Here is a 115343-nt window from a genome sequence, read left to right as displayed (position 1 = left end):
GCGTGATTCCAAGATATCCGCTCCCGATCACCGTCATGCGGTACCGCATGTGCAATCTCCTGTCCTTTGATAGTCGAGTCCGGTTCTGGACGTGCCACGATCACTCCGAGGCGCGAGGGAGGCGGCGGATGGGGGGAACGATGATCAGTGCGACGGCGCAGCAGAAGCTGATCAGGGTCGCGATCAGCAGGAGCTGGTGGACGCCGAAGAGCGAGCTGGCGGGGCCGGAGATCGCCTGGCCGAACGGGACGGCCAGGATCGAGCCGGCGACCTCGTAGGCGGCCACCCGGTTGAGCCGGTCCTCGGGGATCTGGGTCTGCACGCTGGTGGCCCACTGGACGCCCCAGAACGCCCAGCCGAGCCCGCTCAGCCCGTACCCGAGCATGAGCAGCGGCAGGTCGGGGACCAAGGCCGCCGCCAGCGGCATCATCGGGAACAGAAACATCGCGACCCCGCCGGCGAGGAGTGGACGGGGTGGGCGCATCCGGAGCGCGACCAGGCCGCCGAGGATGCAGCCGGCCCCGAACGCGCTCTCGGCGTAGCCGAACGCGGCCTTGCCATGCGCGTCGATGATGGAGACCGCGCCCAGCGGCGTGATCGGGCCCCAGACGAACACACCCAGCACCCACCAGATGAGGATGACGCCCCACAGCCAGGACCGGGACCGGAACTCGTCCCAGCCGGTACGCAGGTTCGCGAGCGTGGAGGCCGACCGGTCGACCGTGAACTTGGGAAGCCGCAGCGCCACCAGGCAGATCCCGCTGACAGCGAAGGTGGCCGCGTCGACCACGAACACCGAGGCCGCCGAGGTGGTGGCGACGAGCACCCCGGCGAGCGCGGGCCCGGCCATCGTGGAGATCCCCTGGCTCACCCGCAGCACCCCGTTGGCCTGCTGCGGGTCGGCAGCGACCTGTGGCACCAGGCTGGTGAGACCCGGCTGGAACATCGCGGTCGCGACCCCGCCGAGCAGCGCCCCGCCGATGATGAACCACAGCGGCGGGTGGCCGAGCCAGAGATAGGCCGCGAGCGAGCCCTGGATCAGACACCGGACCGCGTCCGCGCCGATCATCTGCGGCCGGGGGTGGAACCGGTCCGCGAACACCCCGCCGAACACGACGAAGAGGGCGAACGCCCCCATCCAGGCGCCGAGGGCGAACCCGACCCCGTTCACCCCGTACCCGAGCGAGAGCATCGCGACCGCCATCGCGACCGGGATCATCGTGTCGCCCAGCATCGACATGATGCGGGCGGTGAAATAGAGGCTGAAGTTCCGGGTCCAGAGGCGAGACGGCGCGGCTACGGACAAGACCATTCGGGCATCCTTCTAGAAGTCCGGGTGTCGGACAGCTATGTACGGGGGGCTCCGCGGAGGCTCAGAGGTCCATCCGCACACCGTAGGTCCGCAGCCAACTCTCCATCTGAAGCGCTGTTTCCAGAGCCGCCCTGCTCACCCCGTCCTCCAGCGCGGCTGCTCCTCTCTTTCCCACCGCCTCCTTGAGCTCGGCCGACAGCAGCGGAGCGATCGGGCTCTCCGGCGTGCGGACGACGTCCACCAGGCGGTCTCGGAGCACCTTGTCGTAGGCGCCGGACCGGAGATTGGGGTAAGGAGTCTTGACCCGAAGGGCCACCGATTCCGGGAGCAGGCCCTTCATCGCCGCGCGCAGCAGGCTCTTCTCCCTGCCGTCGAAACTCTTCATGGCCCACGGGACGTTGAAGGTGTACTCGACGAGCCGGGGGTCGGCGAACGGGATCCTGATCTGGAGCCCGGCTGCCATGCCCAGCCGATCGAGGCGGTCGAACAGCACCCGGGTGTGCCGGGTGTGCGCGAGGTAGGTGACCTCCCGGTAGCGGGCCTCGGTCGGGTTGTCGATGTGGTCGGCCGCAGCGATCTCCGCGACCGCGGTGCTGTGGCTGTCCCGCTCGTACGTGGCCAGGTCGAGCTTGGCGAGAAGGCCTGATTCGAAGACGACACCATTGCCCCGGAAGCGCGGCCTGCCTTCCTCCACCCAGGGGAACGTGGGGCACGAGACCCATTCGGGGAGGCGGTTCCAGTTGTATCCGCCGAATACGTCGTCGCCGCACTCCCCGGAGAAGGCGACAGAGGCGTGCCGCCGCGCCGCGCCGAACAGCGTGAGCAGCGAGGCGTACTGATCGCCCTTGTTGATGGGCAGGTCGTAGGCGGCAAGGACGGACGCCCGCAACGCCGGATCGAGTAGGTCGAGTCCGTTGAGCGACAGCTCGCTGTGGTCCGTTCCGACGTGCTCCGCCAGCAACCGCGCATAGATGTGGTCTTCGTTGCCGTGCGTACCGGCCTTGGCTGAGGGGTCGTGGTCGTTGACCGCCAGGGAGTGGATCGTGCCCAGCTCCCGGCTACGGGCCACGTGGGCCGCAAGCGCGGTAAGAGAACTGGAATCCAGACCTCCCGAAAGCAGGGACATCGGGGGCACGTCGGCCACCATCTGCTGGGTGACGATGGATTCGAGCATGTCGCGGACGGTGCTGATGGTCTGATCGAGCGTGTCCGTGTGTTCCGCTACCTGCAGTCTCCAATATCGGTGCTCGACCGCGCCCGACCGGGATACCCGCACGGTGGCACCCGGAAGAACCTCCTGCATACCGCGGAAGACCGCGTGCCCGGGCACCCTGGCGACCGAGAGGATGTCACGGAGCCCATCAGTGTCCAGAACCGCCTGGAAGCCAGGGTGGGCGAGGATCGCCTTGGGCTCGGAGCCGAAGAGCACTCCGGCGGGAGTCGGTGCGTAGAACAGCGGCTTCACGCCCATCCGGTCACGGACCAGAAGGAGCTCCTGCCGGCCTGCGTCCCAGAGGGCGAACCCGTAGATGCCCTCAAGTCGTGTGACGAAGTCGGACCCCCACTCCAGGTATGCGTGGAGAATCACCTCGGCTTCGGTTCTGGCTTTGAAGTCATGTCCCAGGGAGCGGAGTTGAGCACGCAGCTCGTGGGAGTTGTAGGTCTCACCGCTGAAGGACAGGACGGCACGCGGCCCGGATCCGTCCTCGAGGACCATGGGCAGGCTTCCGTCTTCGGACTCGCCGACACGCCGGAGTCGGTGCCCCAACGCGGCGTGCTCCGACAACCAGAGGCCCTCGGCGTCCGGACCGCGCCGGGCCATCGTGGCCGTCATGGCTCGTACGACATCCCGCTCTTGTGCCACATTGCGTGAGAAGTCGACCCAGCCAGCTATACCGGACATTGAGGTACTCCTTGGAAAGTTGGTGAGAGGTGGGCTGCTCACAGGCCGCTCGGGGTGCGCATCAGGCTGCGCACCCCGAGCGTCGAGTGTCTGCCTACTGGACGGTGTAGTCGCCGTGAATGTCGCAGGCGTACCACTGGGCCAGGGCCCGCATGCCCTCGCAGACCGGGGCCGAGCCGCGCCAGCGGAGTTCGGATTCGATCAGCTCCGTCACCATGGTCCACCGTTCCGCCTCGTGCTCGCTCTGTTCCCAGGGCGTACGGCGCGAGGCGTCGGAGAGCAGCCCGGCAAGCTCCTCCTCCGTATAGGTCGCCGAGGCCACGTTGAACACCGCCTTGGCCGGCGGTGCGGCCAGGACGGTGCCGATCGCGTCGGCCATGTCCCGGTAGTCAAGGACCTGGTGCATCCCCTGCGGGTTGAGGGAGAGAGGGCGGCGCGTCCATGCCAGGTGGACCCACTGCACGGGTGTGCCGTCGGGGGCGTGCGGCCCGACCGGGTCGGCAAGTCGCAGCACCTGCACGGTGATCCCGCTCCGCTCGCCCCATTGACGGCATCGTTCCTCCTCGCGCCACCACTCCAGGGCGACCGGGTCACTGGGCGGCTGCGCCAACGCCTGCTCCGTCACGGCCTGTTCGCCGCTGCCGCGGTAGACCGCCGCAGAACCGGCGTAGACCAGCCGCTCCACCCCCGCCTTCTCCGCGGCCGTCAGCACGTCGTCCAGCAGTTGTCCGCCGTCAGCAGGGCTGCCCAGGTGCACTACGTGCGAGACACCGTCCAGCTGAGAGGCTTCCGGCAAGCCCGGCAGATGGTCGGCGTGGCGGCCCAGGTCGCCCAGCAACCGCGCCAACTGGCGGCCGAAGCCGCTTTCGCCTCCCGTGACGGTGACCCGGGCGCCGGGCGCGGGGTCCGTCGGACGTACGCCGAGACGCCCTGCCTTGCGCCCTTCTTCCAGCGCGGCCAACGCCAGGTCCCGCACCTGAGGGGCCATGCCGAGCAGTTCGTCGGCGGTGAACTCCTCGCACAGACCGCCGGATCCCAGCGTCTCCATCACCGCAGCCGCCACCGACGGCTCCGGCTCCGGCTCGTCGGCCGTGACGGCGCCGATGGCGAATCCTGTCTCCCACACGGCCAGGCTCACCCGCTCGGCAAGAGGGAAAGGCTCGGCGGCGTCGAAGGCTGTTCGACAGCGATCGAGGAGTCCAACGCGCCGCAGGTACCGGGCCGTCTCCATGTACTCCCACTCCGCCCCGTCCTGGACCGCGCAGCGGGCATCGCCGTACTGGTAGAACGGCACGACCGGGAACCGGGGGCAGTCGTATGGCGACTCAACTGCCCCCTCGGTGAACAGCGTTGCCTGGCGGAAGCCGTGGTAGCTGTTGCCGGCGAGGCTGGGCAGGTCGTCATGCTGCACTGTGCTGGGCGTGCAGAACCGCACGGGGATTCCGAGGGCGTTGAGGTAGCGCTGCATCACTACGTCGTAGGGCCAGCCCTCACCGTGCTCTTCCTGGAAGCGTGCGTACCCCCGGGCCACTTCGGCGGGAAGCATCAGTGCTTGGCACGGCACGTGCTCCTGGAGGGTGTACGCCCACTGCGCTCCGGTCAGCGCCGCGAGGCGTGCCACGGCACCGTTGCGGGCTTCCCAACCGGCGTAAAAGGAGATCGCCTCGTGCGGGACCGCCGCCGCAGCGCGCTCGGCGTGCTCGTAGAACCCTTCGGCCAGCAGCACGTCGTCCTGCAGTACCAGATGGTGCGTGACGTCCGGCTCCACACAGTCCCAGGACAGCGGCGCGACGCGCAGTGCTGTCGGCCGCCCCTCGGGCTCGGGGTCCACCACCACCTGTACCCGGCTTCGTACATCGGCGTCGGCGAGGAGCTGGGCCTCCTCCAAGCGCTTGGGATGCGTCATCACCGCACCGCTCAACCGCACTGGACGACTCACGGGATCCATAGCAATACCTCGCAGGAGTAATCGGTGATCGGAATGGCCGGAGGGTGGTTCAGTTACCGGAGGCATCGGCGTTCGCATTGCGCACCATGCGCTCGTTGTTCTCGAGCCCGTGATCCATGCCCTGCTCCCGCTCGAGCCGAATCATTTCGGCGGGACGGTAGTTGAGGATGTACGCGCGGCGGACCCGGTCCGTTGTGTTGCCGCGGGAGTAGTGGAGCGTGCCACCCGCGTGCGCGATGCTGTCTCCCGGCGACACGTGCACCGCAGTCGCACCGGGCTCGTCCTCGGAGCAGTCGCACTCGATGTTCTTGCCGTCGCTGGTCGGGTGGTGCGGGCGCAGGGGCAGCTTGTGCGATCCCCGGACGTACCACATACAGCCACTGTCCGGAACGGCCTCGTCCAGTGCCACCCAGATCGAGACTGCCTGGGTGTCAGGCAGGTCGATCCAGTAGGCCGCGTCCTGGTGCCACGGGGTCGGCACCCCGGTGTGCGGAGCCTTGTGGATCAGCATGTCGAAGTCCAGCGTGGCGTCGTCGCCGATCAGCTCGCGGGCCATCGCCAGAGCCCGGGAGTGCAGCGGCAGATCCAGTAGCGGCTTGTACAGCGCGGAGGGCCACATGATCTGAGTGATGTTCTCCCGGACCCCCTCCTGGCGCGGGGCATGGGAACCGAGATCGGAGCGCTTGTCTCCGCTTTCAATCTCACCGCTCAAGAAGCGGTCATATATGTCTCGATATACTTCGACCTCTTCCATGGAGAGCAGTGACCCGGTCAAGGCGAACCCGTCCTGCCGGAACGCCTGCGCCTGTTCGAGATTAGCGCTCACTGTCATAGCGAAACCTTTCCCATTGATTGTCGCCTGGCTTTGCCGACTTTTTGCCCAGCAAGGGGCCGGCCTTGGGTGAGAGCGGAGACAGCAACAACGCCCATGTGTGGTGATTGCGACGAATCAAGGACGTGAGTCTGGACCTGGGCCGCCTCATCGGGACCCAGTCCCGTCAGGGGGCGGGAATTCATGCCATTCCCAGGACATCCCCACCCAGCCTGCAGTCCCCCATTGGCCTGTCGGGCTTCGCGACGTCGGCAATCTATGGGAAGGCTTCCGTGACGGTCAAGAAGTTTGATCTGGGACCCGGATGTCATGACGGGCAATCAGTTCCGTCTGTACCAATACGTCCTGACGTTAAGTCAGTTCTGCTGTGCATAAGATCTGCTGCGACCTCATCGCCCCGCAGGTCGCCGACCGCTGGTGAAACCGCTGCCGAAGGAGCCCACAATGAATGTCCACGAGACCGTCTCGGAGCACGGACTGACGGTGCGAGTCCAGCATCGCCGGAACCCGTACGACTACCTGCTCGGCGACAAGGATCTCGACGCGCTGCTGTTGGACCTCGGGCTGAGGCGCGCAGCGAGCGTCTGGCGCAACCACATAGCCGCCCCTTCTGCGGCGCCCCGCGGAGGCTACGGCCGGGCGTGCATGGGCTTCGTCCTCATGGACCCTACGGCGGGGTCCTGGGTGCCCAATGAGCTTGCGGTGCTGGGGATCGTCACCATCGGGGAGGGCGGGCACAAGTTTCTGCCGAACGCCGCCGCCAAGGCCGCCGGTCATCGGCGGCTCGGTCGCAACTACGGTGAAGCGGTCCTCGTCGACCCCCACCTGTGCGGCAGTGCCGGCTTTCGCTACGGACACTCTGCCGAGGTGCGGGGACAGATCGTCGGGGCGAGCTCGCAGAGCCCGGACCAGGACCTCTTCGAGGCCGGACGGCTGGCCAACGACTTCGTCAACGCCATCACCGAAAGGCAGGTCGCGTGGGAGGAACGCGTAGGCCCGGGGGACTGGCTCGCCGACAACGGCGTACCCCACCAGGAGTACCTCGACATGGTGAGCTCCTTCGCCCCGGCGGTATCCGCGCCGGGGACCGTCTGACCGGATCCAGCAGCGGAGCCCGACGTGGTCTGCGCCGGGCTTCGTTTCGCCGTCCGTGCCGGAGATCCTGGACAACGTTGTCGCGCGGGTCCAACAGGGGCCGGTGGGGAGCCAAGCCGCCGACGGCGTCAGCCGCACGGACGACTACGTGTGCGTTGCAGGTATCCGCGAGGTCTCAACTCGGGAAAGACTGCCGCCCAAACCTGCTCTCGATCTTGCCCACTTGGCCTGAAGTGGACTATACCTGTCGGCGTCCGCACAGCCGCTTTGTTGTCGCGGACCCGGGGGGACGGGGATCAGTCCGTGTGCCTCCTGCAACTCAGCACGAACCAGCGTCATTCGACCGCGGTGCGGTGCCCTTCGCCTAGGCGAATACAGACGGGCGACCGGTAACGCCGCCTGAGTCCTGGAGAAGGCGAGGACTTGAGCATGGAATCCACCAGCGTCAACCGTCGTGGTGTGATGAAGAGGGCGGCAGCCGTCGGTCTTCTCGCGGTGCCCGCAGTCGGAGTTCTCAGTTCCTGCGCCAGCGGTGGCGGCGGCGAGAACAAGGCCGAAAAGGGCAAGAAGTCCGCGAAGAACCCGCTCGGAGTGAAGGAAGACGCCGGCCTGGCCGTCTACATCTTCAATGGCGGTTACGAGGACAAGTATGCCAAGTTCGTGACCGACATGTATGCGGAGAAGTACCCCAAGTCCAAGCCGCAGCAGAAGGCCACGGAGAAGATCGCCACTCAGCTCCAGCCGAAGATCGCCCGGGGCAACCCGACGGCGGATGTCATCAACAACTCCGGCGCGGACAACATGAACATCGGCAAGCTCGTGAAGAACGAGCAGGTCGCCGATCTCGCCGAGCTGCTCGACGCGCCCTCGTGGGACGACCCGAGCGTCAAGGTGCGCGACACGCTCGTCCCCGGCATGCAGGAGATGGGTGCCTTCGGCACCGACGGCTGCTACCAGCTCAACATCGCGACGACGGTGTACGGCAACTGGTACTCCAAGAGGCTGCTCGAGGACGAGCTGGAGGCCGAGTACCCCACGACGTGGGACGAGATGCTCGCCGTCTGCCGGAAGGCGAAGGCCAAGGGTATCCACGGCTGGAGCTACCCCGGCGGACACCCCCGCTACATGCTCTTCAGCATGTACGCGATGTTCGCCCAGGCCGGCGGGCGCGAGGTGCTGGAAGCGATGGACTACCTGGAGCCCAACGCCTGGAAGCACGACGCGGTGAAGTCCGTATTCGAGGCGTTCGAGGAAATCGTCGCCAAGAAGTACGTACTCACTGGCTTCGACGGCACCGAGGCGCACACCGAGATGCAGACCGCCTGGACCAAGGGCAACTGCGTCTTCGTACCCAACGGCTCCTGGGTGGAGAACGAGGCCAAGGACACCACCCCCAAGGGCTTCCAGATGACGGTGGGAGCCACGCCCTCGCTCGACAAGGGCGACGCCATGCCGTTCGGCACCCTCTACTCCCCGCCCGGCGAACCCTTCATCGTCCCGGCGAAGGCCCAGAACGTACAGGGCGGCCTGGAATGGCTGCGGATGATGTACAGCAAGAAGGCGGCCCAGAACCTGTTCAAGGAAGTCTCATCGATTCCCGTGGTCAAGGGTGCGATCGACGGAATGGCGCTGCCTCCCGGGGTTGACAGCGCGCAGAAGGCCATCACGGCTGCCGGTGACAACATCGTGATCCCCTTCTTCAAGGAGTGGTACGCGGAGCTCTTCGCCGAGGACTTCGACGGCGTCATGGGCAAGTTCATGTTGGGCGACATGTCGCCGAAGCAGGCCATGGACGCCATGCAGAAGGCGTCCGACCGAGTCGCCAAGGACCCCGACATCAGCAAGATCAAGAAGGCCTGATCCAGCACGGAACTGAGCACCTGGCACGTGTACCAGCGGGTTGAAGCGGAGCGGTGTGAAAACTGGCACACGGGTGGACAAGCCTCCACCCTCGAAGGCGGGGTCCGACCGGACGCGCGAACTGTCCGCGCCCAGCCGGCTATTGTTCGTCGCGGCGGTTCTCCTGCCGCCCCGGTTCACTCCCGAGCGTGTTCGGTACGACCGCAGATACCGCACACTCGACAAGTACCGGTTCATTGTCGGTTTTCTGACTCTGCCTCTCGTGTTCTACGGGGTATTCGTCATCTCGCCCTTCATTCAGGCGATCTACTATTCGTTCACCGACTGGTCCGGTGGCCCGGTGGCGAACTTCATCGGCTTCGGCAACTACGAAAAGATGTGGAACGACGAGCGGTTCTGGGAATCCATGACCACCAGCCTCTCGCTGCTGGTCATTGCCCCACTCGTGACGCTCGTACTGGGCATGTTCTTCGCCTACATGATCACCGCGGGCGGGCGGCACCGCAGGGGCCAGGCCATCGCGGGCGTCGCCGGATCGTCGTTCTACAAAGTCGTCTACTTCTTCCCGCAGGTCCTCTCCGTCGCCATCATCGCTGTGGTCTGGGGACGGGTCTTCAATACCAACAGCGGTCTGCTCAACGGCGCACTGGGAGCCGTTGGGGTCGACGGCCCCGCCTGGCTGGGCGGGCAGCACAGCCTCGCCCTCATCGCGACGCTCACCGTGCTGTGCTGGAGCTTTGTCGGCTTCTACGTCGTGCTGTTCAATGCGGCGATGGGGGCCATACCGAAAGACATCTACGAGGCCGCGCTCCTTGACGGCGCGGGCCGGGGCAAGACCTTCTTCGGGGTCACCCTCCCGTTGATCTTTGACACCGTGCGCACCGGCTGGATCTACATGGGCATCCAGGCGCTGGACTCCTTCGCGATCGTCCTCGTGATGATGCCCAGGCACGCCCTGAAGGTCACCCCGGTCTTTCTCTACGAACGGTTCCGTGACGGCCAGTTCGGCTATGCCACCTCCATCGGTGTCGTGCTCCTCGTCCTCAGCGTGGTGTTCTCGTTGATCATCATGCGGGTCGGGAACCGCGACCGGATCGAATACTGAGACCGCGGGAGCCACAGGACCATGACCACACTGGAGACCGCCGCCCGCACCGATGGGCCCGCACCGGCCGGCCGGAAGATCACCGGGGCGGGCACGGAAGGCGCCGCCCTCAACGTCTTCTCGCACGCCTTCCTCGTTCTGTGGGTGGTGATGGCGGCGGGCCCGTTGATCTGGGTGGCGATGACGGCGTTCCGTTCGTCGGGGGAGATCCTCAGCGATCCGATGGGCTTTCCGGTGTCGCTGCACTGGGAGAACTTCACCCATGCGTGGACCGAGGCGAATATCGGCCGCTACGCGCTCAACTCGCTGGTCATTCTTGCGGGTTCGCTGACCGGAACCATGCTGCTGGGGTCGATGGCGGCCTATGTGATCGCCCGCTTCACCTTTCCGGGCAACCGGTTCGTCTTCCTGCTGTTCGCGGGCGGAATGATGTTCCCCGTCATCCTCGCGCTCGTCCCGCTGTTCGCGGTCATGGAGAACTTCGGGCTGCTCGACACCAGGCCGGGCCTGATCATCGCGTACATCGCGTACTCGCTGCCCTTCACCACCTTCTTTCTCACCTCCTTCTTCCGTACGCTGCCGGTCGGCGTGCAGGAGGCGGCGATGGTCGACGGGGCCTCGCACACACGCACGTTCTTCCAGATCATGATGCCGATGGCCAAGCCGGGCCTGGTCAGCATCGGCATCTTCAACTTCCTGGGCCAGTGGAACCAGTACCTGCTTCCGCTGCTGCTCAACAACGAGGACGAGAGCAGTTACGTGCTGCCGCAGGGACTCGCCTCGCTGGCCATCTCGCAGGGCTACCGGGGCGACTGGGGCGCGCTCTTCGCGGGTCTGACGATCGCGATGCTCCCGGTCCTTGTCGTCTACGCGGTCTTCCAGCGTCAGGTGCAGGCGGGCCTGACCGCCGGCGCCCTGAAGTGACCTTACCGATGTCGAAGGGTTGAACAGCATGAGGAATCGAGTCATGGCCACCGGTGCGGCAACACTGGTTATGGCACTGGGAGTTACCGCCTGCAGCGGTGACAGCGGGGAGGGCGACAGCAAGACCGTCAAGCTCGTCGCCGCCGACTACGGGGACAAGGCGTCCAACGCGTCCAAGGTGTACTGGGACGGCGTCGCCGAGGAGTTCGAGAAGGCCAACAAGGGATACAAGGTCGACGTCCAGGTCATCAACTGGAACGAGATCGACAAGTCCGTCAAGAACATGGTCCAGGCGGGCGACCAGCCCGACCTGCTCCAGACCGGAGGCTACGCCGACAAGGTCGCGGACGACCTGCTCTACAAGGCGGACGAGGTCCTTTCCGCCAAGACGCGCGACAACCTCATACCTTCCTTCGCCGAGGCCGGCGAGGTGAAGGGCATTCAGTACGGCATTCCGTGGGTCTCCTCCAGCCGCGTGATGTTCTACAACAAGAAGGTCCTGGAAGACGCCGGCGTCAAAACACCGCCGAAGACCTGGGACGAACTCGCCGCGGCCGCCAAGAAGATCAAGTCCGCCAAGGCCGCGGAGACCCCGTACGCTCTGCCGCTCGGGCCCGAGGAAACCCAGGGCGAGACGATGATGTGGGAGCTGGGCAACGGCGGCGGCTACACCGATGCCGACGGCAACTACACCCTCGACAGCCCGCAGAACATCGAGACCTTCGAGTGGCTCCAGAAGAATCTGGTCAAGCCCGGCCTCACGTACGCCAACCCGGCCTCCACGGACCGCAAGACGGCCTTCGCGGACTTTGCGGCCGGCAAGGTCGGCATGCTCAACGGCCACCCGAGCCTGATCCAGATGGCCAAGGAAGGCAAGGTCGACTACGGCGTGGTGCCGATCCCGGGCAAGGAGGCGCCCTGGAGAGCACGCTTGGCGTGGCCGACTGGATGATGGCCTTCAAGGACGGCGGCGCCGAGAAGGAAGGCGTCAAGAAGTTCCTGGACTTCACGTACTCCAAGAAGATGCTGGAGTTCGACGAGATGTACAACCTGATGCCGGTCACCCAGGACGCCCTCACCGAAATGCAGGGGAGTGGCAAGCACAAGGACCTGGAGCCGCTGTTCGAGGTGCTGCCGTCGGCGAAGTTCTACCCGCTGGGCGACCCTGCTTGGGACGTCGTCTCCGCCGAGATGAAGAAGACCGGTGGCAAGGCGGTCAGTGACGACCCGAAGACCGTCCTCGGTGACCTGCAGAAGAAGGCGGAGGCAGCGGCTGCCGAAGTCAAGTAGAAGGCAGTCGGCCCCGGTTCGCATTCGCTGTCGTTCACTAGGAGACTTCGTGTCACTGAAGGCCCCTCCGTCCCCGGCCGACGTCGGCCGGGGACGGGGCGGGTGCGCCTCCAGGCCGGTGAGCCGCCGCAGCGGGCTCGCCAGGCTCGGCCCGCTGCCCTGGATAGCGCCCGTCATCCTGCTGATCCTCGCCGTGGTCATCTGGCCCGTCGTCGAGCTGATCCGCACCTCGTTCCTCAAGATCTCCATCGCCGGCGTCATGCGCGGCGGGGCGGGAACCGACAAGTACAAGAAGCTCTTCGAGGAGAGCGACTTCGCGTCCGTCCTGCTCTGGACTGTGGTGTGGACAGTCGTCGTTGTGACCTTCACGATGCTGCTTTCGCTGGGCCTTGCCCAGCTGTTCAACCAGGACTTCCCCGGCCGCCGCATCACCCGATGGGCGCTCATCGCTCCGTGGGCGGCGTCTGTGCTGATGACCGCGATCGGCTTCAAGTGGATGCTCAACCAGACCGCCGGAGTGCTCAATACGGTGATGCTGGACCTCGGCATCATCGACAGCTCCCGGGACTGGCTGGGTACTCCGGAGACCGCCTGGCCGTGGATGATGGCAGTCGCGATCTTCGTCTCGCTGCCCTTCACCACGTACACGCTGCTCGCGGGTCTCCAGACCATCCCGCAGGACGTCTACGAGGCATCGCGGATCGACGGTGCGAGTCCCTGGCAGACATACCGGCACATCACCCTGCCGATGCTGCGGCCGGCCTTCCTCGTCGGTGTGGTCATCAACCTCATCAATGTCTTCAACTCCTTCCCGATCATCTGGGCCATGACGCAGGGCGGCCCCGGTTATGACACCTCCACGACCATGGTGTTCATGTACAAGCTGAAGGAGACCGACATCGGTGAGTCCGCTGCAATGTCGGTGGTCAACTTCGCGATGGTCGTGGTCCTGGTGCTGATCTTCCTGAAGGTCAGCCGTTGGAACGAGGAGGACTGATGGCCACAGCTACGGCGACCCGCCCGAACGGTCGCGCGCCCAAGCGCACTTTCCGGCCGCGCACGCTGGTCATCACGGCCTGCGCCTGGCTGCTGGCCGCGATCTTCCTGGCACCGTACCTGGAGATGATCGTCACCGCGCTCCGGCCCAAGGAGGAGCTGCGGGACCGGACCTACCTGCCCCAGAACCTGGAGTGGGCCAACTTCATCGACGTCTGGAAGGAATCCGAACTCGGGCAGAACCTGCAGGTGACACTGTTGGTCGCGGGCGGTGCCACCCTGCTTGTGCTGCTGGTCTCGCTGCCGGCCGCGTACTACACGGCACGGATGCGATACCGGGGCCGGAAGCTCTTCCTGCTGCTTGTGCTGGTCACCCAGATGTTCCAGCCCACCGCGCTACTGGTCGGCCTCTACCGCGAGTTCCACCAGCTGGACATGCTCAACTCGATCTGGACGTTGATCATCACCAATGCGGCGTTCAACCTGGCCTTCGCGGTGTGGATTCTGACTGCCTACATCAGCTCCATACCGCCGGAGCTGGAGGAGGCCGCCATGGTGGACGGCACAAGCCGCTTCGGCGCCATGGTGAAGGTCACCCTCCCGCTCGCGCTGCCGGGTGTCGTCACGGCCGTGATCTTCACCTTCATCACGAGCTGGAACGAGTTCGTGATGGGCCTGACACTCACCACCGAGCCGGACAAACAACCGCTGACGGTCGGCATCAACAACTTCATCGGTGCCTATACCGTGGAGTGGAACTACCTCTTCGCCGCGTCCGTGGTGGCCATCGTGCCGGTCATCGTGCTCTTCGCCTTCATCGAGCGGCACGTGGTCTCCGGCCTCACCGCGGGCTCTGTCAAATAGCACCGTCGCACCTCGCGCACCCGAAGCGCCTGCCGGAACCCCGTCGGCGGGCGCTTCCCGTATTCGGTCAAGGTCTTGACGGGAGGCGGCCCCTCCGACTCTGCTTAGGGTTCATATGTTGGAGGAACCACGGGGCCTCACAGTCGCGGTCCCGGCGAGGGCGGCCGTTGTGCCGTCCGCCAAGCGTAGGAGTGGATGAGTCGATGGAGACTCCGGGGTCGCAGACGTCACTGCACCGGGCCAACCTTGAGCGGGTCGTACGTGCCGTGCGCATGGCGGGCTCGCTCACCCAGGCAGAGATCGCCAGGGCCACAGGGCTCTCGGCAGCCACGGTCTCCAATATCGTGCGCGAGCTGAAGGACAGCGGAACCGTCGAGGTCACGCCGACCTCCGCGGGCGGCCGCCGGGCCCGCAGCGTCGCGCTCAGCGGTGACGCCGGCATCGTCATCGGCGTCGACTTCGGCCATACGCACCTGCGCGTCGCCGTAGGGAACCTCGCCCACCAGGTGCTCGCCGAGGAGGCCGAGCCGCTGGACGTCGACGCCTCCTCCGCCGAAGGCTTCGACCGGGCCGAGCGCCTGGTTAAGCGCCTGATCGCGGCCACCGGAATCAGCCAGGACAAGGTCATCGGGGTCGGCCTCGGCGTGCCGGGGCCCATCGACGTGGAGTCCGGCACGCTCGGTTCGACCGCGATCCTCCCGGGGTGGAAGGGCATCAACCCGAGCAAGGAACTGTCGGGGCGCCTCGGCGTGCCGGTGTACGTCGACAACGACGCCAACCTCGGCGCCCTCGGCGAGCTGGTCTGGGGCAGCGGGCGCGGGGTCAAGGACCTGGCGTACATCAAGGTCGCGAGCGGTGTCGGCGCCGGGCTGGTCATCAGCGGCCAGATCTACCGGGGCCCCGGCGGTACGGCGGGCGAGATCGGGCACATCACGCTCGACGAGTCCGGTCCGGTCTGCCGCTGCGGCAACCGCGGCTGCCTGGAGACGTTCGCCGCCGCCAGGTACGTCCTGCCCCTCCTCCAGTCCAGCCACGGCCCCGATCTGACCATGGAGCGCGTGGTCCAGCTGGCGCGCGAGGGCGACCCGGGCTGCCGCCGCGTGATCGCGGACGTGGGCCGCCACGTCGGGAGCGGCGTCGCCAACCTCTGCAATCTCCTCAACCCCAGCCGTGTGGTCCTCGGCGGCGACCTGGCGGAGGCCGGTGAGCTGGTCCTGGGACCGATCCGCGACTCCGTCTCGCGGTACGCGATCCCGAGCGCCGCCAGGCAGCTGTCGGTGCTCCCCGGCGCACTCGGCGGTCGGGCCGAAGTGCTGGGCGCGCTGGCCCTCGTACTGAACGAGATGGGCGATTCGACCCTTCTGGACAGTGCCCTGCCCGCCGGAGCTCCTGCCTTCACTTAGATAACGAATGGCACCGTTGTCATCTCGTTAAGGATTTACTCCTTGACGCTGCCTGCGCGGCCGAGTTGACTTCCAGCCACCTCGGCCGCGACGTCGCGGCCTCGTCAGGGAGGTTTCTGAAGTGAACACGCGTATGCGTCGTGCCGCCGTGGCCGTGGCCGCCACCGCAATGGCCGTTTCCCTCGCCGCCTGTGGCAGCGCCAAGGAGTCCGGAGACAAGACCACCGGGTCGGAGGGCGGCGGCAAGAAGACCGACGCCCTCAAGATCGGCCTGCTGCTCCCCGAGAATCAGACCGCTCGCTACGAGAAGTTCGACAAGCCGCTGATCGAGAAGAAGATCAGCGAGCTGACCAACGGCAAGGGCGAGGTCGTCTACGCCAACGCCAAGCAGGACGCGACCGTTCAGACGCAGCAGATCGACACGATGATCACCAACAAGGTCGACGCGCTGATCGTCGACGCGGTGGACTCCAAGGCGATCGCGGGCGGCGTGAAGAAGGCCAAGGACCGGGGCATCCCGGTCGTCGCCTTCGACCGCCTCGCCGAGGGCCCCATCGACGCGTACACCTCCTTCGACAACGAAGAGGTCGGCCACGTCCAGGGCAAGGCGCTCCTCGCCGAGCTGGGCGACAAGGCCGACGGCGGCCAGATCGTCATGATGAACGGCGCCGTCACCGACCCGAACGCCGCCCTCTTCAAGAAGGGCGCGCTGGCCGAGCTCAAGGGCAAGGTCAAGATCGGCAAGTCGTACGACACCAAGGAGTGGAAGCCGGAGAACGCCAACCAGAACATGGAAGGCGCGCTCTCCGCGCTCGGCAAGGACAAGATCGACGGCGTCTACTCCGCCAACGACGGCATGGCGGGCGGCATCATCACCGCCCTCAAGGGCGCCGGCCTCACCGAGCTCCCGCCGGTCACCGGACAGGACGCCGAACTCGCCGGTGTGCAGCGCATCGTCGCCGGTGAGCAGTTCATGAGCGTCTACAAGCCGTACGCCCCCGAGGCGGCCGCCGCCGCCGAGATGGCCGTGGCGCTCGCCAAGGGCGAGAAGCTCGACTCCATCGCCAAGAACACCGTGGACAGCCCCACCACCAAGGACGTCCCGACCGTGCTCGTGCCGGTCATCTCGCTGACCCAGGACAACATCCAGGACACCGTCCTCAAGGACGGCGTCTACACGGTCGCCGAGATCTGCACGCCGAAGTACAAGGCCGCCTGCGACAAGCTCGGACTGAAGTAGGCCCCCCGCTCCGCACCCGCGTCACCGCGGGCGAAGCCCCTCCGGCGCCCCGCCCTCCACAGCCCCGCAGCTCGGGCGGGGCGCCGGACGGAACACCCGCCCCCCACTTGTGTCTTGCTCGACCTCCGCGCCTTCCCCGGGTGCGGCATCCCCGCCGGTCAGGCGGCGAAGGAGATGGTTCATGTGTCCGCTACGCCCGTGCTGGCGTTGCGAGGGGTCTCCAAGCGGTTCGGTGCCGTCCAGGCGCTCACCGACGTAGAGCTTGAGGTCCACGCCGGTGAAGTGGTCGCCCTGGTCGGCGACAACGGCGCCGGAAAGTCCACGCTGGTCAAGACGATCGCCGGCGTGCACCCCATCGATGACGGTGTCATCGAGTGGGAAGGCCGCGCCGTACAGATCAACAAGCCCCACGACGCCCAGAACCTCGGCATCGCGACCGTCTACCAGGACCTCGCGCTGTGCGACAACATCGACGTCGTCGGGAACCTCTACCTCGGCCGGGAGCTCCGCAAGCGCGGTGTCCTCGACGAGGTCGAGATGGAGCGCCGCGCCCGGGAGCTCCTCACCACGCTGTCCATCCGCATCCCCAGCGTCCGCATCCCGATCGCCTCGCTCTCCGGCGGTCAGCGCCAGACCGTGGCGATCGCCCGCTCGATGCTCGGCGAGCCGCAGCTCGTCATCCTCGACGAGCCGACCGCGGCCCTCGGCGTCGAGCAGACCGCACAGGTCCTCGACCTGGTGGAGCGGCTGCGCGACCGCGGCCACGCGGTCGTCCTCATCAGCCACAACATGGCGGACGTCAAGGCCGTCGCGGACAAGGTGGCGGTCCTGCGGCTGGGCCGCAACAACGGCGTCTTCGACGTCAGGACCACCTCGCAGGAAGAGATCATCTCCGCGATCACCGGCGCCACGGACAACGCCGTGACCCGCCGCGCGGCGCGCAACGTGAACGTGAACGTGGAGGTCCAGAAGTGAGCACCGACAACACCTCCGCGCCGGTCACCAAGACCGCCGCCGTGGACGCCCCGGCGCCGGCGCCCGACGCCGTCACCGCCGTCGACCCCCGCCTTCTCGTGCGCGAGCAGGGCTTCGCCGGCTACCTCTCCGAGTTCAGGCGCAAGATGCGCGCCGGCGACCTGGGTTCGATACCCGTCGTCATCGGCCTGATCGTCATCTGCGCGATCTTCCAGAGCCTGAACTCGAACTTCCTGTCCGCGGGCAACCTCAACAACATCGCCGTCTCGATGGTCGCCACCGGCATGATGGCCGTCGGCATCATCTTCGTGCTGCTCCTCGGCGAGATCGACCTGTCGGTCGGCTCCGTCAGTGGCGTGTCGGGCGCCATCGTCGCCGTCCTGAGCGTCACCAACGGCATCAACGAATGGCTCGCGATCGTCGCCGCCATCGTCGGCGGCGCCCTCATCGGCGCGATCCACGGCTTCTTCTTCGCCCGGATCGGCGCCCCCGCCTTCGCCGTCACCCTGTCCGGCCTGCTGTTCTGGCAGGGCTTCATGCTTCAGCTGCTCGGCAGCAACGGCACGATCAACCTGGACTCCGACGGCCTGGTCGGCAGGCTCACGACGTACTACTTCTCGGACGTCGCCGCCGCCTACGGCCTGGCCGTCGTCGCGGTCGCCGCCTTCTTCCTGTCCTCGTTCACCGACAGCCGCCGCCGTGAGGCCGCGGGCGTCCCGTCCCGGCCGCTCAGCGAGATCGTGCTGCGTACGGTCCTGCTCGCGGTGATCGCCTTCGCCGCCGCCGCCACCTTCAACCAGTACAAGGGTCTGCCGCTCGCGGTGCTGCTCTTCCTGCTGGTCCTGGTCGCGTCGGACTTCGTGCTCCGCCGCACCACGTACGGCCGGAAGATCTTCGCGCTCGGCGGCAGCGTCGAGGCGTCCCGGCGCGCCGGTATCAACGTCACGGCGGTGCGGATCTCGGTCTTCGCCATCGCCGGTACATTCGCGGCCGTCGGCGGCCTGTTCTGGGCCTCCAAGATCGCCGCGGCCAATCAGAGCGCCGGCGCCGGTGACCTGCTGATGAACGTCATCGCGGCGGCCGTGATCGGCGGCACCAGCCTCTTCGGCGGCCGCGGCCGCACCTGGAACGCGCTGCTCGGCGTCATGGTGATCACCTCGATCCAGTACGGCCTGGCCCTCGAAGGCATCGCCACCCCGGTCCAGTACATGATCACCGGTGGCGTCCTGCTGGCGACCGTCGTGATCGACTCCGTCACCCGAAAGACGCAGAAGACCGCAGGCCGCGCCTGACAGCTCCCAGGTGTGCCCGGCGCCGGTTTTCGGTGCCGGGCACACCTGTGCGTCAATGCCGGGAAGCTTGGCTTGATCATCTCGTGTGCGGGCGCTGGATGCAGCGAAGCTCCTGTAGAACGAGCGATCTACCACGATCGACTTGTTCGGAACAGGAGCTTCGTTGTCTGGGGAGTCTGGCATAGAGGGGTCGTCGCGTGCGAGCGCGGGACAGACGGGGCAGCTGGGTGTGTTGCGCCAGGTTGTGACACGGCGGATGGTCACGGATGTGCTGGCGGCTTCCGGCCGCGGGGACCGGCGTAGTGACGGCAAACTCTGCGCGGTGACGTGTGTGTTCTTCGTGCTCGCGTTGACGCTGTTCCCGAGAGACGGCTACCGGTCGGTGCTGTCGAAGCTGGCCGGTGGGACGGCGCGGCTGGCCGCGCGGGGCCAGCTGGTCTCCTCCTCGGCGCTGCGGCAGCGCCGCGTCACGCTGGGCCCGGAGCCGTTCCGGTTACTGTTCGAGCGGATCGCCGGGCCGGTCGGCACGGTCGCGATGCCGGGGGTGTTCTGGCGGGGGCTTCGGCTGGCCTCGGTGGACGGCACGTTTCTCGAGGTCGCCGACACCGCGGTGAACGCGGTGTTCGGCCGGACCCGCAATCAGCGGCGGATCGCCGCGTTCCCCCAGGTCCGCCTGGTCGCGCTGATCGAGTGCGGGACCCGGGCGCTGCTCGGGGTGGCGTTCGACATCCGCCGGGTCTGTGAGCAGGACCTGACACGGCGCCTGCTGGACCGGATGCGCCCCGGGATGCTGGTCCTGGCCGACCGGGGATTCCCGGGCTGGCTGCTGTGGGTCGATGCCGCCGCCGGCGGGGCGGATCTGTTGTGGCGGATCTCGGCGGCGGTGCGGCTGGTCCCCGACGAGGTCCTGCCCGACGGCTCCTGGCTCGCGACCCGGCACGCGCACAAGAACATCACGAAAGCCCTGGCGGGGCGGCCCCGGTCGGTACGGATCCGGGTGATCGAGATGGTGGTCGTCATCGAGGCCGCCGACGGGTCACGACGCCATGAGCCCTACCGGCTCATCACCACCTTGCTCGACCCTGCGGCCTTCCCCGCCGGTGAACTGGCCGCACTGTATTCCCAGCGGTGGGAATCCGAGCTCGAATTCCGGGACTTGAAGATCACTCAGCGCGGGGCACGCGCCGTCCTGAGATCGAAGACACCCGCGCTGGTCAACCAGGAGATCTGGGCGTATCTCGTCACCCACCAGGCGATCCGCCGCACGATCAGTTCCACCGCCGCCGGCCACGGGCTCGATGCCGACCGGCTCTCCTTCACTGTCGCCCTGACCGTCGCCCGGGACACCGTGATCCGCACCACGGCGCGGATCGGCACCCACCTCGCCGAGATGACCACGTCGCTGCTGGCGAACCTGCGATCGGCCGAGCGACGCCTGCGGGTCTGCCCCCGGACCGTGAAACGCCCCAGCTCCATCTTCCCCTCGAAACCCGCCGGGCCGGCCAGCCGCAGCACAAAAATCACCGGATACGGGATCGAAATCATCCCACTCGACACAACCCCGCCGACCACCGCGGAGCCCGACAGCCACACGAGATGATCAAGCCAAGCTTCCCGGCATTGACCTGTGCGTACGTCCGGCGCTGTAGGCCGGGTGACGCAGAACCCACCGCCCGCCGACCACGGGCGCGGGCGGAACATTAGACTCGTCGGACCGGCAAGCAGACAGTTCAACTGCAAGGAGGCACGGGTGGCGCTGCTGACCCGCATTACGGGACCGCGCGATCTGGACGAGCTCAGCCCGGAGCAGCTGGACCGGCTGGCCGCCGAGATCCGGACTTTTCTCGTGGACGAGGTCTCCAAGACCGGCGGACACCTGGGGCCGAACCTCGGCGTGGTCGAGCTGACCATCGCCCTGCACCGGGTCTTCGAGTCGCCGAAGGACAAGGTCCTCTTCGACACCGGGCATCAGAGCTACGTCCATAAGCTGCTCACCGGCCGCCAGGACTTCACGAAGCTCAAGATGAAGGGCGGCCTGTCCGGCTACCCGTCGCGCGCCGAGTCCGAGCACGACGTCATCGAGAACTCGCACGCCTCGACCGTCCTGGGCTGGGCCGACGGCCTCGCCAAGGCCAACCAGGTCCTGAAGAAGGACGACCATGTCGTCGCCGTCATCGGTGACGGCGCGCTCACCGGCGGCATGGCCTGGGAGGCGCTGAACAACATCGCCGTCGCCAAGGACCGCCCGCTCGTCATCGTCGTCAACGACAACGAGCGGTCGTACGCCCCGACCATCGGCGGCCTCGCGAACCACCTCGCCACGCTCCGCACCACCGACGGCTACGAGCGTTTCCTCGCCCGCGGCAAGGACATCCTGGAGCGCACCCCGGTCGTCGGCCGCCCGCTCTACGAGACCCTGCACGGCGCGAAGAAGGGCCTCAAGGACTTCATCGCACCGCAGGGCATGTTCGAGGACCTCGGCCTGAAGTACGTCGGCCCGATCGACGGCCACGACATCGAGGCCCTGGAGTCCGCGCTCCAGCGCGCCAAGCGCTTCGGTGGGCCCGTCATCGTGCACTGCCTCACCGAGAAGGGCCGCGGCTACCAGCCGGCCCTCGCCGACGAGGCGGACCGCTTCCACGCCGTCGGCAAGATCCACCCCGACACCGGACTGCCGATCGCCTCCTCGGGCGTCGACTGGACCTCGGTGTTCGGCGAGGAGATGGTCAGGCTCGGCAAGGAGCGCGAGGACATCGTCGCGATCACCGCCGCCATGCTCCAGCCGGTCGGACTCGACAGGTTCGCGAAGGCGTTCCCCGACCGGGTGTACGACGTCGGGATCGCCGAGCAGCACGGCGCGGTCTCCGCGGCCGGGCTGGCCACCGGCGGCCTGCACCCCGTCTTCGCCGTGTACGCGACGTTCCTCAATCGCGCCTTCGATCAGGTCCTGATGGATGTCGCCCTGCACAAGTGCGGCGTGACCTTCGTACTGGACCGCGCGGGCGTCACCGGCACCGACGGTGCCTCGCACAACGGCATGTGGGACATGTCGATCCTCCAGTGCGTCCCGACGCTGCGGATCGCCGCCCCGCGCGACGCCGACCAGGTCCGCGCCCAGTTGCGTGAGGCCGTCGAGGTCGACGACGCCCCGACCGTCGTCCGCTTCTCCAAGGGCGCGGTCGGCCCCGCGGTCAAGGCCGTCGGCAAGGTCGGCGGCATGGACATCCTCCGCAAGCCCGTCGACGCCGCCGCGGCCGACGTCCTGCTGGTCTCGGTCGGCGCGCTCGCACCGATGTGCCTGGAGATCGCGGACCTCCTCACCAAGCAGGGCATCACCACGACCGTCGTCGACCCGCGCTGGGTCAAGCCGGTCGACGAGGCGCTCGCGCCGCTCGCCGAGCAGCACCGGGTGGTCGTCACCGTCGAGGACAACAGCCGCGCCGGCGGCGTCGGCTCAGCCGTCGCCCAGTCGCTGCGGGACGCGGGGGTCGATGTACCACTGCGCGACTTCGGCATCCCGCCGCGCTTCCTCGACCACGCCTCCCGCAAGGAGGTCCTGGCCGAGATCGGGCTGACGGCCCCGGACATCGCGCGCCAGGTGACGGGAGTCGTCGCCAAGCTGGACGGCCGCCTGGAGGACGTGCCGGCCGAGGTCGCGAGCGACTGACCCGGCCGGCGCGGCCCGTCCGCACGCGCCCGCACCCGCCCGCCCCCGAAGGACCCGCCCGGAGCACGCACTCCGGGCGGGTCCTTAGTGTTTCGGTCCGCCAAAAGAGTGAACTCACACAGCTGTTACGCATACCGGTCGTTGCCTCCCTTCGGGTGAAACAGGGCGGCGGTCCTCGTAGGAACTGATCGGTTCACTCACGATCATGACTGAAACTCGCTCACTCAACGTTGGGCGACAGCCGACAGTCGGAGGTACGCCGGTGAGTACGCAGCAGGACCCGGGACCAGTGAGGTCCGGCATGTTCGCCACCAAGACGGTCGAACAGTCGATCCGCGACACCGAGGAACCCGAGCACGCGCTCAAGAAATCCCTCTCCGCGCTGGACCTGACGGTCTTCGGAGTCGGGGTCATCATCGGGACCGGCATCTTCGTTCTCACGGGCAAGGTGGCCAAGGAGACGGCAGGCCCAGCCACCGCGCTCGCCTTCGTCGCCGCCGGCATCGTGTGCGCCCTCGCGGCCCTGTGCTACGCCGAGTTCGCTTCCACCGTCCCGGTCGCCGGGTCCGCGTACACCTTCTCGTACGCCTCCCTCGGTGAGCTCGTCGCCTGGACCATCGGCTGGGACCTGGTCCTGGAGTTCGCGCTGGGCACGGCGGTGGTGGCGGTCGGCTGGTCCGGCTACGTCCGCTCACTGATGGACAACGTCGGCTGGAGCATGCCCGACGCCCTGTCAGGACCCGATGTGGCAGAAGGTTTCGGCTTCGACATCCTGGCCTTCGTACTGGTGCTGCTGCTCACGGTCATCCTGGTCATCGGCATGAAGCTGTCGGCCCGTGTCACCGCGGTCGTCGTCGCCATCAAGCTGACCGTGGTCCTGATCGTCATCATCGCCGGCGCCTTCTTCATCAAGGCCGCCAACTACAAGCCGTTCATCCCCGACGCCGTGCAGCAGCCCGCGGGCGCCGGCCTGGACGCGCCCCTGGTCCAGCTGATCTTCGGCTACGAACCCACGAACTTCGGCGTCATGGGCATCTTCACCGCCGCGTCCGTGGTCTTCTTCGCCTTCATCGGCTTCGACGTGGTGGCCACCGCCGCCGAGGAGACGAAGTTCCCGCAGCGGGACATGCCGCGCGGCATCCTCGGATCGCTCATCATCTGCACCGTCCTGTACGTCGCCGTGTCACTCGTGGTCACCGGCATGCAGAACTACACCGAGCTGTCGGTCAGCGCCCCGCTGGCCGACGCCTTCAAGTCCGTGGGCCATCCGATCTACGCGGGCGTCATCAGCTTCGGCGCCGCCGTCGGTCTCACCACCGTCTGCATGATCCTGCTGCTCGGTCAGACCCGGGTGTTCTTCGCGATGAGCCGCGACGGGCTGCTGCCGCGGTTCTTCTCCAAGACCCACCCCCGGTTCGGCACCCCCTACCGCCCCACCATCCTGCTCGGCGTGATCATCGCGATCATCGCGGGCTTCACCAGCATCAACGAGCTCGCGACGCTGGTGAACATCGGCACGCTCTTCGCGTTCGTCGTCGTGGCCCTCGGCGTCATCGTCCTGCGCCGCACCCGACCCGACCTGCACCGCGCCTTCCGCACCCCCTGGGTGCCGGTGGTCCCGATCCTCTCGGTGGCCGCGTCGGTCTGGCTGATGCTGAACCTGCCGGCCGAGACGTGGGTGCGGTTCGCCGTCTGGATGGCGCTGGGCTTCCTCGTGTACTTCATCTACGGCCGCCGCCACAGCCGCCTCGGCCGCCAGGGCGCGGACGCGAAGTACTGAGGGGTCCGGCCGGCGTCGGGGGGAGAGAGACGTGCGGCGGGGGTCGGAGGTTGTACCGCCGCGCGTCTCGATCGGGTGGTTGCATTCGCCGCGCTGCGGGACGCAGGTGAGGCGTGTGCCGACGGCTTCACACTGATCGTCGGCACGGACAAGATGAAGATTACCAAGGTGGTCCCGGCCGCCTACAGTGGTGGGGACCAAGCTGTCGCGTACGCCGTCAGCGTCGACCTGGAGGGCATGACCGGCCTGTCCCACCTGGTGGCGGTGCGCAAGGGCGGCACGCTCGCCTCCTTCTACGCCCACAGCCTTACGGGCACAACCAAGCAGCCGACGGCTGTCATCGACGCCCAGGTCGCCAAGCTCCGCTGACCCCGCCCCGGCCCCGTACGTCCCGCTTCGGCGCGGCTGCGGGGCCGGTCCGCGTCCAGACCCTCACCGCGCACCGTCACCCGCCCCCCCCGGAGGCCAGGCCCGCCCTCCGGCCGCACGGTTCGCGGGCCCGTACAGTGCGCGCCGTGGGCCTCCACGCGGCGCCTGAGCTCACGGTCGGCGGTGACGACGACCACTGTCCGCCCCTCCGGCTCCGCGGCGACCACCTCCACGATCCGGTCGTCGCCACTGCCGGGCGCCGAGTCGACCCGTACGCCCGGCACAGAGGGGACTCCCCGTGCGGCGCCCTCGACAACCAGGGTGATGTCCAAGGGGCCGGGGTGGCCGGGGACGCCCTCGTCGGCGTACGCCCGCAGGTGGTCGCGCAGCCGCTCGGCGGCCCCGCGGCGGTCGCGCCACCAGCCGTCCGGCACGGATCCAACGACATTGGCGGCGTCCACGACGAGCAGAGTTCTCATACCGTCCTCATAGCACGTGCGGGTCACTGGAGGGGTCACGTGCGGGCGGGGCCCTGGGGATCTGCCAGGCGGTCGCCACCAGCCAAAACGATATGCTTGTTCGATATGGCGGGGGGATCAGATCCGGCAAGCCGATGCACAGAAGGTTGGCGTGACGCAATGAGGCCGCGCAGCGCGGACAAGCCCGAGCGAGATCTCACCACCCCGTCCGGCCCTCCGCCTGCGCGTGGTCCGGAGACCAGCCGCTGGCTGCTGCGCGGCAGGGACGGCCGGCTCACCGCGTACGCCCCGGCCGACGGCGGTTTGCTGCGCTGGACGGAGACCGCCCCGGGCGGTCCGGAGTGGGCGGGCCCGCACTTCTTCCCGGCCCCCGGCATCGCGCACCTCACCCTCGCCCAGGGCCCCGACGGCTACGTGCACCTCATCGGCCGGCGCCACGGGGGCAAGGCCGTGGACATCGTGCATGCGATCCAGTACCAGACCGGCCGCCCGCTCACCGCCTGGCACAACCTCGGCAACCCCTACAAGGAAGCCGAACGCGGCCTGAAGATCGGCGTCCCCGCCGCCGCCGTCGACCAGGCCGGCTCCGTCCACGTCTTCGTCCGCAATGCGGGCCACGGCCTCCAGATGCGCCGACAGGCGAAGAACGGCAAGTGGGAGGGGTGGAAGGACCTGCGCGGCAGCAACGCCCGCGACGGCCCGGTGGCGGTGCCCACGGCAGCCGGCACGGTCGAGCTGCTCGTCCCCTCGGACAGCGGGGCGCTGCGCTGGACCCAGCAGGAGCCCGGCGGCGAGTTCACGCAGACCGACGACGTGCCCCTCGCCCCCGAGGTCGGCACGGTCACCGGCCTGGAGACCGCCGACGACCGCATCACCTACTACGGCAACGACACCGGGGCCAAGGGCATCAGCGCCCACCGCCCCGGCCACAGCGCCGTCGCACTCTCGGGCGACCCCACCGACAGCCCGGTCGCCGCCCTGCGCGCCGGCATCGGCAGCCACGACTGCACAGTCCTGGCCCACCGGGGCAGCGACGGCCGCCCTGCTCTGGCGGCGTGCGTGACGGGGGCCGAGAGCGACGGCCTGTGGTGGACCGCGACGGGGGAGAAGTGCCTGGGCGCGCCCGCGCTGGCGGTCGACGCCGCCGGCCGCGTGGTGCTCGCGGTGATCGGCGCGGACGGCGCGCTGCACCTGGCCCGCCAGAAGCCCGAGGACGGCTTCGCGCTGGCGGCCTGGGCACGCATCTGAGCGCACCCGCAGCACGCACCCGCAGCACAAGCCGCAGCGCGCACCCGCCGCACGCGAACGGGCCGTACGGGATCATCTCCCGTACGGCCCGCCGTCGTTGACCAGGCGTGCGTTACGCCGGGACGCTCGCCACGCCCTGCGCCAGGAACTTCTTCCCGTTGACGCGCTCCGCGTAGCCCTCACGGTCCAGGTACGGCGTGATGCCGCCCAGGTGGAAGGGCCAGCCGGCGCCCGTGATCAGGCAGAGGTCGATGTCCTGCGCCTCGGCGACGACCCCCTCCGCCAGCATCAGGCCGATCTCCTGCGCCACGGCCTCCATGACGCGGGTACGGACCTGCTCCTCCGTCAGGACACTGTCGCCCTGCTTGAGCAGGGCGGCGACCTCGGGGTCCAGCTCGGGCTTCCCGGTGGAGTACACGTAGAAGCCCCGCTTGCCGGCCGCGACCACGGCGGCCAGGTTCGGTGACACCGTGAAGCGCTCCGGGAAGGCGCGGTTCAGGGTCTGCGACACATGCAGACCGATCGCCGGGCCGACCAGCTCCAGCAGCACCAGCGGCGACATCGGCAGGCCGAGCGGCTCGATGGCCCTCTCGGACACCTCGACCGGGGTGCCCTCGTCGATGACGTTCTGGATCTCGCCCATGAAGCGGGTGAGGATGCGGTTGACGACGAACGCGGGGGCGTCCTTCACCAGCACCGCGGTCTTCTTCAGCTTCCGCGCCACACCGAACGCCGTGGCCAGCGAGGCGTCGTCGGTCTGCTCGCCGCGCACGATCTCCAGCAGCGGGAGGATCGCGACCGGGTTGAAGAAGTGGAAGCCGACGACCCGCTCGGGGTGCTTCAGCTTCGACGCCATCTCGGACACCGACAGCGAGGAGGTGTTGGTGGCGAAGATGGCGTGCGCCGGGGCGACCGCCTCGACCTCCGCGAACACCTGCTGCTTGACGCCGATCTCCTCGAAGACGGCCTCGATGATGAAGTCGGCGTCGGAAAAGCCCTCGGCCTTGTCCAGCACACCGGTCACCAGAGCCTTGAGGCGGTTGGCCTTGTCCTGGTTGATACGGCGCTTCCCGAGCAGCTTGTCGATCTCGGCGTGGACGTAACCCACACCCTTGTCGACACGCTCCTGGTCGATGTCCGTCAGGACGACCGGCACCTCCAGCCGGCGCAGGAACAGCAGCGCCAGCTGCGAGGCCATCAGACCGGCGCCGACGACGCCGACCTTGGTGACCGGGCGGGCGAGGGACTTGTCCGGCGCACCGGCCGGGCGCTTGGCGCGCTTCTGGACCAGGTTGAAGGCGTAGATACCGCTGCGCAGCTCGTCACCCATGATCAGGTCGGCGAGAGCGGTGTCCTCCGCGTCGAAGCCGCCGCTGACGTCGCCGTCCTTGGCCGCCGCGATGATGTCCAGCGCGCGGTACGCCGCCGGGGCGGCGCCGTGCACCTTGGAGTCCGCGATGGCCCTGCCGCGCGCCACGGCCTGGTCCCAGGCCGCACCGCGGTCGATCTCCGGGCGGGCCACCTGAAGCTCGCCGCGCAGCACGGAAGCCGTCCAGATCAGCGACTGCTCCAGGAAGTCCGCGCCCTCGAAGATCGCGTCGGCGATCCCGAGCTCGAAGACCTGCTTGCCCTTGAGCTGACGGTTCTGGTTCAGCGAGTTCTCGATGATGACCGTGACCGCGCGGTCGGCGCCGATCAGGTTCGGCAGCAGCGCGCAGCCGCCCCAGCCCGGAACCAGGCCGAGGAAGACCTCGGGCAGCGAGAACGCGGGCAGCGCGGCCGAGACCGTACGGTACGAGCAGTGCAGGCCGACCTCGACGCCGCCGCCCATCGCCGCGCCGTTGTAGTACGCGAAGGTGGGCACAGCGAGCCCCGACAGGCGGCGGAAGACGTCGTGGCCGCCCTTGCCGATGGCCAGCGCGTCCTCGTGCCGCTTCAGCAGCTCGACGCCCTTGAGGTCGGCGCCGACCGCGAAGATGAACGGCTTGCCGGTGAGGCCGACGCCGATGATGGAGCCCTCGGCAGCCTCCTTCTCGACCTGGTCGATGGCGGCACTCAGGTTCGCCAGCGACTGCGGTCCGAAAGTGGTCGGCTTGGTGTGGTCCAGGCCGTTGTCCAGCGTGATGAGCGCGAAGCGCCCGCCCGTGGCCGAGCCCGCCGACGGCAGGTCGATGTGGCGCACGTGCGCCTGCGTGACGACCTCGCCCGGGAACAGCTCGGCTGCGCCCTTCAGAAGCTCGGCGGTGTTGCTGCTGCTCACTTGGTGCCTCCGGCGGCCTCGAAGTGCGGGTTCTCCCAGATGACCGTTCCGCCCATGCCGAAGCCGACGCACATGGTGGTCAGGCCGTACTGGACGTGCGGCTGCTCCTCGAACTGCCGCGCCAGCTGGGTCATCAGGCGTACGCCCGAGGAGGCCAGCGGGTGACCGAACGCGATCGCGCCGCCGTACTGGTTCACGCGCGGGTCGTCGTCGGCGATGCCGTAGTGGTCGAGGAAGGCGAGCACCTGCACGGCGAACGCCTCGTTGACCTCGAACAGGCCGATGTCGGAGATCGACAGACCGGCCTTGGCCAGCGCCTTCTCCGTCGACGGGACCGGGCCGATGCCCATGACCTCGGGCTCGACACCCGCGAAGGCGTAGGACACCAGGCGCATCTTGACCGGCAGGCCCAGCTCGCGCGCCACGTCCTCGGCGGCGATCAGCGAGGCGGTGGCGCCGTCGTTCAGACCGGCGGCGTTGCCCGGGGTGACCCGGCCGTGGGCGCGGAACGGCGTCTTGAGCCCGGCCAGCATCTCCAGCGTCGTACCGGGGCGCATCGGCTCGTCGGCCGTGGCCAGGCCCCAGCCCGTCTCCCCGGCCTCCGGGTTGCTGCGGCGTACGGACACGGGCACCAGGTCCGCCTGGATCCTGCCGTCGGCGTACGCCTTGGCGGCCTTCTCCTGCGAGCGGACCGCGTACTCGTCCGAGCGGTTCTTGGTGAGGTGCGGGAACCGGTCGTGCAGGTTCTCCGCGGTCATGCCCATGAACAGGGCGGACTCGTCGACGAGCTTCTCGCTGACGAAGCGCGGGTTCGGGTCGACGCCCTCGCCCATGGGGTGACGGCCCATGTGCTCGACGCCACCGGCCACGGCGATGTCGTACGCACCGAAGGCGACGCCGCCCGCGATCGCGGTCACCGCGGTCATCGCACCGGCGCACATGCGGTCGATCGAGTAACCGGGGACGGTCTCGGGCAGGCCCGCGAGGATGCCGGCGGTCCGACCCAGCGTCAGACCCTGGTCGCCGATCTGCGTGGTCGCGGCGAGCGCGACCTCGTCGATGCGGGCGGGGTCGAGATCCGGGTTGCGGCGCAGCAGCTCCCGGATGCACTTGACGACGAGGTCGTCGGCGCGGGTCTCGTGGTAGATGCCCTTCGGGCCCGCCTTGCCGAACGGGGTGCGGACGCCGTCGACGAAGACGACATCCCTGACGGTACGAGGCACGATTGGCTCTCCTCCAGGGGTGCGGGTGGCACTGCTGCACTGTGGGGGTGTCCGGCCGGTCACCCCGCACGGCACGCCGACGTAGGCGTGCTGCGTACCGCCATGCTACTTGCGGGTAACCAAGCTGCCCACCCCCCACGGCGGGAGCGGCGAAGGTCACACCGGGAAGCCCCCGGCCGCAGGCGGTCGGAGGCTTCCCGGGTGTGCACCCATGATGCTCAGGGGGCGGTCGCGGCCAGCGCTTCGATCAGCAGCGGCGCGACCAGCTCGACCTGCCAGGGGCGTGCTCCGTACGACGCCAGCGATGCGGCCATCGTCTCCGTCGTCGCGTCCTTCGGGGGCTCCCAGCAGACGCGCCGGACCGTGTCCGGGGTGATCAGGTTCTCCTGGGGCATGTTCAGCTCCTCGGCCAGCGCCGAGACCGCCGCCCGCGCCGCCGAGAGCCGGGCCGCGGCGACCGGGTCCTTGTCCGCCCACGAGCGCGGCGGCGGCGGGCCCGCCAAGGCCGGCCCCGGCTGCGGAAGCTCGGCGTCCGGCAGCGCCTTGGCGCGGTCGACGACGTCCTGCCACTGCTCCAGCTGCCTGCGCCCCATGCGGTGACCGAAGCCGGGCAGTACGGACAGGGCCTGCGCGTTCAGCGGGACGGCGAGCGCCGCCTCGACGATCGCCGTGTCGCTCAGTACCTTGCCCGGCGACACGTCGCGGCGCTGGGCGATCCGGTCCCGCGTGGTCCACAGCTCCCGCACGATCGCCATCTGGCGGCGCCGGCGCACCTTGTGCATTCCCGACGTACGCCGCCACGGGTCCTTGCGGGGCGGGGCGGGCGGTGCCGAGGCGATCGCGTCGAACTCCTGGCGGGCCCAGTCGAGTTTGCCCTGCCGGTCGAGTTCCTTCTCCAGCGCGTCCCGCAGGTCCACCAGGAGTTCCACGTCCAGCGCGGCGTAGCGCAGCCACGGCTCGGGCAGCGGGCGGGTGGACCAGTCGACGGCGGAGTGGCCCTTCTCCAGGGCGTAACCGAGGACGGACTCGACCATCGCTCCCAGGCCCACGCGCGGGAAGCCGGCAAGGCGTCCCGCGAGCTCGGTGTCGAAGAGCCGGGAGGGCGCCATGCCTATTTCGCGCAGGCACGGCAGATCCTGGGTCGCCGCGTGGAGGATCCACTCGACCCCGTCCAGGGCCTCGCCCAGGCCGGACAGGTCGGGACAGCCGACCGGGTCGATGAGCGCACTGCCGGCGCCGGCGCGGCGCAGCTGTACGAGGTAGGCGCGCTGCCCGTACCGGTACCCCGACGCGCGCTCGGCGTCCACGGCCACGGGCCCGGTGCCACGGGCGAATGCTGCGATGACTTCGCCGAGGGCGTCGGGCGTCGCAACCACCGGCGGAACGCCCTCGCGGGGCTCCAGCAAGGGGATCGGCGCCGGTTCGACGTCGTCCGGGGGCTGCGACACCTGCGGCTGCCGCCGCGGGTCACCGGCGTTTCGCAGTTCTGGCTCTGCTGCGGTCTCTTGGGCGTCCGTCACGTGTCAAGGGTATCTGCCCACGCGGGCGCCTGACCTGCACCTTCGCCGGAAGGATCTCCTGACCTGCGAAAACATCCCTCAGCCCGTCCCGCCGCCGCGCTACGGACGGGGCGCATGACACCCACGTCCGGCACCACGGGCGGTCGTACGCGTCTGAAGTGATACAAACGTAGTACTACGAATGGAGTGGTATTTCATGGTGCGCAGGAACGACGAACGACGGGCGGCCCTCGTCGACGCCGCCATCCAGGTACTGGCGGCGGAGGGGGCCCGCGGCATGACCTTCCGGGCGGTGGACACCGCGGCCGGCGTGCCCCCCGGCACCGCCTCCAACTACTTCGCCAACCGCGACGACCTGTTCACCCAGGCAGGCGCGCGGGTCTACGAGCGGCTCCAGCCCGACGAGGCGACCATCGCCCGGCAGCGGGAGAGCGCCCCGGACAAGGAGAGCTACACGCTGCTCATGACCGAACTGGTCGGCCGGATCAGCGCCTTCCGCACCGGCTACCTGGCGCTGCTCGAACTGCGACTGGAGGCGACCCGGCGCCCGCAGCTCCGCGCGGTGCTGACCGAGCGGGTGCGTGCCGACCTGGAAGCCAACGTGGCCTACCACGAGGCGTCCGGCCTGCCCGGCGACGCGACCGCCGTCCGGCTGCTCTACCTCGCGCTGAACTGGCTCATCGTCGAACAGCTCACCCTGCCGGACGTGCTCTCCGAAGCCGAACGCGAGCAACTCGTCGCGGCCGCGGTCGAGCGCATCGTGATGCGGTGACCGGTCGGCGCTCCGACGGGCAGCCGGGCAGCGCTCCTGCGGAGCGCTGATGCGAGCGCTCGTACGGGAGCGCTCGTACGGAATGCGCCCGCCGACGGAACGTTCCGTCGGCGGGCGCGTGGGGGGGCGGGGGTGTGAGCGGGATATGAGAGCGGTCAGTGGATGATTCCGGTGCGCAGGGCCACCGCCACCATCCCGGCGCGGTCGCCCGTGCCGAGCTTGCGTGCGATGCGGGCGAGGTGGCTCTTGACCGTCAGGGCGGAGAGGCCCATCGAGACGCCGATCGCCTTGTTCGACTGGCCCTCCGCGACCAGTCTGAGCACCTCGACCTCACGGCCGGAGAGCTCGCGATAGCCGCCCGGGTGGCTCGGGGAACCCGGGGGGCGGCGGTGCATGCGGGCGGCCGCGGCGCCGATGGGGGCGGCGCCGGGGCGGTTGGGGTGCCCGATGTTGTTGCGCGTACCGGTGACGACGTAGCCCTTGACGCCGCCCGCGAGGGCATTGCGTACGGCGCCGATGTCGTCGGCGGCGGAGAGGGCGAGGCCGTTGGGCCAGCCCGCGGCACGGGTCTCGGACAGCAGGGTCAGCCCGGAACCGTCGGGCAGGTGGACGTCGGCAACGCAGATGTCGCGCGGGCTGCTGACGCGGGGGCGTGCCTCCGCGATGGACGACGCCTCGATGACGTCACGTACTCCAAGGGCCCACAGGTGGCGGGTGACGGTGGAGCGGACGCGTGGGTCGGCCACGACGACCATGGCCGTCGGCTTGTTCGGGCGGTAGGCGACCAGGCTTGCGGGCTGCTCGAGGAGTACGGACACCAGGCCTCCTGGGGGGAGTGGCGGGACTCTCCGGCTCGGGGATGAAGCCGGGGGAACCATGCTGGAAGGGTCATTGACCTCTTCGGCAGCAGTGCCCTTCGCCTTTAGGGAAAGATCACGATTTGGTGAGTAACAATTCGGGCAATTAGGACGCGTGATCGATCATGTGAAGAAATGTTCGCTGACCATGTACTCGTCGAACAACGCCACCAGCGGGTTCACCCGCGAGAACCACATGGCCGTCAGCCAGGTGGGTACGGGGCCGGCGAAGTTCATGTACTGGAGCAACGCGGCCACGGTCCTGGGCTCCATCGTCCTGCTCGGCTTCTGGTACGCCATCGGCATGCTGGCCGGCTCGGTCAAGCGGATCTTCGGCTTGGTGGCCGCCGTGCCGTTCGCGACGCTGGGCGCGATGCAGGCGATCGCCAAAGTGATCGTCTACTCCATGGCACTGATCCTGGAGGTCCTCATCACGCTGTTCATCTACCAGTTCGTCTCGGAGTTCCTGATCTCGGTCCCGGACATCATGGCTGGACCCGTGTCGAGCTTCATGAGCCCGGGCGGCTTGTGGGGCAGCGCTGCGCTCGGCGGGATCATCGTGGTGATCCTGACCCTGATCTCCTCGCTGGTGATCACGGGCATCACCTTCGCCCTGCTACGGGTGCGCAAGACTGTGCTGCAGGCGATGGACGAGGTGGTCACCAAGCTCGTGGACAAGTTCCTCGAGACGAACACCACGCCGAAGCCGGACAAGGGCGGGCTGATGCCTGCTCTGGCCGCGGGTGCAGGGGCTGGCGCGGGTATGGCCATGGGCAACAAGCTCGCCAACGGGTTCAACAGCAAGACCAGCGGTCCGGCGTCCCCGAGCACGGGCAAGCCCGCAGGCAAGACGGCGTCGACGAACGCCGGCGGCACGAACGGTGACGCCACGGCGCTGACCGCTGGTCAGCAGCAGCCGGCCCTCGGGGGTGGCGGCCATGATCGACCGGATGGCCCGGACAGCCCGGCGCTGGATGGTGGTCCTGGTGGTGGTGGCTCCGGCGGCAGCAGTGACGACGTCAAGGCTCTGCCGGGCGGCAGTGGTCCCGCCGGTGCTCAGGGCGCGCCCGGTCAGGGCGACGGGCCCGACGACAAGGGTGGTCCGTTGCAGCTGACGAGTGGTGGAGCGGGCAGCTCGCGCTCGGACAAGCAGACGGCGCAGGGTCTGAGCAACCAGGGCGGCCTGTCGAACCTCGGGTACACCTCGGACGGCAACAAGGTCATCCCCGGTGAGGTTCTGGCCTCGTCCACGGATCCGTCGAGCTCTCGCGGTGGCGCTCAGGGCCGAAGCGGTGCGGGTAGCACCGACTCTGTTCCGACCAGCGGAGACCGTAAGGCTGTCGCCGGTCAGAAGGGCCCGACGCAGTTCGGCACGGGTTCCCAGGGTGCGCAGAGCCAGCAGGGCAGCAACCAGCAGGCTGCGCCGCAGCGCTTCAGCGGCGACGCTGTGCCTGCCCCGGCTCCTGCTTCCGGGAAGCCGGCCGCGCCGAGCACGCGTCCGAGGCGCTCCGCTCAGGGCACCCCTGCCCCGAGGCAGCTGGGAGCTGGCACGTCGGATCCTCGTTCCGTGGCCGCTTCGGCTTCGGATCAGACTCCGGCTGCGCCTGGTACGCGGACTCCGGCTCGGACGCAGGCAGCGCGTCAGCCGGGTTCGATCCAGGCGTCGACGCCGACGCCGCGCCAGACGCCTGCCCCGCGGGCTCAGGCTCCGCGGCCGCCGGCTCCTGCACCGGCTCCTTCGCCGCGGCAGGCTCCGGCTCCGCGTCCTCGTCCGCGCCGGATTGCCGATCCGGCCCCTCAGAGCGTGGAGACCCCGGAGCCGCAGCAGAGGCCGGCCGGTGGCCTCCGCCGGGGCCGGCGCAAGGAGGACTGATCGTCCGGTCGAGGGCGAGCGTGGAGGGCTGACGCACCAGGTGAGGATGATCGCGATGATCGTTCTCACCGGGTGCGTCTCCCTTTGAGCAGCGTGAGGAGAAGGAGGGGAGCATGAGGCTCGGATCGAGGCTTCGCGGCGAGTTCCCGCGTGGCTGGTGGCGCTCGGCGCGATGGTGGATCACCGGGATCCGCGAGCTGGCACTGAGCACTGTGGCGGCCGTGACCACCGTGCTGTTCGTCGGCGAGATGATGCGCGCCGTGCGGTATCGCGACGAGCCGCGGACTCCGGCGCGTCTGGCCGGCACGTTCGAGGGGTACGTGTCGAGCCTTCTGGTCAACGGCGCAGGCTTGGGCGTTTTTGGGCACCATGGCGATCGAGGATGATCTGCCTGTGGTGCTGATGGTGCTGCTGACTGGGTGGTGTCTGTCCAACATCGGCGTCAGCGCCGTGGTGTTCGTCGTGGTGGCCCAGTCGAGGATTCGGAGGCCGGCAGCGTGGGCCGAACTCGATTTCGTCGAGCAGCATGCTCCGAAGTACGGCCGGCCGCCGGAGACGATCGAGGAGTACCGGGCGCAGCAGCTTCAGGAGTAGACGTCAGAGGCTTGATCAGCCGGGGAAAGACAGAACCCCGTGGACGCGATGTCCACGGGGTTCTGTGTTGCTTTGCCGGCCGAGCGAGACGTCGACGTTACTTCCCGCACTTGACCTTGAAGCCGTCCAGCAGAGCCTTGCCGGCATCGGAGTTGTCACGTACGTACGCGCTACCGCTGATGCTGATCGAGGTGTCGCTGGTTGAGACGGACTCGCTGCCAGTCCGCTTGTTGCGGCTGTCCTCTCCGGCGACCGTCCAGATGATCTGGGACTGATCCTTGTTGAACTCGCCGGTGCTGGTCACGCCCGGCTTCTCGTAGACACCATCGCAGGTGTACTCATGATGCGAGACACTGTTGCCCTTGACGACCAGCTGGCCGAGTTCGGACGTGCCGTTGACGTCCTTGACGTAGTAGGTACCGTCGAGCTTGCTGGCGCTGTCGCTGCTTCCGCTGCAGGCGGTGAGTATGAGTGAGCCCGCGGCCAGGGCCGCGATGGACACGGCGATCTTGGCCCGCGTCCTACGTGCGGTCCTGGTGATGCTCATGGCGTTCTCCCTTCGTTCGTCCTGGATAGTCGGTTTGAGATAGAAGGCCAGTCAAAATAACCTATGGATAGGTGACTTTGGCTGACCGGGACCGCCTGTCAGGCGCCTTCTCGGAGGTTGTCGAGCCGATGCTCAGTCAGCGCTAGCGCGACCTCGGACTGATTGAGCGCGTGTTCGCCGTCCTGGATGCGCCACTGCAGACGCTGCACGGGCGGGGCGTCTGCTTCTTGGGCTGCCAGGTCGCCGAGCTCGCGCAGTTCTGCGTACGCACCCTGCAGCTGCTCTTCGTGGTGTGCTGCGCGGACCCGGAGACGGGCGAGTCGCTCGTTCCACCAGCTCACCCGCGACTGGCGGTCGAGCGTGGTCTTACCCTCGAGCCAGGCACGGAGCTCGGTCTGGTCGACATCGCTCGGGAGCCCGGTGGCGAAAGGCCCCTCGGGTTCCGGCATGTCGATGGGGATGTGTGACAGCAGCACCGCGGGGGTCGTGTCGAGCACATAGGCGATCGCGACGAGATCGTCGACGGTCACGGGGCGAGCACATCGCTCCATCTCCGCGAGGGCGTCGGCCGAGATCGGGTGACCGAGCATCAAGAGCACGTAGGCCAGCTCGTCGATGGTCAGCTCGCGCAGCTGGCGGTAGTGGGTGATGGCGTCGGACACGGCAAGAGATGTGGGAAGGGGCGACGGCATGCATCGATCATAGACGCGCTCGGCGCGGTCCCCAGGTGGGTCGCAATCTAGCTCTCGGCCGTCATCACGTAGACCCGTGACGGCTCCCGGGATAGCTATCATCCGTGCCCTGGCCGGGCGAGCTGGAACGCCTTCGGGAGGATCCGCACCGTATGCGCCTGTGGCGATTAGACAGTTGGCTGGCAGGGAGCAGTCCACAGCGCGGCGGCAATCTGAGTCCAGCCGTCATCGGTGCTTACGTCGGCGCGGGCGCTGGCCGCCACCACGAAGCCGTGTTCCTCCAGGTGCCTGGCGGCTCCTTCCCGGGGCAGCACCGGCACCTCGCCGTCGATGGCGATCAGGTATCGCCCCGGATCATCAGGGTGCGCCACGGTAAGGACGTTCGCGGGGCCGAGGTCGACGTTTGGCCTCGCGACGACATCGCGGTCAGCGCCGACGACCGACATCGCCCATCGACCGCGGAAACCGGTAACCTCGGCGACGTACAGCGACGGCAGACCGCTGTGGCTGGGGTGCACATCGGGCATGAGGCCACTCCTCCGGCACGTACACGGCCGTGACCTGCGGCGCGATAGCTCGACCGTAACGGACAGGGGTGGCATCGCCCGTCGCGTGGGTGGGGCAGGAGGGCGCCATCACCAGAGACTCAGCAGCCTTCCCGCAGTGATGGCCGCCTCGATGCGCGCGACGACCTCAGTCTCATGGTCCCCGCGCTCCTGGCTGGCGCGGACAGCGGACGGTGGTCGTGTCCTCGAGTAACCAACGCAGAAACGTGCGGGCCGGCCCCATCTACCGTGGGGCCGGCCCGTTGTCGTGCGGTGCTTCAGGACGGGATCACAGATCGAGCAGGAAGTCGAAGTCCGTGTCCTTCGCGCCGAGCAGCCAGGCCTTGGCCTCGGCTGGGGTGAAGACCTGAGGCAGGCGATCCGGGTTCTGTGAGTCGCCGATCAGGACGTATCCGTCCGCGACCGCGACCTGCACGCAGTTTCCGCCGCCGCCGCTGTACTTGGACACCGTCCATTCGACCGACGTTTGGTCGAACGAGGCCGGGTCCGGCTTTTCTGTCACTGTTTTAGCTCCTTGATCCTCTTCTTGAGGCGCCTGCGCGTCTCGTCGGGGTCCAGCGCCTGCTCCCACAGGTTGGCGAAAATCGCTGTGTAGCGCTGCACATCTTCTTCCCCGTCGAAGTACAGCGAACTGACCATCGTCTCCACCCACACGACCTGGCGGGCGGCCTCGGGGAAGGCCATGACGACGAACGGGCCTGCGGAACCCGGGTGCAGTCCGACTGTCTCCGGCAGGATGCGGATGGTGTTGCGGGGGTCCTCGGACTCCTCCAGCGCACGCTCCAGCTGCCGTCGGGCCACCGCCTGGTCGCCGATGGTGAGGTGGAGCGCACGCTCGTCCACGAGGGCGTGGAATTCTACGAGTGCGCCGTCCCGTACCTGCTTTTGACGGTCCATTCGGACGTCAACCAGAGCCTTGACCTCGGCGGGGCGCAACTCGGGCCGCATCCGGGCGATGACGATCGTGGCGTAGTCCTCGTTCTGACACAGTCCCGGCCAGATGTCCCGTTCGTAGTTCGAGGCCTTGTCGGCTCGACGCTCCATCAGCAGGAAGCCCTCGAACTGCATGGGGCCCAGCAGGTTGGCATTGCGCCGCCACAGCGCGGGGCGTGGTCGGCCAGCCGGTGTGGTGTCCGCGCCCAAGAGGGCCAGAATCTCGGAGCACTCGGTGGCATTGGCCTGGTAGACCTCAAGCAGCGCTTCGACGAGGTCGCGGGCAACACGGCGGCGCTGTCCGTGCTCCAGTCGACTCAGCCCGCTCTTGTCGATCTTGATGCCGCGTCGGCGCAACACTTCGTGGCTTGCGACGTCGCCTTGGGTGAGGCCGCGTCGTTCCCGCAACTCCTCAAGGCGCAGGCCGACTTCGCTGAGGGTCAACGACCACGGCGTCTTCGCTTCTGGCATGGTGGCCAGTCTGACGGCTCGTAGCGCTGCCTACAAGCAATATGGTCGAGCAATTTGCGCGACCATATTGCGAACGGCTTGCCTGAGGGAGCATCCTAACCAGGGTCACGAAGTGTGCAGCGCTCGTCGCCACGCGTGGAGACCGTTCCGCTGCTCTGCTGCCCGTACTCGCCCAGGGAGGAGCCGCCGCGATGCCTCGGACGCTGTTCAGCCTCCTGTTGAAAGACCGTGACCTTCTCGGCTGGGAGGCGTTCTGCGTCCATTTCACGGTCACCGGCCGGGAGCTCGCCAGGGAGACCGGCAACCAACGGCTGGCCACCGCAGGTGTAGGGCGCACCACGTTCGACAGGTGGTCCTCGGGCACGTGGTACGGCCGCCCCCGCGGTGAGGCAGCACAGATCCTGGAACGCCTGCTTGGGCACACCGTCGAAGAACTGTTCAGCCCGGCGCCCGGCGCGGGCGAGTCAACGGCGGCGCTGGAGTCGGTGGCCGCGCGGATCGAGTCGCGCTGGCCCACGTCTACCTTGCTGCTCCCCGCCGGCGGACCTGCGGGGATCTGGGAAATCGCCGGACGTCAGCGCCTGGACGGCACCAGCGCCGCAGTGCACCTCCTTCCCGTTATCAGGCGAGGTGACGATGCCGACGCGCACGACCTGAGCCAGGATGGGCTGCGGGACCTGGAGCGGTTCTTACGGCCGGTGCGCCGCGGATTCCTCGTCGGCGTAGAGGAGCGACAGGACGACGTGAACCTGTACGTTCGCGACGCCGCAGCTGCTCGGAGGCCCGCTCGGCCCGGACCGTCTGCCACTGGCGCTCTGTCGATTCCCTCGGCGTACCTCCTTGACGACCTCTCCTACGGCATTCTCTGGGCACTCACCCAGCTCGACGACAGCCTTCTGTCCGATGATCAGGCCCTTGATACCGAGCAGCACCTTCTCGATACCTACCTCTCCTTGCCCCGATCGGCGCCCAGCCAGCTCCTGGTTGACCTGACCACCGTCGGCAGCAGTTGGATGGGGTCGGCGTTCTGCGCCCGGCACATCCAGCAGGAACTGGCCGATGCAAGTGAAGTTCCGATCTTCTGGACCCGTGAGCAGACCGGGGAGGAGGCGGCCTGCTGGCTGTTCTTCAAGCACAAGCTGGACTACCTCCAAGCCCTCGAACGATTCCACGGCACCGCGTCCCAGACTGTCCGGGTCTTCTGTCTGCCCGAGGCCGAGGTGGCGCGCTCCGAGAGGTACGAGAGGGTCCTGCTGCTGTTGGCGATCGCCCTCATGGAGCGCTTCGGGATCCGGGTCAGGGTGGTCTCGAAGACGGAGTACTCGGAGGTGGACGGGGTGGCTCTGGTCCCCGGTCAGCGAGCCGTCGTTGCCAACTGGGGACGGGTTCCCGGCGGGGCGCTGTGGGCGGCCGGCAGCACATCGGCCCGCGGGGAGCTGCGTACTTACGCCTCCGTGTTCGCCGACGCGCAGGGCGCCGACGTGCTGGTGGGTGAGGACCCGGCGAGCCGGCTGCGGTCGCTCGCGGACTACCTGGACCTGGACTGGGGCTGGTTGACCACCCGGTGTCACGCTCTGGGCGAGTACGGAGTGGTAGGCCTCGTTCGACCCCGCAGCCGTCTACTGACCGTGGAAGCGCTGGATGAGACCCTGCTCTTCCTCGGCAAGCTCACCTCGTCCCAATGAGTTCCATTCGCGCTGTCGTTCCGCCTGAAAGGTCCTTCGTGCTCTCCCCTGACCGTGACCCGATCCGCACCGTCCTGGTGCTCACCATGGGCGGCACCATCGCCATGACGCGCACCGCCTCGGCATCCGGCGTCACGCCCACGCTGACCGGCTCCGACCTGGTGGGCGCTGTGCCCGGCCTGCAAGACGCCGCCGAGGTCACCGTGGAGGACTTCCGGCAGATGCCCGGGGCTTCCCTAGCGTTCAGCGACATCGTCAGCCTCGTGAACCGACTGAAGCGGGCCGACCGGGAGAGCGTCGACGGGGTCGTGGTGACGCAGGGCACCGACACCCTCGAAGAGACCGCGTACCTGACCGGCCTCTACTACCAGGGCAGCACACCGGTGGTCTTCACCGGCGCCATGCGCAATGCCGCGACGGCGGGCGCCGACGGCCCGGCGAACCTCCTGGCCGCCGTCCAGACCGCTGCGAGTGCGGAGGCTCGGGGCACCGGGGCCCTCGTCGTCTTGAGCGACGAGATCCATGCCGCCCGCAACGTACGGAAGATGCACACGACCAGCCCGGGAGCATTCGAATCCCCGAACACCGGCCCCCTCGGCCACGTGGCGGAAGGAACGGCTCGGTTCCACCGCTCACTGAGTCCAATCGCGCCCGTACCGCTACCGGTCGGCACCCTGCCGCAGGTGGAGATCGTCACCGCGTCCCTGGGCAGCAGCGGAACGCTGCTGAAGGGGCTGGAGGGCGAGGTGAGCGGACTCGTGGTGGCCGCGTTCGGCGCCGGTCACGTCCCCGAGACCTGGTGCGGCCAGCTCGAAGCGCTGGCGACCGCGATGCCCGTCATCCTGGCCTCCCGCATCGGCACCGGGCCCGTCCTCTCTTCGACCTACGCCTTCCCCGGCTCCGAGAGCGACCTGCTGGCCCGCGGCCTGATCAGTGCGGGCACCCTCGACCCCTACAAGGCCCGCCTGCTCCTGACCGCCCTCCTTGCCGCAGGCACGCCCCGCCCGGAGATCGCGAAGGCGTTCCTCGACCACTCCTGATCCTGCCCCGACCAGCACGAAGGACGTCCCTCACCATGCGCTACGCCCAGGTCCGCACCGGCAGGCAGTTCGTGCTCGCCCTCGACCACGGGGAAGACCTCCTGGAAGGCCTCAAGCAGTTCTGCGCGGACCAGGACATCCGGGCTGGGTACATCCCGACGTTCGTCGGTGGTCTCCGCTCGGCCCGGCTGGTGGGCTCGTGCGAACCCCTCGGCGACCCCGAGGCCCCCCTGTGGGAGGAGATCACCATCGAGGTGCTCGAAGCACTCGGCGGCGGGACGCTCGCCTGGGATACGGATAAGGACTGCCTGGCCCCTCACATCCACGTCGCGGCCGGCATCAAGGGGAAGTCGGCCGAGGGGCGGGTGTCGCACCTGCTCGGCGCCACGGTGCAGTTCATCTGCGAGATCCCCATCGTCGAAGTCGTCGGCGACGCCGAGGGGCCAGCGCTGACGCGGCGGCGCAGTGCGGAACTGTACGACGTGCCCCTCCTCGGCTTCGGCACGGGCATCTGAGGGAGGTAGGCGACGATGCGCAGGGCAATCCGCTTCCCGGAGGTGGTCGAGGCGCACCGCCTGCGCATCTACGAGACGTTCACGGTGCACTTCGAGCGGGCGGCCAGGGAGGTGGCCCGGCTCGACGGCACCGCCTCCCTCGCTTCCGTGTGCGTCTCGCGGTCCGCCTGGGATCGCTGGATGATCGGGGATATCAAGGGGCTACCGCGGCAGGCGACGTGCCGGGTCTTGGAGCACCTCTTCGGCGAGCCGGCCGAGCAGCTGTTTGGCCTGCTGGGGCCGGAGACCGGGCATCAGGCCGACACCGGGGCGGCCGCAGTTGTCGTCGACTCGGTGGTGTCGCCGCATCTGGCCGCCATGGAGTCGTTCCGGCTCGCGGACCGCCAGCTCGGCGGCGGGCACGTGTACCGGTCCGTGGTGCACTACCTCAACACGGTTGTCGCACCGGCCCTCTTCAGTGCGGCGGACAGCCGCGACGACGGTGAGGGCGCCTTCGGTGCGTCGGTCGTCCTCACGGAGATGGCGGCGTGGATGGCTCACGATGCCGGGCGAGACGACCTGGCGTCCGGGCATTTCGACCGCGCCCTTCGGCTGTCGCAGAGCCTGACCGATGTGACCGCGGGCGCGAACGTGCTGGCCGGCATGAGCCACCTGGCCCTGCAGACCAATCAGGTCGAAGTCGCCGCCGATCTCGCACGCAGCGGGCTCGCCCGCCTCGCCGGCGGCCCGCCGGTGCCGACCCTCGCGGCCCGCCTCCACGCAATGGAAGCCCGGGCGCTCGCCCAGCTCCATTCCGGGCGGGAGGCGCAGCGAGCGCTCGACGCGGCACGGGAAGCCCTGGTTCTCGCGCGGACTGCGCCGGCGTCCAGGTGGGTGGCTCCGTTCGATGACGCGGCGCTTGCCAGCGAAGGCGCTTCCGTCCTTCTGGATCTTGGCGCGCTCAAGGACGCGGCCAAGGAGGCAGCGCGCGCCTTGGCGCTGCGTGACGCGAGCCGGGTCCGCAGCCGGGCGTTCGGGCAGGTCACATTGGCTCGAGTCCTGCTCGCGCAAGGGCAGCTCGACGCGGCGTGCTCGGTCGGCATGGAACTACTGAACGCCTGCCAGTCGGTGACGTCCCTGCGGCTCAGCGGTCAACTCGCGTCACTGCAAGCTGATTTCGATCAGCATCGTCAGGTTTCCGAGGTCCGTGAGCTCCTCGCGCTGATGACCGTCACGGCGCAGCACCGTAGATTGCTGCTCGGCAGTCTCGCGCTCCCGGAAGGTCCGCAGTGAACGATGCACCCATGCCGGGTGAGCCCGGCCGTGACGCCTACCTGGCCGAGGGAAACGCTCGGCAGGCCCGGAAGCGGGCGGCCGCGGACGCCCTGATCCGGGACCAGGCCGGGAGGCTGCTTCTGGTGAACCCGACTTACAAGGACGGGTGGGACCTTCCCGGCGGCATGGCCGAGGACAACGAGGCCCCAGAGGATGCCCTGCGACGGGAGCTCCGGGAGGAGCTCGGCCTGACGGTCGCCGATCTGCGGTTCCTGTGTGTCGACTGGGTCGGGCCCCACGGCCCGTGGGACGACCTCCTCGGGTTCGTCTTCGATGCCGGTGTCCTGTCACCAGAGCAGGCTGCCAAGCTGAAGCCGAGCGACGAGGAGATCTCCGAGCACCACTTCTTCGAGGCCGTACAGGCCATGCCGCTGTTGCCGGAGCGCCAGCGTGCCCGGGCCGTCCATGCCTTGCAGGTCTTGGACGATGGTGTCCCGCGCTACCTCCGCAACGGAGTTGCCCTCTGAGCCAAACGGCCGATCACGCGTTGATTTCCATGGATGGGGTGCGTCCCTCGGGCTGGATCATCACGGTCCGGATGCGGGAGAACACGTCATCGATCACCGCGAGCTCGTGAGCAGACAGCGGCTGGCCGAGGAAGCGCAGATCGTGCCCGGCCCCGTGGTGGTCACCGATGCCGGCGACCACCACGGCGTTCGGTACCTGCTGAAGGATGAACCGTAAGGCCACCCGGGCCAGGGCGTCCGGGGATCGGCCCGGAAGATTTCAAGTCCAGTGAGACGGCCGTGACGCTATGAGGTCTGTGGTGCCGGTTGTCTGCGCTTGGCCGGGTCGTTGATCCAGGCCGTTTGGGGTATCTGGGGTGGTCGGGGGCGGCGGCCAAAGCGTTCGGGGTGTCGGGCGTATGCCTCGGCGAGGGTGACCGCGCGCTGATCGCGGACCTCCTCGGCGGTGCCGAAGTGCACGGAGGCGGGGGTGTGCCAGCCGATGCCGGAGTGCCGGTGCTCATGGTTGTAATACGCGATGAACGCGTCGAACCACTCGCGGGCATGGGCCAGCGAATCGAAGCGGTCGGGGTAGTCCGCCATGTACTTCGTGGTCTTGAAGTGGGCTTCGCTGTAGGGGTTGTCGTTGGAGACCTTCGGCCTCGAGTGCGACCGTGTGACGCCCAGATCGATCAGCAGTTGGGAGACTTTCTTGGAGGTCATCGAGGTGCCGCGGTCGGCGTGCACGGTCTCGGGCACGATCCCGTTGTGTGCGATGGTCTCGCGGATCAACTCCTCGGCCCGCTCCGCCGATTCGGCTCGCTCGACGGTGTGGCCGACGATGTACCGGCTGAAGATGTCGATGATCACGTAGGCGTGATACCAGACGCCCTTGACCGGTCCGGCCGCCTTGGTGATGTCCCAGGTGAACACCTGAGACGGGCCGGTGGCGACCAGCTCGGGCACCGCCTTTGCCGGGTGGGTGGCCTGGCGGCGGCGCTCGCCGGTCTGCCCCTTTTCGCGCAGGATCCGGTACATCGTTGAAACCGAGCAGTGGTAGCGCCCGGCATCCAGCTCGCGGGCCCAGATCTGCGCGGGCGCAAGCTCGGCGTACTCGTCGCTGTTCATCAACTCCAGTACCGCAGCCCGCTCTTCGACTGCCAGAGCCGAGGGCTGGACCTGCGGCGAGCGGGGCCTGCGCGGTGGTGGGGGCCGCAGCCGGCGGTAGTGGGTGGCCCTCGATCGGCCGGTCAGCCGGCACGCCGCCGTGATGCCCAACTCTGCCTCGACGCCGCTGAATGCGTCGTCGGCCACCGGGTCGGCGTCAGACTTCAGTCCGCGCTCTCGGAGATCATTTCCAAGAGCGCGGAAGCTTTTCCCATGACTTCCAGCGCGGCCTTGTTCCGGGCCAGTTCCTTCTCCAGCCGTTCCACCTGGCGGCGCAGTTTCTCGTTCTCCGCCTCGGCGGCCGGCTTCTTCGGCCGGGCCGGGCTGGTGCGCTTGTCGACCAGCTTCTCCAGGGCCCCGGCGTCCCGCGCGGCCCGCCACTCGGTGACGTGTGAGTGGTACAGGCGCTCGCGGCGCAGGACCGCACCCTTCTCGTTCTTGGGCGCGGCGTCGTACTCGGCCACGATCCGCAGCTTGTACTCGGGGCTGAAGGAGCGGCGCTTCGGCCTGGGGGCCGGATCGGATCCGGCGGGGTTGGTGCTGGTCATGAAGGGGGGTTCTCCTGTCGGTGCCCTCTAAGGCTAACCCGTCGAAGCGGGACGTCTCACCCAAGGCTGACAGAGAGGGATCGAACCCGTCCCGGACCCGCGCCGGCGGCCGCCGTAGGCGGCCTGGACCCCACTGAGCTGCGCCCACCGCCGTGCGTGCTCCCGATCGAGCTCGGAGGCGCAGGTGAAGGCGTCGGGGGTGCGGCGGATCCCCCTGGACAGGTCCCCCTGCTCGGCGAGGACGACCGACCGGGACTTGGTCAGCGTGCCGCAGTCGTACGCCCGGTCGCCCACCCCGAGGGCGCCCTCTCCTACGAGCAGAAGATGGCGATCCTCGCCGAGGCCACAGCCCAGACCGGACGACGTCGCGGTGATGAGCTGGCTCGTGATCGTCGCCGAGCTCCCGGAGGAGGTATGACGCCGCCCGCGCTTGCCCGGGCATCTTCTACGACGGCATGTTCCCTGCCCGTCAGTCGGCCGCCACGAGGCTTCCCGGTGGCGCAGGGGTCACCTGATTCCGGTCGATGTGGTGACCGCCCGTGCGATCCGGGGCCCGACGAGGCGCTCCGCCAGATCCAGCGGGTACCAGGCGGCGCCGGTCACCTCGGACTCCTGGATACGCCCGACCTCGGCCTCGGCCGTCGTGAAGACATAGCCGAAATCCAGGTGGTAGTGGTCCGGCTCGTCCTTTGCGGGCCTGGCCGGTACTCGGCCGAACTCGACATAGGCGGGGTGCGCCGAGACAGGGACGACCTGGCCGGGGTCGATGCCGGTCTCCTCGGACAGTTCCCGCAACGCCGCGCCGACCAGCGTCGCATCGGTCGGCTCCAGATGACCACCTGGCTGCAAAGTGATCCCGTACGCGAGGTGTTCGATCAGGAGGATCTCGGCGCCGTGCCGGACCAGCAGCGCGCCGGCGGTGACGTGCATCGGGAAGGTGCGCCGCGAGGCGAACCCCTGGCCTCCGGCCAGGAGCCGCAGCGGCTCGGCCAGTTGTCCGGCCTCCTGCGGGTAGCGCTCAAGGTAGGCGGTGAGCACTCCCGCGATGTCGGAATCAGTGATCGCCACAGGTCACGCCCTCCGTTCGGCCCGAGGAGGGGTTCCGCCGAGATGGGCCGCTCGAAGGCGACCAGCAAGCACGTGCACAGTCAGCTCCACAAGGGTCGTGGCGTACCGGAAGTCCCGCACTCTACAAGTCCGCCCGGCCCCATACGCACCAAGGAACCGGTGGCCGTGCGGCGCTTGGGAACCTCGGCGATCCGGCCAACCGCCCTTGGTGGCAGTGCCGTTGCAGGAGCTGGGTCGGTGCATGTGACCGAGGATCGCAGTTGGCGGATCGTGCTCCATTTGGCGCAGGTCACCAGCCGGTGGGGGAAGCTGGCTGGCGGATCTTGAGGGTGATATATGGCGGACCTGCCTCCGCGTCGGTCACGTTGCGTGCCCACTGGTGTCTGCCATCTGCCTGGCGAGGTCCTCGAGGGCTGTAAGGATCCCGGGAAATGGAATGGGGTGTTCTTGCAGTTCCCAGCGCCGAAGCAGCGGCAGGTGCGGCATAGCCCGAGTCAGCGTTCGATCGTGAGGCCATGTGGGTGGCTGGAAGACTGGCGCGAGAGAGAACTCGCTTCCGGTGACGTAACTCCAGACGTAGGCGGATGCGGACTCTCGGGTGCGCTCTGTCGGTTTCCGGCCTCTGCCTGAACGGTGGTGTCGGCAGAGCTCTTCCCATGTCCTGTCGTCGATGGTCCAGTGGGCGAACTGCGTGCGGCGGGCCTGGTAGTCGACCTTTTTCTGACCGATGACGTGCTGGGCCAGGCGTCTCAGCGTGGCCGGCAAGTCGCGGTCTTTGAGGTCTTGATAGGGAACCAGTGGCTTGATCCGCACGCGGCCCTGGGTGGTCCAGGATGTGGGGATGCCGAGGAACGCTGCCGCTTCCAGGAAGTTCATGTTGCTGATCGCTTGGACCAGGTGGACGGGGAGAACGCGTCGGAGTCGGCGGCGGCTGGTGAGGTCGTCCTCGGAGTCCTCCAGGGTGGCGGCAAGCAGCCAGGGGCTGGGGAGGGACTGCGGGATGTACTCAGGAGCGATCCCGAATTCCGTGAGGGTGTGGATAGGGGCGAAGACCTTTTGGGCGGTATTGCCCCTGGAGGCCCGCAGTGTCGGGGCCCCCTGCCGGATCCATTCGGCCGAGAGCCTGTGCCGGTAGACCTGGTCGATCCGGCGCCGGAGCGAGGGAGAAGCCTCGTGAGCGAGCATGTGCCAGGTTCTGCCCCAGCGAAGATCGTTGCGGGTGGGCAGATGCCGCAGCAGTTGGGGCAGGGTGCTGCCCGGTCCGGAGGGATCTTGCGCGAGCAGATGGTAGGCCGCGAAGAGGAGACCGGCGGTGGCGAGGGCGTCACCGGGCGGTGTGTTCCAAGGAACTGCGGATGGGGGGCCAACGGTTTCGGCCGCGGCGCGGGAACCGCGAGCGTTCTGCTGCTGCGGTGCGAGATGTGCTTCCAGAGTCGCCTGGGCTGCGGTGGGGGCGAGGTCGGCCGCCGCGGGCCAGCCCGCCTGGATCAGGGAGACGGCGACTTGTAGATCGGCGAACCGGTGAAGCGCCAGCTCAGCCGGCTCGTCACCGTCCAGGAGGTCCAGAAGGACGGCCTGCAGGTCCGCCAGTTCCAAAGTAAGGGCCGCAGCGGGTGGTTCGGTGACGTCAAGGCGGTGACCGCAGACTTCGCGCTTGCCGGAATTGCCGTAAGGGTTGCGGCACTGCGCGGGATGGAGCCTCGGCATGTTGGCGGCGGGCAGCAAGGCCAGGGGGCTGCCGGACCGGCCGCCGAGTGCAGGCAGCCGGCAGCGCGGGCACTCGCTGCGAAGGAAGGTCCGGTGATCGAGGCAGGCGAAGACGACGCCCAGCCGCCACTGCCGTTTCCAAGGCCCGCCGTGGCGGTTCTGGATCGGAGTTCCATCGCCGGCGAGACATGCGGGGCAATAGCGCGAGTGCCTCATCAGCAACCAGGGCTGGGACAGTTTGCGGGGGCGCGGAGTACTGCCCGGACGAACCAGCGCCTGCGCGAGGGCGGGATAGCGGTCGGCGTAGGGGTGGAGCGTCAGCGCGTTGGCGTCGGCGGGCGTTGTGAGCGATCACGAAATTCCCCAGGTGAGGCGGGTTCCGCGTCACGTAATTCCCCACCCCCGCGGTCACGTAATTCCCCATGGGGACGACGGACGCAGCGGGTAGTGGTCCTGGCCGTCGAGATGACGGACGCTTCCTCGATCAGTGGTTCGAGGTCGAGGGAAGCGCACGATGGCAAGGAGAACGTTCAACGTGGTCGATGTGACCGAGATCTATGTCCACTGGTACGCGGGCCGCTCCAAGAGCGAGCTGGCCGCGTCGCTGGGACTGGACCGCAAGACGATCAGGAAGTACCTGGCCCCGGCGGAGGCCGCCGGGATGGCCCCGGGCGGGGCGGCGATGGCCGCGGAGGACTGGGCCTCTCTGATCAAGGGCTGGTTCCCCGAGCTCGCCGATGCCCGGTTGCGGCAGGTGACCTGGCCCGAGATCGACAAGCACCGTGATTACATCAAGAGCCTGCTGGGGACGGTGACCGTCGCCACGATCCACCAACGGCTGCGGGACGAGAACGAGTTGGTGGTTTCGGTGTCGTCGCTTCGGCGGTGGATATCGGCGACGCTGCCCGAGGAGACCCGTCGCTCTCAGGTCACGGTCCTGCGCGACGAGATCGAGCCGGGGCTGGAGGCTCAGATCGACTACGGCTTCCTTGGCCAGTGGATCAACCCGCGGAGCGGGAAGCGGCACCGGATCTGGGCGTTCGTGATGGTGCTGCCGTGCTCGCGGCACATGTTCGTCCGCCCGGTGATCCACCTGGACCAGCACTCCTGGACCGAATCCCACGTCGAAGCCTTCAGATTCTTCGGCGGCGTCCCGCAGCGGCTGGTGCCCGACAACCTGAAGACCGGGGTGGACAAGCCCGACCTCTACGACCCTAAAATCAACAAAGCGTATGCCGAACTCGCGGCCCATTACGGTGCGTTGGTAGATCCAGCCCGCGCTCTGAAGCCAAAAGATAAACCGCGCGTCGAGCGCCCTATGCCCTATATACGTGATTCCTGGTGGCGGGGCCGGGAGTTCTTCTCGCTCGAGCAGATGCAGGCCGAGGCCATCCGGTGGTGCACCGAAGTCGCCGGTCAGCGGCAGTGCCGCCCGCTGGGCGGGGCCGCCCCGGCCTCGGTTTTCGAGGCCGTCGAGGCGTCCACGCTGCTGCCGCTGCCGAAGACCCCGTTCGTGCTCGCGAAGTGGTCGACGGCCACCGTCGGCCCGGACATTCACATCAAGGCCGGCCGCACCCTCTACTCGGTGCCGTGGAAACTGATGGGCAAGCGGGTCGACGTCCGCTCGACCGCGACCTTCGTGCAGGTCTTCCACGACGGCGAACTGGTCAAGACCCACGGGGCACTTGAGCAGGGCAAGCGCACCCATGCCAGCGACTACCCGCCGGAGAAGATCGCTTTCCACATGCGGACCCCGACCTGGTGCCGGACCCAGTCCGCGCAGGTCGGCACGGCCTGCCGCGAGGTGGTCGATGGGCTGCTGGAGGTCAACGCGCTCTATCGGCTCCGCGCCGCCCAGGGGATCCTCGGCCTGCGCAAGAAGTACGGCGAGGGCAGGCTGGAGGCCGCCTGCGCCAAGGCGACCCTGGTCGGCGACCCGTCCTATCGCACGATCAAGGGCATCCTCGTCGCCGGCACCGAGACCGAGCCGGCCCCCGAATCCTCCGGCGATGGCGGAGCCGCCGCCTTCCTGCACGGACCTCAGCGGCTCTTCGCGACCGCGACACCCCCCGACATGACGAACGACGACCGTGATGACCACCGTCACGAAGAAGGAGTGGCGTGATGAGCATCATGGACACCGCCCTGCGGGACGCGCTTCGCGCGCTGAAGCTCTCGGGCATGCTGGAAACTCTCGACGCCCGCCTCTCGCAGGCCCACGGCGGCGAGCTCGGCCACCTGGAGTTCCTCCAGATCCTCTGCCAGGACGAGATCACCCGCCGGGAGACCGTCGCCTTCCAACGGCGCCTGACCCGGGCGAAGTTCGAGCAGCAGGTCACCTTGGAGGAGTTCGACTTCGCGGCCTCCCCGAAGATACCCGCGGCCCAGGTCCGCGACCTTGCGGCACTGCGCTGGCTGCACACCGGCGAGTCCGTAATTTTGTTCGGGCCGGTCGGCGTTGGGAAGACACACGTCGCCCAGGCACTCGGACATATGGCGATCCGCCAGGGCGCCAACGTCCGCTTCGCCAAGACCAGCCGGGTTCTGGCCGACCTGGCCGGCGGCCACGCGGACCGCACCTGGGACCGCCGACTGCGCGAACTGGTACGGCCCGACGTGCTCATCCTGGACGACTTCGCGATGCGCCAGCTGACCGCGGCCCAGGCCGACGACCTCTACGAGCTGGTCTCCGAGCGGCAGGGCCGGTCGCTGATCCTGACCAGCAACAGGGCGCCGAGCGACTGGTATCCGCTCTTCCCCAACCCCGTCGTCGCCGAGTCCCTCCTGGACCGGCTCATCAACACCAGCCATCAGGTGATCATGAACGGTCCCAGCTACCGCCCCAACAAGCGGCCCCGCGCAGGCGTCACCGACAAGACAAACAAGCCCTCGATCAAGTAGACATGGACGAGGCCAGGACCTGGGGAATTACGTGACGCTGAGCCCGGGGAATTACGTGATCGTCCACAGGCGTCATGCGGGTCGCTTCGGCGAAGGCGTCCAGGCGAGCTGACTGGATCATCAGTAGATGTGATGCCGGGACCTTGGCATGGGGGTCATCCGGCGTGATCAGACCGACCCGCCGGGCCACTTGGTGGGGAGTCAGGTCAAGCCGGTGAGTCAGGCGGAGAAGGAAGCCGGGCAGGCTTTCGTCGGGCAGGGGCTGGAGGCTCCTGGGCAGCGGTTCTCTGGCCGCAGGCATGGGTCAGCCCGTCCTGTTTTCGGCAGTGCGTGGTCCGTGATCGTCGAACACGGTGTTGCGAGGCCGGCGTTTCGCGCTGGACGACCGGCGGGCGGTGGGCTGCCCGGCCGGCGGGATGGGTTCATCAGGGGCGTCGGTCATGTCCTCCCGGCGCAGGACGATCTCGTCGAGCAATTCTTCGTCGAGGACTTCTCTGCCGCTGTCCATCGCTTCCTGGGCGCCGTCCTCGATGAGCCGCCCGAGCAGTCCGACGACGCCGCCGGTGCGGCGTATCAGGTACTCCGGCATGGTGCCGTCGGTGAGCATGCCCTTCTTCGCGTTCAGCAGCCGCAGGTGCCGCTCGATCCCGTCCAGGTGGTTGACGAAGGCATGGATCTGCTTCGGCGTGGTGTAGCGGAAGCGGTCGAGCTCGATGAGCTCGAAGCGGTGCTCTGTCTGAGTGATCTCCAGGCCATGGATGCGGGTTGACTCCAGCGGCGGCATCTCCCACTGCCCGGTCCTCTTGTTCCACTTGGACTCACGCAGCAGCCCAATGCCGGGGATGTTGACGGCGGTCAGGATCAGGGTGACGTCCAGACTCATGAAGGCCCGGATCAGGTCGAGGACGTCCTGGTCGTCGGCCCGGTGCATCCGCAGCCGGCTGACATCGTCCAGGATCACCGCCTTGACGCCGTGGTCGTGGAGGGAGTCGGCGACCTGCCGTACCAGTTCCGGGAGAGTGGCCGACTTGCGCATCTCGGCGCGGAAGAAGCCCAGGATCGACGCGCAAAGGCTCTTCGGGGTCGCCGTCACAGGAGTCGAGACATAGACAACCGGCGAGTGGATGTCCCGCGTGCCCGGCAGAGTTCCGGGCTTGAGGTAGCTGTGCATTTGCAGCCACTGGTCCTCGAAGACGGCCGCGGTTGAGCAGACAGATGCCGTCTTGCCGTAGTTGCCCCAGCCGCTGACCATGACGCCGGCGCGTGTCGGGTCGTCCTGTTTCATCGTGTTGCCGCGCAACCGGCGCCGGATCAGCTTGCCGACCTTGTCGTGCATGGGTGTGTCCTGCAGCGGGAGGTTCGCGTTCGTCAGATGGCGGAAGAGGTCGTAGTCCGCGCGGCGGCTCTCCGGGGTCGTCCTCCACTGCTTCAGTGAGATCACCGGAGCGGGAAGGAGCAGGCCGCGGCGGGCGCGGTAGCTCTGCCAGCCGACGTAGGTGTCGCGCGGCGGGTGGCCGCTCAGGATCAACTCGGCGATCTTGGATCGTGGGGGCAGGCCCTCCAGCGGATCATCGTGTGAGAGGGCTCGGGTCACGCGTCGTCCTCCCGGACAGTCGTATCGGCGTCTGAGTCGTCGCGGGGCGGCGGCAGGAACATGGGCCGCCGGTTCAGTGCCTCGTGCAGCGTCGGCGGGGCGAGGGGCCGGGTTCCGGCGAGTGCTTCTTCGCGTCGTCGGCGGCGGTCGGTGTCGACCGCACGATCGATCATGCGGGCATGCTCTGCCCAGGCCGCAGGCATCTGAGCCGGAGCCGGCTCGTCGGCGGGGGCCGGTGCGGTGGGGCGGTCGGCTGCCGCGGTCTGTGCGCGAGCGATCTCGCGGGCCTGGGCGACGCGTCGCTTCTTCCCGGCCTTCTTCTCGGCCTGGCTTGGCCATTGGTCGACGGGGGTGACCGAGCCGAGGATCTCCAGCAGATGCTCCAGGAGCTCACTCTCGGAGTGGATCCTGATCTTGTTCGCCTTCACATGTGCCAGGAGAGCGTCGGCGGTCTTGTCGGAGAAGGCGGGAATCTCGCCCTCGGGTGGCAGCCCTCGCCAGCGCAGGATGTGCCAGGTCTCGTGGTCGGCCGGGTCTTGGAAGAACACCTGTCGGCGGTCCCTCCGGTCACTGCGGACCACCCACTGGCCCGCGTGCTTGCCGCCTCGGGAAGAGGGCTGCAGGAAACGCGGCTCCTCGAGGACCGGGTGGTGATACCAAAGCCCGAGAATCTTCACTCCGCGTCGCGGATGGATCTTCACGTGGTGCTTGCGCAGGACCTTGTAGTAGAAACTCGGTTCGGGGAAGTCGAGGTCGAAGCCGCCCTGTTCCATCGCTGCGGCGAACAGGGTGTTGGGGCTGTGGTCCTCACCCGGCGCCCAGCTCGGGGCGTATTCGCCTAGTTTGCGGTTCTGCCAGATCTGGACGATCCAGGTCGCGACGACGTGTTCGGCCTGTGCGAGTGTGAGGCTCGCGTCGCGTTCCGGGTCGGCTCCGCGGTCCGCGACGTCGCCGCCGGTGAAGCCCAGCAGGTGCTCGAAGAGCATGGTCTGGATGGTGTGGAACTGGCGCTCGACTGCGAACTTGTCGGTCTGCCGCAGCACGCGGGCAGGCAGGATCCGGCAGCCGATCTCCCGTTCGGCCTCCACCAGGTCGTGGTTCTTGTAGGGGCCGCCGTGGTCGGTGGTGACCGTCTCCGGGGCGAAGAACGGCAGAGCGGCGACCCGGTGCCCGCTGAACTCCGCGATCACGTCGGCCGGGACCCCGGCGTACGGCCATTCCATATCCTCGCCCCAGCCGTCTCGCATCGGCAGCGGCAGCATCACGTCCCGCAGCAGCATCGCGATGTCGACCGAGGTGTCGGACTGCAGCGTGAGGCGGAAGGCCGGCAGTCCGTGCGTGTAGAGATCGAGCGCGAGGGTCAGTGTCGCGGTGACCGCGTCGCCGAACACGGTCTCGCGCAGCTTCACCGGCACCGGCGGCGGCAGCACCACCATCCTGCGCACCCTCACCGCCCAGTTCCTCCACCAGGGCGCCCACGCCCTGGTCCTCGAAGGCCCCCTGGTCGCCCACCTGTGGGCGAAGAACCTGCCGACCGTGACGCACCGCGGCAACGTCGCCGGCATCCACGACGCCCTGGTCGGCCTCGCCACCGAACTGAAGCGCCGCACCGACCTCAACGGCGCCCTCGACGACGCACCGCGCCTGATGATCGTCCTGGACCGCGCCGACACCACCCTGCGGCACCTCACCAGCTACTGGGAGACCTTCCGGCAGAAGGACGACCCGAAGAAGTCCCCGGCCATCACCGCGCTCGAGGACGTCCTGTACGCGGGACGCGAGGCCCGCATCCACGTCCTCTACAACGGCCACATCACCGGCAGCGTGCTCGCCCCCGCCGCCCGTGAACAGTTCGCCACCGTCATCCTCGCGCGGGTCGGCGAGGGCACCTGGCAGCGTCTCGCCCCGATAGCCGGCCCCACCCCGAAAAGCAGCCCGCTCCCGGGCCGCGCCCACGTCGTGAAGGACGGCGCCGCCCACCCGACGCAGGCCCTGCTCATGACCGACGCCGAAGCCGCCGACTGGCTCGCCCTCACGGCGGCCGGCGAGAACTGACCCCGAGCCGGTCACACCACGGGCCCCGGGGGATCAGCCATGACATCCCTGGGGCCCAGCTCTATGGAGACACTCGATCCAACGACCGCGCGTCCCCAACGTCACGAGACAGAGTAGGGGGAGCACCAACAGGAATCTCCTGTAGATCTGGCGGCATGAACCTCACCGACCTCAGCCCGCTGATGGCCCGCCGCCGGGCCGGCGGCCTCAGCTACAGCTATGACCAGTTCCGTGCCGACCCGGCGCTGGCCGCCCTGCAGTGGCCGGACGACGTCCAGGAGCAGTTCCTCTTCGACCACGGCGACAACGGCGCCTTCGTTCACGACTACGCCGACATCGACCTGCGCGACGTCACCTGGCGGCTGGAGACGATCCCGGCCGCGGACTTCCACGGCATGCCGACCGGAGCGTCCGACGCCTGCTGCATCGAATCCTTCGCGAAGAACCCGGTGCACTGGGTCGCGGTCCGTCCCCCAGAGATCGGCCGACACTGGGAAGAGCACGGTACGTGGCTGCGCCCGCCACTCCTCATCGACCGGCGCCTCTGGACCCGTCGGACAGCGGGCTGCAGGTCCTGGAGGGCCGAACGCGCGTCGGCGTCCTGCGCGGTCGCCTGCGCGAGAAACTGCATGTCGCCCTCGACCACCAAGCCTGGGTCGGGCGGCCGTGACAGCGTGCCGTGCCACTGTGCGTACGCTGCGAACGTCCGGCCATTTTCGAGGAAGAGCTGTGGATGACTGAGAACCCGTCTGTGCCCGGACCGCGCCGGGACTTGGCGATGCACAACGACTGGTTCGTCTCGGGCTGGGACCACGTCCTGCCCCGACAGGGCCTCCCGCTGACCATGCTGATCGGGACCGCGAGCCAGCCCGACTTCACCGGCTCTCTGGACGACCTGCTGCACGAGATCTTCGACGGCCACTGGGACATGATCGGTGGCGACCTCGATGGCGCGCTCACGTTCTCGTGGCCTGATGAGGAGTGGGACTACGACGAAGCGCCCGAGGGACGAGAGGTGTGCGAGGCGAGCCGCTGGGAGAAGTTCGGCACCATGCTGACGGCCGCCGGCTTCCCGGTGCCCACGACGGTGCGAGACCTGTCCGAGCTCTACCTGACGTGGGGCCTGGCCCGCCGCCAGGAGACACCGGAGGGCACCCGGTGGTCGATGCCTGCCGCGCTGCCGCTGCCCGGAGACCTGCTGACCCTGGGCGCCGAACTCACCAAGCGGCTCGACGGGATCCGCTGGACGATGCGCACCGGCCCGCTCGTCAACACCCTCATCAACCACCTGGTCGACGATCTGGGTGAACCGCAAGAGACCCTCACCTCCCTGGATCGCCTGGCGGCCGCCACCGGCCAGGACACCGACGATGTCCGCCTCGCCCTCGCGGAGCTCGTCGAGTCCGGTGATGCCCACGTGCAGCGCGGCCAGGAGCCGGCCGACGCAGAATGCCTAGAGGCACACCGACGCTTCCGCCTGGTCATGGACTGGGAGCACCTCCATGAGAACCGGATGCAGCTGAGCATCCGTGACTGAGCCCGCGCACGAAGCGCATTGGCCCGGCTTGGCCCCGGCACGCCGGGGACGGTGCCGGTCAGGGCAGGAAGTTCTTCTGCCACTGGAGCGAGTCCATGCTCAGCGCGGCGTCGGCGAGAGCCTTCGCGGACGGCGTCTTGAGCGAGGCGAGGCTGGTGTCGATCCAGTTCTGGGTGAGGCTGTAGCCCTGCTCCCGGTACTCCACCGCCTGGACCAGGCATTCAAGTTTGTCGGCGTCGCGGGCGACGATCGCCTCCGGGGTTTCGCCGGCCTCGTACTCGTCGACCGCGCCCTGCACCCCGGTGCGTACGGCCGGGTGAGCGTTGGCGACCTGATCGGCGGTCACCTCCTGGTTCGGGGCGGCCCTGATGTACTTCCGGCCGATGTGCGGGATGTCCCCGATCCGGGTCTCCTGGCTGTCGTGGAACAGGCACATCAACGCGACCCGGGAGGCGTCGACGCCCTCCATCATGGCGAGGACCGAACCGATCACCCCGACCCGGAAGGAGTGCTCCGCCACGGATTCGGGGGCCTTGTTGCCGGTGAACCACCAGCCGGTCCGTGCGACGCGCTTGAGCACGCCCATCTCGGAGATGAAGCTCGCGGTACCCCTGGTGGTGTCATCGGCCATGCGGTCCTCCGGTGTCAGCGGTTGTGATCGAAAACGTAGTGGACATGAGCCAGTTCGCGCTGTGATCTCGCTGATAGCGCTGTCCCGTCCAGGAGCCGAGCGGTTTGCTCGCGCAGCGGACCGGCGATCGGACCAGCGGCCTGGGAGAGCCACGGGAACGCCGTTGCCAGCGCCCACAGTGAGTGCGCGTACAGGTCGACGTAGCCGGGCGCCACGTGCAGCCCGCGGGCCAGGCCCCGCAGCAGGGTCACCGGATCCCAGCCCGACAGGTCCCGGTCCCGCATGAAGGCGTCGTCCGGCTGCGGCAGCGACAGCGCCCCCAGCCACAGCGCCCAGTAGTTGAGGTTCGCGGCCTCCGCGGTGTCGTCGTCGGCCAGGGCGCGGTCGATGAAGTCCAGGAGTGGCTGCGGGTCGCCGAGGCGGGCGAGCGCCGTGGCGGTGGAGCGGGCCTCCGCCCAGTGCGGCGACCAGCCCCGCCGGGCCAGCACGTCACGGCGCCGGTGAAGGGTGTGCGCGGTCCACGCGGCCGCGTCCGGCCCCCGGTCGTACGAGGCGAGGTAGAGCGCCTGGCGGTGCAGCAGCACCCCGCCCTCGCCCTGCCGGGCGGCTGCCTCGGTCGTGCCCCGCAGGTGGTCGAAGAACACCGCCCTGTCCGCGGCCGCCAGCTGCGGTGCGGCGGCGACCGGGCCGCGCCTCGGTCGGGGTAAGCGCCTGGCGAGCGCCGGCGGGACGGTGCCGTTCAGCGCCCAGGCCAGCATGTGCGCGGTGTCCCGGGTGTGGACCCACCCGGCCAGCGGGTGCGGACCGCCGGCCTCACCGTCCAGCCCGGCCGCGATGATCCGGTCGGCGTCCATCGCCGCGTCCAGCCACACCACCAGCACCACGTCCGCACCGAGCGCCGGCAGCCGTCTGCGCAGCTCCAGCAGCGCCCCGGCCCGCATGTTCGCCAACGGGCGCCGCCCCGACTCCCAGCCCTGCACCGTGTCCAGGTCCACGCCCAGCGCCTCCGCCAGGGCGGTCTGCGTGCACGGGACCGACTCGCGGACCAGGCGCAGCACGAAGCCGGTCACCGCACCTGCTGATGTTCGTCGCGGCCTGCCCATACCGGCTGCCCCCCGGTTGCCCTGCGCACCGAAACCCGTACTCACGGTCAGTCCTACCCCATCGGGCCCGCCCGTACGGTCGGGATGCGGTCGATGTCCGACGAACGAGACCGTGCCGCCCGCGACCCACGACCCGGCGAGGCACCGATGAGCAGCACGCACCTGGTCCTCCACGACCCCGAAGGACGCCTCGAAGCGGAACTCCCCCTCGACCGGGAGCTCCACAAGGCTCTGGTCAAAGCCGTGCTGGGATGGACCGCCGTCCCCGGCCTGCCGCCTGCGGACCTCCACCAGATCGCGCTGCTGCTCACCGGCGTCGCCCGCGCCGTCGCCGCCGACGTCCGCCGCGCCGCCGATCTGCTGCCCGAAGACCACGCCGCCCGCGTCCTCGCCGACGTCGTCCTCGAGGAAGCCGACCGACGCCTGTCCGTTCCACCGGAGGGCACCGCACGCTGTGCCCAGGGCCACGCCCGGCTCGTCCGCGCTCTGTACGAGCGCCTGGACCGCCTCGCAGGCGTCACACCCCAGGCCGTCACGGCCCCCTGAGACCACCGCGCACCCGGACGGGACCGATCTCCCGGGTGCGCGGTGCACGGCACCACACCCCGGCCCAACCCGGGCCGGGCGAGCACCACTCCACACCGAGAGGGGCACCACCGTGAGCACCGCAACGACCGAGCTGCGCCGGTTCCTGACCATCACCGGCCAGCGCTTCAAGGACGACCAGTCCGCACCCGAGATGTTCTCCCCGGCCGTGGACGCGGCCTGGCACGAACTGCTCGACACCCCCGCCTACGAGGCCCTGTGCCAGGAGACCGCCGGCCAGCCCATCCGCCACGTCGCGAACAACGGCCACGGCCCGATCGCCTGGGTCACCGCCTACGAGGAGGCGTACGGACCGCTGCCGGAGATCTGGTTCACCGACGCCGACGGCAACGTCGACCAGGACGCCATCGCCCAGTACCAGACCACCGGCACCGTGATCGCCGAATGGGACTGCTCCCCGACCGGCGGAGACGACGACGTCGCCCCCGACCAGCCGGAGACCGGCCGCCGGTGACCAACGCCCGCACCACGGCAGCGCCCCGGCCCACCGCCGGGGCGCTTCGCCTCGTTGAGGCCAGCACCGCCCGGCCGAAATCCGTGGACATCAGCGACTACGTGCGGCAGATGACCGCCCACTGCCCCTACCTGGCACCCTCGCTCGAACGGGACTTGACGACCTGGACCGTCTACCGCGCCGACGGCGACGCCGAAGCGGTCCAGGCAGAGCTGTTCCACGCGGGCGCCCAGGCCGCGGAATGGCTGCGGCCTCTGCTGAACCGGCCGCACGGCATGCTGCGGTGCGAGAACATCGTCCTGACGGGCGAAGTGCCCCACGCCCGGCACCGCGAGCTGATGGCCTGGCCGCACTGGGTGCTGAAGAACCTGTACGGGCCCCTCGGGGTCATGTTCGGCAAGTTCTACGCAGGCGAACAGGAAGTCACCGAGGCGGGGATGCGAATCCCGGCCGCCCCCGCATCGTTCCTCCCCGTGAGAGCCGCGATACGCCGCCGCGACCCGCGCTTCCTGCACGCGACCCCGGACCTGGCCACCGCGCTCGCCACGGCCGCCGACGACGGCGCGACGTGTTCGAGCACATCCCCACCCAGTGGAAGGAGATCCGTACATGGGCCAGACAGTTCCTCCCCCCGGCGAAGCCGTCGACGTCCTCACCGGACACATCGGCGAGCCCACCTCGATCCAGCTGCTGAGCGACCGGCGCGGCTCCCGGGCCTGGAAGCTCCAAGGACCCCGGGGCGCGGTCGCGCTGAAGGCCAACGACCCCGACAGCGACAACGCCCGCGACAAGGCCACCGAGATGGCCCAGGAGGACGAACACCTCCTCCGCCTCACCTCAGCCGGCGCCCTGAACGCCGACTACCGCCTCGACGCCGGCACCTTCGGCGGCGGCCGGTGGCTGGCCGTGAAATGGATCGACGGCGCACCCCTGTGGCGCGCCCTCGCTCTGGCCCGCGGCCCCGAAGGAGACCGCGCCTCGGTCCGCCCCTGGCTCCTGGGCATCGCCCGCACCTGGGCGGAGCACCTCGCCCCCATGCACACCGCAGGTTGGACCCACGCCGACGTCCAGCCCACCAACACCCTCGTCACCAACGACGGCCGCACGATCGTCATCGACTACGCCCTCGCCTGCGGCCCCGACGGCCCCCCGCGCCTGCCGTACCGCGGCGCGCTCACCCACACCACCGCCCCCGAGATCGCCGCCGCCCTTCTCGACACCCCCGCCGACACCCACGTCCAGGCGCAGCCGGCCGCCGACATCTGGAGCCTGGGCGCCTCCCTGTTCTGGTCCTGGACCGGCCACCGCCCCGTCGCTTACGACGACGCCACCGACCGGCTGGAGAAGCTCGCCGCCATCGCCAAGGGCACCACCACCGCGCTGCCCGACGTCCGGCCGTGGCCGTTCCCCGAGTTCGAGGACGCCGTCACCGCCTGCCTGGCACCCGACCCCGCCGACCGGCCCACCGCAAAGGAGCTGACCGCCGCATGGTGACCCTGCGCGCCCTGGCCCCCGACGACGCACCCGACCTCGCCCGCATCTACAGTGGCGCATCCATCCGGTACACCACCGGTAAGGACCTCACCCTCGGCCAGGCCCACGAGAAGATCCGGGCAGCCCTCGCCAGAGGCGCAGAGAACCCGCGTGCGCAGTGGTCCTGGGGCATCCTCGCCGCAGACGAGATGATCGGCCTGATCGCCCTGCGGCGACGATCCCCGTCCATGGGCACCATCAGCTACATCCTCCGCGAGGACACCTGGGGCAACGGCTACGCCACCCATGCCGCCCAACAGGTCGCCGTCCTCGCCTTCACCACCACCGGACTGAACCGGCTGGAGGCCATGCACCACCCCGGCAACCCGGCCTCCGGCCGCGTCCTGGCCAAAGCCGGGTTCACCCGCGCCGGAACATCCGACCGGCACACCGAGAACGGAACCGCCGTGCCGTACGAGCTGTACGCCCTGGAGCACGACAGCACCTGAAGTCAGCGGCACACGCAGAGGGTCCGTACCGACTCCCGGCACGGGTCCCTCCGCGCTGCCAACGCGACCACGCCGTGGCCCACTTCAGCCCGAGCACGGTAGAGCCGGCCGCGGCTTCGAACGCCCGCCCGTCACCCGTTGGTGCGTCGCGCCGGGCCGAGCTCCTTGACCCACTGCCCATACGGTGGCCAGCCTCAGACATCAGCCACCAGACCAGGGGACCGACATGGGGCGAGCCTCACGCGCACGCGCCGACAGGCGACACGGCCGACCGACTGCCGCTCAGCCGCTGCTCCGCAGGCCGGTTCCCGAAGACCAGGAGGCGCTCGCCCGCCTGCTGGGCATGGTGATTCCCGGAGACCCGGCCATTGAGCACCTAGGAGCGTGGGTCAGTAACCGGCAACCCGCCTTCGGTTCGTGATCATTCGTAAGGAATGATGTCCGTATGCGTGGTGGGGATGGACTGTTTGAGGTCGAGCCGGTCGAGAAGAAGCAGCCGCAGGGTCATCCAGCGGCGGTGGACAAGCGGTTCCGGGCGTTCGACCCGCACCAGGTCCTGCTGCTGCCACCGTCGCTGGACCACTGGCTGCCCGAGGGGCACCTGGCCCGGTTCGTCGCCGACCTGGTCGACGACGTGCTGGATCTGGGGCCGGTCCTGGCCGGCTACACCGAGAAGCGCGGCTTCCCGCCCTACGATCCGCGCCTGATGGTGCGCCTGCTCATCTACGGCTACACCACCGGCATCCGGTCCTCGCGGGCGATCGAGCGCAAGTGCGTGGATGACATCGCGTTCCGGTTCCTGGCCGCCGACCAGGCGCCGGACTTCCGGTCGATCTCACGGTTCCGCCGCCGCCACCTGGACGCGCTCGCGGACCTGTTCACGCAGTCACTGCACCTGGCGCAGAAGCTGGGCATGGTCAGGATGGGCCGGGTCGCGCTGGACGGCACGAAGCTGGAGGCCAGCGCCTCCAGACACAAGGCGATGAGCTACTCCCGACTGATCGACAAGGAGGAGCGGATCGAAGCCGAGATCGCCGAACTGGAGTCCAAGGCCGCCGCGTTGCTGGCCGACGCCGAGTCCACCGACACCGCCGAGGACCGGATCTTCGGCGCCGACGGCAAGGACGTGGACCTGCCCGCCGAGCTGGACCGCCGCGAGAAGCGACTCGCCCGGCTCCAGGCCGCCCGCGCCCAGATCGAAGCCGAGGCTGCTGAGAAGGCCCGCCGCCACGCCGAGGACAAGGAACGCCGCAGGCAGGATCGCGCCGGCACCGACGACGAACAGGCCGTCACCGACGCCGGGCAGCAGGCCGCCGCGAAAGCCCGTCCCAAGCCGAAGGCGCAGGCCAACTTCACCGACCCCGACTCACGGATCATGAAGAACAGCGACGGCGCCTACATCCAGGCCTACAACGCCCAGGCCGTCGTCGACGCCGAACACCAGGTCATCACCGCCGCCGACGTGACGACCAACGCCGCGGACACGCTGAACTACACCACGATGCTCAACCAGTCCGCCCAGAACACCGGCATCCACCCCAAGCAGGCACTGGTCGACGCGGGATACTGCTCCGAGACCAACCTCCAGGCCGCGAAAGACCGCCAACTCACCTGCGGCACCGACACGTTCATGGCCACCGGCCGCCTCGCCCACGACGAACAGGTCCCGCCCGCACCACGCGGACGCATCCCGGCGAACGCCACGCTGAAGGAACGCATGGCCCGCAAACTGCGGACCAAACCCGGCAAAGCCGCCTACCGCCGCCGAAAAGCCATCGTCGAACCCGTCTTCGGCCAGATCATGACCTGCCAGAACGGCCGCCAGCTCATGCTCCGCGGCGAAGACGGCGCCCGCGGAGAGTGGCGACTGCTCGCAGCCTGCCACAACCTCCGCAAGATCTTCCGGCACACCACGGCCACCGGACTCGCCGCGGCGACCGGGTGACCGGCCCGGCCCAGGCCCTCCTCTGGACCATCCCGAGGCCCAGGAGACCCCAGCCTCGGGCCAGCCGACACCGACCGGGCGACTGTGACCGATCCCGCCGACCCGACCACCCGGCCGCCTGCTCGTTACTGACCCACGCTCCTAGCCATGCAGTTGGCGACCATCCCGATCCCCGTTGCCCGAGCCGGCCACTACGCGACCGGCGGGGCCTGGGTCGCTGAGGAACAAGGCGCGGCAGTCGGCCTGATCGTCGCAGCATCGCCCTTGGCCTGGATCGACAGCGTTCCGGTACTTGAGCCCGACCAGCGCTTGCTGTTCTCCCGTCGCATGGTGGAGTGCGAGTACCTGGCCGTCGATCCTGCCGCACGGGGCCGGAAAGTCGGTGTCCTGCTGACTGAGCAGGCCCGACGGCAGTTCATCGCTCGCGGGTACCACCTCATGACTGGCACCGTCACCGAGGAAAACTTCGGCCTGCTCCCGTACTACCGGTCGATGGGCTGGAAGACGCTACGGCCGGGCGAAGGCATCGGAGTCCTGGAGCCTGCCCGTCCCACCGCGATCTGGCGCCCCGCCGAAGCGCACGTCGCGCAGATGTGGCTTCCGCTGCACCGCGAAGTCACCGTCATCAACTGGCCCACCCCCACCGGCATCCGCCCCGTCATCAACGGCGTGCTGCCCCTCCCGAGGTAGAGAATCCGCCGACGGGTGACACCCACGCCCTGCCATTCGTGTCGGGCGTCGCTCACTGCTTCAGTGTTCTGCTCAAAACTTCAGCGGGTTCTTCAGCGTTCCACTGAATACTTCAGTGCATCATCGAAAGTTGCATAGGCGTTCCCGCAGCATCGGCCAACTTTGGCGCTCACTTGCACGCTTCAGCCGTACGGCCCGGATCACCAGCTGGGGCTTTCGTGTCGACTGCTGTGACGGCACCGATCAATTGGGAGACGGCCGGGTCGGAGGCCACCAGCCCGAGCACGTCTGGCTCGGCCCGCAGCATGCATAAGTCGGTGAGGTAGTCCCCGCCGAGCGTGACAGCGAAGTGCCACTCCCAGCAGGATCGTCCTCAGGACGCGGCTTGTGTTACGGCGTCACAGAGGCGCCGTGCCTGGTCTGATCCAATCTTGCGGTCTGTCTCAACCGGACAACACGGGGCTCTCGCCTACGAGGCCCCGCGGTCGCGGCGTTGAATGTGGACGCGCGGGAAGGACGCACAAGAGCCGCGACAGGCCCTATCGCTGAAGGCCAGGAGCACTTCTCGCTTGCGTAATCAAGCCTCGGTCAGTAACCGGGCCGCTGCCGATCTCATACGCGAGTAGGAGGGGAGGCCGTCAGCGGCTTCACCGGAACACGCGCTGCGGCAAGGACAGCGAGGTGGTCTGACGCAGGGCGGGGACGGCGCGATCAGAGGTTTGGGGCGGTGCCGGAGGCGCGGAACAGGGCATGTTGGGCGTTGAGGTGGGCAGCGCGATGCCGCGCTCGGCAAGCGTCGCGGCGATGCCCCGACGCTTGTCCGATGAGGGGCGCACCGCTCTGTGGCGTAAAAACTTCCATGGCAAATGGGACATTCAGCGTAATCCGGTTCGATCACAGCAATGATTAAGGCGGAGGGCGCACAAGAGGGAGTGTGCAGCTATTTACTGGAGGATGGCTGGATCTCATCGGTGGCATGAAAACATACACGTTACTGTGACCTGCGCCATTGCTCGCATTGTTCTATTTCGGTTGCGGTGATCGAGGAGGATGGGTGATTGTTTGGGCACCCCAGTTCTTCGCTGGGCATCTAGGAAGGAGAACGTCGTGAAGCTCATTAACCCTGACCATTCAGCGGAATTGCCCGGCCTGACGGCCGGGTAGCAGAAAAGGTGTCCTGACCTGCGAGGATGCGACTGTCGAGGAAGCATCGGTTGCAAGAATCAGGACACCTTTCTGGTGAGCGAGCGTACAGGGTGGGACCGGGGCCTGGTCGTGGGGGCTGACGGGAAGGGGCTGGTCGGGCATGCCGGGGTGGTGCTGCTGCGGCGGCTGGCGGACCGGTCGGGGCTGACGGAGGCGCTGGCTGGGGTGTTCCCGGGGGGCGGGCCGGGGTGGCGGGATCGGGCGGTGGTGTTCGTCCAGCTGGCGATATCGATCGCGCTGGGCGCCCGGAGCGTGGCGGAGGCCGAACAACTCGCCCTGCATCACGAGCGGATGACCGGCCCGGGCGTCTCGGACTCCACTGTGTACCGCACCCTGGACCTGTGCGATGCCGACCGGCTCGCGGCGATCGCCCGCGCCCGGGCACGGGTCCGCCGGATGGTGTGGTCGTGGCTGGCCCTGCGGCCCGGCGGCTTCCCTTGGCTCACCGTCGCCGGAAAACGCCTGCACAACTGGGTGATCGTGGATATGGACGCCACGATCATCACGGCTGCCTCGAAGAAGGAGCGGGCGCGGGCGACCTGGAAGAAGACTTTCGGGTTCCATCCGCTGGCCGCCTGGTGCGCGAACACGTCCGAGTGCCTGGCGATGCTGTTGCGGCCGGGCAACGCCGGCAGCAACACGGTCGCCGACCACCTCACGGTCCTGGCCGACGCGCTCGCCCAGATCCCTGGCTCCTCGGCCGCGAAACTCCTGATCCGCGTCGACGGCGCCGGCGCCACACACGGCCTGCATGAGCACCTCATCGGCTTGAACACCCGTCGGCGCACGGTCCGTTTCACCACCGGCTGGACCATCACCGACCTCGACGAGCAGGCCATCGCCCGCCTGCCCGAGACGGCCTGGGAGGTCTCCCTGAACCAGGACGGCACCCTCCAGGAGGACTACGGGGTCGCGGAGTTGAGCGGCCTGAGCGCACGCGAGGGCTGGGACAAGGGACTGAGGCTGATCGCCCGCCGGGTCAAGCCCTCCAGCCGCCACCTCGCGAACCTGACCGACTTCGAGAAGAAGACCGGCTTCAAGTACTCGATCATCGCCACCAACATCCGCAAGATGACCCGGATCCCCGGCTCCCACCAGGCACAGTGGCTGGACGCTCTGCACCGGCACCACGCCGTCGTCGAGGACCGGGTCCGCACGAACAAAGCGATGGGGCTGCACAACCTGCCCTCGAAATCCTTCACCACGAACCAGGGCTGGATGCTCGCCGCGAACCTCGCCGCCGACCTCGACGCCTGGCTCCGCCTCCTCGCCCTGCACGACCAGGACGGCCTGGCCGACGCCGAACCCGACACCATGCGGTTTCGGATCTACCACCTGCCCGCCCGTCTCGCCGCCCATGCCCGCCGCCGGCACCTCCGCCTCGCCCCCGACTGGCCCTGGGCAGAAGCGTTCGTCCTGGCCTGGCAGCGCCTGACTGGCCTGACCACCGTCACCTGACGAACAGACCCGCCCCGACGAAGACCAGGAAGGAGAGCCCCGCACCACCCCGGGACCGTGGAACCCGGCGCAGCCGCAGCGACACGCGAAGACCCTGACCGCGAACAGCGGGGACAAACGGGGCGAAGTGATCACCCTACGAGGCAACGATCACCGCGGAAGGATCGAGGTTAAGGCTGCGCCGACCGCCAAGAAGGTTACTTTCTCGGTTATGTACAACTCCCCGGTGTGATCTGAGCCAGGGTTAAGTCACATGGGGGGCAGAGGAACCTCTGCCCCCCATGGGCATTTGCTGGAATCGTGAGAATTCACTGGATCGGAAAAATTGGGGGATTGTGATGCGCCATTTCACGGTGTCGGCCGGCCGTGGTGTCGTAGGGTTTGCTCCAGTCAAAGCCCTAATCAGCGCCACCGATACATCGCGCTGGCCGAGGGAAGCGCTGATCGGCCTGAAGCTCATAGCCCCCGATGACCCTTCCTGTTCAGCCATCGACAACGAAGCGAGCCTGACGGACGCCGCGCAGGCTCAGGACCGGATCCGGTTCTTCCTCAAGGACCGCTTGACTCGAAGCTTCCGCGACGTGGGACGTGCCTGGCTTTCCGCCATCGGCCCATGCGCCGTCGAGGTCACGCACTCAGAGTTCCTCGACGAGGGGAGCCGACTCTTCCTCGAAACTCTGGCACACCTACCAGGAGGGCAGGTCGAGGTCCGCTTCCAGGTCGGGCAGAGCGCCGCCGACCCCACGACACGTGCATCCGAGAATGTCCGGGAGCAGCGGGTCAACCGGCTCGTCGCCCAGGTGGACGGCCTGACAGGGCTGGATCTCGACTTCTTGTACGAGGAAGCCATGAACTACCTCAGCGTCGGCGACAGCTGGACGGCCGAGAAGATCCTCCGGGCTATACAGCCTCACCGGGATGTGCCGACCATCTGGGGACGCCTTGGTCTCGCATACACCATGCTGGGCAGGACCCTGGAAGCCGAGTTCTGCTACCTCCGCTGGCGCGAGGACACGGATCCTGTCGGCGTCGCCGGAGCGGACTATGCCCTGTCGATGCTCTATGCACGCCACCATCCTGCGCACCTGCGGTCCCTGGACCGGACGGCGGAGTATCTGGAGCACGGATACGCGGCCCTGTGCCAGGTGGGCGAGGATGACACCAGGGACCTGACATTTCAGCGGGTGTTCAACCGGAATGGCTACGCTCTTGTGGAGTTCCGACGCGGTCAAATCGAGGAAGCCATTGCTCATCTGACCAACGGGATCTCTCAGCTCCGCAGCGGTTCCGCAGTGCATCACATGCACCAGACGGTGCTGATCTATAACTTGGCGCAGTGCTATCGCAGGATCGGCAGGATCGATTCCGCCATCGAGACTTATTCGGAGCTGCTGGGCGTCGACGGCAAGATGCCCGAGTACCACATGGAACTGGCTCATTGCTACCTGAGTACCGAGCAGTTCGACCAGGCGTTGGCCAGTCTTCTGGAAGCCAGGAATCTCGGCCCGTCGATTCAAGAGGTGAACTCCCTCCTGGGCCAATGACCATGAGTTAATCCGGATCGGGCGTCAGCTGGTGGAGCACGATGGTGCGGGTGACGTGGCGGGTTCCAGGGTCGGTTGAGCTGCGGGTTCGGTAGCTCAGATGGGGGCGCTTCGTGGTTCGGGGCGCGGTGCGCTTGGGGCGTTCGCGGATGAGCATGTCGGGGAGGTCGGCTATGAAGAAGCGCAGGGCCTTCGCGAGGAGGTCAGGGGGAAAAGGCCGTCCGCACGGAGCTTTTGACGGCGTCCAGGACGGGCGGGAAGCTGATGCGGGCCGGGTCGACACCCGCGATCACGGCGGCCTTCGTGATCAGAGTGCGCAGGGCCTGGTAGACGCAGAGCAGGGCCCACAACTCCTGGCGTACGCCCTCGGGTTTACCCGAACGCAGGACGCCGCCACTGGTCCGCAGGTCGACCTTGACCAGCTTGAACAGGACTTCCACCGACCACCTTTCCGCGTAGTTGCGGGCCAGTTCGAGTGCCGGGGCTGCCTCGGGGTCCAGCAGGGTGGTGATCAGGCAGAACACCTCGCTGACCCCGTCGTCGTCGGCCACGCTGTACTCGATGACCCGCACCGGCACACGCTCCGAGCGCCTGGTACCGCGCAGCTCGGAAAGGTAGGTGCCGTCGGCCAGGCGTTTCCTGACGGGCAGGGCGAAGGAGGCTGAGACGCGCCACAGCAGTTCGGTACCCGTCGCGGCGGCGGCCGTGTACAGGTCGTAGGACGGAAAGCCCCGGTCGGCCAGCAGCAGCATGCCCGGACCCAGCCGGTCCAGCAGGCGCTCGAACAGGGCCCGTTCGCCGACCTCGATGGAGTCGAAAGCCGCCCCGGCCAGGGCCAGGGTGCCGCACTCCGCCAGCGCCACCAGGCGGGCCTGCGGACGGCTACCGCCGGACGGCACGCCGAAGGCGGCCTCGTTGTGCCGGCCGGAGGGCAGGTCGAAGACCGTCCCGTCCACCGCCATCAGCCGCAGACCCCGCCAGAACGCCCCCGGCATCCGCTCATCCGCGACGGGTGCGGCGACCTCGTCGAACAGGTTCCGCAGCGGTGCCTCCCCCAGCCGGTAGCGGGCCAGAGAGATCGCCCCGTCGCTGGGCACCCGGTAACCGTCCCAGCCACCCCGCGACCACCGCAGCCCCTCCAGCAAGCCCCGCAGCGTGCGCGCATACCCCTTGCCCGGCTCCAGCCACAACGCCATAGCCAGATACATCATCAACTTCGATGGCAACGAACGGGTCCGCTCCTCACGCGCCCCAGCCTCGTCCACCGCGGCCTGCACCGCCTCCTCCGGAAACACCGTCGCCAGCAGCCCGATCGACACGTCATCCGTCAGCCGCCCTGCGACCGCACCCTCAACTCGCTCCACCCAAAGATCATCGCACCTGGAGCGTTAACTCATGACCATTGCCTCCTGGGCTTCGCCTATCTGCAGCTCGGGAAGGGCGTGGAAGCTCTCGAGTCCTACCGCGCAGCCTACGAGTGCGACATGGAGGACTTTGAAGCGCTGTATGACTACGCGTACATCCTGGCCGAGACCGAGCAGCCCGAAGCAGCTCTGCGTCTCGCCGAGAGCCGGGACCATACCCTGCTCCCGAAGGGCCAGGCGGTCAAGCTCCTGACACTGGTGGCCGAGCAGCACGCTCTGCTCGGCGATCTTCCCGCTGCCCGGACGGCGCTCGAAGAGGTCCTCACTCTCACGCCGAATGACGCCGACGCACGCACCAACCTCGAACAAGTGGTCGCCGCCTCGGCGTGATCGAAGCAAGGAACTTGTGTTGAAAATCCAGAGGGGGGCCGAACGTTCCGAACGAGTCCCCGGCGCCCGCCGCGTAGCCGCGTACACATTTGTGTTCTTCACAGGGATGTGGCTGTCGAAGACAGTGCACCCGCTGTACTTCAACAAGCATGACGACCTGGTGGCCTTCGGGCTCTCCTACACCGCGATGGCCATCGCCGGGACCACGTCCGTATTCATCGGCCGGATCGCAGACCGCTTGGGGTCGAAGCCCGTGCTCGTCTGGGGCACGGTCCTTTACGCCGTGGGCATGGCGCTCCGGATCGTCCACGCGAGCCCTGTCGTCGCTGTGGTATCCGGTTTGGTAGCCGGTATCGGTGCTTCGTCCGTCTTCATCGCACTGCGCACCTGGACACTGCACAACACCGCCGAGGCGCAACGTGCAGGCATCATCTCGCGCCGCGAGTTCATGAACCAGGCCGGCACGGCACTGGGAATGGGCTCCGCGGGCGCCCTCGCCGCCTTCATCGGCGGTGACCAGGGATACGTCTTCGTGCTCCTTCTCGCGGCCGGCTGCGTGCTGGCGGGCCTCCTCTTCATTCCCCCGAGCCGTCCTCACGCGTCGCCCGAGAGCGCCTCTCCAGGCAAGGGGGCGCAGAGCGCAGGATTCGCCGCAGTGTTCGGGCAGCACCGGGCCCTTGCCCTCGGCATCGTCGGTCTCGGTCTGCTCATGGGCTTCTACGCAAGCATCCTCAGCCCGTACCTGCCACTGCTACTGGCCGAGCGAGGTGTACCGGTGGCCCTGGTCGGCGTTGTCCTCGCCGTCGCCAGCATCGTCCGGCTTACCGCCGCCGCGCTGGCAGGAAAGTTCCTTCGTCGCTACTCGCCCCTGATGGTCTTCCTCATATCGGAGGGCCTCTGTGCTGCCGCCACTTTGGTGCTCGCCCTGTCGGTAAGCCCCTGGCTGGCCGCCTGCGCCCTGGCTCTGCGGGGGGCGTTCCTGCTGGGGGCCACGGTCTCCCAGGAACTGCTGCAGCTCAACGCCTTTCCTGCCTCCATTGCGGGAGTCCTCTTCGGCCTGGTCCAGAGCGCCTTCCTGGCCGGAGATTCACTGGGCGGAGCGCTGGGCGGGTGGCTCTACCACCAGCTCGGCAGCTCGCACACCGTGCTGATCGCGACCGGACTCACGCTGGCCAATGCCCTGCTGGTGCCCATCTTCTACGCCTGTCTGCGCAGGTCCACCGCAGCCGATCCGGAAAGGCAGACCGTAGATGAGCCTTCATGAAATCTTCTTCGAGGAGCGCAGCCGGCATCTCCTCTCCTGGCACAACGGCCCGGTCCTGGGCGACATCCACGAAGACGGCACACTGCACATCGATGCGCCGTCCCAGACCTCGCAGAGTGGCAGATCCGGCGCACTGCGCGTCGAACTCGACGGTGATGCACTGCTGTTCATCGAGTCCCGCGAGGTGCTCGCATCATTCCATCTGGACGGACCAGACCTCACCGTCCTGGAGACTGGCTTGACCGGAGATCGACAGCAGTGGAAGACCTCCTTGCCGCCGACGGAGCATGGCGCATGGACCATCCAGGATGTGCTGGAGGGGCGGGATGAGGACGGCAGCAGCTGCATCGTTCTCACTGTCGAGGACTCACAAGGGTCCATCGAGTTCCATCAGATCGCCAAAGAGAATGCAGCCCGGGCTCACCGCCCTGCGGTCACAGGTCAGTTGGTCCACTGGGATCTGCAGTATGACGCTGCGGTCATTCGCCAGGACCGCGGCCCGTGGGACCCCTTGCTGCACTTGGAACACCCCCTCTCAGCCGTGGCGGCAACGTCGATCTCGGCTCAGTGGAAAGACGGGTGGAACGGTCAGGGCGCAGTTATCGAGACCAGAACGGCAGGCGCCGAACCCCGCCTGGCTTCTTGGAACCTACAGACGTGCACTCAGACCCCGGTCACAGCGCCCATCGGCCACGTCGACGACGCGCGCTTCCTACGCGACGGCGGCTGGCGCATCCTCGCTATCACCACCCTCGACGGCTCCGACACCCTGCACGTCTGCGATCTAGAAACGGGTGAGGCCAAGCCCGTTCCCCTCGACGGCACCGGGCGTCTGCGGATCCGCATTGCCAGCCAGCGCGGAACAGGCCTCTACAGCTTCTCGACGCTGGCCGGGTCCTCTTGGCTCTGGCTGGACAGCAACGGGACACTGCACCGGGCGAGAGGTGACGTTCCCGGATACGCGGGAAGTGCCACACTCAAGCACGTGTGGTACGGCCGGACGCCCGTGCTGGAGTACAAACCCGAGCAGCCCCCGCTCGCCCTCGTCGTCTCTCTCCACGGCGGGCCCGAATCTCTGGAACGCGATGAGCTGCGATGGGACGGGGTGTACCGGGAACTCCTCGATGCGCGAATCGCTGTCATCGGACTCAACTACTGCGGTTCCATCGGCTACGGGGCAGAACACACAGAGCGCGCGTGGAAGAACTGGCTCAGCGTCTTCCAAGAGGACCTGAGCGCCTGCATCGAGACAGCACAGGCATGGAACATCGACCCCGCCAACATTGCCCTTCTCGGCGGAAGCTTCGGCGGCGGACTCGCCCTCTTGGGCTGCGTCCTCAAACCAGACCTCGCCGGAGCCGTGGTCAGCGCGCCCCTCATCGACATCCGGCGCCATGCACGGCATGCCGCGGAGACAGACTCCTCGTACCGCGAATGGTTCGAGCACCGTTTCGAGCTTGCCAACTCAGCAACCGCGACGCAGCGGCTTTTCGACCCGGAGTACCTCACCACTACAGCACCGGATCAGCGGGTCTTCCTCATCCACGGGGACCAAGACGAGGTGACGGGCTGGCAGCACAGTCGGCACGCCGCTGACATGGCATCCCGGCGCGGCCTTCCATGGACTTTGGTGACGGAGACGGGCGCGGACCACGTCCCCGCCGACCTCGACCAGACCAACACGCGATATCGACACATCCGCACTGCCATATCGGAAGTTCTCAGGATTGATCTCTCTAACTAGAGATAGGGGCGTTATGCCGTACAGGGGAAAAATGCTGTTTGTGTCCGCCGCCGTGACTGTTGCCACGGCAAGCCTGACGGGAGCGACTCACGCCGCAGCGGAGGTGAGCCCGCATTGCCGGGAGAGCGGCTTCTGCCTGTTTGAAGGGAAGAGTTTCACGGGGCCGAAAGCCGTAGTTCCTGCATCGACCGGCTGCCGCACCACGAGCACGCTGGGTATTTCCGCTACTCGGTCGGCGGCACGGGGGTTCGGTGACAGCAAGGCCCTGCGGCTGTACGCGGACTCGAAATGCGCCCAGCTGATCACGGACGTTTCCGAAGAACGCGCGATCCTGGATCCGGCGGCACGCAGCTATTCCCTGGTGAACCTGCCCGGCTGAGCGGTACCCCCCTCATCCTGAAGCTTCCCCCATCGGCGGAACACGACGCTACCGGCTGGCTACGGAACCTGCTGCGCGGATCACCGGTCTCGACGGCGCACGGCACCGCCCGTCTGGCTGTGCCCACATCTGTTCGCGTCGGTGCGGCGCTGCCTGTTCAGACGCCGATGGCTCACACGCTGCGCTGGGAGTCGGGACAACATCAGCTCTCGCACGTACGCTCGGGAGACGCGTCCTGGTGGTTCCGTGACCAGGGATGCACGATGAACAAAGAATGTGGCGTGGTCCTCCCCACATCCCCTGGGGAGGACCACGCCACAATCCGTTGCGCAGGTGATCAGTCGAGTACGCCGAAGTCGACGGCGCCGGACTTCACCGTGTCGATGAACGTCATGTAGGTGGACCGGGGCAGGGACCAATGACCATGAGTTAATCCGGATCGGGCGTCAGCTGGTGGAGCACGATGGTGCGGGTGACGTGGCGGGTTCCAGGGTCGGTTGAGCTGCGGGTTCGGTAGCTCAGATGGGGGCGCTTCGTGGTTCGGGGCGCGGTGCGCTTGGGGCGTTCGCGGATGAGCATGTCGGGGAGGTCGGCTATGAAGAAGCGCAGGGCCTTCGCGAGGAGGTCAGGGGGAAAAGGCCGTCCGCACGGAGCTTTTGACGGCGTCCAGGACGGGCGGGAAGCTGATGCGGGCCGGGTCGACACCCGCGATCACGGCGGCCTTCGTGATCAGAGTGCGCAGGGCCTGGTAGACGCAGAGCAGGGCCCACAACTCCTGGCGTACGCCCTCGGGTTTACCCGAACGCAGGACGCCGCCACTGGTCCGCAGGTCGACCTTGACCAGCTTGAACAGGACTTCCACCGACCACCTTTCCGCGTAGTTGCGGGCCAGTTCGAGTGCCGGGGCTGCCTCGGGGTCCAGCAGGGTGGTGATCAGGCAGAACACCTCGCTGACCCCGTCGTCGTCGGCCACGCTGTACTCGATGACCCGCACCGGCACACGCTCCGAGCGCCTGGTACCGCGCAGCTCGGAAAGGTAGGTGCCGTCGGCCAGGCGTTTCCTGACGGGCAGGGCGAAGGAGGCTGAGACGCGCCACAGCAGTTCGGTACCCGTCGCGGCGGCGGCCGTGTACAGGTCGTAGGACGGAAAGCCCCGGTCGGCCAGCAGCAGCATGCCCGGACCCAGCCGGTCCAGCAGGCGCTCGAACAGGGCCCGTTCGCCGACCTCGATGGAGTCGAAAGCCGCCCCGGCCAGGGCCAGGGTGCCGCACTCCGCCAGCGCCACCAGGCGGGCCTGCGGACGGCTACCGCCGGACGGCACGCCGAAGGCGGCCTCGTTGTGCCGGCCGGAGGGCAGGTCGAAGACCGTCCCGTCCACCGCCATCAGCCGCAGACCCCGCCAGAACGCCCCCGGCATCCGCTCATCCGCGACGGGTGCGGCGACCTCGTCGAACAGGTTCCGCAGCGGTGCCTCCCCCAGCCGGTAGCGGGCCAGAGAGATCGCCCCGTCGCTGGGCACCCGGTAACCGTCCCAGCCACCCCGCGACCACCGCAGCCCCTCCAGCAAGCCCCGCAGCGTGCGCACATACCCCTTGCCCGGCTCCAGCCACAACGCCATAGCCAGATACATCATCAACTTCGATGGCAACGAACGGGTCCGCTCCTCACGCGCCCCAGCCTCGTCCACCGCGGCCTGCACCGCCTCCTCCGGAAACACCGTCGCCAGCAGCCCGATCGACACGTCATCCGTCAGCCGCCCTGCGACCGCACCCTCAACTCGCTCCACCCAAAGATCATCGCACCTGGAGCGTTAACTCATGACCATTGGGCCAACCCGGACGGCACATTGACAGAGGATCAGGCCAGCGGCCCGGTCCGTTTCCGCGCCGACGACGGCACCTGGACCGCCGTGGATGTCAGCCTTGCGAAGGTCGCTGACGGAACGGTGGAGGCGAAGGCGCACCCGCTGGATCTCACCCTCGGCGGGGCAACCCCCGCACGGGAGGACGCATCGGCCACCCGCCGGCTGCGCGCCGACGAGCCTGTCGCCGCCGCCGCACCACTGGTTACGCTCACCTCGCCAGAGGGCAAGCAGGTCGCACTGGGCTGGAGGGGCGCACTTCCCGCACCACGCCTCGACGGCATCAAGGCCACATATCCCGGCGTCCTGCCGCACGCCGACCTCGTCGTTTCCGCCACCCGCACCGGGTTCGAGCAGTTCCTCATGCTCAACTCCCGTCAGGCCGTGAGCGAGGCGGGCACTCTTCGGATGACGCTCACCGCGAAGGGGCTGACCGCCAAAGCCGACGCTGACGGCGGCGTGACCTTCACCGACAGCCGCACGGGCAAGCCCGCGGGTACGCTTCCCGCTCCCGTAATGTGGGACGCGAGCACCGACGCACGCTCCGGGGACCACCCACATCGCGCGCCCGTCGCGATGTCCGTCATCCAGCAGGGCGACGAGATCGACCTCACCCTCACGCCCGACGCGACGTTCCTGGCCGATCCGGTCACCCGTTTCCCTGTCACCGTCGATCCGGCGGTCAGCCTGCTGACCACATTCACCACCTTCGTACAGGAGGGCTACACCACCGACCAGTCCACCGCCACGGAGCTGAAGCTCGGCAACAACGGCGCGGGACAGGTGGCCCGCTCCTTCCTCCGCTTCGACACCCGTGCGGTGAAGGGCAAGGACGTCAAGTCGGCCACGCTGAAGCTGTGGAACCACCACTCGTGGTCCTGCGAGGCACGCGACTGGGAGGTCTGGGACACCGGCACCCCCAGCACCGCGAGTCGCTGGACCGCGCAGCCGAGCTGGAACCTCAAGTGGGCGACCTCCGCGCAGACCAAGGGCAACAGTTCCGGCTGTGCGGACGGCTGGGTAACCGCCGACGTCACCGCCCTCACTCGCGCGTGGGGGGGCAACGCCTACGAGCTGAACTCCCTCGGCATCCGGGCTGCCGACGAGACGGACCCCTACGGCTGGAAGCGATTCCACTCGCGCAACGCGGCGACCAACGTGCCGGTCCTGTCCGTCACCTACAACAACCCGCCGAGCGCGCCCACCTCCGTGGCGCTCAGCCCGTCCTCGTACAACACCTTCAACAAGCGCACGTACGCCACCTCGGTGACGCCCACCTTCTCGGCGAAGGTGGCGGATCCGGACGGCGGCGCCGTGCGGGCCCAGTTCGAGGTCACTCCCGACCCCGCGTTCAACGACGCGGGCACGTACAGCTGGACGAGCACCAGCGGTGCCGTCGCCTCCGGCGGCACCGCCGCGCTGGCGCTTCCCGAGAACAAGAAGCTCGGCGCGTTCGGCTACCGGGTCCGCGCTCGTGCCTACGACGGCTCCGTCTACGGTGCATGGAGCGGCTACGTGCCGTTCCGGGTGAACACCGGCAAGCCGGCTGCCCCGCAGATCGACTGCGCCGGCTTCCCCCGGGAAGCGTGGACCGACACGAGCGGTGAGATCAGCTGCACCCTCACCACAACCTCCACGGACGGCCGCGGCTTCCTGTGGGGACTCGACGACCCCAACACCCCACAGCAGGTGAACGATCCCGCCGGCACCGGCGGCAAGCCGCAGACCATCAAGATCAACCCGGCCAAGGGCTGGCATGTCCTGCACGCCCGCACCGTCGACTCCGCCGGTCTGCTCTCCGGCATCACCACCTATCAGTTCGGCCGAGGCCCCAAGCCTGCTGTTCTGCCCGTCCCGGACATCCCCAGCGCACTCCAGGAGGGCGCCCAGGACACCCCCACACCGATGCTGTCCGGTGTGCTGACGTCCGGAGACCGCGCATATCTGCACGGTGAGTACGCCCTGTACGACGCCGCAGGCGCGCCGCTGCCGGGCGTGCAGTTGCCGCCGTCCTTCCACGACAGCGGCCAGCGCGTCGCCACTCTGATCCCCGAAAGCACCCTCGTACCCGGCCGGGCCTACCAGTGGGCCATGCGTGCCTGCAGTGACACGGCCTGCTCGGCGTGGACCCCCAAGCGCAACTTCACCGCCAAGGCCCCGGCAGCCCAGCCGGTCCCGCAGGTACGCACCGTCGACATATCCGGCGACGCCTTGCGCGACGCCGCTGCCCCCGTCGGTGCCACCGACTGCGGCACCAGCCCATGCGCGTCTGTCCAAGACGGCATGCTGCGCGTCGGCACACCGGGTGGCATCGCCTGGCGCAGCTGGTTCAAGGCGGATCTGTCCGCGGTGCCGGCCGGTGCCAGGATCACCGACGCACGGCTCACACTGCACCGGGCCGACTGCGAGGGCGCGAACGCTGAGGAACCCGTCTGCACCGAACCCGCCGCCACCGTGCGTGACCTCGCTGAGGCATGGGACCCCTCCCTCAGCGGACAGGAACTCGCCGTCGCGGCCAATGAGGAGCCATGGCTCGCCGAGGACGAGCTGCCCGCCGCGCTCGGTGACCTGAACCTGGGATCACTCGTCGCGGACTGGCTGTACGAGACCGACAACCACGGCCTGAGTCTCCAGCTCGGGGACGAGGAGACAGCGGCGCCCGGTGTGGTGTACCACTCCTCGCGGGCCCAGGACCCGAAGATGCGACCGGTGCTGAGGGTGTCCTACATCCCCTCCGGCGCCCCTGGTGCCCCTGAGCACGTGAAGGCCGTTCCAGCCGATCGCGGTCTGCTGGCGACCTGGAACCCGCCGACCAATCCTGGCGCGGCCACCGACGCACTCACCTACACGGTGGTTGTTCACCGTGACGGCAGCGAGGTCGCCCGTACCACCACCGAGAACACCCGCGCCGTCTTCGACGGCCTCACCAATGGCGCCGACCACACCGTGACGGTTACGGCCGGCTCCGCGTACGGCACGTCCAAGACAACAATGTCGGCCCCGGGCAAGCCGGTCACCGTCATCGAGCAGGAACGTTACGTCCAGGCGGTACGCGACTACCTCGCGGCCCGCGGCGGAGTCCTCAAGGGCACCTACACCACCATCGAGCAGGCCGCCGCGAGCAGCCCGCACGGCGCGATGTTCCGCGAGCTGCTCGCGCAGCAGCTCCCCAAGCTGAACAACCGCCGGGAGGCGTACGCCCGCCACGAGCGCCGCTTCACCGAGGTCACCACGGCCTTCGACGACGTACTGACCGGATCTGGTCCCGACAACACCGTCGTGGTGCGCGGCACCGTCTCGGAGCGCAGTGTGCTCACCCACACCGACGGCACCCAGGAGCCAGAGGAAGGCAAGCTGCCCGGCCGCTTCGTCTTCGCCGACGGTGTCCTGCGCATGGAAGCCGACGACGCCGCGTCCGAGGTCACCCTGCCCGCGACGGGCGACGCCGTGCGGGACGCCACTGTGGCACCACCCGCGGAGGAGAACGTCGAGGACATCGCCGAGGGAGGTGAGCCCCTGCCGATCGAGCTGGACGCCGACGGCATGCTCGCCGAAGATCCCGCCTCCACCACTGGGACCATGCAGCTCGCCGCACTGCGCGCCGCCGCGCCCGACGGCAGCGGCACCGTGAATTGGGCCAAGCGTAACGCCAACATCAAGTATGACTACGACACGGACTGCGCCAACTTCGTCTCCAAGGCGCTGCACTATGGCGGCAAGATGCAGCAGCGCAAGGGCGGTCGCAAGAATCAATCGCGCTGGTTCCGCAACAACATCGGCTGGATCCGCCTTGACAGCTATACCTGGGCTGCTGCAGCCAATCTGCGCCAGCATCTGAAGAACCACCGAGGTGGTCGCGAGATTTCGCGCTACGATGCCCGGCCCGGTGACGTGATCTTCGGCTACTACACGTCTTCCAAGGCGTGGAACCACACTGGAGTCGTCACCGCCGCCAAGGGGGGCAACATCAGCATCACCCAGCATGGCCGAGTCCATCACACGACACTGAGCCAATGGTTCAAGAACAACTCAAAGCTGGGTGCTATCAGCATCATCCGTCCCGGGAAGCGAAGTTGAGGCGGGCGGGCAGGTCGGTGTGCCTGGTCGGAGCGGTCGTGCTGCTGCTTGGTGGGTGTGACGCCCTCTCCACCGACAAGACCCCCGAGCGCATCAAGGTCGGCACCGCCGAGCTTGACCTGACCGTCACGGGTCGGCCCACCCCCGGCAGCCTCGCTACGACCGAGCACGTCCTGGCCCGCCTCAAGGCCCGCGATGCCGACGGCCTGGCCGGGCTCACTGTAAAGGACGGCGGTACGAAGAACGACGCGAAGCGCTGGGTGGCCCGCTGGGGCGATGCCGCCCAGCGCCCCGCCACGGCGAACTTCCGCCTGGGCGAGAAGGAAGCGTCCGTCGATGTCCGCTTCACTGGTGAAGGCTCCACGCTATCGCTGCTGCTGATGCCGAAGAACGAGGACACCCCCTACGACGACACGTTCGCGCTCCTCCTCAGTGAGCATCAGTGAGGTAAGGGCCAGTCAAGGTCGTCGCGACACGTGGTCGCGCTGATCAGATGGTGCGTCCTTCACGCAGGCGCTCGGCTGGGAATTCCCAGCCGAGCGTTTTGCGTAGGTGACGGTTGACACCCTGGGCACCGCGGCACATCCCGGCCACCAAGCGGAGCAGGTCCTCAACTTGTCCTATCCAATCCGGAGCAAGAAGCCGTATTCCTATCGTTCATGGGGACGGTTCTGATCGACCAGGACGCCTGGTCGGGTGATCTTCCCCGGGTGGGTGCATGAAGGCAGGGCCTCTGGTGCAGACGGAGCACGGCATAAGGGATCCCACGAGTACGCAACGGGAAGGGCACTCCATGAATGAGCTGGTCATCTCGTCGCCAGGCTCGAGCGCGAGGTCCGCGAGCCGAAGGAAGCGCACGACGTGGCCAACCGTCTCTGGCACCTCGCGGAGGAGACGCTTAGCGACATCCGAGCCGTCTCCTCCAGGCTCTCCGAGTGCCGCTTCGACATCGACGCGTACGTCGCGGAGAACGACTACCGAGGTTGAACTCGTGATGTCGTGGCGTTGCTCAGACGGGTCTGATGGTCAGGCCGGTCTCGGCGAGGCAGCCCCTGTGAGGTGGCTGCGGTACTGGATGTAGGCCGCGTCGGATGCGCTGGTCGAGGTGTTCGGGGGTGCTGAAGGCGACGTTGGAAAGCCAGCCGCGTCGCAGGGGGGACCAGATCCCTTCGACGGGGTTGAGGTCGGCCTCTGATTCCCGCCGCCGAGCTCCCCGGCGTCACCGTGGCAGCACGGGTCAGCCCGACGTGACCGGCAGCACGTCAGGCGACAGGGCCGCCGCTTGCGCCGTCGCACCCGTCATCCGCTTACGGTGATGACGGCGGCACAGAACCTCGTACCCGACGATCTCCGCGGCATTGCCCACGTCCCCCACCACGACCTGCTCGCCCTCTAGGACCATCTCGCCACCCACCGTGCGCGCGTTGTGGGTGGCCCGTGCTCCGCACCAGCACATCGCCTCAACCTGCAGCGTCTCCACCCGGTCGGCTAGTTCGATCAGCCGCTGGGAGCCGGGGAAGAGCTTGGTGCGGAAGTCGGTGCTGATGCCGAAGGCGAAGACGTCAAGGTCCAGGTCGTCCACGATCCGGGCCAGCTGGTCGATCTGTTCCGGCAGCAGGAACTGGGCCTCGTCCACGACGACGTAGTCGACCTTGCCACCGCGCGACATGCAGTCCACCACGAAGGCGTAGAGGTCCAGTGCCGGCGCGACCGGACTCAGTCACGCCATGGCCATTCAGATGGGCGCGGGCCGCACCATCGACGCCGGGGACATCAATCAGGACGGGCGCGACGACATCGTCATCGGCCAGCCCGACCCGGCAGAAGTCGCCCCTGCCTACGGTGGCGCCACCGGCGGACAGGTGACGGTCAAGCTCGGCCAGGAATACGGGCTGTACTACCGCGGCCACACCACCACCTTCAGCCAGTCCTCCCCGAACGTGCCCGGCGACTCCGAAGCGGGAGACGCCATGGGAGCCTCGGTCGCACTGCGGGACCTGAACGGAGACAAGACCCTCGACATCATCACCGGTCTGCCCGGTCAGGACTCAACGGTGAACGCAGTAACCAACGCCGATGCAGGCAGCGTCCTGCTCCTCCACCTGTCCAGCACCCCGGAAGCCATTGCGCTCCGGGACGCAACCGGGCTCAGCCAGGGCACCGGCGGCATCGGAGGCGGCGGCGAGGCCGGCGATCAGCTGGGAAGCGCGGTCACCGCAGGTGACTTCACTGGAAACGGCACCACCGGCCTCGTCCTGGGAGCCTCCGGCGAGAACAACGGCGACGGCACCACCATCTACCGCACATCCACCGGCACCGCGACCTTCGTCAGCAAGGCCGTCGCAGGCGTCCCCAGCGGAAGCAGACTCGGCAGCGTCCTCGAATCCTAAGCTCCGTTAACCCAATTCCCGTGGCTCAGAACTGCCCGCGCGGGCCCCAGGGTTAGTGCGTTGTGGCAAAGGGAGAGTCCCTGCTCGATGAGCAGGGACTCTCCCTTTGCCACAACGCACTAAGCACGGTCTGCCTTGGCCTCGGCGGCGGCCAATACCCCCTTGCCCCACCAGCAGTTGCGGAACCTCCTCCCCTCGGCCGAACCCACCAGCCGGGCACCCCGGAGCCAACCCGGCGAGCAACCCTGCCAGCGCCCCGACCACTGCCAAACGGACCCTCTCAGAAGCCGTAGTTCAATCGATCATGTGGTCTGGCGGTCGAGCTGATGTTCTGTGCATCGGCCCCGGGTGGGTGATCTTCGCGGGGTGAGGCATGAAGACAGGGCCTCTTGGAAGCGAGTGGTTGTCGAGATCACCGTTTCCAGGAGGCCCTGTTGTTCCAGTTCACCGCATCGACGGGTCCGGAGGCCAGTGGTTCGGCGCGGTCGTGTGACTGTCTCGCGCACGTGTACGGAAACGCGGCCGACCAACCCGGCCGTGAGCGCCGGTATCCAACGGACATGACGGACGCGGAATGGGGGCGGGTGCGCCCGCTGCTGCCGGTTCCGGCGTGATTGGGCAAGCGGGCGGGCCGGCCGGAGTCGTATTGCCACCGGCAGATGGTCGACGCGGTGCGCTACCTCGTCGACAACGGCATCAAGTGGCGGGCGATGCCCGCGGACTTCCCCTGCTGGGAGCGGGTGTACGCCTTCTTCCGCCGGTGGCGGGAGCACGGGTTGATCGCCGAGTTCCACGACCGGCTGCGCGAGCAGGTCAGGGCGCGGGCGGGCAGGAACGTGGAGCCGAGCGCGGGGATCGTGGACTCACAGTCGGTGAAGGCCGCCGCCAACGTTCCGGCCACCTCACGGGGTTACGACGGAAACAAGAAGATCAACGGGAGGCGTCGGCACATCGTGACTGACGTCCTGGGTCTGCTGCTGAGCGTGCATGTCACGCCTGCTGACACCGGCGATCGTGACGCGTTCCAGGCCCTCCTGCCCTTCCTGAGCAAGAGATTTCACCGGCTCCGTCTCATCTGGGCCGACGGCGGCTACACCGGCCCCGTCCTCGCCGGTGCGGCGAAGGCGCTGAACATCATGCTGGAGATCGTCAAGCGCAGTGACGACACCAAGGGCTTCAAGATCCTTCCCCGCCGCTGGGTAGTGGAGCGAACTTTCGGCTGGCTGATGCGCTCGCGCCGTCTGGCCCGCGACTTCGAGACCACGACCGTCAGCGCCGAATCGATGATCCTGTGGTCGATGGCCATGGTCATGAGCCGCCGCCTCGCTGGCCGTCCGCGAGCGTGAACCGTCCCGCCCGCACCTCGATGAGCCACCTGCGGGCCACCATCTTCTTCGCCTTCGACCGCACCCCCTCCACCTTCGCCGGCACCAACTCCAAACCCAGCCCACCGGCGAGTCCCCCTGGGGCACCCCTGGGACAGGGGTCTTCCTAGGGACGCGTCTGCGGGCCCCGCCGCTGGGGCAGCGACACCACACCCGCGTCCAGTTGGCCCGCTCCCTGCGGGGACGCCGGCGGCAGCCCGGCGATCTGCGCCAGCAGATCGCACCACGCCGCCAGATGCGCCGCCGTGTCGGGCACCCCGCCGCGCCCCTCGCGGGGCGTCCACGACGCTCTGATCTCGATCTGCGTCGCAGGCCGGCGCTCGGCGAGACCGCCGAAGTAGTACGAGCCGGCCCGGGTCACGGTGCCGCTCGCCTCCTCGTACGACAGGCCGCGCGCCTCCAGGGCGCCCGTCAGCCACGACCACGAGACCTCCGGCAGCAACGGGTCGGACGCCATCTCCGGCTCCAGTTCCGCCCGCACGAGGGTCACCAGCCGGAACGTGCCGTGCCAGGCGTCGTGGCCGGCCGGGTCGTGAAGGAGTACGAGCCGCCCGTCGGCCAGGTCCTCGTCGCCGTCCACGACCGCGGCTTCCAGGGCGTACGCGTACGGCGCGAGCCGCTGCGGCGGACGCGTCGGTTCCACCTCGATCTGGGGGCGCGGGCGCGCCGAACGCAGGGCGTCGACCGCCTGACGGAACGCGGACGGCGCGGAGTCGCCCTCCGCACCGCCCCTGTCGTCAGCATCATCAGAAAGTCGTCCCTGCGCCGGAGCCATGCGGGGAAGAGTAGGCGGAACGTGCGCGTCGCGCAGGCAAGGACACCCGCCCCGGGACAACCGCTTCGCGCCCGCGTGCGAAGATTCGGTGCGTGAGTGCCAACGACCGCCCTCTGGGCAGCCCGCAGAGCCCGACGTACGACTCGACCTTCCTGAAGGCGTGCAGGCGCGAGCCGGTGCCGCACACCCCGGTCTGGTTCATGCGGCAGGCGGGGCGCTCTCTGCCGGAGTACCTGAAGGTGCGCGAGGGCATCCCGATGCTGGAGTCGTGCATGCGGCCCGAGCTGGTCACCGAGATCACGCTGCAGCCGGTACGCCGCCACCACGTCGACGCGGCGATCTACTTCAGCGACATCGTCGTCCCGCTCAAGGCCATCGGCATCGACCTGGACATCAAGCCCGGCGTCGGCCCCGTCATCGCCGAGCCGGTCCGTACCCGCGCCGATCTGGCCCGGCTGCGCGACCTCACGCCGGACGACGTCGCGTATGTGACCGAGGCGATCGGGATGCTCACCGGCGAGCTCGGGTCCACGCCGCTCATCGGGTTCGCGGGCGCTCCGTTCACTCTCGCGAGTTACCTCGTCGAGGGGGGACCGTCGCGCAACCACGAGAACACCAAGGCGATGATGTACGGCGACCCGCAGCTGTGGGCTGACCTGCTGGACCGGCTCGCGGAGATCACCGGGGCGTTCCTGAAGGTGCAGATCGAAGCCGGCGCGTCCGCCGTCCAGCTCTTCGACTCCTGGGTCGGGGCGCTGTCCCCCGCCGACTACACGCGTTCGGTGCTGCCTGCCTCCGCGAAGGTCTTCGACGCGGTGGCGTCGTACGGCGTACCCCGCATCCACTTCGGCGTCGGCACCGGTGAACTGCTCGGACTGATGGGCGAGGCGGGGGCGGATGTCGTCGGCGTCGACTGGCGCGTGCCGCTGGACGAGGCCGCGCGGCGCGTCGGCCCCGGCAAGGCCCTCCAGGGCAACCTCGACCCGGCGGTGCTCTTCGCCACGCCGGACGCGGTGATGGCCAGGACGGACGAGGTGCTGGCGGCCGCGGCGGGGCTTGAGGGGCACATCTTCAACCTCGGTCACGGGGTGCTGCCTTCGATGGACCCGGACGCCCTGACCCGCCTCACGGAGTACGTCCACACGCGGACGCAGCGCTAGCCAGAAATGCTCGATCGGACCGGGGCCCGGGGCGGAGCCCCGGTACCGCTACGCCCCCGCCTCCCGCACCGCGGTCGACGCCTTGCGGGCCGCCACCAGGACCGGGTCCCAGACCGGTGAGAACGGTGGCGCGTACCCCAGGTCCAGCGCCGTCATCTGCTCCACCGTCATGCGCGCCGTCAGGGCGACCGCGGCCACGTCGACGCGCTTGGCGGCGCCCTCGCGGCCGACGATCTGGACGCCCAGCAGCCGCCCGGTCCGTCGCTCGGCCGTCATCTTCACCGTCATCGACGACGCCCCCGGGTAGTAACCCGCCCGGCTCGTGGACTCGATCGTCGCCGTCACGAACCGCAGTCCCGCCGCCCGCGCGTCCTTCTCGCGCAGCCCGGTCCTGGCGATCTCCAGGTCGCAGACCTTACTGACCGCCGTACCGACGACACCGGGGAACGTCGCGTAGTCGCCACCCACATTCGCGCCGATGACCTGGCCGTGCTTGTTCGCGTGCGTGCCGAGGGCGATGTGGCGGCGGTGGCCCGAGACCAGGTCGAGGACCTCCACGCAGTCGCCGCCCGCCCAGATGTCGTCGTGACCGGCCACACGCATCGACAGGTCGGTGACCAGCCCGCCGGACGCGCCGAGCGGCAGGCCCGCGTCGCGGGCCAGCGTCGTCTCTGGCTCGACGCCGATCCCGAGGACGACGACGTCCGCAGGGTAGGTGCCCTCGTCCGTGGCGACCGCCGTCACCCTGCCATCGTCACCGGTGAGGATCTTGGTGACCTCGGCGCCTGACACGGTGTTGATGCCCATGCCGTTCATCGCGTCGTGGACGAGCGCGCCCATGTCCGGGTCCAGGGTGGCCATCGGCTGCTCACCCCGGTTCAGGACCGTCACCTCGTATCCGCGGTTGATCAGCGCCTCGGCCATCTCGACGCCGATGTAGCCGGCGCCGACGACGACCGCGCGCCGGCCCTCGGTCTGCTCCAGCGTGTCGATCAGGGCCTGGCCGTCGTCGAGGGTCTGGACGCCGTGCACCCCCGGCGCGTCGATGCCGGGCAGGCGCGGGCGGACCGGCCGGGCGCCGGTCGCCACGACCAGCTTGTCGAAGCCCGTCCAGGACTCGTCCCCCGAACCGAGGTCGCGAGCGCGGACCCGCCGGCCCGGCACGTCGACGTCGGTGACCTCGGTACGCATCCGCAGATCGATTCCGCGCTCGCGGTGCGCGTCGGGCGTACGGGCGACGAGCTCGTCGCGGTCCGTGACGTCGCCGCCGACCCAGTAGGGGATGCCGCAGGCCGAGTACGACGTGAAGTGGCTCCGCTCGAAGGCGACGATCTCCAGCTCGTCCGGCCCCTTGAGCCTGCGGGCCTGCGATGCGGCGGACATGCCCGCCGCATCGCCCCCGATGACCACCAGTCGCTCCGCTGCCATGCGCGTGCCCCCTCGTTCGTCATGTCCCGAATGCCGTCCGAGGGACACGCTACGTCGGACCGCTACCCCTGGGGCTGCTCCTCCCGGGCCGGCGCCGTCTGCCGCTGCGGCAGACGGCCGCGCAGCACCCGCCACAGGACGTACAGCAACGCGAGCGCCGCCGCGAAGGGGGCCACCGCGCCCAGCGCCATGGCCACCCACGTCAGCATCGTCACGAACGCGTTCCAGCCGCCGCTCACCGCGTCCTGGAAACCGGGGTCCTCGTCCTTCTTGACGACATCCTTCGGTTCCGGCTCCGACAGCTCCAGGGTGATGGTCGCCAGGGTCGTGCGGTCCTTGAGCGACGCCTGCTGGGCGAGCAGCGCCTCCAACTCCGTCTGACGGGTGCTCAGTTCACCTTCGAGCATGACCACATCGCTGAGCTTCGTGGCCCGGTCCATCATGTCCCGCACCCGCGCCACACTGGTGCGCTGCGACTTTATGCGGCTGTCGACGTCCACCACCTGGTCGGTGACGTCCTTCGCCTGCGCCTTGCGGTTGAGTAGCTTGCCGGTGCCCGAGAGCTCCCTGAGTACGTCCGCGTAGGTGTCCTGCGGGACACGTAGCACGATCCGCGAGTAGACGTTGCTGCCTTCGGTCCGCTCGGTGGTCTCGCTGCCCACGAGACCCCCGGCGTTCTCGGCCGCCGTACGGGCCGTGGCGAGGGCCTTCGTGGCGCTCTTGACCTCGACGGACAGTGTTGCCGTACGGATGACGTGGGTCTGGGCCGACGGCGGCTTCTTCGCCCCCGCCTGGTCGGCGGGCGCCTTCGCCGCCGAGTCGGCTCCGGCTGCGCCGGGTGCCCGTTGTTTCGAGGCGTCGGCCCGGCTCTCGGAGTAGGCCTTGGTGTCGGCGCTGTCGCCGCCGCTCGCGCCGCTGCAGCCGCCGAGCGCCAGCGAGGCGGTCAGCAGGCCGGCCGCGAGGACGGTGCGAGAACGCTGCCCGGACTTCGATGGTGCACGCATGTCGGATCCCCCCGAACGTCGTGATGGATGTTGCCGGTTCGACGTGCGAGGCGGGGAGCGGGTTGCCGTTTCGAGGTCCCGAAGCGGTCACGGTCAGGACTCGTTCCGGGTCTTTGAGAGAGTGGACCTCATGCAGCAGCCGTCGCAGCCCTCGCAGCCTTCGCACCGCGCCCGGACCTCCGCCCGCCATGCCGTCGTGGTCGGAGGCGGCATCTCCGGTCTCGCCGCCGCTCACCGGCTGGTCGCCGGCGGTGCGCGCGTGACGCTGCTGGAGGCGACCGGCCGGCTCGGCGGCAAGCTGCTGGTGGGGGAGATCGCGGGCGTGCCCGTCGACCTCGGCGCGGAGTCCATGCTCGCCCGCCGCCCCGAAGGCGTCGCCCTGGCACGGGAGGTGGGCCTCGGTGACCGGCTCCAGCCGCCCGCCACCGCCTCCGCGTCGCTGTGGAACAGAGGCACACTCACGCCGATGCCCAAGGGCCACGTGATGGGAGTGCCGGGCGATCCAGCCGTGCTCGGCGGCGTCCTGTCCGAGGCCGCTCTCGCCCGGATGCGGCAGGACCGCGAGCTGGCCCGCACCGAGGTCGGCGACGACATCGCGCTCGGTGAGTACGTCGCGGCCCGCCTCGGCCGCGAGGTCGTCGACCGGCTGGTGGAACCGCTGCTCGGCGGGGTGTACGCCGGTGACGTGTACCGCACGTCGATGCGGGCCGCCGTGCCGCAGCTCTTCGAGGCGGCGCGGACGTACGACTCGCTGCTGGAGGGCGTACGGGAGATCCAGCGGCGGGCCGCCGACAAGCAGCAGCAGAGGGACCAGCAGCAGGCGGGCGCAGCCCCGGCCGATTCACCCTTCACGGGGCTGGACGGGGGCATCGGCACCCTCCCCGGAGCCGTCGCCGACGCCGTGCGCGCCGGCGGCGGCGAGATCCTCCTCGACACCCCGGTGCTCGGCCTGACCCGTGGCGCCGACGGCTGGGCGGTGCGCACCGACGAACGGGTGATCGTCGCCGACGCCGTCGTCCTCGCGTCGCCCGCCTGGTCCGCCTCCGCGCTGCTCGCCGACGAGTCACCGGCCGCCGCGGCCGAGCTGTCCGCCGTCGAGTACGCGTCGATGGCCCTGGTCACCATGGCCTTCCGGCGCGAGGACGTGACGGGCGCGGCGGGGCTGCCGCAAGGCTCCGGTTTCCTTGTGCCGCCCGTGGACGGGCACACCATCAAGGCGTCCACCTTCTCGACCCGCAAATGGGGTTGGGTGGACGCAGCCGCACCCGGTCTGTTCGTACTGCGCACCTCCATCGGCCGTTACGGCGAGGAGGAACATCTGCACCGTGAGGACGACGAACTGGTCGGCGTGTCGCTCAAGGACCTCGGCTCGGCGACCGGCGTCACCGCGACCCCCGTCGCCACCGAGGTAACCCGCTGGATCGGCGGCCTGCCGCAGTACCCCGTCGGGCACCTCGGCCGGGTCGCCCGGGTCCGGGACGAAGTCGCGAAGCTGCCGGGACTGCGGGTCTGCGGGGCGGCGTACGACGGCGTCGGGATCCCCGCCTGCATCGCGAGCGGACAGCGCGCGGCCGACGAGATCATGCTCACCCCGGACCCGGCGCGGGGCACGGATCACGGCACGGGAGAATAGGGACATGACTGATGCTCCGGAGACTGTGACATCCCCCCGAGGCCCCAACGCCGGCAAGAAGGCCAAGGACCTCAACGACGTCATCCGCTACACCCTGTGGTCCGTCTTCAAGCTGCGCGAGGTGCTCCCCGAGAGCCGCGCGGGCTACGCCGACGAGGTGCAGGAGCTGTTCGACCAGCTCGCCGCGAAGGACGTCACCGTGCGCGGCACGTACGACGTCTCGGGGCTGCGCGCCGACGCCGACGTCATGATCTGGTGGCACGCGGAGACGGCGGACGAGCTCCAGGAGGCGTACAACCTCTTCCGCCGCACCAAGCTGGGCCGCGCGCTGGAGCCGGTCTGGTCGAACATGGCGCTGCACCGCCCCGCCGAGTTCAACAAGTCGCACGTCCCGGCGTTCCTGGCCGACGAGACGCCGCGCAACTACGTCTCGGTGTACCCCTTCGTGCGCTCGTACGACTGGTACCTGCTGCCCGACGAGGACCGTCGCCGCATGCTCGCCGACCACGGCAAGATGGCGCGCGGCTACCCGGACGTGCGGGCCAACACGGTCGCGTCGTTCTCGCTCGGCGACTACGAGTGGCTGCTGGCGTTCGAGGCGGACGAGCTGTACCGCATCGTCGACCTGATGCGTCACCTGCGCGCCTCCGAAGCACGCATGCACGTGCGTGAAGAGGTGCCCTTCTACACCGGCCGGCGCAAGTCGGTCGCGGAACTGGTCGCGGGCCTCGCCTGACGGCACGAGACGGTCGCAGGCCTGGTGGTGGGCCTCGCCCGAGCGGGCGGGCCCACCACCCTGACCCGGAAGATCAGACGGCGGGCGCCGGCTCCTTCGCCACGGCCCGCTCGTCCAGCGACACCGGGTTCGGCTCCCGGTGCGGCGCGCAGTCCGCGCGCCGCACCGGCGTCCGGCCGGTCAGCAGATACGTCTCCAGGTGAGCGTTGACGCACTTGTTCTCGCCGCCGCCGATGCCGTGCGTACCGGCGTCCCGCTCCGTCACCAGCACGGAACCGGCGAGGCGCCGCTGAAGCTCCAGTGCCCCCGGATACGGCGTCGCCGCGTCCCGCTCGGCGGCCAGGATCAGCGTCGGGGGCAGCTCGCCGGGTTCCGTACCCACATCCACCGGCTGCTGCCGGGGAGCGCTCCAGTACATGCACGGCAGATTCATGAACGCGTTGTCCCACGTCTCGAACGGCGCGCGCTGCGCGAGCAAGCTGTTGTCGAGGTCCCACCTCCACCAGTCGGTGGGCCACGGTGCGTCGTTGCACTGGACGGCGGTGTAGACGGCATTGCCGTTCTCGTTGTCACGCGCGCCCTCGGCCCGAGGCGTGGCCTGCTCGATCAGTGGCTCCGGGTTGCCCTTCAGGTACTCCGAGAGCGCCGTTGCCCGCATCGCCCAGTAGTCGTCGTAGTAACCGGCGCTCAGGAGCGCCGCCTGGAGCTCGCCCGGCCCCACCTTGCCGCCCACCGGTTCGTCCGTGACCCCGGCGCGCACCGTCTCGTAACTGCGCATCACCTCTTCGGGCGTGCTGCCGAGGTCGTACGTCTTGTCGTGCTTGGCGACCCAGGTACGGAAGTCCAGCCAGCGCCCCTCGAAGGCCAGCGACTGGTCGAGGTTGTTGCGGTACCAGACCTGCTCGGGCGCCGGGTTGACCGCCGAGTCGAAGACCATGCGGCGTACGTGCGACGGGAAGAGCGTCGCGTACACCGACCCGAAGTAGGTGCCGTAAGAGGCGCCCATGAAGGTCAGCTTCTTCTCACCGAGGGCCGCGCGCAGCACCTCCAGGTCGCGGGCGTTGTTGAGCGAGGTGTAGTGCCGCAGCGCGCTGCCCGCCTTGCGGGCGCAGCCGTCGGCGTACGCCTTGGCCTCGGCCCTGCGCTCCGTCTTGTACTCCGCGGTGGGATGAACCGGGGCCTGGGTGGGGGCCTCGGCGAAGTCCTCCGGGTCCTGGCAGGACAGCGGCGCGGAGCGGGCCACGCCGCGCGGGGCGTAGCCGACGAGGTCGTACGCGCCCGCGATGCGCTTCCACTCGGGCATCACCGACGCCATCGGGAAGTACATGCTGGAGGCGCCGGGGCCGCCCGGGTTGTAGATGAGCGCGCCCTGACGCGCGGCGGGCTTTCCGCTCGCCCGGACGCGGCTGACGGTCAGTGAGATCCGGCGGCCGTTCGGGGCCGCGTAGTCGAGGGGGACCTTGACTGTGCCGCACTGGACCGGCTTGGGCAGGCCCTCCACCTTGGGGCAGGCGCCGAAGACGACAGGGGCGGCGGCCGCACGCCGGGCGGCGACGGCGGTGCCTGCCTCGTCGCCGGCCCCGGTGAGCTGCTCGGCAGCGGCCGCGGGGGACGGGGCGGGTGTTTCGACGCTGCCCGCCGGGGCGGCGACGAGGGCGGTCAGGGCCAGGGAGCCGGCGGATGCCAGGGCCCCGTACATCGCTACTGCTCTCATCACGTTCCCTTCGTGCGGAGACAGGACAAAGGGATCTTTGGTGGGGTGGCCGGCGATGTAAAGCACCGCTGGACGGTGTCGGAAGCTATGACCCGATGAGGTGATCAGGAGCTGCCGCCACCGCCGCAGCTCGACCCGGAGCTGGAGCTGCCGCAGCTTGAACCACCGCTGCTGCCGCCACAGCTGGAGCCGCCGGACCCGGACCCGGAGCCGCACCCCGACCCGGAGCCCGAATCGCCCGAGCCGCCGCCGCAGCCCGAACCGCCGGGCCCGGAGCCCGAACACCAGTCGACGGTGGTCCCGTAGAGGGCGCTGTCCGTGCCCGACGTGGCACGCGCACCGCGCGGAGAGAGCCGGGCCGCCGCCCGCAGCTGCTCCTGGAGGTCCAGGTCGGGCAGCCCGCGCAGGCCGTTCACCGCGACCAGGTGGCCGGAGCCGGTCCAGTCCGCGTGTGAGACCCGGTAGGACTGAATCACCGCGCGGCCCGCAGGGGTGACGCGGGCCGCCGCCCTGGCCGCGTTGACCGCGCCGAAGATCACCCCCAGGAACAGGGCGGGCAACACCTTCACGATGAACGGGACGCCGAACGCGTCGGCGGAGCTCTCCACGACGGTGACGGCGACGGCCGCCGGGAACCCGAGCATGCAGGTCAGCAGCAGCGTCGTGCTGGCCAGGCGCCAGGTGCGCCCGGCGCGGGGCGCCACCATCAGGCCGCGGAACGCGAGGCTGTCGCCGATCTCCTGAACGGCAGCGCCGCGCATCACGGCGTGGCGCAGGTGGTGCAGCGCCCCATTGGGCGCGGCGGCCAGCTCGGCGAGCACGGCCCGCTCGACGGGATCGCGGGCGACGGTGCTCCGGGGCGAGACGACGCCGGGGCCGCCGATCGCGAGTCGCCCGTCGGCGTACATGGTCGCGAGCGCGGTGTCGACGGTCCTCGCGGGCCCACCGCTCAGGAACGCGATCTCCATCAGGTCGTCGTGGGCGTAGCCCGCTCCGGAGCCCCGGCGCAGCATGGACACGCCCACGGTCAGGGTGATGCTGGAGCCGACGACGGCAAGCGTGAAGAGGAGGGCAAGGAGAGTCATGAGCGCGTCACTTCCTGACGAGTACGGCACGCGCCGCACGGACGAGTCGGGCACCACGCCGGGGCGGTCGGGGCGCCGCGCGGTCCTGCCACCACCGGGTCAGGCGGCGGCGCGCGGCATCGTCCGCGGGTTCTTCGCCGGCCAGCAGATGCTCGGCGAAGTCCAGTGCGTCGCGGCGGTAACCGGCCGACATGGGACGGGACTTGGCGTACGTGAGAAACGCGGTCCGGTAGCCGGATCCGAGGATCTCCGGAAGCTCCGGGGCGACCTTGGCCACCACATCGGCCCGCTTGCCGGCGAGCGCACGGCTCTGGACCCGCAGCCGCGCCGAGTCGAACCCGGCGGGGGCGGGCGTCCCGGCGACGAGCGCGGACAGCAACGAGGTCTGCGCGAGCGCGAGGCGCGTCCGCGCGAAGTCGACGGCGTCCCGGGCACGCGGCTGAGCTTGGGCGGCTTCCCCTGCGTCGGCGGCCCGTGCGTCGATGACGGCCCCTGCGCCGGCGGCGGCCCTTGCGTCGCCGGCCGTACCGGCGTGGGCAGGCCGCGAGGCAGCGGAGGCCCCGGCGCTCTCCTGGGCTGTGGCCTGGGCGGCTACGGCTACGGCGTCGGTCGTCCGGGCCAGGGGTGCGCGGGGCCTGCGGCCCGGCCGAGTGGGGCCGGTGGGTGTGGTGCGCGGGAGCGCCGTGGCCAGGGTGGTGCGGATGGCGGCCAGTTCCCCGGCCAGTTCCTCCGGGGACGGGAAGTCGTCGTCGCGTTCGAGGAGGACGCCCGGCGGGTCCGTGCGGCAGCGGAGCTCGGCCAGGATGTCCAGGACGGGGCGGGTCACCGGGTGGGCGTGGGTGTCGTGCCACACGCCGTCCTTCTCGATGCCGCCCGCCACATGGACATACGCGATCGCCTCCACCGGAAGCTCGTCGAGCGCCGCCGCCGGGTCCTCGCCGCGGTTGACGTGGTTGGTGTGGAGGTTGGCCACGTCGATCAGCAGCCGTACGCCCGTACGGTCCACCAGCTCCGCCAGGAACTGGCCCTCGGTCATGTCCTCGTCCGGCCAGTTGATCAGCGCGGCGATGTTCTCCAGCGCCAGCGGAACCGGCAGCGAGTCCTGCGCGACACGGACGTTCTCGCACAGCACGTCCAGCGCGTCCCAGGTTCGCGGCACCGGCAGCAGATGGCCGGCCTCCAGACGGGGCGAGGCGGTGAGCGGGCCTCCCGCCCGTACGAACGCGATGTGCTCGCTGATCAGGGGAGAGCCCAGCGCCTCGGCGCGGGCCGCCAGATCGGCGAGCCGCCCCGCATCCGGCCGATCCGCGCCGCCAAGACCCAGCGATACGCCGTGCGGGACCACCGTCGTGCCGCGGGCCCGCAGCCGCAGCAGGGAGTCGGGGAGGTGGCCGGGGCAGAGGTTCTCCGCGACCGCCTCCACCCAGTCGATCCCGGGCAGCCGCTCCACCGCGTCCGCCATCTCCGGCCGCCACCCGATCCCTGTACCAAGGCGCTCCATGGTTCCCCCTCCGCTGTTACGTGCAGAGGTGATGGCCCCGGCGCGCGGCCCCGAATCCACCGGAGGGGACGTTCAGAGGTTGATTTGAGGTTGGGCACCCGTCGGGCAATCCCGGCCTACGGCGCAGGCTCCGGGCGGCTGGTGTTGACCGCGGGGCTGCCGATCTCGCCCTCCGGCTGCGCGGACGGCCGGGAGGTGAAGGTCTGCCCGCTGGACGGTACGGCGGCCGGGGGCGAGGGGACCGTGACGGAGTTGTCGGGCGGCGGGGGACCGGACGGGCTCGCGGTGGCCACCCCGGCGGCCTCGTTGGCCATCGCGTCGAAGTCGACGAGCCCGGTCGCCTCCAGCATGGTGATGTGGTCGAGCACGGTCTGGTTCGAGTCGCTCGCCAGCTGCCGTATCAGGGTGTTGCGGGTGGTGTGCCGCACCTCGGCTATCAGGGCGAAGACCTTGCCGTGCGCGTTGCGCAGCAGATTGGCGAACTTCCGCTCGTACTCGGTGCCGGTCGCCGCAGACAGCTCCCTGAGCCACCCCTGCTGCTGCTCCGTGGGCTGGTTCGGCAGCGGCACGTTCAGCTGCGCGGCGACCTTGCGGGCGCGCTTGTCGAGGTCCGCGTGGCCGACGACCAGGTGGTCGCCGGCCTCCTTTATCGCCTGGCTGGGGGCGCGTTCCAGGGCCTGCTGCCCGGCGGGCAGCTCCCACAGCCCGGCCAGGCGCACCTTGACCAGCAGGTCGCGGTCCTTGGCGGACAGGGGGCCCCACTGGGTGGCGACGCTGGAGGCGTTGAGGTTGGCCTGCCCGGTACCGGAGCGGTCCGCGTAGGACCACATGGGAAAGGCGAGCGCGCCGAGTGTGGCGACAAGTGCCGCGATGATGAGCGCTGTTCCATTGAGGCGTCGCAACAAGGTGTCTCCCGAGCCGATGCGTTACACCGTTGAACCGACCGCCTACTGAACGGCCGGACAACCTACTTGCAAGTATCGAGTACGTGTGACGCGGGCCGGGCGTTCAGCGGTCGCAACAGTTCAACGGTTCGTGTTTCGAACGATGCGCGGGAGAACGATGGCTCAGGATCGCGCCCCGCCCCGCAGCGCGGGATGGTCGGCCACCACCGTGCAGGAGCCCGGCGCGATCTCCGTGAACCCCGCGTCTCGGACGACCGGCAATCCGCTGCCGGTCAGCTCCCGCCAACGCGCCGCCCCGGCCGTACGCACCGACAGCGGGAAACCCGCGGCCTGCCAGGCCTTGCGCTCCACCTCCGACAGCTCCCACCAGGCCAGTTGAGCGCCGTGCCCCGCCTGCGCCATCGCCTTGCCCGCGGACATGTCCACATCGGGACTCAGCCACAGCACCACGTCCCCAGGGCCGGCCGCGGCGGGCGGCCGCGGGTCGTCCAGGTCCGTGCCCGACACCTGGAGCTTCGCGAGCTCCTTGGGCCAGCCGTCCAGAGGTACGGGCGGAAAGACCCGCACCTCGGCCGTACCGGTCGCCTCGGCCGCGACCCCGGTGACGGTGATGCCCGGCAGCGCTGACGCCTTGCGCCACTCCGCGCCGCGCGCCCGCCGGACCACCTTGCGGATCCTGGCGTCCTGCCAGTCCCGTACGGCGGCGGCCCACTCGCCCTCGCCCAGCGACCGCTCGTCGGTGAGAATCGTCAGCACCGCCCGCGCGGCCGTCTCCAGGGCGTCCGTACGGGTCGGCGGATCGTCCTTCTCGATGTGGACGACCAGCGGGAGTACGTACTGCGGGGGCTCGTCGCGCGCCGTACGCCCGTGCCGGAAGGGACTGCCGGGAGTCGGAACGGACGCGGTGGGGAGAGTGCCGTCGCTGCTCACCCCGCCCAGTCTGCCAGCCGCGGACGCCCCCGGATCTCCACCTCAGGGAGGTTGGCGGAGCGTATGACTCCGGGTGAGGATGCTCGGCATGAAGAGCGATCTGTTTGCCACAGAGAACACGGCCCAGCAGGCCACGGTCCCCGGGATGACCCTCCAGAACGCCAAGTCGGTGAAGTACGCCGTCAACGGCGAGATGCACGCGCGGCAGGGCTCGATGGTCGCCTTCCGCGGCAACCTCCAGTTCGAGCGCAAGGGCCAGGGCATCGGCGGCATGCTCAAGCGCGCCGTGACCGGCGAGGGCCTGGCGCTCATGGCGGTCACCGGCCAGGGCGAGGCGTGGTTCGCGCACGAGGCGCAGAACTGCTTCATCGTCGACATCGAGCAGGGCGACGCGCTCACCGTCAACGGCCGCAACGTGCTGTGCTTCGACCCGACCCTGTCGTACGAGATCAAGACGGTGAAGGGCGCCGGCATGACCGGCGGCGGCCTCTTCAACAGCCTCTTCACCGGGTACGGCAAGCTCGCAGTGATCTGCGAGGGCAACCCCATCGTGATCCCCGTGACCCAGCAGCAGCCGGTGTACGTCGACACCGACGCGGTGGTGGGCTGGAGCGCCCAGCTCAACACGTCGCTGCACCGCTCGCAGTCGGTCGGCTCCATGATCCGCGGCGGCTCCGGCGAGGCGGTCCAACTGATGCTCCAGGGCGACGGCTTCGTCATCGTCCGGCCGAGCGAGCTCACACCCCCGAAGGCGTCGGCGAGCTGAGGCTCGTAGGGGTCGAGCGGGGGTGGATCAGGGCGGGCCCCTGGTCCAGGGCGCGCGGCAGGTCGGGGCGCGAAGCCCCCGCGGCCGTACCGCTCGCCCCGGCCGCCCCGGCCGCGCCCGTCGCGCCCGTCGCCGGGCTCGCGCCGTCGTCGGCCTGTGCGCTCAGCTCGCGCGGGGCTGAGGCAGGGGCGGCGGTAGGGTCGGGGGCCATGGACGAGCAGAGCCCGCCGTACGCCGAGTGTGTGCTGTGCCGGGAGCCGACGGAGTACTCGGAGACGGTCGCAGGAATTGTGCACTGCCCGGTCTGCGAGTGGCAGGAGGCGCAGCGCACGGCCTGCTCCGGCTGACGGCCGCGACGCAATCCGGTGGACAGCAGGCCCGGCCCACGGGGAGCATCATCCGCACAATGATCACTTTCGTGGAGTTGAACGGGCCGGTCATGACCGCCCTCCTGGACGGCGACCTCGCAGCGGCGGGCGCCGAGGCCGGGGTTCCCCTGACCGCGTACTTCCTCACCGACAAGGCGCTGTGGCTGTGGCGCTACCGCCTCGGGCAGATCGCCGCCGACCCGGCGCAGGCGCGATGGTGCGGACGGCTCGCGGTGTGCGGGCCGGGCGGCTCCGTCGTCGGCCACGGGGGATTCCACGGGCCGCCCGACGCCACCGGCATGGTTGAGGTCGGTTACGCCGTCGACCCCGCCCACCGCCGCCGGGGCTACGCCCGCGCCACGCTCGCCGAGCTGTTGCGCCGGGCCGCCGCGGAGCCTGCGGTGACCCGGGTGCGGGCGTCGATCCGACCGGACAACACCGCGTCGCTGGCAACCATCGCCGGTATCGGTTTCACCGTCGCCGGTGAGCTCTGGGACGAGGAGGACGGCATGGAGACGCTGTACGAAGTGCCCGCCGACTCCCTGCGCCGACTCCCCGCAACGACTCCCTGCGCCGAGACTTCTTGAGCCGCCTCCCCGCGCCGCCCCTCAGCGCCGCATGAGCTCCGAGACCTTCACGAAGCGGTAGCCGCGCTTGCGCAGCTCCGGCACGATGCGCCGGACCGCCTGCTCGGTGACCGGCGCCGCACTGCGGGTGCAGTGCATGACCACCAGCGAGCCCGGCCGTACGCCCGCCAGCACCTGCTCCGCCACCGCGTCCCCGTCCCGCGCGAACGCGTCCCCGCTGACGACGTCCCACTGGACCGCCGTCACGCCCGTCGGCGCCAGGGCGCGCAGGGCGTCGTCGTCGTAACAGCCGCCGGGAAAGCGGAAGTACGGGACGACATTGCGTGCCCCGGCTGTGCGGAACGCCGTGAAGGCGCGCTCCACGTCGGCGCGCATCTTGTCGGCGGCGACTGTTGGCAGGCCGTAGCAGGGGGATGTGAAGGCGTGGTGGCTGTATGAGTGGTTGGCGATCTCGAAGAGCGGATCCCGGCCGATGGAGCGCGCCTGGGCGGGGTACTCCTCGGCCCAGCGGCCCGTCATGAATACCGTCGAAGGGACGTTCAGGCGGCGCAGTGCCGTGATCAGGTCGGGGTTGTCGAAGCGTTCGCCGCCGGCGGCGCGCGGGCCCTGATCCGCCGTCATGTCGGCGTCGAAGGTCAGCGCGACGGTCTTGGTGCCGGCGTCACGGGCGCGCGCGAAGACGGGCGTCACCCCGCCGGGCCCGGCGGCGAGCGTCGGGGCGGCGGGGGCGGGGCGGGCGGAGGCGCGCGGCGCGGAGGACCCCGGTGCGGAGGTGGCGGAGGACTGGGCAGGCACCGGTCCGGTGCGGGCGCCGGCGCCGGGCGGAGTGCCGGGGTCCAGGGCGGAACCGGCGCTGCCGCATCCGGCGAGGGCCGCGCTCAGAACGGCCGCGGTCACCAATCTTCGTACAATAGTGGTCACTCACGGAAAGTATCCGATCATATGAAAAATGATGGACACCTACGCGGCCCGTACCGCTGTCCGAGTGCATGACAGGCAGCCGAAAGGGGGCGGACCGCACCGGTCCGCCCCCTCTCATGGCTCACATCGGCCAGGCCCGCGTCAGTCGTCGAACGGCCCCGTCACGGCGAACGTCGTCCCCGGCGCGTAGCAGTTCACGTACATCGTCCCGCAGTCCGGGGAGAAGCTGATGCCGGCGAACTCGCCCCACTCGCCCGGCGCCAGCTCCTGCCGGTTGCGTGCCATCGCGTACACCTCGCCGCGTCTGGTCACGCCGTAGACGTGCTGTGCGCCGTTGCCGTCCTCCGACACCATCAGGCCGCCGCGCGGCGCGAGGCAGATGTTGTCGGGGGACTCGCCGGGCAGCTGGATGTCCGTGTCCGGTCCGAAGACCACGACCAGCGTCAGGCGCCGTCGCTCGGGCTCGTACCTCCACACCTGCCCGAAGTGGTCGGCCGCCGAGCCCTCCGCGCTGCGCGCGAAGCTGGAGACGAAGTAGACCGCCCGCTCGCCCCAGTAGCAGCCCTCCAGCTTCTGGGCGTGCGTGATGCCCTTCGAGCCGAAGTCCTGGAGCCGGATGGGGGTTTCCTTCGCCTGCGGATCAGGCACCGGCACCCACTCGACGCCGCCGAAGCTCGCCCCCGTCTCCTGGATGGCAGAAAGGTCCGGCACCCCGGGCACGCGCATCGCCTCCAGGGCGCCGCCCGCGTGCAGGGAGCCGCTGCCGGACAGCGGCTTCTCGGGCAGGAAGCGGTAGAAGAGGCCGAAGGGCTTCTGGAACGCGTCCTCGGTCTCGTACACGATGCCGCTCTTCGGGTCCACGGCGATCGCCTCGTGCTGGAAGCGGCCCATCGCGAAGACAGGGCGGGCGCCGGTGCGGCGCGGGTCCACGGGGTCGACCTCGAAGATGAATCCGTGGTCCTTGGTGTACCCGTTCGTGCCGGCCTTCTCCTCGGTCTCCTCGCAGGTCAGCCACGTGCCCCACGGGGTGGGCCCGCCCGCGCAGTTCACCGCGGTGCCCGCGAGCGCGACCCGCTCGCCGAGGACGTTGTTCCGGCCGTCCAGGGCGATGGCCGTGCAGCCGCCCTTGGCGGCCGGGTCGTACGTCAGGCCTTCGGCCCTCGGTACGCCGGTCTTCGCCGTGTGCCGGTTCTCGTGGTTACGGACGAGGTGGACGCGCCCGCGGTGGCCCCGGAAGGCGGCCATGCCGTCGTGATTGCCGGGCACCGGGCCCTCGCCCGAGCGCAGCGGTTCGCCCTCTCGGGAGAGGACCTTGTAACGGAAGCCGCGGGGCAGGTCGAGCAGTCCGGCCGGGTCGGGCACGAGCGGCCCGTACCCCTTGCGACCCAGTCCCTGCGCGGCGGCGGTACCGGCGAAGACCTCCGACACCGATCCGGCGAAGACGATGCCGGCGCCCAGTGCGCCCGTGCGGGCCAAGACTTGTCTACGTGTTGCTGACGTAGCTGATGTTGCTGATGTTTCCGATGTTCTTGACTCTTCGGACATGAGGCAACTCCCTGTTGGCGGACAGGAACGTGTGACCCGCACGTGTGTACCACGCAAGAGATCTCACGTGAACCATGCGGGCCACAACGCCTCACTGCGCGCGTCAGGCGAGCGACGCGCTCAGCGTGATCGTCGTACCCTTCAGCGCCTGGCTGACCGGGCAGTTCGCCTTGGCGTCCTCCGCCGCCTTCACGAAGTCCGCCTCCTCCATGCCCGGAACATCGCCCTCGGTGGTGAGGTGGATTCCGGTGATGCCCTCGCCCGGCTGAAAGGTGGCCTCGGCCTTGGTGTTCAGGCGGGTCGGCGGCGTACCGGCCTTGGCGAGCCCGTTGGAGAGCGCCATGTTGAAGCAGCTGGAGTGGGCGGCGGCGATCAGCTCCTCCGGGCTGGTCTTGCCGTTCGCTTGCTCCGCGCGCGCCGGCCAGGAGACGGCGTAGTCGCCGATTCCGGACGAATCGAAGGTCACGGTACCCGTGCCCTTGAGCAGGTCGCCTTCCCAGACGGTGTGTGCCTGACGCGTGGTGGCCATGTGGAACCCCTTCTGACGGACGGTGATCACCGTCCAACCTACTGCGCGGCCAAGCTCTTCGCGTCGCGCGCCAGGGCCGTCAGCCGGGAGATCGCCCGGAAGTACTTTTTCCGGTAGCCGCCGTTCAGCATCTCTTCACTGAACAGCTGGTCGAACGGCAGCCCGGAGGCCAGCACCGGCACCTCCCGGTCGTACAGCCGGTCCGCGAGCACGACCAGCCGCAACGCCGTCGACTGGTCGGGCACCGGGCGCACGCCGGTGACGCAGACGGCCCGCACGCCGTCCGTCAGCGCGCCGTACCTGCTGGGATGGACCTTGGCGAGGTGGTCCAGCAGGTGGCCGAAGTCGTCGAGGCTGGCGCCCTCGGTCGCGTACGCCGCCGAGGTGACCCGTTCGTCGGAGTACGGGGGAGGGGCCTCGGGCAGCCCGCGGTGGCGGTAGTCCTCACCGTCGATGCGCAGTGGCCGGAAGTGCGCCGACAGGCCCTGGATCTCGCGCAGAAAGTCGACGGCGGCGAAGCGGCCCTCGCCCAGCTTGCCCGGCAGCGTGTTGGAGGTGGCGGCGAGCGCGACGCCCGCCTCGACGAGCCGGCGCAGCAGCGAGGAGACCAGCACCGTGTCGCCCGGGTCGTCGAGTTCGAACTCGTCGATGCACAGCAGGCGGTGGCCGCTCAGCGTCTGCACGGTCTGCTGGAAGCCGAGCGCGCCGACCAGATTCGTCAGTTCGACGAAGGTGCCGAACGCCTTCAGCTCGCGCGGCGCGGGCGTGGCGTGCCAGAGGGAGGCGAGGAGGTGGGTCTTGCCGACGCCGTAACCGCCGTCAAGGTAGACACCGCGCGGCGCGGCCGGAGCGGCGGGCTTCTTCCCGAACTCGAACCAGCGCCGCTTGCCCCCTCCGACGGCCGAGGCCCCGCCGAGCCCGGCCGCGAAGCCGCTCAGCACCTGGACGGCCTCGCTCTGGCTGGGCTGGTTCGGGTCCGGTACGTACGTATCGAAGCGCACCGAGTCGAAGCGCGGCGGCGGCACCATCTCGGCGACCAGCCGATCGGCGGGGACGTGCGGTTCGCGTGCGCACAGGGACAGCGGGACCGCTTCGGCTATGGGGGCGGACCCATGAGCGGCGGGGGAGGACGACACGGGGCTCAAGTCTAGGGGGTGTCTGACAATTCCCCGCGGCGTCCGGCACGCACGCTCGCAGCGTTGCCGAAAAGCCCTGGTAGCTCCGCTACGAGAGGACTGTCCGGCGCCTTGCGATCGCACGCACCGGACGCCGCTCCTTGACCCACGGGGAATTGTCAGACACCCCCTAGGCCGCATGCCAGACTGCCTCGCATGCGACGCCTGTTCCCTGTGACCGACGAAACAGTTCCCGCGACAGCCGCCCCCGGTGGCGAGTGGGGGCTCGACGAGCTGGCCGAGGCCTACGCGTATCCGAAGGATCGCGGCGCCACGGGGGCCTGGCTGCGGGCCAACATGGTCTCCTCGCTCGACGGCGCCGCCCAGCACGAGGGCCGTTCCCAGCCGATCTCCAGCGACACAGACATGCGGATCTTCGGCACGCTGCGCGGGCTCGCCGACGTGGTGGTCGTAGGCGCGGAAACGGTACGCCTGGAGGGTTACCGCCCCGCCCGCGCGCGCCAGGCCTTCGCCGGGCGCCGGGCGGCGGCAGGGCAGGGGCCCGCCCCGGCCATCGCCGTGGTCAGCGCGAGCCTCGATCTGGACTTCTCCCTTCCGCTCTTTACCTCCCCCCTGGTCCCCACCCTCGTCCTCACCGGCGCGACCGCTCCCGCCGACCGGATCCGCGCGGCCCGGGACGCCGGGGCCGAGGTCCTCATCGCCGGGGACGGCGCCGCGGTGGACCCGGCGCGCGCGGTCGCCGCGCTGGCCGGACGCGGGCTCACCCGGCTGCTGACGGAGGGCGGGCCGCGGTTGCTCGCGCAATTCATCGCAGCCGGGGTACTGGACGAGCTGTGCCTCAGCATCTCGCCCACGCTCACCGCGGGCCGGGCCCAGCGGATCGCCGACGGGCCGTCGATGGCGGTCCCCGAGCGGTTCGCACTGGCGTCCGTGCTGGAGGAGGCGGGGTTCCTTTTCACCCAGTACCGCCGGATCTGAGCGGCGCCGGATCTGAGCGCCGCCGAATCTGACGAATGAGCGGAATTTGTCGTTCCGCTTTGTCCTCGCTGGGCACACTTACTCTCGCAGACCCCGTGCGGTCGCGGGGAAGGATGGTTTCCGCAGGGGCCGGCGCGGTCATCAGCGCCGGTCCATCAAGAGTCATGTAGCCCCACGCAGCCCCACGCAGCCCATGAAGCCCCATGAAGAAGAGAAGGGCGCCCGTCGTGTTCACGAGCGTATTGATGATCGAGAAGCCCCTGACTTCCGTCGACGTGGAGTTCGTCACGACCCTCCATGGCGACGAGGCCGTCTCCTTCGTCGTCCTGATGCAGCCCCGCGGTGACCAGGCCGACCGCCTGCTGCGGTCCATCGACGACGTCGCGCTGGGCGAGCTGGACGACGCCGTCCGCGAGGGGGACGAGCCCGAGGGCAATGACGCCAGAGTGCTGGCGCAGCGCGCCCTGGAGGCGTCCCTGGAGGCGCTGCGCAACGCCGGCAGCCAGGCCGTGGGCCAGGTCGTGGAGGACCACCCGCTGAACCTCCTCACCTCGGTGGTGGCCGAGACGAAGGCAGACGAGGTGATCGTCCTGACCGCGCCCCACTACGTCGAGGAGTTCTTCCACCGGGACTGGGCCTCCCGGGCGCGCCACAAGGTCGGCGTACCGGTGCTCAAGCTCTTCTCCCACAACGAATAGGCTGGGGCGCCCAGCACACGTCGCACCTTGGGAGACATACGTATGGCACCCGGCCTTCCCACCGCCATGGACCGACCGCACTTCATCGGCATCGGCGGCGCCGGAATGTCGGGGATCGCGAAGATCCTGGCCCAGCGCGGCGCACGGGTCGCGGGCAGTGACGCACGCGAGTCCGCCACCGCCGAGTCCCTGCGCGCGCTGGGCGTCAGCGTCCACATCGGCCATGCCGCCGAGCACCTCGCGGACGACGCCACCTGCGTCGTCGTGTCCAGCGCCATCCGCGCGGACAACCCCGAGCTGGTCCGCGCCGCCGAGCTTGCCGTCCCCGTCGTGCACCGCTCCGACGCGCTGGCCTCGCTGATGGGCGGCCTGCGGGCGATCGCGGTGGCGGGCACGCACGGCAAGACGACGACCACGTCGATGCTGGCCGTCGCCCTGACCGAGCTGGGCCTCGACCCGTCGTACGCCATCGGCGGCGACCTCGCCGGCCCCGGCACCAACGCGCGGCACGGCGCCGGCGAGATCTTCGTCGCCGAGGCGGACGAGAGCGACCGCAGTTTCCAGAAGTACGACCCCGAGGTCGCCATCGTCCTCAACGTCGAGCTGGACCACCACGCCAACTACGCCTCGATGGACGAGATCTACGACTCCTTCGAGACCTTCGTCGGCAAGGTCGTCCCCGGCGGCACCCTCGTCATCTCCGCGGACCAGTCCGGCGCCGTCGAACTGACGTCGCGGCTGCGTGATCTGTCCACCCTGAAGATCGTCACGTACGGGGACGCGCCCTCGGCCGACGTACGGGTCCACAAGGTCACTCCGCGCGGACTGACCAGCGAGGTCACGGTGATCCTCGACGGCCGCTATCTCACCTTCACCGTCTCGGTCCCCGGCCGCCACTACGCCCACAACGCGGTCGCCGCTCTGGCAGCCGGCGTGGCCCTCGGTATCCCGGCCCACAACCTCGCCTCGGCCCTCGGCAAGTACACCGGCGTCAAGCGCCGCCTCCAGCTCAAGGGCGAGGTGAGCGGCGTGCAGGTCATCGACTCGTACGCCCACCACCCCACCGAGATGACCGCCGACCTGGAGGCCATGCGCGGTGCGGCGGCCGACTCGCGCCTTCTCGTCGTCTTCCAGCCCCACCTCTTCTCCCGCACGCAGGAGCTGGGCACCGAGATGGGCCAGGCGCTGGCGCTCGCGGACGCCTCGGTGGTCCTCGACATCTACCCGGCCCGCGAGGACCCGATCCCCGGCATCACCAGCGCCCTGATCGTCGACGCGGCCCGCACGGCCGGCGCCGACGTGACCGCCGTACCCGACAAGGGGACGGTCCCGGACGTGATCGCGGGAATGGCGAAGCCGGGCGACCTTGTTCTCACCATGGGCGCGGGCGACGTGACGGACCTCGGCCCCGCCATTTTGACCAAGCTCAGCCTTGCCCGCCTCTCGAACTGAGGAGACGCAGCCCATGTCGTACGACGTCGAAAAGCCGGACGAGCAGTGGCGCGAGGAACTGACTCCCGCCGAGTACGCCGTCCTGCGCCAGGCCGGCACGGAGCCCGCCTTCGTCGGTGAGTACACCGACACCAAGACGCAGGGCGTCTACTCCTGCCGCGCCTGCGGCACGGAACTCTTCCGCTCCGACACGAAGTTCGAGTCGCACTGCGGCTGGCCGTCCTTCTACGACCCGAAGGACTCGGACGCGGTCGAACTCATCGCGGACCGCAGCCACGGCATGGTCCGCACCGAGGCGCGTTGCGCGAAGTGCGGCTCGCACCTCGGCCACGTGTTCGAGGGTGAGGGCTACCCGACCCCGACGGACCAGCGGTACTGCATCAACTCGATCTCACTGCGCCTGACCCCCGACGAAGGCTGAGACCGAGCCCCGGCGGAACCCGTCACATCCCCCTACGCGTTCTTCAGGTGCTGCGTGAGCTGCTGGAGCACCGCCCATGCCTGGGCATGGGTGCCGTCGCCGAGGGGGTAGTGGACCGCGGGCTGGGCGGCCGGGCCGAGCTGGACGGGGTGCAGGTCCAGTGGTGGGCGCTGGGTGTGGGCAAGCCCAATGTCGTTGACTGCGTCGGCGCCGAGCGTGAAGGTGAGGGGGACCGGAGGCGCCTCGAAGTGGTGGGGGACCGAAAGGTCGCGGCGCGCGGGTCGGAGCGAGGTGAGCATCGAGGTCAGGTTCTGCTCGGTGGCCAGTCTCTCGGCGAGGGCTTCGATGGTGTCGAGCGGTGGGATCTCGTCGGTGCCGTAGCCCAGCGTGAGAGTGATGTCCTCTTCGACGCCTGCTGTGGTGCGGGTGATGTGCACAGTAGCGATGCCGGGGCGGTCGGGGTGGCCGATGGCGATGAGCCAGGTGGGTTGGGGGGCGCGGTTGCGGGCGAGGTCGGTCAACTGGCGTGTGGACCAAGGGAGGTTGACGGGCTCGGCCGTACTCCATCCGGCCGGGGGCGCGCCGGTGAGGTGTTGCCAGGCAGTTTCCAGCGCGCGGCCGAGCAGGAGGCCGGTGTCCGGCGCGTGCTCGGTGCGGATGGAGAGGATCAGCTGGTGTTCGCCGGTGGCTGTGGCGGTGGCCCGGGTGAAGGCCGGTGCGACGGCCGTGGCGCCCGATTCGGCGCGGGTGGGGGCGAAGGTGCCGTCCTGCCAGTGCAGCACGGCTCCGGACAGGCCGTCGTAGTAGCCGCATTCGGGGTCCTGGACGACCCACCGGTTGGGGTGGCCATGGAGTGCGGTGCGGGTGGGGAGGGTGAGGCGAGTGGTGGTGGGGGTGACGACCTGCAGGGCTCGGCCGCTGTTGGTAGCGGTGCGCAGGGCGTCGGAGAGCCAGCTGGTCATGGCGACGACGGGGCGGTCCTGGATGACGACCGCGGCCTGCTTGGTGAGGACATCGATGCCCGGGGGCGCGGTGTCGGGGGCGGAGGCGATGTCAGAGGTGAGGGGGACGACGTCGGTGGTCGCCGGCCCGACGGGCCAGGTGGTGCCGCTCAGTACGGAGACGAGGCGGCCGGCGAAGGACCGAGCGAGGGGCTCGGCCTCGGGGACATCGGTGGAGGCCCGGGCTTCGGTCCACCAGAGAGGGATGTCACAGGCGTCGGTGCCGGTGCCGGTGCCGAGGAGGCGCGTGGTCTCACCGGGGACCTGGAGGAGGATCGGGGCTTCGATGGAGACCAGGGGGCGTCCGCCCGGCGCGCAGAGCTGGATGACGGCTCCGTCGGCCATGGTGTTGATACCGACATCCGGGCCTCCGGCGTACAGGCCTGCGAGGAGGGTGCGGATGTCGGGCATCTTCGGGGTGAGGGCGATGACGTCCTTGGTCACGGGTGCTCTGTTTCTTCTGCCTCGGGTACGAGGGCGGTCTGGATGAGCTGGTGGCGGCGGCCGCGGCGGACCAGGGTCCCGCGGCCGGGTGGCTGGGCGGATGCGTACAGGCCGGGGAAGAGCTGTCCCTCCGTCCGGTCGCCGGTCATGACCAGGGCGGCGGTGCCGGTCTCGCGCAGAGTGGTCAGGAACGGCTCGTACAGCGCACGCGACGATCCGGCGACGCGGCGGGCGACGACGAAGTGCAGGCCGATGTCCTGTGCGGACGACACGTACGGCAGGAACGGGGTGAGCGGCTGCTGGCCGGCTGTGGTGAGAATGTCGTAGTCGTCGACGAGGATGACGATGCGCGGGCCGGTGAAGGCCGGGCCGTCGGGGAGGGTGTCGTGGTCGACGGTCTCGTCGGGCAGGCGCTTCTCCAGCTCGGTGGCGATTCCGGAGGCGAGCCCGGCGCTGATCTTGGCGTTGTGGGCGTAGCCGCCGCGGTACGGCTCGGGGACGGTGCCGCGCAGTCCTCGGCGTGGGTCGAAGACGGCAAAGACCAGTTCGTCGTCGCCATAGCGGTCGACGAACTGCTGCGCGATCAGCTTGAGCAGGTTGGTCTTGCCGCATTCGTTGTCGCCGAGGATCAGCAGATGCTGGTCGTGTTCGAACAGATCGAGGAGTACGGGGGCGAGGGTGTCCTGGTCGACGCCGATCGGGATCCGCTTCGGCTCGGCGGCCACGGAGGGCAGCCGCTGCGCGGGCATCCGGGTGGGCAATACCCTTACGGGAGAGGCCAGTTCACCGTGCCAGGTGCTGCTTATCCTGCGGGCGGCGTCTTCCAGGGCCGGTCCGAGGTCGTCGGTGGCGGGGACGGAGTCCGTTCGGGGCAGGGCGGACTGGGCGAAGAGTTTGCCGTCGGTGAGGACGCGGCCGGGGGTGTCGGGGCCAAGGGTTTCGGAGAGCTTGCGGTCGATGGAGGAGTCGGAGGGGTCGTTGAGGCGCAGGTCGAGCTGGGTGCCGAACATCGACTGGGTGGCGATGCGTACGTCGTTCCAGCGCAGCATGCCCGCCACGATGTGGATGCCGTATCCGCTGCCGCGCTTGAGGAGGTCGGCGATGGTGTCGTCGAGGTGGGCGAACTCGTCGCGCAGCGCGCCGAACCCGTCGATGAGCAGCACGATGTCGGTGCCGCCGAGCTCGGGCAGCCGGCCCTGGGCGCGCAGGTGGCGGAGCTGGTCGACGGAGTCGATGCCGTGCTCGCGGAAAAGTTCCTCGCGGGCGGCGAGCATGGCACGGACCTCGGCGACGGTGCGCGCCGCGCGCTCGTGGTCGGCCCGTCCGGCGATGCCGCCCACATGCGGCAGCCCCGCCAGGGCTGAGAGGCCGCCGCCCAGCAGGTCCAGCCCGTACAAGGCGACTTCGGCCGGGGTGTGAGTCAGTGCGAGTGAGAGCGCGAGGGTGCGCAGCAGGGTGGTCTTGCCGGACTGGGGGCCGCCGATGACCGCCACATGGCCGCCGGACACAGTGAGGTCGAGCGTCCAAGGGCCTTGCCACTGCCGGGCAGGGTCGTCGAGCAGCCCGAGTGGCACCCGCATCGCGCCCGGGCGGCGAGCGAGGTGCATGCCGCGCTCGGAGACCTGGAGGGGCCCTGCGGCTGCGTCGAGGGAGATGGCGCCGGGCAGCGGGGGCAGCCATACGCGGCGTACGGGCTCGGCAGCGGTGCGGAGCTGGTGGACCATCGTGGACATCACCGTGGGGCCGGTTTCCCGCTTCCGCATCGCCGGCTCGGCTCCGGTGTCCGACACCCCTTTTTTGGCCGGGGAGTTGAAGGTGGGGTACGGCAGGACGAGCGGTCGGTTGTCGACCACCTCGGCCAGAGCCGGACCGCGGTAGGTGCCGGAGACGTACCCCGCCTTGAACCGCTCGTACGTCGATGTGTCGACCTTGAGATAGCCGAAACCCGGCAGCGGCGGCAGATGGAACGCGTCGATGGTGTCCAGGACCGTACGCGACTCGTCGGCGGAGAACGTCCGCAGACCGAGCCGGTACGACAAGTACGTGTCCAGGCCCTTGAGCTTGCCGCCCTCGATGCGCTGACTGGACAGCAGCAGATGCACACCGATGGAGCGGCCGATGCGGCCGATGGACAAGAAAAGGTCGATGAAGTCCGGCTTGGCGGTGAGAAGCTCACCGAACTCGTCGATGACGACGAACAGGTGAGGGAGCGGGTCCAGGTCCGGGCGCTTGGAGCGCAGCGCCGCGTAGTGTCCGATGTCCGCCACATTGCCCGCGTCCTTCAGCACCTGCTGGCGGCGCATGACCTCGCCCGCGAGGCTGGTATGGACACGCTCGACGAGCCCGGCCTGGTTCTCCAGATTCGTTATCACCCCGGCGACGTGAGGCAGATCGGCGAACGGGGCGAAAGTCGCGCCGCCCTTGTAGTCGACCAGGACCATCGCCAGATCCTCCGGCGGATGGGAGGCCACCAGAGCGAGGACGAGGGTGCGCAGCAGCTCACTCTTTCCGGAGCCGGTCGCACCCACGCACAGACCGTGCGGGCCCATGCCCAGCTCGGAGGACTCCTTCAGGTCCAGCAGCGCCGGTTCGTGCCGGTCGTTCACACCGATCGGCACGCGCAGAAACGCGCGCTCGCCGCGCGGCGCCCACAGCCGGTCGATGTCCAACGCTGCGGGATCGTCGATCCCCAGCAGCGCGGGGAAGTCGACGGGTCCGGACACCGGGGTGCCCTCGGCCACCGACTCGGCGGACAGCCGTAGCGGAGCCAGCATGCGTGCGAGCCCTTCTGCTCCCGCGACGCTGACGACATCCGAGGCGCCGGAGGCCGCCGGGGCGTCGGGGGTCCGCAGGTCCTCGACCATGACTTGGTCGCCGTCGACCGTGATGCGCACGGTCACCTGATCCGGCTCGTGCACCTGCTGCTCCAGCAGATGCAGCACGGTGACGCCCATGTCGGCCAGCGCCACAGCCGCATCGGGGCGGGACAGCTCGGAAGCGTTCCCTCCGTACTCGTCACTGACCACCAGCAGCCGGCTGGTGAGCTTCAGCGCGTTCTTGTCGGACAGGCCCCGCCGCACCTCGGCGGCGTACGAGGACCGCTGCCGCAGGTCCGCGGCGATCAGCCGGGCCAGCTGCGGCAGACTCGGTGCGATCCGGCGCGCCGAGACCGGTCCGTCGCTCTCCCGTGGATCCAGTACGTGGGGCAGCCACTTGGCCCAGTCCCAATCCGCCACTTGCTCACCAGGCACGCTGAGCGCGATCGCCACGTCGTCGGGTGCGTGGGTGACGGCGGTCTGGATCAACAGGCCCCGCGTGACGCGCAGTACACCTTCGCGGTCCCCGACGATACTGATGTTCCCCGCCCGGTCCAGCGGCACCGTCAGCGGAGATTCCGTCGCTGTGGCGAACCGGGCGACCAGTGCGCGGGCCTCGTTGAGCATGAACGGGTCGGGCGGCGTCAGTACACCCCCGGCGCTGTTCTGGCCGATCGACAGCTGCTGTGTCGGTACGTCCCCGGTACCGACGCGTACGCGCAGGAAGTCCGCGTCTGTACGGCGGCGTTCCCACAACCGCGCCGGATCCTGCGCAAGGTCGTACAACGCCTGCGGCGGCGGACTGAGCAGTCGGGCTGCCCGGCGGCGCTCCCGTATCACCGTCCCGAGCTCTTCGCGCTGCTCCTCCAGGTACTCCATATACCGCTCGCGCTGGGTTCGTCGCGTGCGTTGCGCTTTGCCCCGCTGGGACAGGAACAGTCCCACCGCGGCCATGAGAGCGATCACCAGCGCCACGGCGCCCAGGCCCGCGAACCGGCTGGAGCGGATCACGGTCATCATCACGACCGAGCCCATCACGCCGGCCATGGGCAACAGTGCGGTCGCGGCGCTGCCCGTCTTGCCCTCGGGCAGGTTCGGGGGCGGCTCGATAGTACGGGGCTGCGCCGGGGCGAGTGGCCTGGTGGAGCGCGCCGGGCGGTGGACCAGCCGCAGCGTCATCCCGCTCTCACCGCCCGCTCCATCGCCTCGGCGGCCAGCGAAACGGCCGCCTGCCGGGTGGCTTGACCGAGCAGAGCGGTGTGGATGGGGCCTCCTTGGGCCAGGTGACGGTCATAGGGGAGGGCCACCACCGTGACGCCCGTCTCCCGCAGGTGCGCGGTGGCCGCCTTGAGATCGAGGGTCATGTCGGGGGAGTTCGCGCTGAGAGCGACCACGGTGGTGGCGAGCGCCGAGTGCGGCAACTGACCCAGCCAGTCCAGGACCAGGCGAGTGCCGCCCACGCCCTCCGCGGTCATCGGGGCGACCACGACCCGCGCGTGCGCGGTGTCCATCGCGGTACGGGCCACCTCGCCCGGCAGGGTCTCGCAGTCCACCACCGTCACGGCGAAGTACCGCCGCAGCGCGAGCGAAACCGTCCGATACGTCGCCATGTCCAGCGGCGCCCCGATCGTCCCCTGGCTCGCGGGCAGCAGCCAGCCGCCGTCCGTCACCGGTACGAGATTGCCGGTTACGTCGGTCAACTGCATGGAGGGGGTGAGAAGGTGAGCGAGCTCCCGGCACGACCACCGCACCGACTCAGCGCCGAGCCGGACCGGAAGGGTACCGAGGGCGGCGTCGGCCTCCAGCGCAAGTACCGGGTCGTGCCGGTAGTGGTTGAACGTCCGGGCCAGCAGGGCAGCCACCGTGGTCTTTCCCACCCCGCCCCGGATCGAGGTGACCGCGATCACCCGCCCAGTGGTCACCGGCTGCTGTACCGCCCGTGCGAGACGCGTCTCCCCAGACACCTCCTGCGAGGCTGACGCGGTGAGCTTCCGCAGCGAACGGCCGGTACGCCGGGTGATCGAATCTCCGTGGTGCGGACGCCCCATGGCATGGGCCAGCCGGGGATCGACGGTAGGCAGCGACTCCGGCGTGACCATGGGGAGCCGCGGATCCCGCGAGGCGCGGACTGCGGGCGGCCGGGAAGCCTGCACCGGTTGTCCGGGGCCTGACTGAGAGATGGCGGGGTGGAAGGGACCGGGCCGGTCCGGGGCCGCGGGCTGGGCCTGGGGGCGGGGTTCGGCGGCATCGGCCGAGGCACGGTCCCCAGCCGGGCCGTCCTGCCTCAATTCGCGCAGCACCTCGCGTTGCCAGTCACCCTCAGCCATGCCCGACCCCTACTTGAAGGTACCGAGCAGACGCCCGTACACACCGAATACGCCGAGCACCAACGGGAACAGGGCGATCACTGCGGCCGACTCCACCGCATCGCCGAACCGCCGGAGCCGTACCCGGACATGCTCGGCCGGCTTAACCGACAGCACGGCAAGCGGAACCACGGCGAGCACTACAAGGAGGACCAAGGGGCCAGCCGTGCCGGAACGCTCCAGCCAGACCCAGGCGAGGCGCGCCGTAACCGCCGCCGCGGCTGCCAGCAGGGCCACCACCTCGGCGATCAGCGGGAACGCCCGCGCCCGCAGGGCCAGTCCGACGGCGACGACCACGGCGAGCGTAACGGTCCACACCGTCGGCGCCCGCAGCTCCAGAACTCCCGCCGCAGCCGCAGAGACCGCCATGACGAGCGAGGCGAGCGCCAGCCCACGATGGGTGGCCGACAGCGCGGCCGACACCTCGTACCGGCTCACTGACGCCCCGCCCGAGCGGCGGTCGTCGAGCCCGGACAGCCCCGAAGATATGAGCGCCAGCCGGGGCAGCAACCCGAGCACCACCACCGACACGACCGCCAGCAGCGCACCCGTACGCGCCTGCCCCACCGCTGTCCCGGCGCCCGACTGCAGGGCGACCGCGACCTCCCAACAGACCGTGGCCCCGGCCACGGCCCCGGCACCGACCAACCCGCCCCGCCCCAGCGGTGACACCCAACCGAAGAGCAGCAGCGATACGGTCAGGACAGCCGCCACCCCGGCCAGACGCATGCCGCCGGACCAGTCGTGCGCATCGGCAAGAGTCCAGGCCCCCAGCACGCCGAGCGCACAGCCCATGGCGATGAGCGTGGTGGCCAGGCCGCGTCGGCCGGACCTGCCGAGCAGGACGCCCACGAGCGCCGCCACCGCGGCGACGACCGGCAGCACACCGCCCACCGCCGACAGTGCGAACTCGGCCCGGGCCAGTGCCCCGGCCACCAGCGCCCAGCCGACGGCCGCGAGCCCCGCCACCTTCCGCCGGGCCGAGGGCCGCCACCGCCACGCCCGTACATCCAGATCGTCGGATGCCTCGTCGGTGACGTCATGCACCACCGGCGCCGACGGAGCATCCTCCACCCGCACCAGCCGCAGCAACGGCACCATCCGGCACACCCGCCGACTCCAGCGTGCTGTCCTGCGCCAGCACCGAACCGTCGGCCGTGACGAGATGCCGCAGCATCGGCCGCACCGACACCTGGTCGTCCAGCAACCGCATCACTTCGGGCAGCAGCAATCCGACCGGCTCCTGCGAGGGCAGTACGAGATCAACACGCCGCCGCTCGCCAACCAGAGTGACCCGGCTCAACGCTCTACTGCTCAAAGGCCCCGCAGATATCACGCGTTCGAACCTATCATCGAGAAGAAGGCGCCACGGAGGGCGGAGAAGTCTGCTGCACCGAGGGCCCGTACGGGCCCTTTCCGATGAGCCTGTGCGAAACGAACGACCAGCCGACACAGCCCGCACACAACACGGCCGCGATCACAAGGCCGGCCAACACCTTCCCCAGTCGCTCATCCACAGACCGCCGCTGCCGCTGAGCACCGAACAACAAGGCATCCCGCAGCCGCCGACGCCGTACCGACACCGACTCCAGCAGTTGACTGTCGTAATCCTGCGCTGCCACGGCTAGCAACCGTCCGTTCTGCGTTGTCCGTCCGTCACGTCGGGAACTCGCCCAGCCAGCCGCGCTCGAGAAGTTGCTTGGGCAGGTAGTCGGACTCGACTTCGATGGGGAAACCCGCGTCATAGGCGAGGCAGGCGATGGCGAGGGGGCCTAGGGCCAGATAGCCCGCGATGCGTCCGTCCCGGTCCTCGTCCGCGGTCCAGTACGCCTTATGTGCCTCCACGGCTTCGACCAGGGCCTGATTGAAGGCGTCGTGGTCCTTGAGCAGGAAGCGGTAGAAGAGGTTGATCGGCTGGTAAAGGACGTTCTGGAGGAGATCGCGGGGAGCATTGGTCGCGATCTCCGGGGCGGAGGTGTTCATCGTCGTGGTCAACTTCTCGACCAGGCCCGGTGTTTCACGCCAGTACGTCTGGAGGGAGTCCACCCAGTGGTAGACGTACTCGTCTCCCTGAGCCCCGGAGGCGCGCAGCAGATCAAGGGGGATTTCGCAGAGCTGCGTCATTCGTGCCTGGTCGCGGCAGACGATGGCGAACCAGAACGCGGTGAGCCAGTTACCGGCATTCGCGTAGACCTGCGGCCCGGTGACGGGGAGGGTCCGCATGTCGTGGTCGATGCGGCACTCGACGGTTCCCTCGGTCGCGGCTGCGGAGGCGAAGAGCGCGGAGCATACCTGCATGGCTGTAACGACGGCTTCCCACGTCTCGCTGCGAGAGGCGTTCGGATCGACCGCCAGGCGCGCGTGCACATACATGAGCGCCTCGTTCATGGCGATGCCGCCGAACATGTCCGGTGACCGCTCCAGCCTCCGACCCAGTCTCTGAATCGTCTTGGCCAGGCCCGTGCCGAGCTCCTGCACTGCCGCCTCGTCGACAGTCGCCGGACTGCCGTGTCGCGTTACTTCTACAGTCACCAAGTCCTCCGTCACCCGAGATCGAATCGCCGCATGTAGTAGCCAGCGTACGTTCCTGTGTTTGTCTTCCCCTTGACCAGGATGTAGTCGACTTTGCCGTCTTCCAGGGCATCCAACAGCTCGTTGTACAACCTGGTCTCATTCCCGTTGCCGTTGAGCCCGCGCTCCCGCATTTCATTCAAGATGTCGAGAAAGTACTCCTTCGACCCCTGGCGGGCGCTAAACCCATTCGGCAAGTTGCGCTTACCGAGCTCCGTGCGGACGCTGCTCTTTGCCTCGACCACGACGTAGCCGCCGTCTTCTCGCCGCCAGAGCTGGTCGAACTGGTCATTGCCGTTCTTGGGCCCGGCGAGCGTCTCCCGTGTGGCGTTGGGGTAGTGCTCGGGAACCACATGGCGTTCGGCAACGGCCTCACCGTATGCCTCAGTGTCTTTCGTCATGCGTTCGTGCAGCGGCTTGTGCTCGGTTTCCGCCGCTTTCAGGGCGTCGATGTTTGCCTGAGACTTATCCGCCTTTAGTGCGTCCGCGGCATCACCAATTGTGTTGTGGGACAGATTATCCGCAGTGACAGAGTTGTGTCGAGTCTGAGCCGCATCGTTGAGCACCGTGAGGGCATCAGGGCTCAACACCGTCTTCGGGGTACGTGTCACATCACCCCCGTCGATGTACTTCTCCGGGATGGGCGGCGGGGCGTCATCCTTGGATATTTTACTGCCTGGGTAGTGCGGGTCCGGGATCAGCTGAGGCGGCACGAGACCACTCTCATCCGGGCTGTCATTGAACTTCCGGTAGCCGTTGGACCTGTAGTACTTCTCGAAGTACCCGGCCTCATTGTTCGCCCGGAAGACCTGGTGCCGCATGATGTCCTGTGGGCTGGCACCGTTCCACCTGCTTGGGCCGTTGTAGTCGCCGTAAGCTCCAGTGCTGCCGCTGCCGCCGTCCGCATGCTGGCCGGGCACATCCTCCCCGTCC

General features: G+C 69.0%; 104 protein-coding genes and 5 pseudogenes (2 of these 109 running past the window's edge). 59 read left to right on the top strand and 50 right to left on the bottom strand.

Features of this window, described 5'->3' with window-relative positions; all coding sequences use genetic code 11:
* The 5 genes from ACU6WZ_RS03565 to ACU6WZ_RS03545 form a co-directional block, all read right to left on the bottom strand.
* A protein-coding gene (locus ACU6WZ_RS03565) for a UDP-glucose dehydrogenase family protein (protein ID WP_447031672.1) crosses the window boundary here: on the bottom strand, positions 1-49 show its 5' end (the start). It extends 1265 nt beyond the left edge of the window; the window shows 49 of its 1314 coding nt (coding positions 1-49); the start codon lies at positions 47-49; its stop codon lies off the left edge, out of view.
* 51 nt (positions 50-100) lie between these two features.
* Positions 101-1312: an MFS transporter gene (locus ACU6WZ_RS03560; RefSeq protein ID WP_447031671.1), complete on the bottom strand. Its 1212-nt coding sequence runs from the start codon at positions 1310-1312 to the stop codon at positions 101-103.
* A 61-nt stretch (positions 1313-1373) separates the two neighbouring features.
* Positions 1374-3215, bottom strand: a complete 1842-nt coding sequence (gene asnB / locus ACU6WZ_RS03555; RefSeq protein ID WP_447031670.1) for an asparagine synthase (glutamine-hydrolyzing) — start codon at positions 3213-3215, stop codon at positions 1374-1376.
* Between the two features lie 94 nt (positions 3216-3309).
* Complete coding sequence (locus tag ACU6WZ_RS03550; RefSeq protein WP_447031669.1) at positions 3310-5121, bottom strand: NAD-dependent epimerase/dehydratase family protein; 1812 nt, start codon at positions 5119-5121, stop codon at positions 3310-3312.
* 91 nt (positions 5122-5212) lie between these two features.
* Entirely contained in the window at positions 5213-5995 is a 783-nt protein-coding gene (locus ACU6WZ_RS03545) for a phytanoyl-CoA dioxygenase family protein (protein ID WP_447031667.1), read from the bottom strand.
* Positions 5996-6439: 444 nt separating this feature from the next.
* On the opposite strand from ACU6WZ_RS03545, the gene ACU6WZ_RS03540 reads away from it, so the two are divergent.
* The 16 genes from ACU6WZ_RS03540 to ACU6WZ_RS03465 all read left to right on the top strand — a co-directional run bounded on the left by ACU6WZ_RS03540 (position 6440) and on the right by ACU6WZ_RS03465 (position 24855).
* Positions 6440-7090, top strand: coding sequence for a hypothetical protein (locus ACU6WZ_RS03540; protein WP_447031666.1), 651 nt, complete (start codon positions 6440-6442; stop codon positions 7088-7090).
* A gap of 429 nt (positions 7091-7519) precedes the next feature.
* Entirely contained in the window at positions 7520-8950 is a 1431-nt protein-coding gene (gene ngcE, locus ACU6WZ_RS03535) for an N-acetylglucosamine/diacetylchitobiose ABC transporter substrate-binding protein (protein WP_447031665.1), read from the top strand.
* A gap of 163 nt (positions 8951-9113) precedes the next feature.
* Positions 9114-10055: a carbohydrate ABC transporter permease gene (locus ACU6WZ_RS03530; protein ID WP_447033832.1), complete on the top strand. Its 942-nt coding sequence runs from the start codon at positions 9114-9116 to the stop codon at positions 10053-10055.
* 21 nt (positions 10056-10076) lie between these two features.
* A complete protein-coding gene (locus tag ACU6WZ_RS03525) occupies positions 10077-10979 on the top strand; it encodes a carbohydrate ABC transporter permease (RefSeq protein WP_447031664.1) in 903 nt (300 codons plus the stop codon).
* A 70-nt stretch (positions 10980-11049) separates the two neighbouring features.
* Positions 11050-11931, top strand: a complete 882-nt coding sequence (locus ACU6WZ_RS03520) for an ABC transporter substrate-binding protein (protein WP_447031663.1) — start codon at positions 11050-11052, stop codon at positions 11929-11931.
* Complete coding sequence (locus tag ACU6WZ_RS03515) at positions 11916-12269, top strand: type 2 periplasmic-binding domain-containing protein (RefSeq protein ID WP_447031662.1); 354 nt, start codon at positions 11916-11918, stop codon at positions 12267-12269. The genes ACU6WZ_RS03520 and ACU6WZ_RS03515 overlap by 16 nt, the downstream gene beginning before the upstream one ends.
* 49 nt (positions 12270-12318) lie before the next feature.
* Positions 12319-13266: a carbohydrate ABC transporter permease gene (locus ACU6WZ_RS03510; RefSeq protein ID WP_447031661.1), complete on the top strand. Its 948-nt coding sequence runs from the start codon at positions 12319-12321 to the stop codon at positions 13264-13266.
* A complete protein-coding gene (locus ACU6WZ_RS03505; protein ID WP_447031660.1) occupies positions 13266-14129 on the top strand; it encodes a carbohydrate ABC transporter permease in 864 nt (287 codons plus the stop codon). Before ACU6WZ_RS03510 ends, ACU6WZ_RS03505 begins: the two co-directional genes overlap by 1 nt.
* A 203-nt stretch (positions 14130-14332) precedes the next feature.
* The gene (gene rok7B7 / locus ACU6WZ_RS03500) at positions 14333-15532 is read left to right on the top strand and encodes an ROK family transcriptional regulator (protein WP_447031659.1); all 1200 of its coding nucleotides are present in this window, start codon (positions 14333-14335) and stop codon (positions 15530-15532) included.
* 133 nt (positions 15533-15665) lie between these two features.
* Positions 15666-16772 carry a substrate-binding domain-containing protein gene (locus tag ACU6WZ_RS03495; RefSeq protein WP_447033831.1) on the top strand — a complete coding sequence of 369 codons (1107 nt, stop codon included), beginning with the start codon at positions 15666-15668 and terminating at the stop codon, positions 16770-16772.
* A 174-nt stretch (positions 16773-16946) separates the two neighbouring features.
* Positions 16947-17747, top strand: a complete 801-nt coding sequence (locus ACU6WZ_RS03490; RefSeq protein ID WP_447033829.1) for an ATP-binding cassette domain-containing protein — start codon at positions 16947-16949, stop codon at positions 17745-17747.
* On the top strand, positions 17744-19039 hold the full coding sequence (locus tag ACU6WZ_RS03485) for a sugar ABC transporter permease (protein ID WP_447031658.1): 1296 nt from the start codon (positions 17744-17746) through the stop codon (positions 19037-19039). The genes ACU6WZ_RS03490 and ACU6WZ_RS03485 overlap by 4 nt, the downstream gene beginning before the upstream one ends.
* 256 nt (positions 19040-19295) lie before the next feature.
* Positions 19296-20639 (top strand): IS4 family transposase, encoded by a 1344-nt coding sequence (locus tag ACU6WZ_RS03480; protein ID WP_447028847.1) that lies wholly within the window; start codon positions 19296-19298, stop codon positions 20637-20639.
* A 150-nt stretch (positions 20640-20789) separates the two neighbouring features.
* The gene (gene dxs / locus ACU6WZ_RS03475) at positions 20790-22706 is read left to right on the top strand and encodes a 1-deoxy-D-xylulose-5-phosphate synthase (protein ID WP_447031657.1); all 1917 of its coding nucleotides are present in this window, start codon (positions 20790-20792) and stop codon (positions 22704-22706) included.
* Positions 22707-22968: 262 nt separating this feature from the next.
* On the top strand, positions 22969-24486 hold the full coding sequence (locus tag ACU6WZ_RS03470; RefSeq protein ID WP_447031656.1) for an amino acid permease: 1518 nt from the start codon (positions 22969-22971) through the stop codon (positions 24484-24486).
* Positions 24487-24561: 75 nt separating this feature from the next.
* A complete protein-coding gene (locus ACU6WZ_RS03465) occupies positions 24562-24855 on the top strand; it encodes a hypothetical protein (protein WP_447031655.1) in 294 nt (97 codons plus the stop codon).
* 110 nt (positions 24856-24965) lie between these two features.
* Here the strand turns inward: ACU6WZ_RS03465 and ACU6WZ_RS03460 are convergent.
* Positions 24966-25334: pseudogene (locus ACU6WZ_RS03460) on the bottom strand (PIN domain-containing protein); the annotation flags it as partial.
* 159 nt (positions 25335-25493) lie between these two features.
* Here ACU6WZ_RS03460 and ACU6WZ_RS03455 point away from each other — a divergent pair.
* On the top strand, positions 25494-26582 hold the full coding sequence (locus ACU6WZ_RS03455; protein WP_447031654.1) for a PLL family lectin: 1089 nt from the start codon (positions 25494-25496) through the stop codon (positions 26580-26582).
* A gap of 112 nt (positions 26583-26694) precedes the next feature.
* On the opposite strand, the gene ACU6WZ_RS03450 is transcribed toward ACU6WZ_RS03455, so the two are convergent.
* The 3 genes from ACU6WZ_RS03450 to ACU6WZ_RS03440 form a co-directional block, all read right to left on the bottom strand.
* On the bottom strand, positions 26695-28842 hold the full coding sequence (locus ACU6WZ_RS03450; protein ID WP_447031653.1) for a 3-hydroxyacyl-CoA dehydrogenase NAD-binding domain-containing protein: 2148 nt from the start codon (positions 28840-28842) through the stop codon (positions 26695-26697).
* Entirely contained in the window at positions 28839-30065 is a 1227-nt protein-coding gene (locus tag ACU6WZ_RS03445) for a thiolase family protein (RefSeq protein ID WP_447031652.1), read from the bottom strand. The genes ACU6WZ_RS03450 and ACU6WZ_RS03445 overlap by 4 nt, the downstream gene beginning before the upstream one ends.
* 218 nt (positions 30066-30283) lie before the next feature.
* A complete protein-coding gene (locus ACU6WZ_RS03440; protein WP_447031651.1) occupies positions 30284-31585 on the bottom strand; it encodes an HRDC domain-containing protein in 1302 nt (433 codons plus the stop codon).
* A 196-nt stretch (positions 31586-31781) separates the two neighbouring features.
* Between ACU6WZ_RS03440 and ACU6WZ_RS03435 the strand changes: the two genes are divergently transcribed.
* Positions 31782-32357 carry a TetR/AcrR family transcriptional regulator gene (locus tag ACU6WZ_RS03435; RefSeq protein ID WP_447031650.1) on the top strand — a complete coding sequence of 192 codons (576 nt, stop codon included), beginning with the start codon at positions 31782-31784 and terminating at the stop codon, positions 32355-32357.
* Between the two features lie 155 nt (positions 32358-32512).
* Here ACU6WZ_RS03435 and ACU6WZ_RS03430 read toward each other — a convergent pair whose 3' ends face one another.
* The gene (locus ACU6WZ_RS03430) at positions 32513-33175 is read right to left on the bottom strand and encodes a helix-turn-helix transcriptional regulator (RefSeq protein WP_447031649.1); all 663 of its coding nucleotides are present in this window, start codon (positions 33173-33175) and stop codon (positions 32513-32515) included.
* Positions 33176-33329: 154 nt separating this feature from the next.
* Here ACU6WZ_RS03430 and ACU6WZ_RS03425 point away from each other — a divergent pair, with 154 nt between their 5' ends.
* From ACU6WZ_RS03425 to ACU6WZ_RS03415, 3 genes are all read left to right on the top strand, one after another.
* Positions 33330-35087 (top strand): hypothetical protein, encoded by a 1758-nt coding sequence (locus ACU6WZ_RS03425; RefSeq protein WP_447031648.1) that lies wholly within the window; start codon positions 33330-33332, stop codon positions 35085-35087.
* A gap of 113 nt (positions 35088-35200) precedes the next feature.
* Positions 35201-35473: a hypothetical protein gene (locus ACU6WZ_RS03420; protein WP_447031647.1), complete on the top strand. Its 273-nt coding sequence runs from the start codon at positions 35201-35203 to the stop codon at positions 35471-35473.
* Positions 35457-35681 (top strand): hypothetical protein, encoded by a 225-nt coding sequence (locus ACU6WZ_RS03415; RefSeq protein ID WP_447031645.1) that lies wholly within the window; start codon positions 35457-35459, stop codon positions 35679-35681. Before ACU6WZ_RS03420 ends, ACU6WZ_RS03415 begins: the two co-directional genes overlap by 17 nt.
* 97 nt (positions 35682-35778) lie before the next feature.
* On the opposite strand, the gene ACU6WZ_RS03410 is transcribed toward ACU6WZ_RS03415, so the two are convergent.
* The 5 genes from ACU6WZ_RS03410 to ACU6WZ_RS03390 form a co-directional block, all read right to left on the bottom strand.
* Positions 35779-36228, bottom strand: a complete 450-nt coding sequence (locus ACU6WZ_RS03410) for a hypothetical protein (protein ID WP_447031644.1) — start codon at positions 36226-36228, stop codon at positions 35779-35781.
* A gap of 98 nt (positions 36229-36326) precedes the next feature.
* Complete coding sequence (locus ACU6WZ_RS03405; RefSeq protein ID WP_447031642.1) at positions 36327-36890, bottom strand: DNA-binding protein; 564 nt, start codon at positions 36888-36890, stop codon at positions 36327-36329.
* A 197-nt stretch (positions 36891-37087) separates the two neighbouring features.
* Positions 37088-37447 carry a hypothetical protein gene (locus tag ACU6WZ_RS03400; RefSeq protein ID WP_447031641.1) on the bottom strand — a complete coding sequence of 120 codons (360 nt, stop codon included), beginning with the start codon at positions 37445-37447 and terminating at the stop codon, positions 37088-37090.
* 307 nt (positions 37448-37754) lie between these two features.
* Positions 37755-37988, bottom strand: a complete 234-nt coding sequence (locus ACU6WZ_RS03395; protein ID WP_447031640.1) for a DUF397 domain-containing protein — start codon at positions 37986-37988, stop codon at positions 37755-37757.
* Positions 37985-38890 (bottom strand): DUF5753 domain-containing protein, encoded by a 906-nt coding sequence (locus tag ACU6WZ_RS03390; protein ID WP_447031638.1) that lies wholly within the window; start codon positions 38888-38890, stop codon positions 37985-37987. The genes ACU6WZ_RS03395 and ACU6WZ_RS03390 overlap by 4 nt, the downstream gene beginning before the upstream one ends.
* Before the next feature lie 191 nt (positions 38891-39081).
* Between ACU6WZ_RS03390 and ACU6WZ_RS03385 the strand changes: the two genes are divergently transcribed.
* From ACU6WZ_RS03385 to ACU6WZ_RS03365, 5 genes are read left to right on the top strand one after another with little or no spacing between them, the layout of a single operon-like run.
* Positions 39082-40575, top strand: a complete 1494-nt coding sequence (locus ACU6WZ_RS03385) for a hypothetical protein (RefSeq protein ID WP_447031637.1) — start codon at positions 39082-39084, stop codon at positions 40573-40575.
* Positions 40572-41615, top strand: coding sequence for an asparaginase (locus tag ACU6WZ_RS03380; RefSeq protein WP_447031636.1), 1044 nt, complete (start codon positions 40572-40574; stop codon positions 41613-41615). Before ACU6WZ_RS03385 ends, ACU6WZ_RS03380 begins: the two co-directional genes overlap by 4 nt.
* A gap of 35 nt (positions 41616-41650) precedes the next feature.
* A complete protein-coding gene (locus tag ACU6WZ_RS03375; protein ID WP_447031635.1) occupies positions 41651-42130 on the top strand; it encodes a PPC domain-containing DNA-binding protein in 480 nt (159 codons plus the stop codon).
* Between the two features lie 15 nt (positions 42131-42145).
* Entirely contained in the window at positions 42146-43402 is a 1257-nt protein-coding gene (locus ACU6WZ_RS03370; RefSeq protein WP_447031634.1) for an NsdA family TPR-like regulatory protein, read from the top strand.
* A gap of 11 nt (positions 43403-43413) precedes the next feature.
* Complete coding sequence (locus ACU6WZ_RS03365) at positions 43414-43911, top strand: NUDIX domain-containing protein (protein WP_447031633.1); 498 nt, start codon at positions 43414-43416, stop codon at positions 43909-43911.
* A 13-nt stretch (positions 43912-43924) separates the two neighbouring features.
* On the opposite strand, the gene ACU6WZ_RS03360 is transcribed toward ACU6WZ_RS03365, so the two are convergent.
* The 6 genes and pseudogenes from ACU6WZ_RS03360 to ACU6WZ_RS03335 form a co-directional block, all read right to left on the bottom strand.
* Complete coding sequence (locus ACU6WZ_RS03360) at positions 43925-44095, bottom strand: hypothetical protein (protein ID WP_447031632.1); 171 nt, start codon at positions 44093-44095, stop codon at positions 43925-43927.
* Positions 44096-44196: 101 nt separating this feature from the next.
* Positions 44197-45204, bottom strand: a complete 1008-nt coding sequence (locus ACU6WZ_RS03355; protein ID WP_447031631.1) for an IS3 family transposase — start codon at positions 45202-45204, stop codon at positions 44197-44199.
* Between the two features lie 17 nt (positions 45205-45221).
* Positions 45222-45605, bottom strand: coding sequence for a transposase (locus tag ACU6WZ_RS03350; protein ID WP_447028573.1), 384 nt, complete (start codon positions 45603-45605; stop codon positions 45222-45224).
* Between the two features lie 507 nt (positions 45606-46112).
* Positions 46113-46673: an NUDIX hydrolase gene (locus ACU6WZ_RS03345; protein ID WP_447031630.1), complete on the bottom strand. Its 561-nt coding sequence runs from the start codon at positions 46671-46673 to the stop codon at positions 46113-46115.
* A 360-nt stretch (positions 46674-47033) separates the two neighbouring features.
* A complete protein-coding gene (locus ACU6WZ_RS03340) occupies positions 47034-48398 on the bottom strand; it encodes a hypothetical protein (RefSeq protein WP_447031629.1) in 1365 nt (454 codons plus the stop codon).
* A gap of 123 nt (positions 48399-48521) precedes the next feature.
* A pseudogene (locus ACU6WZ_RS03335) lies at positions 48522-48701 on the bottom strand (hypothetical protein); the annotation flags it as partial.
* Positions 48702-48915: 214 nt separating this feature from the next.
* Here ACU6WZ_RS03335 and istA point away from each other — a divergent pair.
* Positions 48916-50505, top strand: coding sequence for an IS21 family transposase (istA, locus tag ACU6WZ_RS03330; protein ID WP_447033763.1), 1590 nt, complete (start codon positions 48916-48918; stop codon positions 50503-50505).
* Positions 50505-51281 (top strand): IS21-like element helper ATPase IstB, encoded by a 777-nt coding sequence (gene istB / locus ACU6WZ_RS03325; RefSeq protein WP_447028588.1) that lies wholly within the window; start codon positions 50505-50507, stop codon positions 51279-51281. Before istA ends, istB begins: the two co-directional genes overlap by 1 nt.
* On the opposite strand, the gene ACU6WZ_RS03320 is transcribed toward istB, so the two are convergent.
* The 3 genes from ACU6WZ_RS03320 to ACU6WZ_RS03310 are packed head-to-tail and all read right to left on the bottom strand — an operon-like array spanning position 51274 to position 54311.
* Positions 51274-51582, bottom strand: coding sequence for a TniQ family protein (locus tag ACU6WZ_RS03320; RefSeq protein WP_447031628.1), 309 nt, complete (start codon positions 51580-51582; stop codon positions 51274-51276). The genes istB and ACU6WZ_RS03320 overlap by 8 nt on opposite strands.
* Positions 51583-51585: 3 nt before the next feature.
* Positions 51586-52875: a TniB family NTP-binding protein gene (locus ACU6WZ_RS03315; RefSeq protein WP_447031627.1), complete on the bottom strand. Its 1290-nt coding sequence runs from the start codon at positions 52873-52875 to the stop codon at positions 51586-51588.
* On the bottom strand, positions 52872-54311 hold the full coding sequence (locus ACU6WZ_RS03310; protein WP_447031626.1) for a hypothetical protein: 1440 nt from the start codon (positions 54309-54311) through the stop codon (positions 52872-52874). The genes ACU6WZ_RS03315 and ACU6WZ_RS03310 overlap by 4 nt, the downstream gene beginning before the upstream one ends.
* Here ACU6WZ_RS03310 and ACU6WZ_RS03305 point away from each other — a divergent pair.
* The 3 genes from ACU6WZ_RS03305 to ACU6WZ_RS03295 all read left to right on the top strand — a co-directional run bounded on the left by ACU6WZ_RS03305 (position 54247) and on the right by ACU6WZ_RS03295 (position 56467).
* Complete coding sequence (locus ACU6WZ_RS03305) at positions 54247-54930, top strand: hypothetical protein (protein WP_447031625.1); 684 nt, start codon at positions 54247-54249, stop codon at positions 54928-54930. The two genes, ACU6WZ_RS03310 and ACU6WZ_RS03305, sit on opposite strands and share 65 nt — an antisense overlap.
* Before the next feature lie 155 nt (positions 54931-55085).
* Positions 55086-55667, top strand: a complete 582-nt coding sequence (locus ACU6WZ_RS03300) for a hypothetical protein (RefSeq protein ID WP_447031624.1) — start codon at positions 55086-55088, stop codon at positions 55665-55667.
* The gene (locus tag ACU6WZ_RS03295; protein WP_447031623.1) at positions 55664-56467 is read left to right on the top strand and encodes a DUF6042 family protein; all 804 of its coding nucleotides are present in this window, start codon (positions 55664-55666) and stop codon (positions 56465-56467) included. The genes ACU6WZ_RS03300 and ACU6WZ_RS03295 overlap by 4 nt, the downstream gene beginning before the upstream one ends.
* Positions 56468-56525: 58 nt before the next feature.
* Here ACU6WZ_RS03295 and ACU6WZ_RS03290 read toward each other — a convergent pair whose 3' ends face one another.
* Together ACU6WZ_RS03290 and ACU6WZ_RS03285 are read right to left on the bottom strand one after the other, a co-directional pair.
* Positions 56526-57098, bottom strand: a complete 573-nt coding sequence (locus ACU6WZ_RS03290) for an HD domain-containing protein (protein ID WP_447031622.1) — start codon at positions 57096-57098, stop codon at positions 56526-56528.
* A 14-nt stretch (positions 57099-57112) separates the two neighbouring features.
* Complete coding sequence (locus ACU6WZ_RS03285; RefSeq protein WP_447031621.1) at positions 57113-58246, bottom strand: helix-turn-helix domain-containing protein; 1134 nt, start codon at positions 58244-58246, stop codon at positions 57113-57115.
* A 102-nt stretch (positions 58247-58348) separates the two neighbouring features.
* On the opposite strand from ACU6WZ_RS03285, the gene ACU6WZ_RS03280 reads away from it, so the two are divergent.
* From ACU6WZ_RS03280 to ACU6WZ_RS03240, 9 genes and pseudogenes are all read left to right on the top strand, one after another.
* On the top strand, positions 58349-58747 hold the full coding sequence (locus tag ACU6WZ_RS03280) for a DUF6415 family natural product biosynthesis protein (protein WP_447033828.1): 399 nt from the start codon (positions 58349-58351) through the stop codon (positions 58745-58747).
* Between the two features lie 112 nt (positions 58748-58859).
* Positions 58860-59261, top strand: coding sequence for a hypothetical protein (locus ACU6WZ_RS03275; RefSeq protein WP_447031620.1), 402 nt, complete (start codon positions 58860-58862; stop codon positions 59259-59261).
* Positions 59258-59955 (top strand): annotated as a pseudogene (locus ACU6WZ_RS03270) (DUF6875 domain-containing protein). The gene ACU6WZ_RS03275 and the pseudogene ACU6WZ_RS03270 overlap by 4 nt, the downstream one beginning before the upstream one ends.
* Positions 59871-60755: a protein kinase domain-containing protein gene (locus ACU6WZ_RS03265; RefSeq protein WP_447031619.1), complete on the top strand. Its 885-nt coding sequence runs from the start codon at positions 59871-59873 to the stop codon at positions 60753-60755. The pseudogene ACU6WZ_RS03270 and the gene ACU6WZ_RS03265 overlap by 85 nt, the downstream one beginning before the upstream one ends.
* Positions 60749-61243 (top strand): GNAT family N-acetyltransferase, encoded by a 495-nt coding sequence (locus ACU6WZ_RS03260; RefSeq protein ID WP_447031618.1) that lies wholly within the window; start codon positions 60749-60751, stop codon positions 61241-61243. The genes ACU6WZ_RS03265 and ACU6WZ_RS03260 overlap by 7 nt, the downstream gene beginning before the upstream one ends.
* Positions 61244-61760: 517 nt before the next feature.
* Positions 61761-63188 (top strand): IS1182 family transposase, encoded by a 1428-nt coding sequence (locus ACU6WZ_RS03255; RefSeq protein ID WP_447033827.1) that lies wholly within the window; start codon positions 61761-61763, stop codon positions 63186-63188.
* Between the two features lie 147 nt (positions 63189-63335).
* A complete protein-coding gene (locus ACU6WZ_RS03250; protein WP_447031617.1) occupies positions 63336-63878 on the top strand; it encodes a GNAT family N-acetyltransferase in 543 nt (180 codons plus the stop codon).
* A 1239-nt stretch (positions 63879-65117) separates the two neighbouring features.
* Positions 65118-66542, top strand: a complete 1425-nt coding sequence (locus ACU6WZ_RS03245) for an IS1380 family transposase (protein WP_447031616.1) — start codon at positions 65118-65120, stop codon at positions 66540-66542.
* A 281-nt stretch (positions 66543-66823) separates the two neighbouring features.
* Positions 66824-68086: a tetratricopeptide repeat protein gene (locus ACU6WZ_RS03240; RefSeq protein WP_447031615.1), complete on the top strand. Its 1263-nt coding sequence runs from the start codon at positions 66824-66826 to the stop codon at positions 68084-68086.
* Positions 68087-68289: 203 nt separating this feature from the next.
* Here ACU6WZ_RS03240 and ACU6WZ_RS03235 read toward each other — a convergent pair whose 3' ends face one another.
* Positions 68290-69450, bottom strand: coding sequence for an IS4 family transposase (locus ACU6WZ_RS03235; protein WP_447031614.1), 1161 nt, complete (start codon positions 69448-69450; stop codon positions 68290-68292).
* 120 nt (positions 69451-69570) lie between these two features.
* Between ACU6WZ_RS03235 and ACU6WZ_RS03230 the strand changes: the two genes are divergently transcribed.
* Genes ACU6WZ_RS03230 through ACU6WZ_RS03215 form a run of 4 tightly spaced genes read left to right on the top strand, consistent with a single transcriptional unit; the run spans position 69571 to position 73227 of the window.
* Positions 69571-69840: a hypothetical protein gene (locus ACU6WZ_RS03230; protein WP_447031613.1), complete on the top strand. Its 270-nt coding sequence runs from the start codon at positions 69571-69573 to the stop codon at positions 69838-69840.
* Positions 69788-71104: an MFS transporter gene (locus ACU6WZ_RS03225; protein WP_447031612.1), complete on the top strand. Its 1317-nt coding sequence runs from the start codon at positions 69788-69790 to the stop codon at positions 71102-71104. Before ACU6WZ_RS03230 ends, ACU6WZ_RS03225 begins: the two co-directional genes overlap by 53 nt.
* Complete coding sequence (locus ACU6WZ_RS03220) at positions 71091-72848, top strand: alpha/beta hydrolase family protein (RefSeq protein ID WP_447031611.1); 1758 nt, start codon at positions 71091-71093, stop codon at positions 72846-72848. The genes ACU6WZ_RS03225 and ACU6WZ_RS03220 overlap by 14 nt, the downstream gene beginning before the upstream one ends.
* Positions 72849-72879: 31 nt before the next feature.
* A complete protein-coding gene (locus tag ACU6WZ_RS03215; protein ID WP_447031610.1) occupies positions 72880-73227 on the top strand; it encodes a hypothetical protein in 348 nt (115 codons plus the stop codon).
* Positions 73228-73852: 625 nt separating this feature from the next.
* Here the strand turns inward: ACU6WZ_RS03215 and ACU6WZ_RS03210 are convergent.
* Positions 73853-75013 carry an IS4 family transposase gene (locus ACU6WZ_RS03210; protein WP_447031609.1) on the bottom strand — a complete coding sequence of 387 codons (1161 nt, stop codon included), beginning with the start codon at positions 75011-75013 and terminating at the stop codon, positions 73853-73855.
* Positions 75014-75073: 60 nt separating this feature from the next.
* Here ACU6WZ_RS03210 and ACU6WZ_RS03205 point away from each other — a divergent pair, with 60 nt between their 5' ends.
* The 3 genes from ACU6WZ_RS03205 to ACU6WZ_RS03195 all read left to right on the top strand — a co-directional run bounded on the left by ACU6WZ_RS03205 (position 75074) and on the right by ACU6WZ_RS03195 (position 80152).
* The gene (locus ACU6WZ_RS03205; RefSeq protein WP_447031608.1) at positions 75074-79165 is read left to right on the top strand and encodes a DNRLRE domain-containing protein; all 4092 of its coding nucleotides are present in this window, start codon (positions 75074-75076) and stop codon (positions 79163-79165) included.
* A gap of 38 nt (positions 79166-79203) precedes the next feature.
* A complete protein-coding gene (locus ACU6WZ_RS03200) occupies positions 79204-79611 on the top strand; it encodes a hypothetical protein (protein WP_447031607.1) in 408 nt (135 codons plus the stop codon).
* A gap of 415 nt (positions 79612-80026) precedes the next feature.
* Positions 80027-80152, top strand: a complete 126-nt coding sequence (locus ACU6WZ_RS03195) for a hypothetical protein (protein ID WP_447031606.1) — start codon at positions 80027-80029, stop codon at positions 80150-80152.
* A 22-nt stretch (positions 80153-80174) separates the two neighbouring features.
* On the opposite strand, the pseudogene ACU6WZ_RS03190 reads toward ACU6WZ_RS03195, so the two are convergent.
* A pseudogene (locus ACU6WZ_RS03190) lies at positions 80175-80351 on the bottom strand (IS630 family transposase); the annotation flags it as partial.
* A 51-nt stretch (positions 80352-80402) separates the two neighbouring features.
* Positions 80403-80885 (bottom strand): thymidine kinase, encoded by a 483-nt coding sequence (locus ACU6WZ_RS03185; protein ID WP_447033826.1) that lies wholly within the window; start codon positions 80883-80885, stop codon positions 80403-80405.
* Positions 80886-80892: 7 nt separating this feature from the next.
* Between ACU6WZ_RS03185 and ACU6WZ_RS03180 the strand changes: the two genes are divergently transcribed.
* Together ACU6WZ_RS03180 and ACU6WZ_RS03175 are read left to right on the top strand one after the other, a co-directional pair.
* On the top strand, positions 80893-81555 hold the full coding sequence (locus ACU6WZ_RS03180) for an FG-GAP repeat protein (protein ID WP_447031605.1): 663 nt from the start codon (positions 80893-80895) through the stop codon (positions 81553-81555).
* 659 nt (positions 81556-82214) lie between these two features.
* Entirely contained in the window at positions 82215-82901 is a 687-nt protein-coding gene (locus tag ACU6WZ_RS03175; protein WP_447031604.1) for an IS5 family transposase, read from the top strand.
* Between the two features lie 145 nt (positions 82902-83046).
* Here the strand turns inward: ACU6WZ_RS03175 and ACU6WZ_RS03170 are convergent, their stop codons facing one another.
* The gene (locus tag ACU6WZ_RS03170) at positions 83047-83715 is read right to left on the bottom strand and encodes a DUF3000 domain-containing protein (RefSeq protein WP_447031603.1); all 669 of its coding nucleotides are present in this window, start codon (positions 83713-83715) and stop codon (positions 83047-83049) included.
* Positions 83716-83807: 92 nt separating this feature from the next.
* Here ACU6WZ_RS03170 and hemE point away from each other — a divergent pair, with 92 nt between their 5' ends.
* Positions 83808-84875 carry a uroporphyrinogen decarboxylase gene (gene hemE, locus ACU6WZ_RS03165; protein WP_447031602.1) on the top strand — a complete coding sequence of 356 codons (1068 nt, stop codon included), beginning with the start codon at positions 83808-83810 and terminating at the stop codon, positions 84873-84875.
* A 48-nt stretch (positions 84876-84923) separates the two neighbouring features.
* On the opposite strand, the gene ACU6WZ_RS03160 is transcribed toward hemE, so the two are convergent.
* Both ACU6WZ_RS03160 and ACU6WZ_RS03155 read right to left on the bottom strand, forming a co-directional pair.
* Entirely contained in the window at positions 84924-86303 is a 1380-nt protein-coding gene (locus ACU6WZ_RS03160; protein WP_447031601.1) for an FAD-dependent oxidoreductase, read from the bottom strand.
* Between the two features lie 62 nt (positions 86304-86365).
* Entirely contained in the window at positions 86366-87307 is a 942-nt protein-coding gene (locus ACU6WZ_RS03155) for a DUF4349 domain-containing protein (protein ID WP_447031600.1), read from the bottom strand.
* A 130-nt stretch (positions 87308-87437) separates the two neighbouring features.
* On the opposite strand from ACU6WZ_RS03155, the gene hemG reads away from it, so the two are divergent.
* Both hemG and hemQ read left to right on the top strand, forming a co-directional pair.
* A complete protein-coding gene (gene hemG, locus ACU6WZ_RS03150) occupies positions 87438-88940 on the top strand; it encodes a protoporphyrinogen oxidase (RefSeq protein WP_447031599.1) in 1503 nt (500 codons plus the stop codon).
* Positions 88941-88944: 4 nt separating this feature from the next.
* Entirely contained in the window at positions 88945-89676 is a 732-nt protein-coding gene (gene hemQ / locus ACU6WZ_RS03145) for a hydrogen peroxide-dependent heme synthase (protein ID WP_447031598.1), read from the top strand.
* A gap of 73 nt (positions 89677-89749) precedes the next feature.
* Here hemQ and ACU6WZ_RS03140 read toward each other — a convergent pair whose 3' ends face one another.
* The 5 genes from ACU6WZ_RS03140 to ACU6WZ_RS03120 all read right to left on the bottom strand — a co-directional run bounded on the left by ACU6WZ_RS03140 (position 89750) and on the right by ACU6WZ_RS03120 (position 95820).
* Complete coding sequence (locus tag ACU6WZ_RS03140) at positions 89750-91390, bottom strand: alpha/beta hydrolase (protein WP_447031597.1); 1641 nt, start codon at positions 91388-91390, stop codon at positions 89750-89752.
* Between the two features lie 104 nt (positions 91391-91494).
* Complete coding sequence (locus ACU6WZ_RS03135; RefSeq protein ID WP_447031596.1) at positions 91495-92475, bottom strand: TIGR04222 domain-containing membrane protein; 981 nt, start codon at positions 92473-92475, stop codon at positions 91495-91497.
* Between the two features lie 7 nt (positions 92476-92482).
* Complete coding sequence (locus tag ACU6WZ_RS03130) at positions 92483-93976, bottom strand: multinuclear nonheme iron-dependent oxidase (protein WP_447031595.1); 1494 nt, start codon at positions 93974-93976, stop codon at positions 92483-92485.
* 116 nt (positions 93977-94092) lie between these two features.
* Positions 94093-94878 (bottom strand): DUF4142 domain-containing protein, encoded by a 786-nt coding sequence (locus ACU6WZ_RS03125; protein ID WP_447031594.1) that lies wholly within the window; start codon positions 94876-94878, stop codon positions 94093-94095.
* Positions 94879-95043: 165 nt separating this feature from the next.
* Positions 95044-95820, bottom strand: a complete 777-nt coding sequence (locus ACU6WZ_RS03120; protein WP_447033825.1) for a peptidyl-tRNA hydrolase — start codon at positions 95818-95820, stop codon at positions 95044-95046.
* Between the two features lie 79 nt (positions 95821-95899).
* Between ACU6WZ_RS03120 and ACU6WZ_RS03115 the strand changes: the two genes are divergently transcribed.
* Positions 95900-96577 carry an AIM24 family protein gene (locus ACU6WZ_RS03115; RefSeq protein ID WP_447031593.1) on the top strand — a complete coding sequence of 226 codons (678 nt, stop codon included), beginning with the start codon at positions 95900-95902 and terminating at the stop codon, positions 96575-96577.
* On the opposite strand, the gene ACU6WZ_RS03110 is transcribed toward ACU6WZ_RS03115, so the two are convergent.
* A complete protein-coding gene (locus ACU6WZ_RS03110; protein ID WP_447031592.1) occupies positions 96549-96788 on the bottom strand; it encodes a hypothetical protein in 240 nt (79 codons plus the stop codon). The two genes, ACU6WZ_RS03115 and ACU6WZ_RS03110, sit on opposite strands and share 29 nt — an antisense overlap.
* Between ACU6WZ_RS03110 and ACU6WZ_RS03105 the strand changes: the two genes are divergently transcribed.
* Together ACU6WZ_RS03105 and ACU6WZ_RS03100 are read left to right on the top strand one after the other, a co-directional pair.
* On the top strand, positions 96787-96924 hold the full coding sequence (locus ACU6WZ_RS03105; protein ID WP_447031591.1) for a hypothetical protein: 138 nt from the start codon (positions 96787-96789) through the stop codon (positions 96922-96924). The two genes, ACU6WZ_RS03110 and ACU6WZ_RS03105, sit on opposite strands and share 2 nt — an antisense overlap.
* 59 nt (positions 96925-96983) lie before the next feature.
* The gene (locus tag ACU6WZ_RS03100; protein ID WP_447031590.1) at positions 96984-97532 is read left to right on the top strand and encodes a GNAT family N-acetyltransferase; all 549 of its coding nucleotides are present in this window, start codon (positions 96984-96986) and stop codon (positions 97530-97532) included.
* A gap of 21 nt (positions 97533-97553) precedes the next feature.
* Here ACU6WZ_RS03100 and ACU6WZ_RS03095 read toward each other — a convergent pair whose 3' ends face one another.
* From ACU6WZ_RS03095 to zapE, 4 genes are all read right to left on the bottom strand, one after another.
* Positions 97554-98432 carry a polysaccharide deacetylase family protein gene (locus ACU6WZ_RS03095; RefSeq protein WP_447031589.1) on the bottom strand — a complete coding sequence of 293 codons (879 nt, stop codon included), beginning with the start codon at positions 98430-98432 and terminating at the stop codon, positions 97554-97556.
* 162 nt (positions 98433-98594) lie between these two features.
* Positions 98595-99998 (bottom strand): alkaline phosphatase PhoX, encoded by a 1404-nt coding sequence (locus ACU6WZ_RS03090; protein ID WP_447031588.1) that lies wholly within the window; start codon positions 99996-99998, stop codon positions 98595-98597.
* 103 nt (positions 99999-100101) lie between these two features.
* Positions 100102-100527 (bottom strand): OsmC family protein, encoded by a 426-nt coding sequence (locus tag ACU6WZ_RS03085; protein WP_447031587.1) that lies wholly within the window; start codon positions 100525-100527, stop codon positions 100102-100104.
* Positions 100528-100565: 38 nt separating this feature from the next.
* Positions 100566-101663, bottom strand: a complete 1098-nt coding sequence (gene zapE, locus ACU6WZ_RS03080) for a cell division protein ZapE (protein WP_447031586.1) — start codon at positions 101661-101663, stop codon at positions 100566-100568.
* Positions 101664-101858: 195 nt separating this feature from the next.
* Between zapE and ACU6WZ_RS03075 the strand changes: the two genes are divergently transcribed.
* The 4 genes from ACU6WZ_RS03075 (at position 101859) to msrB (ending at position 105212) form a co-directional block, all read left to right on the top strand.
* Entirely contained in the window at positions 101859-102641 is a 783-nt protein-coding gene (locus ACU6WZ_RS03075; protein ID WP_447031585.1) for a pyrimidine reductase family protein, read from the top strand.
* A 227-nt stretch (positions 102642-102868) separates the two neighbouring features.
* On the top strand, positions 102869-103339 hold the full coding sequence (locus ACU6WZ_RS03070; protein ID WP_447031583.1) for an indole-3-glycerol phosphate synthase: 471 nt from the start codon (positions 102869-102871) through the stop codon (positions 103337-103339).
* A gap of 42 nt (positions 103340-103381) precedes the next feature.
* Positions 103382-104791 carry a UDP-N-acetylmuramate--L-alanine ligase gene (murC, locus tag ACU6WZ_RS03065; RefSeq protein ID WP_447031582.1) on the top strand — a complete coding sequence of 470 codons (1410 nt, stop codon included), beginning with the start codon at positions 103382-103384 and terminating at the stop codon, positions 104789-104791.
* A gap of 13 nt (positions 104792-104804) precedes the next feature.
* Entirely contained in the window at positions 104805-105212 is a 408-nt protein-coding gene (gene msrB, locus ACU6WZ_RS03060) for a peptide-methionine (R)-S-oxide reductase MsrB (protein WP_447031581.1), read from the top strand.
* A 32-nt stretch (positions 105213-105244) separates the two neighbouring features.
* On the opposite strand, the gene ACU6WZ_RS03055 is transcribed toward msrB, so the two are convergent.
* The 7 genes and pseudogenes from ACU6WZ_RS03055 to ACU6WZ_RS03025 all read right to left on the bottom strand — a co-directional run.
* The gene (locus tag ACU6WZ_RS03055; protein WP_447031580.1) at positions 105245-106657 is read right to left on the bottom strand and encodes a DUF6177 family protein; all 1413 of its coding nucleotides are present in this window, start codon (positions 106655-106657) and stop codon (positions 105245-105247) included.
* The gene (gene eccCa, locus ACU6WZ_RS03050; RefSeq protein WP_447031578.1) at positions 106654-110652 is read right to left on the bottom strand and encodes a type VII secretion protein EccCa; all 3999 of its coding nucleotides are present in this window, start codon (positions 110650-110652) and stop codon (positions 106654-106656) included. The genes ACU6WZ_RS03055 and eccCa overlap by 4 nt, the downstream gene beginning before the upstream one ends.
* Entirely contained in the window at positions 110649-111800 is a 1152-nt protein-coding gene (locus tag ACU6WZ_RS03045) for a nucleotide-binding protein (protein ID WP_447031577.1), read from the bottom strand. Before ACU6WZ_RS03045 ends, eccCa begins: the two co-directional genes overlap by 4 nt.
* 9 nt (positions 111801-111809) lie before the next feature.
* Positions 111810-113175: pseudogene (gene eccD / locus ACU6WZ_RS03040) on the bottom strand (type VII secretion integral membrane protein EccD).
* A 13-nt stretch (positions 113176-113188) separates the two neighbouring features.
* Positions 113189-113461, bottom strand: coding sequence for a hypothetical protein (locus ACU6WZ_RS03035; RefSeq protein WP_447031576.1), 273 nt, complete (start codon positions 113459-113461; stop codon positions 113189-113191).
* A 34-nt stretch (positions 113462-113495) separates the two neighbouring features.
* Positions 113496-114371, bottom strand: coding sequence for an immunity 49 family protein (locus tag ACU6WZ_RS03030; protein ID WP_447031575.1), 876 nt, complete (start codon positions 114369-114371; stop codon positions 113496-113498).
* Positions 114372-114382: 11 nt separating this feature from the next.
* On the bottom strand, positions 114383-115343 hold the final stretch of the coding sequence (locus ACU6WZ_RS03025) for a hypothetical protein (protein WP_447031574.1). Its footprint extends 1355 nt past the window's final position; the window shows 961 of its 2316 coding nt (coding positions 1356-2316); the start codon falls outside the window, past its right edge; it ends in the stop codon at positions 114383-114385.

It is taken from the genome of Streptomyces hypolithicus, from assembly GCF_052934925.1.
The sequence above is the reverse complement of the archived record's forward strand: the minus strand, read 5'-3'. Positions and strand labels throughout refer to the sequence as shown.

Bases quoted from the DNA above. Each gene is read 5' to 3' on its own strand.
- ACU6WZ_RS03560 (WP_447031671.1), bottom strand. From the start codon at position 1,312: ATGGTCTTGTCCGTAGCCGCGCCGTCTCGCCTCTGGACCCGGAACTTC.
- asnB (WP_447031670.1), bottom strand. From the start codon at position 3,215: ATGTCCGGTATAGCTGGCTGGGTCGACTTCTCACGCAATGTGGCACAA.
- ACU6WZ_RS03550 (WP_447031669.1), bottom strand. From the start codon at position 5,121: ATGACGCATCCCAAGCGCTTGGAGGAGGCCCAGCTCCTCGCCGACGCC.
- ACU6WZ_RS03545 (WP_447031667.1), bottom strand. From the start codon at position 5,995: ATGACAGTGAGCGCTAATCTCGAACAGGCGCAGGCGTTCCGGCAGGAC.
- ACU6WZ_RS03540 (WP_447031666.1), top strand. From the start codon at position 6,440: ATGAATGTCCACGAGACCGTCTCGGAGCACGGACTGACGGTGCGAGTC.
- ngcE (WP_447031665.1), top strand. From the start codon at position 7,520: ATGGAATCCACCAGCGTCAACCGTCGTGGTGTGATGAAGAGGGCGGCA.
- ACU6WZ_RS03525 (WP_447031664.1), top strand. From the start codon at position 10,077: ATGACCACACTGGAGACCGCCGCCCGCACCGATGGGCCCGCACCGGCC.
- ACU6WZ_RS03520 (WP_447031663.1), top strand. From the start codon at position 11,050: ATGGCACTGGGAGTTACCGCCTGCAGCGGTGACAGCGGGGAGGGCGAC.
- ACU6WZ_RS03505 (WP_447031660.1), top strand. From the start codon at position 13,266: ATGGCCACAGCTACGGCGACCCGCCCGAACGGTCGCGCGCCCAAGCGC.
- rok7B7 (WP_447031659.1), top strand. From the start codon at position 14,333: ATGGAGACTCCGGGGTCGCAGACGTCACTGCACCGGGCCAACCTTGAG.
- ACU6WZ_RS03495 (WP_447033831.1), top strand. From the start codon at position 15,666: ATGCGTCGTGCCGCCGTGGCCGTGGCCGCCACCGCAATGGCCGTTTCC.
- ACU6WZ_RS03490 (WP_447033829.1), top strand. From the start codon at position 16,947: ATGGTTCATGTGTCCGCTACGCCCGTGCTGGCGTTGCGAGGGGTCTCC.
- ACU6WZ_RS03480 (WP_447028847.1), top strand. From the start codon at position 19,296: ATGGTCACGGATGTGCTGGCGGCTTCCGGCCGCGGGGACCGGCGTAGT.
- ACU6WZ_RS03455 (WP_447031654.1), top strand. From the start codon at position 25,494: ATGAGGCCGCGCAGCGCGGACAAGCCCGAGCGAGATCTCACCACCCCG.
- ACU6WZ_RS03435 (WP_447031650.1), top strand. From the start codon at position 31,782: ATGGTGCGCAGGAACGACGAACGACGGGCGGCCCTCGTCGACGCCGCC.
- ACU6WZ_RS03420 (WP_447031647.1), top strand. From the start codon at position 35,201: ATGAGGCTCGGATCGAGGCTTCGCGGCGAGTTCCCGCGTGGCTGGTGG.
- ACU6WZ_RS03415 (WP_447031645.1), top strand. From the start codon at position 35,457: ATGGCGATCGAGGATGATCTGCCTGTGGTGCTGATGGTGCTGCTGACT.
- ACU6WZ_RS03410 (WP_447031644.1), bottom strand. From the start codon at position 36,228: ATGAGCATCACCAGGACCGCACGTAGGACGCGGGCCAAGATCGCCGTG.
- ACU6WZ_RS03400 (WP_447031641.1), bottom strand. From the start codon at position 37,447: ATGCCCGATGTGCACCCCAGCCACAGCGGTCTGCCGTCGCTGTACGTC.
- ACU6WZ_RS03390 (WP_447031638.1), bottom strand. From the start codon at position 38,890: ATGCCAGAAGCGAAGACGCCGTGGTCGTTGACCCTCAGCGAAGTCGGC.
- ACU6WZ_RS03385 (WP_447031637.1), top strand. From the start codon at position 39,082: ATGCCTCGGACGCTGTTCAGCCTCCTGTTGAAAGACCGTGACCTTCTC.
- ACU6WZ_RS03380 (WP_447031636.1), top strand. From the start codon at position 40,572: ATGAGTTCCATTCGCGCTGTCGTTCCGCCTGAAAGGTCCTTCGTGCTC.
- ACU6WZ_RS03375 (WP_447031635.1), top strand. From the start codon at position 41,651: ATGCGCTACGCCCAGGTCCGCACCGGCAGGCAGTTCGTGCTCGCCCTC.
- ACU6WZ_RS03370 (WP_447031634.1), top strand. From the start codon at position 42,146: ATGCGCAGGGCAATCCGCTTCCCGGAGGTGGTCGAGGCGCACCGCCTG.
- ACU6WZ_RS03365 (WP_447031633.1), top strand. From the start codon at position 43,414: ATGCCGGGTGAGCCCGGCCGTGACGCCTACCTGGCCGAGGGAAACGCT.
- ACU6WZ_RS03350 (WP_447028573.1), bottom strand. From the start codon at position 45,605: ATGACCAGCACCAACCCCGCCGGATCCGATCCGGCCCCCAGGCCGAAG.
- istB (WP_447028588.1), top strand. From the start codon at position 50,505: ATGAGCATCATGGACACCGCCCTGCGGGACGCGCTTCGCGCGCTGAAG.
- ACU6WZ_RS03320 (WP_447031628.1), bottom strand. From the start codon at position 51,582: ATGCCTGCGGCCAGAGAACCGCTGCCCAGGAGCCTCCAGCCCCTGCCC.
- ACU6WZ_RS03310 (WP_447031626.1), bottom strand. From the start codon at position 54,311: ATGGTGGTGCTGCCGCCGCCGGTGCCGGTGAAGCTGCGCGAGACCGTG.
- ACU6WZ_RS03300 (WP_447031624.1), top strand. From the start codon at position 55,086: ATGAACCTCACCGACCTCAGCCCGCTGATGGCCCGCCGCCGGGCCGGC.
- ACU6WZ_RS03295 (WP_447031623.1), top strand. From the start codon at position 55,664: ATGACTGAGAACCCGTCTGTGCCCGGACCGCGCCGGGACTTGGCGATG.
- ACU6WZ_RS03290 (WP_447031622.1), bottom strand. From the start codon at position 57,098: ATGGCCGATGACACCACCAGGGGTACCGCGAGCTTCATCTCCGAGATG.
- ACU6WZ_RS03280 (WP_447033828.1), top strand. From the start codon at position 58,349: ATGAGCAGCACGCACCTGGTCCTCCACGACCCCGAAGGACGCCTCGAA.
- ACU6WZ_RS03265 (WP_447031619.1), top strand. From the start codon at position 59,871: ATGGGCCAGACAGTTCCTCCCCCCGGCGAAGCCGTCGACGTCCTCACC.
- ACU6WZ_RS03260 (WP_447031618.1), top strand. From the start codon at position 60,749: ATGGTGACCCTGCGCGCCCTGGCCCCCGACGACGCACCCGACCTCGCC.
- ACU6WZ_RS03250 (WP_447031617.1), top strand. From the start codon at position 63,336: ATGCAGTTGGCGACCATCCCGATCCCCGTTGCCCGAGCCGGCCACTAC.
- ACU6WZ_RS03240 (WP_447031615.1), top strand. From the start codon at position 66,824: ATGGGCATTTGCTGGAATCGTGAGAATTCACTGGATCGGAAAAATTGG.
- ACU6WZ_RS03230 (WP_447031613.1), top strand. From the start codon at position 69,571: ATGGAGGACTTTGAAGCGCTGTATGACTACGCGTACATCCTGGCCGAG.
- ACU6WZ_RS03225 (WP_447031612.1), top strand. From the start codon at position 69,788: ATGACGCCGACGCACGCACCAACCTCGAACAAGTGGTCGCCGCCTCGG.
- ACU6WZ_RS03220 (WP_447031611.1), top strand. From the start codon at position 71,091: ATGAGCCTTCATGAAATCTTCTTCGAGGAGCGCAGCCGGCATCTCCTC.
- ACU6WZ_RS03215 (WP_447031610.1), top strand. From the start codon at position 72,880: ATGCTGTTTGTGTCCGCCGCCGTGACTGTTGCCACGGCAAGCCTGACG.
- ACU6WZ_RS03180 (WP_447031605.1), top strand. From the start codon at position 80,893: ATGGCCATTCAGATGGGCGCGGGCCGCACCATCGACGCCGGGGACATC.
- ACU6WZ_RS03175 (WP_447031604.1), top strand. From the start codon at position 82,215: ATGGTCGACGCGGTGCGCTACCTCGTCGACAACGGCATCAAGTGGCGG.
- ACU6WZ_RS03170 (WP_447031603.1), bottom strand. From the start codon at position 83,715: ATGGCTCCGGCGCAGGGACGACTTTCTGATGATGCTGACGACAGGGGC.
- ACU6WZ_RS03160 (WP_447031601.1), bottom strand. From the start codon at position 86,303: ATGGCAGCGGAGCGACTGGTGGTCATCGGGGGCGATGCGGCGGGCATG.
- ACU6WZ_RS03155 (WP_447031600.1), bottom strand. From the start codon at position 87,307: ATGCGTGCACCATCGAAGTCCGGGCAGCGTTCTCGCACCGTCCTCGCG.
- hemG (WP_447031599.1), top strand. From the start codon at position 87,438: ATGCAGCAGCCGTCGCAGCCCTCGCAGCCTTCGCACCGCGCCCGGACC.
- hemQ (WP_447031598.1), top strand. From the start codon at position 88,945: ATGACTGATGCTCCGGAGACTGTGACATCCCCCCGAGGCCCCAACGCC.
- ACU6WZ_RS03140 (WP_447031597.1), bottom strand. From the start codon at position 91,390: ATGAGAGCAGTAGCGATGTACGGGGCCCTGGCATCCGCCGGCTCCCTG.
- ACU6WZ_RS03135 (WP_447031596.1), bottom strand. From the start codon at position 92,475: ATGACTCTCCTTGCCCTCCTCTTCACGCTTGCCGTCGTCGGCTCCAGC.
- ACU6WZ_RS03130 (WP_447031595.1), bottom strand. From the start codon at position 93,976: ATGGAGCGCCTTGGTACAGGGATCGGGTGGCGGCCGGAGATGGCGGAC.
- ACU6WZ_RS03115 (WP_447031593.1), top strand. From the start codon at position 95,900: ATGAAGAGCGATCTGTTTGCCACAGAGAACACGGCCCAGCAGGCCACG.
- ACU6WZ_RS03105 (WP_447031591.1), top strand. From the start codon at position 96,787: ATGGACGAGCAGAGCCCGCCGTACGCCGAGTGTGTGCTGTGCCGGGAG.
- ACU6WZ_RS03110 (WP_447031592.1), bottom strand. From the start codon at position 96,788: ATGGCCCCCGACCCTACCGCCGCCCCTGCCTCAGCCCCGCGCGAGCTG.
- ACU6WZ_RS03100 (WP_447031590.1), top strand. From the start codon at position 96,984: ATGATCACTTTCGTGGAGTTGAACGGGCCGGTCATGACCGCCCTCCTG.
- ACU6WZ_RS03090 (WP_447031588.1), bottom strand. From the start codon at position 99,998: ATGTCCGAAGAGTCAAGAACATCGGAAACATCAGCAACATCAGCTACG.
- ACU6WZ_RS03085 (WP_447031587.1), bottom strand. From the start codon at position 100,527: ATGGCCACCACGCGTCAGGCACACACCGTCTGGGAAGGCGACCTGCTC.
- ACU6WZ_RS03075 (WP_447031585.1), top strand. From the start codon at position 101,859: ATGCGACGCCTGTTCCCTGTGACCGACGAAACAGTTCCCGCGACAGCC.
- murC (WP_447031582.1), top strand. From the start codon at position 103,382: ATGGCACCCGGCCTTCCCACCGCCATGGACCGACCGCACTTCATCGGC.
- msrB (WP_447031581.1), top strand. From the start codon at position 104,805: ATGTCGTACGACGTCGAAAAGCCGGACGAGCAGTGGCGCGAGGAACTG.
- eccCa (WP_447031578.1), bottom strand. From the start codon at position 110,652: ATGACGCTGCGGCTGGTCCACCGCCCGGCGCGCTCCACCAGGCCACTC.
- ACU6WZ_RS03045 (WP_447031577.1), bottom strand. From the start codon at position 111,800: ATGGCTGAGGGTGACTGGCAACGCGAGGTGCTGCGCGAATTGAGGCAG.